Source organism: Aeromonas bivalvium, assembly GCF_046078285.1.
GTDB lineage: Bacteria > Pseudomonadota > Gammaproteobacteria > Enterobacterales > Aeromonadaceae > Aeromonas > Aeromonas bivalvium.
Genome location: NZ_JBGXBV010000001.1, coordinates 1 through 115,343 on the forward strand (window position 1 = coordinate 1; position 115,343 = coordinate 115,343).

Annotated in this window: 89 protein-coding genes, 1 other RNA gene and 1 pseudogene; 46 read left to right on the plus strand and 45 right to left on the minus strand. The window is 62.7% G+C overall.

The genetic code is table 11. From position 1 onward, the window contains the following. Positions 1-7,409 (plus strand): T1SS-143 repeat domain-containing protein (locus ACEUCR_RS00005; RefSeq protein ID WP_408787392.1); only part of this gene is annotated, 7,409 nt, incomplete at its 5' end. 51 nt (positions 7,410-7,460) lie between these two features. Here ACEUCR_RS00005 and ACEUCR_RS00010 read toward each other — a convergent pair. Continuing rightward, a complete protein-coding gene (locus ACEUCR_RS00010; protein WP_408787393.1) occupies positions 7,461-7,925 on the minus strand; it encodes a YchJ family protein in 465 nt (154 codons plus the stop codon). Between the two features lie 173 nt (positions 7,926-8,098). Here ACEUCR_RS00010 and ACEUCR_RS00015 point away from each other — a divergent pair, with 173 nt between their 5' ends. The 3 genes from ACEUCR_RS00015 to ACEUCR_RS00025 are packed head-to-tail and all read left to right on the plus strand — an operon-like array spanning position 8,099 to position 11,615. Continuing rightward, positions 8,099-9,319: an ROK family protein gene (locus tag ACEUCR_RS00015; RefSeq protein WP_392440733.1), complete on the plus strand. Its 1,221-nt coding sequence runs from the start codon at positions 8,099-8,101 to the stop codon at positions 9,317-9,319. Positions 9,320-9,362: 43 nt separating this feature from the next. Beyond that, a complete protein-coding gene (locus ACEUCR_RS00020) occupies positions 9,363-10,949 on the plus strand; it encodes an ATP-binding protein (protein WP_041996740.1) in 1,587 nt (528 codons plus the stop codon). Further along, positions 10,950-11,615 (plus strand): response regulator, encoded by a 666-nt coding sequence (locus ACEUCR_RS00025; protein ID WP_408787394.1) that lies wholly within the window; start codon positions 10,950-10,952, stop codon positions 11,613-11,615. Between the two features lie 123 nt (positions 11,616-11,738). Here ACEUCR_RS00025 and ACEUCR_RS00030 read toward each other — a convergent pair whose 3' ends face one another. The 6 genes from ACEUCR_RS00030 to ACEUCR_RS00055 form a co-directional block, all read right to left on the minus strand. Next, entirely contained in the window at positions 11,739-13,268 is a 1,530-nt protein-coding gene (locus tag ACEUCR_RS00030) for a tripartite tricarboxylate transporter permease (protein WP_392440737.1), read from the minus strand. A 9-nt stretch (positions 13,269-13,277) separates the two neighbouring features. Beyond that, the gene (locus tag ACEUCR_RS00035; protein WP_041996746.1) at positions 13,278-13,739 is read right to left on the minus strand and encodes a tripartite tricarboxylate transporter TctB family protein; all 462 of its coding nucleotides are present in this window, start codon (positions 13,737-13,739) and stop codon (positions 13,278-13,280) included. Between the two features lie 59 nt (positions 13,740-13,798). Beyond that, positions 13,799-14,764, minus strand: coding sequence for a tripartite tricarboxylate transporter substrate binding protein (locus tag ACEUCR_RS00040; RefSeq protein WP_041996748.1), 966 nt, complete (start codon positions 14,762-14,764; stop codon positions 13,799-13,801). Between the two features lie 285 nt (positions 14,765-15,049). After that, the gene (gene pflB / locus ACEUCR_RS00045) at positions 15,050-17,332 is read right to left on the minus strand and encodes a formate C-acetyltransferase (protein WP_041996750.1); all 2,283 of its coding nucleotides are present in this window, start codon (positions 17,330-17,332) and stop codon (positions 15,050-15,052) included. A 45-nt stretch (positions 17,333-17,377) separates the two neighbouring features. Then, the gene (gene focA / locus ACEUCR_RS00050) at positions 17,378-18,226 is read right to left on the minus strand and encodes a formate transporter FocA (RefSeq protein ID WP_041996752.1); all 849 of its coding nucleotides are present in this window, start codon (positions 18,224-18,226) and stop codon (positions 17,378-17,380) included. Positions 18,227-18,780: 554 nt separating this feature from the next. Further along, on the minus strand, positions 18,781-20,373 hold the full coding sequence (locus tag ACEUCR_RS00055) for an ABC-F family ATPase (RefSeq protein ID WP_041996754.1): 1,593 nt from the start codon (positions 20,371-20,373) through the stop codon (positions 18,781-18,783). Between the two features lie 237 nt (positions 20,374-20,610). Between ACEUCR_RS00055 and ACEUCR_RS00060 the strand changes: the two genes are divergently transcribed. From ACEUCR_RS00060 to ACEUCR_RS00080, 5 genes are all read left to right on the plus strand, one after another. Beyond that, positions 20,611-20,877, plus strand: coding sequence for a DUF4212 domain-containing protein (locus ACEUCR_RS00060; RefSeq protein WP_041996756.1), 267 nt, complete (start codon positions 20,611-20,613; stop codon positions 20,875-20,877). Positions 20,878-20,885: 8 nt separating this feature from the next. Next, complete coding sequence (locus ACEUCR_RS00065; RefSeq protein WP_041996759.1) at positions 20,886-22,601, plus strand: sodium:solute symporter family protein; 1,716 nt, start codon at positions 20,886-20,888, stop codon at positions 22,599-22,601. A gap of 41 nt (positions 22,602-22,642) precedes the next feature. Continuing rightward, a complete protein-coding gene (locus tag ACEUCR_RS00070; protein ID WP_408787395.1) occupies positions 22,643-24,463 on the plus strand; it encodes a DUF294 nucleotidyltransferase-like domain-containing protein in 1,821 nt (606 codons plus the stop codon). Positions 24,464-24,507: 44 nt separating this feature from the next. Continuing rightward, the gene (locus ACEUCR_RS00075) at positions 24,508-25,089 is read left to right on the plus strand and encodes a 3'-5' exonuclease (protein WP_041996765.1); all 582 of its coding nucleotides are present in this window, start codon (positions 24,508-24,510) and stop codon (positions 25,087-25,089) included. A gap of 69 nt (positions 25,090-25,158) precedes the next feature. Then, on the plus strand, positions 25,159-25,992 hold the full coding sequence (locus tag ACEUCR_RS00080) for a crotonase/enoyl-CoA hydratase family protein (protein WP_408773912.1): 834 nt from the start codon (positions 25,159-25,161) through the stop codon (positions 25,990-25,992). A 62-nt stretch (positions 25,993-26,054) separates the two neighbouring features. Here the strand turns inward: ACEUCR_RS00080 and ACEUCR_RS00085 are convergent, their stop codons facing one another. Further along, positions 26,055-27,554: an alanine/glycine:cation symporter family protein gene (locus ACEUCR_RS00085; RefSeq protein ID WP_111874797.1), complete on the minus strand. Its 1,500-nt coding sequence runs from the start codon at positions 27,552-27,554 to the stop codon at positions 26,055-26,057. A 268-nt stretch (positions 27,555-27,822) separates the two neighbouring features. On the opposite strand from ACEUCR_RS00085, the gene ACEUCR_RS00090 reads away from it, so the two are divergent. Then, entirely contained in the window at positions 27,823-28,287 is a 465-nt protein-coding gene (locus tag ACEUCR_RS00090; protein ID WP_408787396.1) for a GNAT family N-acetyltransferase, read from the plus strand. Positions 28,288-28,415: 128 nt separating this feature from the next. Then, a complete protein-coding gene (locus ACEUCR_RS00095; protein WP_111874799.1) occupies positions 28,416-29,162 on the plus strand; it encodes a M90 family metallopeptidase in 747 nt (248 codons plus the stop codon). Positions 29,163-29,249: 87 nt separating this feature from the next. On the opposite strand, the gene ACEUCR_RS00100 is transcribed toward ACEUCR_RS00095, so the two are convergent. The 7 genes from ACEUCR_RS00100 to ACEUCR_RS00130 form a co-directional block, all read right to left on the minus strand. Beyond that, positions 29,250-29,846 carry an acetate uptake transporter gene (locus tag ACEUCR_RS00100; protein WP_041996773.1) on the minus strand — a complete coding sequence of 199 codons (597 nt, stop codon included), beginning with the start codon at positions 29,844-29,846 and terminating at the stop codon, positions 29,250-29,252. A 1,090-nt stretch (positions 29,847-30,936) separates the two neighbouring features. Beyond that, positions 30,937-31,368, minus strand: coding sequence for a MerR family transcriptional regulator (locus ACEUCR_RS00105; protein ID WP_041996775.1), 432 nt, complete (start codon positions 31,366-31,368; stop codon positions 30,937-30,939). Beyond that, positions 31,358-32,317 (minus strand): hydroxymethylglutaryl-CoA lyase, encoded by a 960-nt coding sequence (locus ACEUCR_RS00110; RefSeq protein WP_408787397.1) that lies wholly within the window; start codon positions 32,315-32,317, stop codon positions 31,358-31,360. Before ACEUCR_RS00110 ends, ACEUCR_RS00105 begins: the two co-directional genes overlap by 11 nt. A gap of 22 nt (positions 32,318-32,339) precedes the next feature. Continuing rightward, positions 32,340-34,322 (minus strand): acetyl/propionyl/methylcrotonyl-CoA carboxylase subunit alpha, encoded by a 1,983-nt coding sequence (locus tag ACEUCR_RS00115; RefSeq protein ID WP_408787398.1) that lies wholly within the window; start codon positions 34,320-34,322, stop codon positions 32,340-32,342. After that, on the minus strand, positions 34,319-35,167 hold the full coding sequence (locus tag ACEUCR_RS00120; protein WP_408787399.1) for an enoyl-CoA hydratase-related protein: 849 nt from the start codon (positions 35,165-35,167) through the stop codon (positions 34,319-34,321). The genes ACEUCR_RS00115 and ACEUCR_RS00120 overlap by 4 nt, the downstream gene beginning before the upstream one ends. Positions 35,168-35,176: 9 nt before the next feature. Beyond that, positions 35,177-36,790, minus strand: coding sequence for a carboxyl transferase domain-containing protein (locus ACEUCR_RS00125; protein WP_408787400.1), 1,614 nt, complete (start codon positions 36,788-36,790; stop codon positions 35,177-35,179). A 55-nt stretch (positions 36,791-36,845) separates the two neighbouring features. Then, on the minus strand, positions 36,846-37,994 hold the full coding sequence (locus tag ACEUCR_RS00130; protein ID WP_408787401.1) for an isovaleryl-CoA dehydrogenase: 1,149 nt from the start codon (positions 37,992-37,994) through the stop codon (positions 36,846-36,848). A 211-nt stretch (positions 37,995-38,205) separates the two neighbouring features. Here ACEUCR_RS00130 and ACEUCR_RS00135 point away from each other — a divergent pair, with 211 nt between their 5' ends. The 14 genes from ACEUCR_RS00135 to ACEUCR_RS00200 all read left to right on the plus strand — a co-directional run bounded on the left by ACEUCR_RS00135 (position 38,206) and on the right by ACEUCR_RS00200 (position 55,259). After that, the gene (locus tag ACEUCR_RS00135) at positions 38,206-39,717 is read left to right on the plus strand and encodes a CoA-acylating methylmalonate-semialdehyde dehydrogenase (RefSeq protein ID WP_408787402.1); all 1,512 of its coding nucleotides are present in this window, start codon (positions 38,206-38,208) and stop codon (positions 39,715-39,717) included. Positions 39,718-39,733: 16 nt separating this feature from the next. Continuing rightward, positions 39,734-40,891 (plus strand): acyl-CoA dehydrogenase family protein, encoded by a 1,158-nt coding sequence (locus ACEUCR_RS00140; RefSeq protein ID WP_408787403.1) that lies wholly within the window; start codon positions 39,734-39,736, stop codon positions 40,889-40,891. A gap of 37 nt (positions 40,892-40,928) precedes the next feature. Then, positions 40,929-41,741, plus strand: a complete 813-nt coding sequence (locus ACEUCR_RS00145; protein ID WP_408787404.1) for an enoyl-CoA hydratase — start codon at positions 40,929-40,931, stop codon at positions 41,739-41,741. A gap of 22 nt (positions 41,742-41,763) precedes the next feature. Next, positions 41,764-42,906, plus strand: coding sequence for an enoyl-CoA hydratase/isomerase family protein (locus ACEUCR_RS00150; RefSeq protein ID WP_408788992.1), 1,143 nt, complete (start codon positions 41,764-41,766; stop codon positions 42,904-42,906). Continuing rightward, positions 42,906-43,817 carry a 3-hydroxyisobutyrate dehydrogenase gene (gene mmsB / locus ACEUCR_RS00155; RefSeq protein WP_408788993.1) on the plus strand — a complete coding sequence of 304 codons (912 nt, stop codon included), beginning with the start codon at positions 42,906-42,908 and terminating at the stop codon, positions 43,815-43,817. Before ACEUCR_RS00150 ends, mmsB begins: the two co-directional genes overlap by 1 nt. 61 nt (positions 43,818-43,878) lie before the next feature. Beyond that, on the plus strand, positions 43,879-44,637 hold the full coding sequence (locus ACEUCR_RS00160; protein WP_408787405.1) for an SDR family NAD(P)-dependent oxidoreductase: 759 nt from the start codon (positions 43,879-43,881) through the stop codon (positions 44,635-44,637). Between the two features lie 357 nt (positions 44,638-44,994). Continuing rightward, positions 44,995-46,431, plus strand: a complete 1,437-nt coding sequence (locus ACEUCR_RS00165; RefSeq protein WP_408787406.1) for a basic amino acid/polyamine antiporter — start codon at positions 44,995-44,997, stop codon at positions 46,429-46,431. A gap of 98 nt (positions 46,432-46,529) precedes the next feature. Further along, positions 46,530-47,318 carry a sulfite exporter TauE/SafE family protein gene (locus ACEUCR_RS00170; RefSeq protein ID WP_408773883.1) on the plus strand — a complete coding sequence of 263 codons (789 nt, stop codon included), beginning with the start codon at positions 46,530-46,532 and terminating at the stop codon, positions 47,316-47,318. Between the two features lie 110 nt (positions 47,319-47,428). Continuing rightward, positions 47,429-47,525: signal recognition particle sRNA small type (ffs, locus tag ACEUCR_RS00175), an RNA gene on the plus strand. Positions 47,526-47,610: 85 nt separating this feature from the next. Beyond that, entirely contained in the window at positions 47,611-47,901 is a 291-nt protein-coding gene (locus tag ACEUCR_RS00180) for a hypothetical protein (protein ID WP_408787407.1), read from the plus strand. 200 nt (positions 47,902-48,101) lie between these two features. After that, on the plus strand, positions 48,102-49,283 hold the full coding sequence (locus tag ACEUCR_RS00185; RefSeq protein WP_408787408.1) for an efflux RND transporter periplasmic adaptor subunit: 1,182 nt from the start codon (positions 48,102-48,104) through the stop codon (positions 49,281-49,283). A 76-nt stretch (positions 49,284-49,359) separates the two neighbouring features. Further along, positions 49,360-52,527, plus strand: coding sequence for an efflux RND transporter permease subunit (locus ACEUCR_RS00190; RefSeq protein WP_408787409.1), 3,168 nt, complete (start codon positions 49,360-49,362; stop codon positions 52,525-52,527). 43 nt (positions 52,528-52,570) lie between these two features. Continuing rightward, on the plus strand, positions 52,571-54,031 hold the full coding sequence (locus ACEUCR_RS00195) for an efflux transporter outer membrane subunit (protein ID WP_408787410.1): 1,461 nt from the start codon (positions 52,571-52,573) through the stop codon (positions 54,029-54,031). Positions 54,032-54,212: 181 nt separating this feature from the next. Beyond that, positions 54,213-55,259, plus strand: coding sequence for an AraC family transcriptional regulator (locus ACEUCR_RS00200; RefSeq protein ID WP_408787411.1), 1,047 nt, complete (start codon positions 54,213-54,215; stop codon positions 55,257-55,259). 272 nt (positions 55,260-55,531) lie between these two features. On the opposite strand, the gene ACEUCR_RS00205 is transcribed toward ACEUCR_RS00200, so the two are convergent. Beyond that, entirely contained in the window at positions 55,532-56,209 is a 678-nt protein-coding gene (locus ACEUCR_RS00205; protein ID WP_408787412.1) for a nitroreductase, read from the minus strand. Between the two features lie 255 nt (positions 56,210-56,464). Between ACEUCR_RS00205 and ACEUCR_RS00210 the strand changes: the two genes are divergently transcribed. Next, a complete protein-coding gene (locus tag ACEUCR_RS00210; RefSeq protein WP_408787413.1) occupies positions 56,465-57,334 on the plus strand; it encodes a LysR family transcriptional regulator in 870 nt (289 codons plus the stop codon). Between the two features lie 197 nt (positions 57,335-57,531). Here the strand turns inward: ACEUCR_RS00210 and ACEUCR_RS00215 are convergent, their stop codons facing one another. The 14 genes and pseudogenes from ACEUCR_RS00215 to nrfA all read right to left on the minus strand — a co-directional run bounded on the left by ACEUCR_RS00215 (position 57,532) and on the right by nrfA (position 72,352). Beyond that, positions 57,532-58,032: a DUF1993 domain-containing protein gene (locus ACEUCR_RS00215; RefSeq protein ID WP_408787414.1), complete on the minus strand. Its 501-nt coding sequence runs from the start codon at positions 58,030-58,032 to the stop codon at positions 57,532-57,534. A gap of 485 nt (positions 58,033-58,517) precedes the next feature. Beyond that, a pseudogene (locus tag ACEUCR_RS00220) lies at positions 58,518-58,628 on the minus strand (IS5/IS1182 family transposase); the annotation flags it as partial. Positions 58,629-58,848: 220 nt separating this feature from the next. Continuing rightward, the gene (yjfF, locus tag ACEUCR_RS00225; RefSeq protein WP_408787415.1) at positions 58,849-59,859 is read right to left on the minus strand and encodes a galactofuranose ABC transporter, permease protein YjfF; all 1,011 of its coding nucleotides are present in this window, start codon (positions 59,857-59,859) and stop codon (positions 58,849-58,851) included. Continuing rightward, positions 59,852-60,871: a galactofuranose ABC transporter, ATP-binding protein YtfT gene (gene ytfT, locus ACEUCR_RS00230; RefSeq protein WP_010674605.1), complete on the minus strand. Its 1,020-nt coding sequence runs from the start codon at positions 60,869-60,871 to the stop codon at positions 59,852-59,854. The genes yjfF and ytfT overlap by 8 nt, the downstream gene beginning before the upstream one ends. Before the next feature lies 1 nt (position 60,872). Next, positions 60,873-62,381, minus strand: coding sequence for a galactofuranose ABC transporter, ATP-binding protein YtfR (gene ytfR / locus ACEUCR_RS00235; protein ID WP_408787416.1), 1,509 nt, complete (start codon positions 62,379-62,381; stop codon positions 60,873-60,875). Positions 62,382-62,470: 89 nt separating this feature from the next. Beyond that, positions 62,471-63,430, minus strand: coding sequence for a galactofuranose ABC transporter, galactofuranose-binding protein YtfQ (ytfQ, locus tag ACEUCR_RS00240; RefSeq protein ID WP_408787417.1), 960 nt, complete (start codon positions 63,428-63,430; stop codon positions 62,471-62,473). Positions 63,431-63,856: 426 nt separating this feature from the next. Beyond that, positions 63,857-64,309 (minus strand): NUDIX hydrolase, encoded by a 453-nt coding sequence (locus ACEUCR_RS00245; protein ID WP_408787418.1) that lies wholly within the window; start codon positions 64,307-64,309, stop codon positions 63,857-63,859. Between the two features lie 139 nt (positions 64,310-64,448). Continuing rightward, positions 64,449-65,639: a heme lyase NrfEFG subunit NrfF gene (gene nrfF / locus ACEUCR_RS00250; RefSeq protein ID WP_408787419.1), complete on the minus strand. Its 1,191-nt coding sequence runs from the start codon at positions 65,637-65,639 to the stop codon at positions 64,449-64,451. Continuing rightward, complete coding sequence (locus ACEUCR_RS00255; RefSeq protein ID WP_408787420.1) at positions 65,636-66,235, minus strand: DsbE family thiol:disulfide interchange protein; 600 nt, start codon at positions 66,233-66,235, stop codon at positions 65,636-65,638. Before ACEUCR_RS00255 ends, nrfF begins: the two co-directional genes overlap by 4 nt. After that, on the minus strand, positions 66,232-68,193 hold the full coding sequence (gene nrfE / locus ACEUCR_RS00260; protein ID WP_408787421.1) for a heme lyase NrfEFG subunit NrfE: 1,962 nt from the start codon (positions 68,191-68,193) through the stop codon (positions 66,232-66,234). The genes ACEUCR_RS00255 and nrfE overlap by 4 nt, the downstream gene beginning before the upstream one ends. 306 nt (positions 68,194-68,499) lie before the next feature. Continuing rightward, on the minus strand, positions 68,500-69,453 hold the full coding sequence (gene nrfD, locus ACEUCR_RS00265; RefSeq protein WP_408787422.1) for a cytochrome c nitrite reductase subunit NrfD: 954 nt from the start codon (positions 69,451-69,453) through the stop codon (positions 68,500-68,502). Between the two features lie 124 nt (positions 69,454-69,577). Then, entirely contained in the window at positions 69,578-70,270 is a 693-nt protein-coding gene (gene nrfC / locus ACEUCR_RS00270) for a cytochrome c nitrite reductase Fe-S protein (RefSeq protein ID WP_408787423.1), read from the minus strand. Beyond that, complete coding sequence (gene nrfB / locus ACEUCR_RS00275; RefSeq protein ID WP_408787424.1) at positions 70,267-70,857, minus strand: cytochrome c nitrite reductase pentaheme subunit; 591 nt, start codon at positions 70,855-70,857, stop codon at positions 70,267-70,269. Before nrfB ends, nrfC begins: the two co-directional genes overlap by 4 nt. Positions 70,858-70,894: 37 nt before the next feature. Continuing rightward, positions 70,895-72,352 carry an ammonia-forming nitrite reductase cytochrome c552 subunit gene (gene nrfA, locus ACEUCR_RS00280; RefSeq protein WP_408787425.1) on the minus strand — a complete coding sequence of 486 codons (1,458 nt, stop codon included), beginning with the start codon at positions 72,350-72,352 and terminating at the stop codon, positions 70,895-70,897. Between the two features lie 442 nt (positions 72,353-72,794). On the opposite strand from nrfA, the gene ACEUCR_RS00285 reads away from it, so the two are divergent. Further along, positions 72,795-74,336 carry an MltF family protein gene (locus ACEUCR_RS00285; protein WP_408787426.1) on the plus strand — a complete coding sequence of 514 codons (1,542 nt, stop codon included), beginning with the start codon at positions 72,795-72,797 and terminating at the stop codon, positions 74,334-74,336. 70 nt (positions 74,337-74,406) lie between these two features. On the opposite strand, the gene ACEUCR_RS00290 is transcribed toward ACEUCR_RS00285, so the two are convergent. Beyond that, positions 74,407-75,165, minus strand: a complete 759-nt coding sequence (locus tag ACEUCR_RS00290) for an SDR family NAD(P)-dependent oxidoreductase (protein WP_408787427.1) — start codon at positions 75,163-75,165, stop codon at positions 74,407-74,409. 116 nt (positions 75,166-75,281) lie between these two features. On the opposite strand from ACEUCR_RS00290, the gene ACEUCR_RS00295 reads away from it, so the two are divergent. Next, positions 75,282-76,181 carry a LysR family transcriptional regulator gene (locus tag ACEUCR_RS00295; RefSeq protein WP_408787428.1) on the plus strand — a complete coding sequence of 300 codons (900 nt, stop codon included), beginning with the start codon at positions 75,282-75,284 and terminating at the stop codon, positions 76,179-76,181. A gap of 34 nt (positions 76,182-76,215) precedes the next feature. Here ACEUCR_RS00295 and ACEUCR_RS00300 read toward each other — a convergent pair whose 3' ends face one another. The 3 genes from ACEUCR_RS00300 to ACEUCR_RS00310 form a co-directional block, all read right to left on the minus strand. Continuing rightward, positions 76,216-76,917: a GGDEF domain-containing protein gene (locus tag ACEUCR_RS00300; RefSeq protein ID WP_408787429.1), complete on the minus strand. Its 702-nt coding sequence runs from the start codon at positions 76,915-76,917 to the stop codon at positions 76,216-76,218. Then, positions 76,802-77,620, minus strand: coding sequence for an MASE1 domain-containing protein (locus tag ACEUCR_RS00305; RefSeq protein ID WP_408787430.1), 819 nt, complete (start codon positions 77,618-77,620; stop codon positions 76,802-76,804). The genes ACEUCR_RS00300 and ACEUCR_RS00305 overlap by 116 nt, the downstream gene beginning before the upstream one ends. Before the next feature lie 197 nt (positions 77,621-77,817). Beyond that, entirely contained in the window at positions 77,818-78,828 is a 1,011-nt protein-coding gene (locus tag ACEUCR_RS00310; protein ID WP_408787431.1) for a helix-turn-helix transcriptional regulator, read from the minus strand. A 231-nt stretch (positions 78,829-79,059) separates the two neighbouring features. Here ACEUCR_RS00310 and ACEUCR_RS00315 point away from each other — a divergent pair, with 231 nt between their 5' ends. Both ACEUCR_RS00315 and nfo read left to right on the plus strand, forming a co-directional pair. Beyond that, entirely contained in the window at positions 79,060-81,096 is a 2,037-nt protein-coding gene (locus ACEUCR_RS00315) for a glycoside hydrolase family 3 protein (RefSeq protein ID WP_408787432.1), read from the plus strand. Between the two features lie 185 nt (positions 81,097-81,281). After that, positions 81,282-82,124 carry a deoxyribonuclease IV gene (nfo, locus tag ACEUCR_RS00320; protein WP_408787433.1) on the plus strand — a complete coding sequence of 281 codons (843 nt, stop codon included), beginning with the start codon at positions 81,282-81,284 and terminating at the stop codon, positions 82,122-82,124. Positions 82,125-82,228: 104 nt separating this feature from the next. On the opposite strand, the gene mfd is transcribed toward nfo, so the two are convergent. Together mfd and ACEUCR_RS00330 are read right to left on the minus strand one after the other, a co-directional pair. Beyond that, positions 82,229-85,699, minus strand: coding sequence for a transcription-repair coupling factor (gene mfd, locus ACEUCR_RS00325; RefSeq protein ID WP_408787434.1), 3,471 nt, complete (start codon positions 85,697-85,699; stop codon positions 82,229-82,231). Between the two features lie 99 nt (positions 85,700-85,798). Next, positions 85,799-86,374, minus strand: a complete 576-nt coding sequence (locus ACEUCR_RS00330) for a PilZ domain-containing protein (protein WP_408787435.1) — start codon at positions 86,372-86,374, stop codon at positions 85,799-85,801. Between the two features lie 338 nt (positions 86,375-86,712). Here ACEUCR_RS00330 and ACEUCR_RS00335 point away from each other — a divergent pair, with 338 nt between their 5' ends. From ACEUCR_RS00335 to lolE, 3 genes are read left to right on the plus strand one after another with little or no spacing between them, the layout of a single operon-like run. Next, positions 86,713-87,948: a lipoprotein-releasing ABC transporter permease subunit gene (locus ACEUCR_RS00335; RefSeq protein ID WP_041996917.1), complete on the plus strand. Its 1,236-nt coding sequence runs from the start codon at positions 86,713-86,715 to the stop codon at positions 87,946-87,948. Positions 87,949-87,988: 40 nt separating this feature from the next. After that, entirely contained in the window at positions 87,989-88,687 is a 699-nt protein-coding gene (gene lolD, locus ACEUCR_RS00340) for a lipoprotein-releasing ABC transporter ATP-binding protein LolD (protein ID WP_162625740.1), read from the plus strand. Next, positions 88,687-89,928 carry a lipoprotein-releasing ABC transporter permease subunit LolE gene (gene lolE / locus ACEUCR_RS00345; protein WP_041996922.1) on the plus strand — a complete coding sequence of 414 codons (1,242 nt, stop codon included), beginning with the start codon at positions 88,687-88,689 and terminating at the stop codon, positions 89,926-89,928. Before lolD ends, lolE begins: the two co-directional genes overlap by 1 nt. A 79-nt stretch (positions 89,929-90,007) precedes the next feature. On the opposite strand, the gene yfbR is transcribed toward lolE, so the two are convergent. Together yfbR and ACEUCR_RS00355 are read right to left on the minus strand one after the other, a co-directional pair. Then, positions 90,008-90,598, minus strand: a complete 591-nt coding sequence (gene yfbR / locus ACEUCR_RS00350) for a 5'-deoxynucleotidase (protein WP_041996925.1) — start codon at positions 90,596-90,598, stop codon at positions 90,008-90,010. An 86-nt stretch (positions 90,599-90,684) separates the two neighbouring features. Further along, complete coding sequence (locus ACEUCR_RS00355; RefSeq protein ID WP_041996928.1) at positions 90,685-91,119, minus strand: YccF domain-containing protein; 435 nt, start codon at positions 91,117-91,119, stop codon at positions 90,685-90,687. A 440-nt stretch (positions 91,120-91,559) separates the two neighbouring features. On the opposite strand from ACEUCR_RS00355, the gene tig reads away from it, so the two are divergent. From tig to ppiD, 6 genes are all read left to right on the plus strand, one after another. Then, on the plus strand, positions 91,560-92,870 hold the full coding sequence (gene tig / locus ACEUCR_RS00360) for a trigger factor (protein ID WP_408787436.1): 1,311 nt from the start codon (positions 91,560-91,562) through the stop codon (positions 92,868-92,870). Between the two features lie 86 nt (positions 92,871-92,956). Continuing rightward, entirely contained in the window at positions 92,957-93,580 is a 624-nt protein-coding gene (clpP, locus tag ACEUCR_RS00365) for an ATP-dependent Clp endopeptidase proteolytic subunit ClpP (protein ID WP_041996934.1), read from the plus strand. Positions 93,581-93,649: 69 nt separating this feature from the next. After that, on the plus strand, positions 93,650-94,924 hold the full coding sequence (gene clpX, locus ACEUCR_RS00370; protein ID WP_041996937.1) for an ATP-dependent protease ATP-binding subunit ClpX: 1,275 nt from the start codon (positions 93,650-93,652) through the stop codon (positions 94,922-94,924). 141 nt (positions 94,925-95,065) lie between these two features. Further along, positions 95,066-97,420 (plus strand): endopeptidase La, encoded by a 2,355-nt coding sequence (lon, locus tag ACEUCR_RS00375; RefSeq protein ID WP_408787437.1) that lies wholly within the window; start codon positions 95,066-95,068, stop codon positions 97,418-97,420. A gap of 240 nt (positions 97,421-97,660) precedes the next feature. Further along, positions 97,661-97,933, plus strand: a complete 273-nt coding sequence (gene hupB / locus ACEUCR_RS00380) for a nucleoid-associated protein HU-beta (RefSeq protein ID WP_005315375.1) — start codon at positions 97,661-97,663, stop codon at positions 97,931-97,933. 149 nt (positions 97,934-98,082) lie between these two features. Beyond that, a complete protein-coding gene (gene ppiD / locus ACEUCR_RS00385; protein ID WP_408787438.1) occupies positions 98,083-99,996 on the plus strand; it encodes a peptidylprolyl isomerase in 1,914 nt (637 codons plus the stop codon). A gap of 130 nt (positions 99,997-100,126) precedes the next feature. Here the strand turns inward: ppiD and cdd are convergent, their stop codons facing one another. The 3 genes from cdd to ACEUCR_RS00400 form a co-directional block, all read right to left on the minus strand. Beyond that, positions 100,127-101,005 carry a cytidine deaminase gene (gene cdd, locus ACEUCR_RS00390; protein WP_408787439.1) on the minus strand — a complete coding sequence of 293 codons (879 nt, stop codon included), beginning with the start codon at positions 101,003-101,005 and terminating at the stop codon, positions 100,127-100,129. A 194-nt stretch (positions 101,006-101,199) separates the two neighbouring features. Continuing rightward, on the minus strand, positions 101,200-101,886 hold the full coding sequence (locus ACEUCR_RS00395) for an LrgB family protein (RefSeq protein WP_041996949.1): 687 nt from the start codon (positions 101,884-101,886) through the stop codon (positions 101,200-101,202). Then, positions 101,883-102,251, minus strand: coding sequence for a CidA/LrgA family protein (locus ACEUCR_RS00400; protein WP_041996952.1), 369 nt, complete (start codon positions 102,249-102,251; stop codon positions 101,883-101,885). The genes ACEUCR_RS00395 and ACEUCR_RS00400 overlap by 4 nt, the downstream gene beginning before the upstream one ends. A gap of 130 nt (positions 102,252-102,381) precedes the next feature. Between ACEUCR_RS00400 and ACEUCR_RS00405 the strand changes: the two genes are divergently transcribed. Next, positions 102,382-104,097, plus strand: coding sequence for a glycoside hydrolase family 36 protein (locus ACEUCR_RS00405; protein WP_408787440.1), 1,716 nt, complete (start codon positions 102,382-102,384; stop codon positions 104,095-104,097). Between the two features lie 75 nt (positions 104,098-104,172). Here ACEUCR_RS00405 and ACEUCR_RS00410 read toward each other — a convergent pair whose 3' ends face one another. The 4 genes from ACEUCR_RS00410 to ACEUCR_RS00425 all read right to left on the minus strand — a co-directional run bounded on the left by ACEUCR_RS00410 (position 104,173) and on the right by ACEUCR_RS00425 (position 108,730). Continuing rightward, on the minus strand, positions 104,173-104,694 hold the full coding sequence (locus ACEUCR_RS00410) for a hypothetical protein (protein WP_041996958.1): 522 nt from the start codon (positions 104,692-104,694) through the stop codon (positions 104,173-104,175). A gap of 111 nt (positions 104,695-104,805) precedes the next feature. After that, positions 104,806-106,233 (minus strand): exodeoxyribonuclease I, encoded by a 1,428-nt coding sequence (gene sbcB, locus ACEUCR_RS00415; protein ID WP_408773815.1) that lies wholly within the window; start codon positions 106,231-106,233, stop codon positions 104,806-104,808. Between the two features lie 173 nt (positions 106,234-106,406). Further along, the gene (locus ACEUCR_RS00420) at positions 106,407-108,230 is read right to left on the minus strand and encodes an ATP-binding protein (RefSeq protein WP_408787441.1); all 1,824 of its coding nucleotides are present in this window, start codon (positions 108,228-108,230) and stop codon (positions 106,407-106,409) included. 8 nt (positions 108,231-108,238) lie between these two features. After that, positions 108,239-108,730, minus strand: coding sequence for a molybdopterin-dependent oxidoreductase (locus ACEUCR_RS00425; protein WP_139494259.1), 492 nt, complete (start codon positions 108,728-108,730; stop codon positions 108,239-108,241). A gap of 338 nt (positions 108,731-109,068) precedes the next feature. Here ACEUCR_RS00425 and ACEUCR_RS00430 point away from each other — a divergent pair, with 338 nt between their 5' ends. The 6 genes from ACEUCR_RS00430 to ACEUCR_RS00455 all read left to right on the plus strand — a co-directional run bounded on the left by ACEUCR_RS00430 (position 109,069) and on the right by ACEUCR_RS00455 (position 115,223). Beyond that, positions 109,069-109,419, plus strand: a complete 351-nt coding sequence (locus tag ACEUCR_RS00430; protein ID WP_408787442.1) for an STAS domain-containing protein — start codon at positions 109,069-109,071, stop codon at positions 109,417-109,419. Continuing rightward, the gene (locus ACEUCR_RS00435) at positions 109,416-109,832 is read left to right on the plus strand and encodes a ferredoxin reductase domain-containing protein (protein WP_408787443.1); all 417 of its coding nucleotides are present in this window, start codon (positions 109,416-109,418) and stop codon (positions 109,830-109,832) included. The genes ACEUCR_RS00430 and ACEUCR_RS00435 overlap by 4 nt, the downstream gene beginning before the upstream one ends. 18 nt (positions 109,833-109,850) lie before the next feature. Further along, entirely contained in the window at positions 109,851-111,956 is a 2,106-nt protein-coding gene (locus tag ACEUCR_RS00440) for an SLBB domain-containing protein (protein ID WP_408787444.1), read from the plus strand. Position 111,957: 1 nt separating this feature from the next. Then, positions 111,958-112,626, plus strand: coding sequence for a P-loop NTPase family protein (locus ACEUCR_RS00445; RefSeq protein WP_408787445.1), 669 nt, complete (start codon positions 111,958-111,960; stop codon positions 112,624-112,626). A gap of 23 nt (positions 112,627-112,649) precedes the next feature. Beyond that, positions 112,650-114,140, plus strand: a complete 1,491-nt coding sequence (locus ACEUCR_RS00450; RefSeq protein ID WP_408787446.1) for a SpoIIE family protein phosphatase — start codon at positions 112,650-112,652, stop codon at positions 114,138-114,140. A gap of 81 nt (positions 114,141-114,221) precedes the next feature. Next, a complete protein-coding gene (locus ACEUCR_RS00455) occupies positions 114,222-115,223 on the plus strand; it encodes a glycosyltransferase family 4 protein (RefSeq protein WP_408787447.1) in 1,002 nt (333 codons plus the stop codon). The last annotated feature ends 120 nt before the right edge of the window (positions 115,224-115,343 follow it).

Consider the following 115,343-nt stretch of genomic DNA (forward strand, 5'->3'; position numbering starts at 1 on the left):
TTCCGGGCAACCAGATCCTCAAGGGTTATGTGGACGTGAACGGGGTGCGGGTCGAGGTGCTGCAGGTGGAGATCAGCGGCAAGCTCGACAACGCCGCCAGCAACGCGTTCGACTACAAGGTGACCCTGTTCGAGGGGGTACACCAGGCAAATGGCAGCAGCACCGAACTGCCGTTCAAGGTCAATGTCGTCGACAGCGACAAGGGGGCGGGCAACAACGACAGCACCACGGGCACCCTCAACATCAGCATCGCGGAAGGGGACAAGCCGACCCTCAGCCTCACCGGCGTCACCCTGACCGAGGGGCGCTTCGACGGGGCCGCGAGCAACCAGACCGCGGACGATCAGCACGCCAGCGGCACCCTGACCATCACGGCGGACTCGGATCCCGTGGTGGATGTGCGCCTGACCCTCTCCGGCCAGGTGGTGGATGCCAATGGCAACCCCATCACCCACAACGGGGAGACCCTCACCTGGCAGGAGGTGCCTGGCAGCAATGGCCACGGCTTCCAGGCGGTCACCGCCAGCGGCACCCTGGTGCTGAGTGTGACCCTGCCGAGCGTGCCGGTCAGCATAGGGGCCCACAGCACTGTGACCCTGGACTACCAGGTGACGGTGCACACCAACCTGGATCACGGGGCGGATGACAGGCTCAATCTGACCCTGCCGGTCAAGGTGACCGACAGTGACGGCTCCGTGATCACCGGCGAGACCACGGCGGTGATCACGGATGCTGCCGATCCCGTGATCACCACCATAGAGAGCGTCACCGTCAAGGAGTCGGATCTCGATGGCGGCAGTGGTCAGCACGGGGGTACCAGCCCGTCTGGCACGGGAGAGGTGGCCATCGGTCAGGTGACCATCGCCGCCGGGAGCGACCGGGTGGCGTCCCTGCAACTGGATGTGGCCCGCTTCAACGCCCTCAACCAGCTGACCTCGGGGGGCAAGGCGGTCACCCTCAGCGCAGACAGCCAGCCGGGTGTCTACCTTGGCAAGGACAGCGGGGGCAAGCTCATCTTCAAGCTGACCCTGGATGTGTCCGGCCGCTATACCTTCGAGCTCACCGGCAATCTGGATCACAGTGTCCAGGGCAAGGATCTGCTGGATATCCAGCTGCCGTTGCAGGCCCTGGACAGCGACGGGGATCTGAGCGCCGAGGTGATCGGCCACGTGAGCGTGCAGGATGACGTGCCCGTGGCTGTGGATGCGGGCAAGACCCTGAACGAGGGCGGCAAGGTGAGTGGCGATCTGCTGGCCACCGCCAGCGAGGGGGCGGACGATGCCGTGGTGAGATCGGTCACCATCAACGGGGTCGAACACGAGATAGCGCCCCGCGGCAACACCACCATAGCGGTCACAGACGGCACAGGTCAGCCCATCGGCACCCTGGTGATCAATGCCGAGGGCAGATACAGCTTCACCGCCCTGAGCGGGATTGACCACAACAACAAGACCCTGGTGCAGACCATCGATTTCCAGCTGGTGGACGGGGACGGAGATACCGATGATGGGGTGCTGACCCTGACCATCAGGGACGAGGCGGGCACGTTGACCGTCAGCGCCGTCACCGGTGCCGAGGACGCGGGGGCAACCGATCCTGGCCAGGGCATCCCCATCAACATGAGCCTGGACGTCGGCGACTATGATCGGGGCGAGCATGTGGAGACTTTGCTTATCCAGGCGCCCGCCAATGCCCAGGGCACCTTCTACTTCAACGGCATCGCACTGACCACCATCACCCAGGGCGGCAAGACCTGGTATCAGGTGCCGCCGGAGGCCATGGTGGCGGTGGCCAATACCGATGACAAGTTCCAGCTCAGCGGTGTCACCTTCGTGCCCGATCATGACTACTCGAGCTACAACAATGCAGGCAATCCGCTGCGCTTCCCGGTGCAGTTGCAGGTGGGGGTCACAGAGGGGAGCAAGCCCCCGGTGCTGACCGGCAACCTGGAGATCACGGTGCAGGGCATCGCCGACAAACCCCTGTGGGAGTCCGGCAGCACGCACCAGCACTACACCACGGATGAAGACAGCAACGGCATCACCCTCAACGTCAAGGCGGGCCTCACCGACACGGACGGCTCCGAGACCCTGAGCTACCAGATAGAGTGGGCCTCCGGCCAGGGCACGCTGACCCTGAACGGCCAGGCGCTCACCCCGGGGGCGAACGGCCTCTACACGGTGGCCGGTGGCGACATCAACAAGGTGACCGTGGTGCCCGGCAAGGACTACAGCGGCGACATCAAGCTCATTGTGACCCCGGTCAGTACCGAGAAGACCCCTGTGGTCACCGGGCAGGAGACGGCCCTTGGGGATCCCATCGAGCTGGTGATCAACGTCAACCCGGTGGCGGATGACGCCAGTCTCACCATTCGTGATCTTCAGGGCAAGGAAGACACCCTGCTCGATCTGGGCAGCAAGATAGTGCTGGCCCACCCTGGCGACGCAAGTGACGGTTCAGAGACCCTGTTCGTGCGTATCGAAGGGCTGCCCGCCGGCGCCACCCTGCTGCTGGGCGGTGTGGTGGTCACCCTGGATGCCAACGGTTACTACGAGGTGCCCTATGACCAGATTGGGAACCTCAAGCTGCAACCTGCACCGGAGAGCAACGTCGACTTCACGCTCGTCATCACAGGGGTGGTGAAAGACACCGCCATCCTGACCGATGCCAATGGCCAGACCCATACCGTGGTCAACGAGAAGGTGACCGGCAGCCAGAACCTGCACGTGGATCTGGTGGGGGTGGTGGATACGCCGCTGCTGGATCTCGATACCAGTCAATGGCAGCCTGCCAGCGACAGGGGGTTCGAGATCACCATCCAGGAGGACGGTAGCGCTCCTCTGGACTTCAAGCTCATCTCGGGGGAGTTCCCCAATGCACCGGGGGATACCTCTGAAACCCTCAACCTGGTGCTCTTTGGCTTGCCAGATGGTGCTCAGGTGCTCGATGGTCAAGGCAATCCGCTGACCCTGACCTATGCAGGGCTCGATGGGAACGGTCACCCCATCTATCAGGTGGACATTGGCAGTCTGGGCAACATCCAGGTCAAGCCCCCCCTCAACAGTACCGAAGACATCCATCTGATCGGTCGTGTGGTGGTGACCGAGAACGACGGTGACAGCAAGTCGTTCGAGACACCGCTCACCATCAAGGTGGAGCCGGCCATCGACGCCACCGACTATGCCAAGACCAGCCATGGTCTGGAGGATCAGTTCACCGTCCTCGACTGGCATCCGATCTTGACCGATGGCGCCGAGCAGGTGACCCACCTCAGCCTCTCCGGTATCGAACCCGGTTACGAGATCTGGATCCGGGTCGGGGGAGTGGATACCCAGCTGACGGTGAGCGGCGGCGCCGTGGACTTGAGCGACGCCGAGTTGCAGAGCCTGCTCGGCGGCGGCCAGCTGCTGGTCAAGGGGCCAGAGGATAGCGACAGGGACACCACACTCCAGAGCCATGTCACTGTGACCCAAGTGGATGTGGACTCCAGCGCCACCGCCCAGAAGGTGATCGACGGCACCCTGCACGTGGATATCCAGGCGGTGGTGGAGCCCGATGGCAACCTGGTGCAGACCGGTCAGCTGGAGAGCCCGGACGGGCACGACATTCCCCTCAAGGATGTGTTCGTGTTCGAGGATCTGGACCCCAGCAGCGTCGAGACCATCGACTACCTGGTCATCAGCGATCTGCCCCCCGGCTTCGTGGTGGTGGGCGGGATCAACGACGGTCAGGGCAACTGGACCGTGCCCCACGACGCCCTCGGCAGCTATGCCCTGCGCTCGCCGGATGGCTATACGGGTACCGTCACCTTCAAGGTCAGCGCCAGGGTGATCGACCTTGGCGACAACAATGAAGGGGATGTGAGCGCGCCGGTTGTGCGGGAGATCACCGCCAGCGCCGACTTCAATGGCGCTACCCACTCGGGCCAGATTGCGGCCGACGTCGATTTCGACAACAGCGCCCCCATCACGGGGGTGGAGGATCACGGCGTCGACTTCGGCAGCCAGCTCAAGCAGATGGTGACCCTGGGCACGGCGGATATCGGCGATGACGAGCTCAGCATCGTCATCACAGGCTTGCCACCGGGCGTCAACGTGCAGGGGCTCACCTATGACTTCGTCAACGGCGAGTACCTCATCAAGCTGCCGGGTGGCCTCGATGATCTCGACCGCCTCACCCTGACCTTGCCCGAGGATTACGCCGGCGACGGCCTGGGCTTCAAGGTGCGCCTGGTCAATACCGACACCGTGAGCGGTGATTCCAAGGCGGTGGAGAAGGAAGTCACCCTCTCCATCACCCCTGAGGTGGACATCAAGGGGGGGGCGGACGGCCTGCCCGAGCTGCAGCTGAACGTGAAGGATGTGAACGGCGACGGCAAACCGGACAACCTGGAAGACACCGAGATCCACCTCGATCTCTCGGTCAAGCTCGCGGACATCAGCCCCTCGGTGACCGATGGCGGTCTCGAGACCGTGGAGCGGGTGGTCGTGACCGTGGATCCCCAGTATGGGCACTTCCTCGACGGCAACGGCCAGCCGGTCACCACCCTCACGGTGAATGACCCGGCGGATCTCAAGGATCTGGTGTTCGTGCCCAAGGAGCACTTCAGCGGCAAGGTGCCGCTGGCGGTGGCGGTGGATATTCTCGACACCGCCACCACGGGCACGGATCGGGGCAGCTGGAGCGGCAATGCGAGCTTCGAGGTGCTGCCGGTCAATGATCCGGCCAACCTCACGGTGAAGGATGTGAGCGGCAACGAGGATGGCAGCGTGAGCCTCGGCGGGCTCGGCGCGACCCTGATTGACAATGATGGCTCCGAGCAGATAGTGGCGCTGCAGATAAAAGGGGTGCCGGATGGTTTCACCCTGTCGGCCCCGGCGGTCAACAACGGCGGTGGCGTCTGGCAGGTGCCTGTCGGCACCGACTTCTCCAAGCTGACCCTGATCCCGCCTGCGGACTTCAGCGGCACCGTGGATCTGACCCTGAGCGCCTTTACCCTGGACAAGGGGCTCACCCAGCCCCTTGAAACCAGCGCCGGCTTCACCGTCACCGTCAATCCGGTGGGGGATGCCATCATCGCCGACATAGAAAGCAAGGCGAGCGGCACCGAAGGGGATGTGATCACCCTGAACCTGGGGGTGGAGACCCGGGACACCCAGGCCACCGGCGGCAGCGCCGGCAATGTGCACGAGAACGGCCCCGAGCAGGTGCGCGTCACCCTGGAAGGGGTGCCCGATGGCGCAGAAATCCGGCTGCCGAACGGGGTGGATGGCACAGTGGTGGATCTGGGGGGCGGCCGCTGGCAGATCACCACGGAGGGCGGCAAGCTCGATGGGGTGGAGCTGGTGACCCATGACGCCAACGGCACTCTGGACATCAAGGTCACGGCCCAGAGCCTGGACAACGGTGCCCTCGGCCCCGAGGTCAGTGGCACCATCCAGGTGGAGGTGAGCCCGGTCAACGACGCTCCCGTCAATGTGCTGCCCGGGGATCCCCAGGTGGCCCAGGAGGACACGCCTTTTACCATCAATGGCTTGCAAGTGATCGACGTGGATGCGGGCAGCGGTACCATGGAGGTGCGCCTGTCGGTGGAGCACGGCACTCTCACCCTGCCGGCAGGGAGCGGCGTGACCGTGACTGGCAACGGCACCGACTCCCTGGTGCTGACCGGCTCCCTGGCGGATCTCAACGCCCTGCTCTCCGGTGGCGTGGTCTATCAGGGCAATGGGGACTTTTATGGTGACGACGCCCTGACCATGGTCACCAATGATCTGGGCAACACCGGCAGCGGCGGCCCCTTGAGCGACACTGACGTGCTGCCCATCGAGGTGCAACCGGTCAACGACGATCCCGTCAATATCCTGCCAGGCACCCAGGTTGCCCAGGAGGATGCGCCTCATCTGATCCAGGGCCTGCGGGTGCAGGACGTGGATGCCGATAATGGCGATATCCGGGTGACCTTGAGCGTGGACAACGGCACCCTGACGGTGGTCGATGGCAGTGGCGTCACAGTGAGCGGCGATGGCAGCGGCAATCTGGTGCTGCTGGGGTCCCAGGACGCGATCAACGCCTTGCTGGACAAGGGGGTCTCCTACCAGGGGGATGCCGACTTCAACGGCCAGGATCGCCTCACCATGGTGACCAACGATCTTGGCAACACCGGCAGCGGTGGAGGTCAGGACGTCAGCAGCACCCTGGATATCGAGGTGGCGCCGGTCAACGACGCCCCCGAGCTGACCCTGCCTGCGGGTGCACTCTCGGTGGATGAGGACGGGGATCTCATCTTGGGCGGCATCAGCGTCAAGGATCTGGATGCGGGCACGGCGCCGGTACAGGTCACCCTCAGGGTCGAGCACGGCCTGCTGGTGGCCGGGGCCGGCGCCGGGATCACAGTGCTTGGCAGCAACAGCAACAGCCTGACCCTGACGGGCTCCCAGGATGCGCTCAACGCCTTCCTGGCCGGCGAGGTGCACTATCAGCCAAGTCCCGACTACTGGGGAGACGACAACCTGAGCCTGGTGGTCTCGGATCTCGGCAACACGGGGGCGGGGGGCGCCCTGGAGGCGAGCGGCCAGGTGGGCATCGCGATCGCGGCCCAGGCCGATCAGCCCACCCTGACCCTGGACAGCCACGACGTCACCGCCCTGGCGGGGGGCTGGGTCCCCCTCAGCCTGAGCGCCTGGGTCGCCAATCCCGAGCCCGGTGAGCTCAGCATCCGGCTCAGTGGCCTGGGCGGTGCCCAGGTGCTGGATCAGGATGGCCATACCGTGGGGCAAGATCTGGGCAACGGCGACTGGCTGCTGCCCGGGGACAGCAACCTGCCCCTCTTCCTCGATGGGCTGGGGGTCGGGGATCACAGCATTGCCCTGCAGGCTGAGTCCAGTTCGGGCGGCAGCGTCATCAGCTCGCTACCGGACACATTGGCCGTGCACACGGTGGCGGGCAATGAGCTCCATGGCAGCGGCGGCGATGATCATCTGGTGGGCGGTCAGGGGGATGACATCCTCTATGGCGGCGCCGGCAATGACATCCTCACGGGGGGACTGGGCAGCGACACCTTCGTCTGGCAGTTGCCGGATGCGGGCACGGCCGGCCAGCCGGCCCTCGACACCATCACCGACTTCAACCTGGCACAGGGAGACAGGCTGGATCTCAGCGACATGCTCAAGGGGAGCGGCGCTGGCAGCATCAACGACCTGCTCGCCCATGTCCAGGTGTCGGTGACGGCGGGCAGCGATGGTGCCAGCGATCTGCGGCTGGATATCTCCCCCGATGGCAGCGGTCAGGTGACCCAGTCCATCGCCCTGAGGGACGTGGATCTTTCCAGCCTCGATCTGGGCGGGGGCAGTCAGAGCGAGATCCTGACCTCCCTCATCGACAGTCAGCACCTCATCATCAACCACCCCTGATGCAACAAGGCCGCCCTCGGGCGGCCTTGTCATGTCTGGCGCGTCAGCGTCTCACCCGCAGCACTTCTTGAACTTCTTGCCACTGCCGCACGGGCAGGGATCATTGCGCCCGGGCAGCGGCCGGGGATCGACCGCAAACTGCTCCCCGTCGGTGTAGACCCAGCGCCCCGCCAGGCGCACGAAGCGGGATCGCTCGTGCAGGCAGTGGCGCTGTCCCTGCTCGGCAAACCAGGCCTTGAACTCCACCTCGCCCTCCTCATCGCTTGCCTCGCCCCCCTGGGTGGCCAGGATCTCGAGCCCGGCCCAGCGGGTCTGCTGACGCGACAGCTCGGCGGCCGTGAGATCGCCGAGATAATCCGGGTGCCAGCTCTGCACCAGGTATTCCCCCAGTCCCAGCACGAAGGCGCTGTAGCGTGAGCGCATCAGCTGCCGGGCGCTGGGGGCCGCCTGACCCTGATGGAAGGGGGCGCAGCAGCTGGCATAGGGGAGGGTGGAAGTGCAGGGGCAAGGGGTCATGGCATCGGTCGTCTGTGGATCATGGGAGCGCAATTGTAGTCAAAGCGGGGGGCCGCAGACCAGCATTGCGGCCGGTTAAGTGATCGGGGCCGGGAACTTGGTGGCGCGATTTGGGGATTGGCCGAGAATATGGGAACATTAGCCATCTTTCGCCCGCTTCGTTAACAGACCCTATGAATGAGATCGTCAAAGGCAGTATCGATTTGATCCGTCAGCTCAATTACGGCCTGGTCTATGCCAGTCTGGAGGAGCACAAGGAGCTGTCCCGCACCGATCTCTCCCGCCTGACCGGGCTCTCCCCCGCCAGCATCACCAAGATCACCCGGGAACTGCTCGATGGCGGTCTGGTGGTGCCCTGCGGCGAGAGTTCCGTTGGCCGCGGTCGGCGCCAGATCCTGCTGCGCATCAACGAGCGCCGCTTCCAGTTTCTCTCCATGCGTCTGGGGCGGGGCTATGTGGACATGGCCCTGTTCGATCTGGCGGGGCGCTCCCTGGCTCGCCATCGCCATCAGTTCAGCGACGGGGAGCGCGGCGACCTGCTGCCCAGCCTGATCCAGGCCATCGAGGCCTTCTTGCCCAAACGGGCCCTGCGCCTGGCCTGCATCGCCCTCTGTCTGCCCGGCCAGGTGGAGCGTCACTCCGGCATGGTGCGCCACTTCCCCTACTATGATCTGCGCAACTGGCCGCTCGGGCCGACCCTGGAGCAGGCCTTCTCCGTGCCCGTGCTGGTGAGCGGCGACGTGCGCACCTGGATCCAGGCCGAGCGCGAATGGGGCGCGGCCAAGAATTGCGCCGATGCGGTGCTGGTGTTCGTCCACAACGACATAGGGGTGGGCATGGTGGTCAATGGCCAGCTGATGGAGAGCGAGTCCGCCATGCTCGGGGATCTCAGCCATCTGCAGCTCGAACCCTATGGTCAGCGCTGTTACTGCGGCGGGTTTGGCTGCGCCTGTACCCTGGTCACCAATCAGGCGCTGGAGGCCCAGTATCGCGAGCTGCGCGAGCGCATGGCGGGCACGGAATCCGATCTGCCCGAGAGCGTCACCATCCGCGAGCTGTGCGAGCTGGCCCTGGCGGGCAACAACCTGTGCCAGGACATCCTGCACCAGGCGGCGGGACGCCTGGCCCGGGTGCTGGCCAACCTCATCTGCCTGCTCAATCCCGGCAAGCTGCTGCTGGGGGGCGAGATCACCCGGGCCGATCGCCTGCTGTTCCCCATGCTGCATCAGGCCCTGGCGAGCCAGCTGCCCGCCGATTACCTGGTGCGCCTGCAGATCGAGTCCACCCATTTCTACGAAGATCCCACCAAGCCCACCTCGGTGCAGGTGCACAAGGCCCTGCGCGACGGCAGCCTGCTGCTGGAGCTGCTTCGCGGCGGGAGCGGCGAGTCATGAGGGGCGGCAAGGCCCGCGCCTTCAAGGCGACGGGAGGGGGGCGATGAAACTGGGACTGCAGGGACGCTTCCTTCTCATCTTGTGTTTTATCAGCCTGTTGCAACTCATCCTGCTCAGCACCGCCAGCTATTACTATGTCTCGGAGCAGCGCTACCGGGAGATAGGGGATCAGGCCCTGGACGTGGCCCAGCTGGTGGCCCGGAACCCGGCGGTGATCGCTCAGGTGCGCCGGGCCGACACGGCACGCCTCAATCCCCTGGTGGAGCGGATCCGCGCCGATGTGGGGGCCAGCTTCATCGTCATCGGCGACAGCAATGCCCTGCGGCTGGTCCACCCCAGGGCCGATCGCATCGGCAAGCCCATGGTGGGGGACGATCCGACCCGGGCCCTGGTGCATGGGGAATCTTATGTCTCCCACGCCCAGGGTTCCCTCGGGGTCTCGGTGCGTGGCAAGACCCCGATCCGGGACGAGCTGGGCCAGATCATCGGCGTGGTATCGGTCGGCTACCTGGTGCGGGACATAGATGCGGACTTGCGGGGCTTCCTGCGTTTTGGCCTCTTCATCACCCTGCTGATCGTGCTGCTCAACAGCCTGGCGGCGGGCTGGCTGGCGCGGCGCTACAAGAAGGCGATTTTCGGCTTCGAACCCGAGCAGATAGGGCGCCTCTACGCCGAGCTCGACTGCACCTTGCGCACGGTGCGCGAAGGGATCCTCACCATAGATGGCGAGGGGCGGCTCACCTCCCTCAACCCCAACGGCATCAAGTTGCTGCGCCTGGAGGAGGGGCAGGCCAGGCGGGCCATCGGTCGCCCCGTCAACGAGCTGCTGCCCGAGACCCGCATGCTCTCTCTCATCGACGATCCCACCCCACAATATGACGAGGAGATCTGGCTCAACGGCCAGCAGCTGATCGTCAACCGCCTCCCCCTGGTGCGGGGCGGCGAGCTGATCGGTGCCGTGTCGAGCTTTCGGCGCAAGGACGAGTTGGCCGAGCTGACCGCCCAGCTCAGCCAGGTGCAGGCCTACAGCGATCTGCTGCGGGTGCAGACCCATGAACACAACAACCAGCTCGGCACCATCGCCGGCCTCATCGAACTGGGGGCCTATGAGGAGGCCCTCGCCTTCATCGGCCGGGAGGCGGAGACGGAGCAGACCCTGCTGGCCTTCCTGATGGAGGCGATCGCCAAGCCCAAGGTGGCGGCCCTGCTGCTGGGCAAGTATCACAGGGCCCACGAGCTGGGGCTGGAGCTCATCGTCGAGCCGGGCTCGCGGCTGCACGACATTCCCGCCCGGGTCTCTGGGTCCCAGCTGGTGACCCTGCTTGGCAACCTCATCGACAACGCCTTCGAGGCGACCCGCCGCCACGGCGCCCCCTATCAGCCCATCCGGGTCTCCCTGAGCGATCTGGGGCAGGATCTGGTGCTGGAGGTGGAAGATGGCGCCGGCGGCGTCGATCCGGCGCTGGCGGATCGACTGTTCGAGCCCGGGGTCAGCTGCAAGGCGGAGCCCGGCCACGGCATCGGCCTGGCCCTGGTGCGCAAGACCCTGGATGCCCTCAAGGGGCAGATCCACATCGAGCCCACCGAGCGGGGCAGCTGTTTTGTCTGTTACATTCCCAAGGACGTGTGAATGATCAAGGTATTGATAGTGGAGGACGATCCGGCCATCGCCGAGATCCACCGCCGCTTCGTCGAGCGGCTGCCGGGCTTCGTCCTGTGCGGCCTGGCCCTCACCTTAAGTGATGCCCGCGAGCAGATCGCCGTGCTCAGACCCGATCTGGTGCTGCTCGACGTCTGGCTGCCGGACGGCGAAGGGCTGGGGCTGCTCAAGCAGTTGCGCCAGGAGGGGGCGGAGGTGGATGTCATCTTGCTCACGGCGGCGCGGGAAGCCGCCACCTTGCAGGAGGCGATGCGGCTCGGGGTGGTGGATTTCATCTTGAAACCCGTGGTATTCGAGCGGCTCAAGAGCACCCTGGAGAAGTATCAGCAGAGCCGGTTGGCCCTGGCCAGCCTGGCGGACATCAGCCAGCAGGATGTGGACGCCCTGTTTGGCGCCGGCACTGGCGCCGCCCAGCCCCTGACCCTGCCCAAGGGCATCGATGCCCTCACCCTGGAGCGGGTGCTGAGCGCCCTGGTGGGCCAGGGGGCGAGCGCCGAGGAGATTGGCGCCAGGGTGGGGGTGAGCCGCACCACGGCGCGCCGTTACCTGGAGTTTCTGGTGGGCCAGCAGCTGGCTTTCCCCGAGCTCGAATATGGCACGGTCGGGCGCCCGGAGCGGCGCTATCGTCGCCGCTGACGCCGGAGTCTGCCAAGCAAAAAAAGAGCGCCTTTCGGCGCTCTTTTCATTCATGACGGAGTATCACTCATCAAGGTCTCTGCACTTTATGGGTAGGGTACAGGGCGGCAGAGTGCCAAGGATTCAGTGATCCGTGACCGGGGTGCCCTTGGGCTCCTTGCGAGCCTGCCACCACTGCCAGAGCGGGATCAGCAGCATGGTCAGGGTGATCAGGGTGAAGGCCAGGGTGATGGGGCGCTCCCACAGGAAGCTCAGGCTGCCGTCGTTGATCACCAGGGCGCGGCGCAGGTTGTCCTCCAGCATGCCCCCCAGGATGAAGCCGAGCAGCATGGGCGCCATGGGGAAGGTGAGCAGACGCAGGCCGATGGCGATCAGCGCGACCAGGGTCATCACATGGATGTCCATGGTGTTGAACGACACCAGATAGACCCCGGTCAGGGAGAAGAGCAGCACCATGGGGATGAGCACGGGGCGCGGCACCGCCAGCACCTTGGCCAGATAGGGAATGAGCGGCAGGTTGAGCACCAGCAGCACCACGTTGCCCAGATACATGGAGATGATCACCGACCAGAACACATCCGGATGCTCCATGAACAGGCGCGGGCCCGGCTGGATGCCGTAGGCGACCAGGGCGCCCAGGATCAGGGCCGTGGTGCCCGAGCCCGGGATCCCCAGGGTGAGCAGGGGCACGAAGGAGCCGGTGGAGGCGGCGTTGTTGGCCGCTTCCGGCGCCGCCAGGCCGCGCAGGCTGCCCTTGCCGAACTGATCCTGATGCTTTTTGCCTGCGATGTTGCGCTCGGCACCATAGGCCATGAAGGCGGCGATGGTGGCGCCAGCCCCCGGCAGCACGCCGATGAGAAAACCCAGCACCGAGGAGCGGGCGATGGGGGGCGCTATCTCCTTGACCTCTTCCTTGCTGAGCTTGAGGCTGCCGAGCTGCTGCATCTGCTTGGCCTCTTCCTCGCTGTTGTCCTTGCCCGGGCGCAGCACCGCCATCAGGATCTCCGCGAGGGCGAAGGTGGCCATGGCCAGCAACAGGAAGGAGAAGCCGTCGCGCAAGTCCGGCAGACCGAAGGTGAACCTGTCCACCCCGACGCTGCGGTCGATGCCGATGGTGGAGATCATGATGCCGAACAGCGCCATGATGAGGGCCTTGAGCACCTGGCCCTTGCCGGCAAACGCCGCCACGGCGGAGAGGCCCAGCACCATGAGGGCGAAGTAGTCCGCCGACTGGAAGGAGAGGGAGACCTTGGCCAGCAGGGGCGCCGCCACCATCAGCATGATGGCGGAGAGGGTGCCGCCGGTGAAGGAGGCGTAGGCGGCGATGGCCAGCGCCTTGCCCGCCTGACCCTTGCGTGCCAGGGGGTAGCCGTCGAAGGCGGTGACCACGGTGGCCGAGCAGCCGGGGGCGTTGATCAGGATGGAGGAGGTGGATCCGCCGAAGATGGCGCCGTAATAGACCCCCGCCATCAGGATGATGCCGGAGGAGGGATCCAGGCCATAGGTGATGGGGATCATCAGGGCGATGGCGGTGACGGGCCCGAGACCCGGCAACATGCCGATAAAGGTGCCGACGAAGCAGCCGAGCACCACCATCATCAGGTTGACCGGCAGCAGCGCTGTGCCGAGTCCTTGCAAGATTCCGTCTAACATGGTGACTCCTTAAAACCCGAGCAGGGTGAACAGGCGACCCGGCTCCAGATAGACGTTGAGCCCCTTGGTGAGCAGGGCCCAGAAACCGAGGGAGAAGGGGACGCTGATCATCAGGCCGTAGCGCAGGCTGGGCTCACCCAGTACCCGTATGCCCACGGTCAGGAAGGCGATGGTGGAGAGCACGAAGCCAAACCAGGTCAGCCCCAGGCCATAGACCACCATGAGCCCGAGCAGGATGAAGACCCGGCGCCAGTCTCCCTCTTCCCGGCGCAAGGGTTCGCCCCCGGGAAAGATCACCAGCAGCAGGGAGAGCAGCACTCCGAGCCCGGCCAGGGCATAGGGCAGGGTGCTGGCGGTGAAGGGTTCATACTCGTCGCCGGGGTAGCCCGGGATCTCGGTGGCGTAGTAGCCATAGGCGAGAGAGAGCAGCAAAAACAGCAGGCCTCCCAGTCGCTCCTTGGTGATGTTCATGGGTCTTCTCTCCAACATGGACGGCGGGGCAGCGCCCGCCTGTTATGTGACAACGAGGATTACTTGATGAAGCCGAGCTCGCGCATCAGGCCGCCGATCTGCTGCTCCTGGCCATCGAGGAAGGCGGTGAACTCGGGACCGGACTTGTAGAGGTTGGTCCAGCTGTTGCGGCTGCGGACCACTTCCCACTCCGGCTTGTCGTACATCTGCTTGAGCAGGGTGGCAAACTCGGCGGATTTCTCCGGGCTGATGGTGGGGGAGGCGAAGTAGCCGCGCCAGTTGGCGAAGACGGTGGGGTTGTTCTGCTCGCTGAAGGTGGGGATCTGATCCGCCCCCGGTAGACGCTGGTCGGAGGTGACCCCGAGGATCCGCATCTGGCCGGACTTGACCGCTTCCATCGCCTCGCCAAAGCCGGTGGAGATGGCCTGGGTTTCACCCGCCAGCACGGCGGCCATGGCGCTGCCACCGGCATCGTAGGCGACGTAGCGCAGCTTGCTGGCGTCGGCGCCGGCATTCTTGAAGGTCAGGGCGGCGACCAGGTGATCCAGGCTGCCACGGGCCGAGCCCCCGGCGATCTTCACCTTGGCCGGGTTCTCCTCGTAGGCGGCCAGCAACTGGGCCCAGTTCTGATAGGGGGAATCCGCCTTCACCGCCAGCGCCTGGTAGTCGGCGATGATGGCGGCGACCGGGGTCAGGTCCCGGAAGGACTGGGGCAGCTCCTTGGAGAGGGATTTGACGATGATGGGGGTGGAGTTGACCATCAGGGTCTTGTCGGACTGGGCCGAGGTCTCGATGAGGTGAGCGATGGCCTTGGCGCCGCCACCGGCGGACATGTTCTGGTAGGAGACGGTCTTGATCAGGCCGGACTTGGCCAGCACTTCACCTGTGCCGCGGGCCGTGGTGTCCCAGCCGCCGCCAGCGCCGCCGGGGATCAGGAAGTGGACTTCGTCGATCTGGGCATGGGCGCCGAAGCTCAGTGCGAGCAGGCTACCGATCAGGGTGCGCTTGAAGGTTCCTTGCAACATGGTGCTCTCCTTGTGATTGTTGCAGGAAGGTTAATGCGAGGTGGCCAGCCGGAAAAGATTGTGACCGAAATGGTTATTTCGGCTGTTGTGGCCATTGTGTTCATTCTGTTCGCGCCTTTCCCTGGGCGGGATTGCCGCAAGACCGAAGAATGAGGGGACGTGCCGGGGAGGCGGAGCCGGGTCTGCGCCGGGCCCGGGAGGCAAAGGCGGGCGAGGCCTGGGGCGACAAGGGGGCAGATAAAAAAACCGGCGCCTTGGCGCCGGTTTTGATTCACTGCGACTGGTTTACAGCGATGCGGTGAAGGTACGGGTGATGACGTCCTGCTGCTGCTCTTTGGTCAGCGAGTTGAAGCGAACGGCATAGCCGGATACGCGGATGGTCAACTGCGGATATTTCTCCGGGTTTTCCATGGCGTCCAGCAGCATCTCGCGGTTCATCACGTTGACGTTCAGGTGCTGGCCACCCTCTACGTTGGCTTCGTGGTGGAAGTAACCGTCCATCAGGCCGGCCAGGTTGGCTTTCTGGGCTTCCATGTCTTTACCCAGGGCGTTCGGCACGATGGAGAAGGTATAGGAGATACCATCTTTGGCGTAGGCGAACGGCAGCTTGGCGACGGATGTCAGGGACGCAACGGCGCCCTTCTGGTCACGACCGTGCATCGGGTTGGCACCCGGGCCGAACGGCGCACCGGCACGACGGCCATCCGGGGTGTTGCCCGTCTTCTTGCCGTACACCACGTTGGAGGTGATGGTCAGCACGGACTGGGTCGCCACGGCGCCGCGGTAGGTATTGAGCTTCTGGATTTTCTTCATGAAGCGCTCGACCAGGTCGCAGGCGATGTCATCGACGCGGGCGTCGTTGTTGCCGAACTGCGGGTATTCCCCTTCGATTTCAAAATCGATGGCCACGCCATCTTCGTCACGTACCGGCTTGACCTTGGCGTACTTGATGGCAGACAGGGAGTCGGCCGCCACGGACAAACCGGCGATGCCGCAGGCCATGGTGCGATAGACGTCACGGTCGTGCAGCGCCATCAGGGAGGCTTCGTAGCTGTACTTGTCGTGCATGTAGTGGATGATGTTCAGGGCGGCGACGTACTGCTTGGCCAGCCAGTCCATGAAGTGATCCAGACGGTCCATGACGTTGTCATAGTCCAGGTACTCACTGGTGATCATCTCGGTCTTGGGACCGACCTGGATCTTGAGCTTCTCGTCCATGCCGCCGTTGATGGCGTACAGCATGGTCTTGGCCAGGTTGGCACGGGCACCGAAGAACTGCATCTGCTTGCCCACGATCATCGGGGAGACACAGCAAGCGATGGCGTAGTCATCGTTGTTGAAGTCGGCACGCATCAGATCGTCGTTCTCGTACTGGACGGAAGAAGTCTCGATGGACACCTTGGCACAGTACTTCTTGAACGCCACCGGCAGCTTCTCGGACCAGAGGATGGTCAGGTTCGGCTCGGGGGAGGGGCCCATGGTGTAGAGGGTGTTCAGCATACGGAAGCTGTTCTTGGTGACCAGGGTGCGGCCATCCACGCCCATGCCGGCCAGGGTTTCGGTGGCCCACATGGGGTCGCCTGAGAACAGTGAATCGTATTCCGGGGTACGCAGGAAGCGCACCATGCGCAGCTTCATGACCATGTGGTCCATCAGCTCCTGGGCTTCCTGCTCGGTGATCAGGCCCTTTTGCAGGTCACGCTCGATGTAGATGTCCAGGAAGCTGGAGGTACGACCGAAGGACATGGCGGCACCGTTCTGGGACTTGACTGCCGCCAGGTAGGCGAAGTAGGTCCACTGCACGGCTTCCTTGGCGTTTTTGGCCGGTACCGAGATGTCGCAGCCATATTTGGCGGCCATCTCTTTCATCTGATCCAGGGCGCGGTATTGATCGGAGATCTCTTCGCGCAGACGGATGGTGGCTTCCAGGTTGACGCCGTTTTCGAGATCGGCTTGCAGGGACTTGAACTGGGCCAGCTTGTCGGCCATCAGGAAGTCGATGCCGTACAGGGCCACGCGGCGGTAGTCACCTATGATGCGGCCACGGCCGTAGGCATCGGGCAGACCTGTGATGACGCCGGATTTGCGGCAGTTCAGTATGTCCTTGGTGTAGACATCGAACACGCCCTGGTTGTGGGTCTTGCGGTACTCGGTGAAGATCTTCTTGACCATGGGGTCCAGCTCGCGGCCGTACACCTTGCAAGAGGTCTCTACCATCTTGATACCGCCGTTGGCGATGATGGCGCGCTTGAGCGGCTTGTCGGTCTGCAGGCCGACGATCTGCTCCAGGCCCTGGTCGATATAACCGGCATCGTGAGCGGTAATGGTGGAGGGCAGGTCGGTATCAAAATCGACCGGCGCATGGGTGCGGTTCTCGATCTTGATCCCTTCCATGACCTTGTCCCACAGCTTGGTGGTCGCGTCGGTCGCGCCAGCCAGGAAGGACTCGTCACCTTCATACGGGGTGTAGTTCTTCTGGATGAAGTCGCGGGTGTTGACAGAGGTCTGCCACTCACCGGCCGCGAAGCCTTCCCATGCTGCCTGGAACTGCTCGTTAAGTTCTGCCATTTTCATTACCTCACACGGTATTGATGTAGTACCCCGTCATCATCCTTAATGATGGCGACGGAAGATAAACCAGTAAGTCAGACCAACCATGACGCCGCCACCTATGATGTTGCCAATGGTCACGGGGATCAGGTTGTGAAAGACGAAGTTCGAAACGGTCAGGTCGGCAAACTGCGCCGGGCTCTGGCCGATGGCCTGCCAAAACTCCGGGCTTGCGACGCTGTGGATTGCGATGCCAACCGGGATCATAAACATGTTTGCGATGCTGTGCTCGAAGCCCGATGCCACGAACATGGCCACGGGGAGCAGCATCACCATCACCTTGTCGGTGGCACTGCGGGCGCCGAAGGACATCCAGACGGCGAGGCACACCATGAGGTTGCACAGGATGCCGAGGGCCAGGGCCTCGAAGAAGGTGTGATGCAGCTTGTGCTGGGCCACTTTCATGGCGTTCAGTCCCCATTGACCATCCGCCGCCGTGTACTCGGCCGACATGATGATGAGGGCGACTATGATGAGGCCGCCGATGAGGTTGCCGAAGTAGACCAGGCCCCAGTTCTTGAACAGCTGGCTCCAGCTGATGCGATTCGCCGCCTTGGCCACCAGGGTCAGGGTGGTGGAGGTGAACAGCTCGGCACCGAGCAGGACACAGAGGATGAGGCCGAGGGAGAAGCACAGACCGCCCACCAGCTTGGCCATGCCCCAGGCCATGCCGTTCGAGCCGGTGGTGACTGTGATGTAGAAGACAAAGGCGATGGCGATGAAAGCGCCTGCTGTGATGGCCAGGGGGATGACCTTGTATGCGGGCTTGGTGGCCTTGGCATAGGTGATGTCTTCGGCCAGTGCGGCTATGGTTTCGGGCTTGAGACAGTCAAAGGGGGATTCTGCTTTCAATTGTCATTGTCCTGGGATTTTGCCTGTGGAAATCATAACAAAGGGGGTGATCCCCGAAATTGATGCCGATCAAGGTTGGCCGATTGCGAATGTAATTTTACTACAGTTTTATGGCCGCAATGGCGCCGCTCCCTCGGTGCTAGTTTCAACTGATATATAAATGATATTTTTATAACTAAATGATTATGTTCAGGTTATCAAGCTCCAGTCCGGCTGAGTCCTGATCGAACCTGGTCACACCCTCCGCCTGCGTCCCCTCTGAATGCCCTCCCTCCAAAGGGGTGATTTTTGTTGGTTATTATCATGACGGGAAGCGGCGCCACCAGTATAGCCGAGGTAAAGTCGGTTACATATGACAACTATCTGTCCGGATGCACTGACACGGGGAGGAAAGGGGGTGAACTGCGTCTGGCGCGGACAGGCCTGGATGAGGAGACCGGGAGTGCGGGCGGGGCCGAAGCAGGGAGGGCAGGAGGGGGCGAGCCTGTGTGGTGGCCATAAAAAAACCGGCGCCTTGCGGGCGCCGGTGTTGCTGCGAAGGGAGCGGAAGCGGGTTACACCACGCCCTGGCTGCGCAGGTAATCCTCGTAGGTGCCGCCGAAGTCGCGGATGCCGTTCTCGGTCAGTTCCATGATGCGGGTCGCCAGGGAGGAGACGAACTCACGGTCGTGGGAGACGAAGATCAGGGTCCCCTTGTAGAGCTCCAGCGCCAGGTTCAAGGATTCGATGGATTCCATGTCCAGGTGGTTGGTCGGCTCATCCATGATCAGGATGTTGGGGCGCTGCATCATCAGCTTGCCGAACAGCATGCGACCCTGCTCGCCACCGGAAAGCACCTTGACCGGCTTCTTGATGTCGTCCTGGGAGAAGAGCAGACGACCCAGCACCGAGCGTACCGCCTGCTCGTCTTCGTTGGGCTGCTTCCACTGGGACATCCAGTCGAACACGTTGAGATCGGTGTCGAAATCGTCGGCGTGATCCTGGGCGTAGTAGCCTATCTGGGCGTTCTCGGACCACTTGATGGTGCCGCTGTCCGGCGCCAGCTCCCCCATGAGGGTCTTGATCAGGGTGGATTTACCGATGCCGTTGGTCCCCAGGATGGCGACCTTCTCGCCCACTTCCAGCATCATGTTGAGGCCCTTGAACAGCGGCTCCTCACCATACCCCTTGGACAGCCCTTCGATCTCCAGGATGTTGCGGTAGAGCTTCTTCTCCTGCTCGAAGCGGATGAAGGGGTTCTGACGGCTGGAGACCTTCACTTCCTCGATCTTGATCTTGTCGATCTGCTTGAGGCGGGAGGTGGCCTGGCTCGACTTGGAGGCGTTGGCACTGAAACGGGAGACGAAGGATTGCAGATCGGCGATCTGGGCCTTCTTCTTGGCGTTGTCGGCGATCAGACGCTCCCGGGCCTGGGTGGCGGCCGTCATGTACTCGTCGTAGTTGCCCGGGTAGACCCGCAGCTCGCCGTAGTCCAGATCCGCCATGTGGGTGCAGACGGAGTTCAGGAAGTGACGGTCGTGAGAGATGATGATCATGGTGCTCTCGCGATCGTTGAGCACCTGCTCCAGCCAGCGGATGGTGTTGATGTCCAGGTTGTTGGTCGGTTCGTCCAGCAGCAGGATGTCGGGGTTGGAGAAGAGCGCCTGTGCCAGCAGCACCCGCAGTTTCCAGCCCGGGGCCACTTCGCTCATGGGGCCGTTGTGCAGTTCGATGGGGATGCCGGCACCCAGCAGCAGCTCGCCGGCGCGGGATTCGGCGGTATAGCCGTCATACTCGGCCACCAGGCCTTCCAGTTCGGCGGCCTTCATGTAGTCGTCGTCGGTCGCTTCCAGATTCGCATAGATGGCATCGCGCTCGGCGATGGCGGCCCACAGCTCGGTGTGACCCATCATGACCACGTCCAGCACGCGCATCTCTTCGTAGGCGAACTGATCCTGACGCAGCTTACCGATCCGCTCGTTGACGTCCAGGCTCACATTACCGCCAGTGGGCTCCAGATCGCCGCCGAGGATCTTCATGAAGGTGGACTTGCCACAGCCGTTTGCGCCGATGAGGCCGTAGCGGTTGCCGCCGCCAAACTTGACGCTGATGTTCTCAAACAACGGCTTGGCGCCGAACTGCATGGTGATGTTGTTGCTGCTTAACAAAGGATCTGTCCCGGGTTGTCTGCCAAATGGCGCGCATTATGGCACAAGCTCCCCGAAAGTTTTAGCGAGAAGTGTGATCCGGGTCGTCCGAGGGGGTGGTTCGGGGGGAAAGCGGGGGCGCGATGGCGGCCAAAACGGGCGTCATAAGAGCCTGTTAAGACTAAAGTCGTGATTTCCTAAAGACAAACAGCTGCTAGATTGAGCGTGAAACATTTCGTTAACAAATGGAGTTGGGAAATGGCATTTGAAAGTGAAGACAAGGCCAAGGCCTACTGGCGGGAGAATCTCTCCCTGATGCTCAAGTTGCTGCTGGTGTGGTTCGCCGTCTCCTATGGGGCGGGCATCATACTGGCCGACTGGCTCAATCAGTTTCATCTCTTTGGCTTCAAGCTGGGCTTCTGGTTTGCCCAGCAGGGGGCCATCTATGTGTTTGTCGTCCTGATCTTCGTTTACGTTCACCAGATGAACAAACTGGATCGCAAATATGATGTTCATGAAGACTGAGGTGTGAAATGGATTTACAGACACTGACATACATAGTGGTCGGCCTGACCTTCGCGCTCTACATCGGGATCGCTGTCTGGGCTCGTGCCGGATCAACCAAGGAGTTTTACGTGGCCGGTGGCGGGGTCCATCCCGTTGCCAATGGCATGGCCACGGCCGCTGACTGGATGTCGGCCGCCTCCTTCATCTCCATGGCCGGTCTCATCTCCTTCATGGGGTACGATGGCGCCGTCTACCTGCTGGGCTGGACCGGTGGCTATGTGCTGCTGGCACTGTGCCTGGCCCCTTACCTGCGCAAGTTCGGCAAGTTCACCGTGCCCGACTTCATCGGGGATCGCTACTACTCCCAGACCGCCAGAACCGTTGCCGTGGTCTGCGCCATCCTGATCTCCTTCACCTATGTGGCGGGTCAGATGCGCGGGGTGGGGGTGGTCTTCTCCCGCTTCCTCGAGGTGGACATCACCACTGGGGTGGTCATCGGCATGGCGGTGGTCTTCTTCTACGCCGTACTCGGTGGCATGAAGGGGATCACCTATACCCAGGTGGCGCAATACTGCGTGCTGATCTTCGCCTACATGGTGCCGGCCTTCTTCATCTCCATCATGATGACGGGTCATATCCTGCCCCAGACCGGTTTCGGTGCCACCCTGGTGGATGGCTCCAACACCTATCTGCTCGACAAGCTGGACACCATTTCCCAGGATCTGGGCTTTGCCTCCTACACGGACGGGATCAAGTCCAAGATGGACGTGTTTGCCATCACCTGTGCCCTCATGGTCGGCACCGCCGGTCTGCCCCACGTGATCGTGCGTTTCTTCACCGTGCCCAAGGTGCGTGATGCCCGCATCTCTGCCGGCTGGGCGCTGCTGTTCATCTCCTTCCTCTATACCACGGCCCCTGCGGTTGCCGCCTTTGCCCGGGTCAACATGGTCGACACCATCAATGGTGCCGATGGCCAGGGTACCGAGTACGCCAATGCCCCCGCGTGGGTGCAGAACTGGGAGAAGACGGGGCTCATCTCCCATGAGGACAAGAACGGCGATGGCCGCATGTTCTACTCCAACGATGATCGCAACGAGATGAAGGTGGACCGCGACATCATAGTCCTGGCCAACCCCGAGATAGCCAAGCTGCCGAACTGGGTCATCGCCCTGGTGGCGGCCGGCGGCATCGCCGCGGCGCTCTCCACGGCGGCGGGCCTGTTGCTGGTCATCTCCACCTCCATCTCCCACGATCTGCTCAAGCGCAACCTGATGCCCAACATCACGGACAAGCAGGAGCTGCTCTATGCCCGTGGCGCCGCCGCCGTGGCCATACTGGTGGCCGGCTATCTGGGCATCAACCCGCCGGGCTTCGTGGCCGAGGTGGTGGCGTTTGCCTTCGGTCTGGCCGCGGCCAGCTTCTTCCCCGCCATCATCATGGGGATCTTCTACAAGAAGATGAACAAGGAGGGGGCCATCGCCGGCATGCTGGCGGGGATCGTCTTCACCATCGGCTACATCATCTACTTCAAGGGCATCTTCATCACGCCCATGGCCGCCAACGTGCCGGAAAACTGGCTGTTTGGCATCTCGCCGGAAGGGATAGGCACGGTCGGCATGGTGATCAACTTCGTGGTCTCCTACGTGGTGAGCCTGCTCACCAAGCCGGTGCCTGACGAGGTGCAGCACATAGTGGAGAGCATTCGCTTCCCGAAAGGGGCGGGTGAAGCCCACGAGCATTGATCCACTCAGGGAGGGGCTTGGCCCCTCCCGTCGGAGGCACCATGGCCCTGGTTGAGATAAGTGAGTTTCTCGCCCGAACCACCCCCTTTCAGCAGTTGGGGAAAGAAGAGCAGACCGAGTTGGCGCGAGCCATCTCGGTTTATTATTTTCGGGCCCACGAGGTGGTCCCCGCCCCGGCCGGGCGCTTGATGATAGTGCGTACCGGCTTGTTTGCCCGCCACGACGGACAGACGCTGCTGGAGAAGCTGCAAGAGGGGGACTTTGATGGCTACCAGCAGCCCGAGGGGCGCAGCGACCGGCTGATCTGCGAGGAAGACGCCCTGGTCTACTGGCTCGATGGCGAAGCGTTTGGCCGCTGTCGGCAGCGCTGGCCCGTGCTGGACAACTTCTTCCTGCGCCTGGCGGCCCGCACCCTGCACCAGCAGACACCCCCCCCGACCGAGGGCTACTTCACCCTCAAGGTGCGGGATCTGGTGCAGGATCACAAGATAGTGACAGGCCCCCGGCAGACGGTGCAGGCCGCGGCGCAGCTGATGAGCGAGCGGCGCGTCTCCTCCCTGCTGGTGGAGGAGGAGGGGCGGCTGCTTGGCATCATCACGGACAGGGATCTGCGCAGCCGGGTGCTGGCGCTGGGATTGCCTGCGCAGACACAGGTGGCCCAGGCGATGACCCGGGATCCTATCACCATCGATCGGGAAGCCTATCTGTTCGAGGCCCTGCAGCAGATGGGGCGTCGGCGGGTGCACCATCTGCCGGTGATGGGGGAGGGGCGGGTGGTCGGCATGGTGACGGTCACGGATCTGGTGCGGGCCCAGCAGGAGCATCCCGTCTATCTCCTGACCGACATAGAGCGCCAGCCCGATCTCGAGGGTCTGGTGCGCTGCAGCCGACAGATCCCCAGGCTGACCCGTATTCTGGGGCGCCAGGGGGTGCCGGCCCACGAGGCAGCCCACATCCTGGCCACGGTGACGGACGCCTTGACCGAGCGGTTGATCGCCCTGGCCCTCTCGGCCCTGGGGCCGGCCCCTTGCGAGTTCTGCTGGCTCGTGTTTGGCTCCTTCGCCCGCCGGGATCAGGGACTGAACGGGGATCAGGACAACGGCCTGCTGCTGGCCGAGCCCGCAGTGGGGGCGGTGGCCGACTACTTTGCCCGCCTGGCGCGCCTGGTGTGCGACGGCCTGGCCCGCTGCGGCCTGCCCTATTGTCCCGGCAACATCATGGCGACCAACCCGGAGCTGTGCCTGGACGAGGCCGCCTGGCTCGCCCGGTTTCGAGGCTGGTTCCAGACCCCGACCCCCCAGGCCCTGCTCAACGCCACCGTCTTCTTCGACGTGCGTCTGGTGGCGGGCAGCCAGGCCCGCTTCGATGCCATGTTCGGCGCCATGGTGGCGCAGGCGGCGGCCCAGCCCCTCTTCCTGCTGCACCTGGCCCAGACGGCGTTACAGCGGCGGGCGCCCCTTGGCCTGTTCAAGCACTTCATCCTGGAGCCGGACGGGCAGCAGCACAGGGGGCTGGATCTCAAGACCCGGGGGCTCAGCCTCATCACGGATCTGGTGCGGGTCTATGCCCTGGCCGCCGGGGTGACCGCCGTCGGAACCCGCCAGCGCCTGCGCGACCTCGAGGCGGCCGGCGCCATGGACAAGACGCTGTGCCGCAACCTGGGAGATGCCTTCGATCTGCTGGCCGAGCTGCGCTGGAAACTGCACCTCGAACAGCAGGAGGCGCAGGAGACGGATCACCTCTCCAATCACCTGGATCCCGGCACCCTCTCTGGGTTGCAGCGCCATCAGCTCAAGGAGTGCTTCGCCGTGATCGAGGAGGGGCAAAGCCTGCTCTCTTACCGCTTCTGCCGCCAGCTATGAGCGCGACAACCTGGTTTGGCCGCTGGCCCCACCTCTGGAGAGCCATGAGATCGGGACAGACCCTGACCGAGCGCCGCTGTCTGGCCATCGATCTGGAGCTGACCGGCCTGGATCCCCGCCGGGATCACATCGTCAGCCTGGGATGGGTGCCCATCGAGGGGCGCGAGATCCGGCCTGCCCAGGCGCGCTACTTCCTGGTACGCCCCCCCGTCAGCGTGGGACAGAGCGCCATCTACCACGGGGTGCATGACAGGGACTTGCAGGAGGCAGAGTCCCTCGAAACCGCCCTGCGCGCCCTGATGGATGCGGCCCAGGGTTGCCTGCTGGTGGCCCATAACAGCGCCCTGGAGCGTCGCTTTCTCGGGGCCGCCTGTCGGCAGACCTTCGGTCATGAGCCGGGCTGGCCGTTTCTCGATACCCTGCGCCTCGAGCTGGCCCAGCTGCACCGGGCGGGGCGCACGGTCGGGGATGATGCCCTGACCCTGGCCCGCTGCCTGGCGCGCCACCACCTGCCCCCCCTCACCAGCCACCATGCCCTGGAAGATGCCTATGGTTGCGCCCTGCTGCTGCTGGCCCAGACCCGGCCAGAGACCCGGCTCGCCTCGTTGCTGCTGCAAGCCGGTTGAGGCGCTTGTGCTCCACCTCCTTCGCGCTTAGTCTAGTGGTTCGACCAGTTTCCACGACAAGGATGACCCATGGAAATGACAGCAAGGGCGCCCATATCGGGCCGGCCCAGGGTGAGCCTCACCTTCGATGAGGGCATCGCCGAGGTGGCGCTGACGCGCCCGGACAAGCTCAACGCCCTGGATCTGGCCATGTTCCGGGCGCTGGCGCAGACGCTGGAGCAGTTGCAGCAGACGCGCGGCTTGCGGGCGGTGATCCTGCGCGGCGAGGGGCGGGGCTTTTGCGCCGGGCTGGATGTGAAATCCATGCTGAAGCAGCCGGTGGCGGCCCTCGATATCCTCAAACGCGAGGCGGACGAGGCAACCAACCTGGCCCAGCGGGTGGCGTACGGCTGGCATCAGCTGCCGGTGCCGGTGATTGCGGTGACCCAGGGGGTCTGTTTCGGCGGCGGTCTGCAGATTGCGCTCGGGGCCGATTTTCGTTTCAGCACCCCGGATTGCCGCTTCTCTGTGATGGAGATCAAGTGGGGCATCATCCCCGACATGAGCGGCAGCGTCACCCTGCGCAACCTGATGGGGGTGGACAGCGCCATGGCGCTGGCCATGAGCGGCCGCGAGCTGGAGGCCACCGAGGCCAGGGCGCTCGGGCTGGTGAGCCGGGTGTGCGAGGATCCCCTGGAAGAGGCGCGCGCCTTTGCCCGCACTCTGATCACCAAGTCGCCGGATGCGCTGGCGGGGATCAAGCGACTCTACCATCAGGCCTGGGCCCGTAGCGACGAGGTGATGCTGAAGGAGGAGACCCGGCTGCAAAAGCAGATCCTGGGGCGACCGAATCAGTGGCGGGCCACCCTCAACAGCCTGTTTCGCTGGCGGCTGCGGTTCGGGCCGCGTCGCAACGCCCTCTGAGGAGGGTCAGGAAAAGAAAATGGCAGCCGAGGCTGCCATTTTTGATGGTGGTGTACGTGTGCTTATTTGGCGATGGTATCGGGATCCGCCTCGAAGGGGTGACCCGTGTTCTCGCGCATCAGGTTCACTTCGGCACGGTTGTCGATCCAGTAGTCCGCGTTCTTGATCCCCAGTTTCTCCGGGTGGAACACGGGGTCAACCCCTTGTGCCAGCTGGGCCTCGTAGTCCTTGAGGCAGACGAAGGCGGTCTTTTGCAGCAGCAAGATGGCGACGATGTTGAGCCAGGCCATCAGACCGACGCCAATGTCACCCAGACCCCAGGCCAGATCGGCGGTCTTGACGGTGCCGTACACTGTGGCGGCCATCAGGGCGATCTTCAGCAGGAAGGTGAGCCAGGGGCGGCGGATCTTGCGGTTGATGAAGGCGATGTTGGTTTCGGCGATGTAGTAGTAGGCGACGATGGTGGTAAAGGCGAAGAAGAACAGGGCGATGGCGACGAAGTAGTTGCCAAAGCCTGGCATCATGCTCTCCATGGCCGTCTGCACATAGCCAGGGCCTGCGGCAATGCCGGCGATGCCGGTGTAGATGGCGGCGCCATCCGGCCCTTGTACGTTGTACAGGCCGGTGATCAGCAGCATGAAGCCGGTGGCGGAGCAGACGAACAGGGTGTCGATGTAGACAGAGAACGCCTGCACCAGACCCTGCTTGGCCGGGTGGCTCACCGCCGCCGCGGAAGAGGCGTGGGGGCCGGTGCCCTGGGCCGCTTCGTTGGAGTAGACGCCGCGCTTGACGCCCCACATGATGGCCAGACCCAGAATGGCACCGAAACCGGCTTCCAGACCGAAGGCGCTCTTCCAGATCAGCAGAATGATGGAGGGCAGCTGACCTATGTTGAGGGCGATGATGACGCAGGCGACGATGATGTAGCCCAGCGCCATGAAGGGAACCACGGTACTGGCGAAGTGAGCGATGCGCTTGACGCCGCCGAAGATGATGAAGCCCAGCAGCAGGGCCAGCACGGCCGCGGTGACGTTGGGGCTGATATCAAAGGCGGTCTGCAGGCTGGAACCGATGGAGTTTGCCTGTACCCCTGGCAGCAAGACACCGCAGGCGAAGACGGTGGCGATGGCGAAGATCCAGGCGTACCAGCTCATGCCCAGGCCCTTCTCGATGTAGAAGGCGGGGCCGCCGCGATACTCACCGTTGATCTTCTCCTTGTAGACCTGACCCAGGGTGGATTCGACGAAGGCGGAGCTGGCGCCGAGGAAGGCCACCATCCACATCCAGAACAGGGCACCCGGGCCACCGAAGGTGATGGCGGTGGCGACACCGGCGATGTTACCAGTGCCGACCCGGCCCGCCAGGGTCATGGAGAGCGCCTGGAAGGAAGAGACCCCGGCGTCGTTGGATTTTCCCTTGAACATCAGGCGGATCATGCCTTTGAGGTGACGCAGTTGCAAAAAACGGCTGCGCAGGGAGAAGTAGAGGCCGACCCCCAGGCACAGATAGATGAGCGCAGGGCTCCAAATCACGCCATTGATGGCATTCACGATCTCGTTCATGTACAACAACTCCTTTGTTGTGGGTCTCATGGCGGGCTTTTGCCCACTCGATGCTTGTTATTTGGTCATTTCTGCTGTCGGCATTGGCCGAGGCGTCTAACATATCGACTTGTTTCGGCGCTTCCCAGTGAAATTTGCGATCATGTTGCCAATTTGTGAACTGGTAGTGGTGTCGGGCCTGATCACTGGGCTATACCGGTGGGGTTAACTGGGTTATTTTCTCCTGAAACAGTACCTTGGCAGTGATTAAGCAAATTTGGGGCCAACCATGAAAGAGAAGCAAGACGCGACCCGAGGGGCCGGACTGATCCGCACTGTGTGCGGTGAGGATGTCGAGGCGGTGGCCAGGTTGCTGGAGCAGCTTGGTTATGAGCAGGAGACCAGGCGACTGGCTGCGGCCCTGGCCGAGGACGAACCCGATCGCCGGGTGCTGGTGGCCGAGGAGAGGGACAGGGTGGTGGGCGTCCTGGTGCTCCACCTGTTGCGCCCGCTCCACCTGGCCAGCGGCTGGGGCCTCATCTCGGCCCTGGTGGTCGATGAGCAGGCGCGGGGCCTGGGGATCGGATCCGCCTTGCTGGCGGCGGCCGAGGCGTTGGCCCGCTCGGCCGGCTGTGGTCAGATGGAGCTTTCCAGCAGCCTGCATCGGGAGCAGGCCCACCATTTTTATCTGGGTCAGGGCTATCTGGACAAACCCAGGCGTTTCGTCAAATCCCTGGCCGTCACGGCAACATGAAGAGGAGTCGAGCAGTGGGAGTTGCATCATGGTGGGCAGGGACCCGCGTCGGTCGCTGGCTAAGCCGGCGGTTGGCTGCACCGAGTCAGTGCAAATCCAGGGCTGATGCCCGCACATCGGGCACCGTGATGGGGGAGGAGTGGCGTGAGTCGCTCGCGGCCATTCCCATCTTGCAGGGACTGAGCGAGGGGGAGGGGGCACGGCTGGTGGCCCTGGCCGAACGACTGCTCGCCCGCAAGAGCTGGACCCTGATCGGAGTCGAGCTCAGCGAGCGGCAGCGCCGTATCCTCGCCCTGCAAGCCGCTCTGCCGGGGCTGGCCCTGGGCCTGGAGTGGTATCGCGGCTTTCACGAGATCATCATCATTCCCGAACCCGTTTCCCGCCGTCAGCAGGTGCAGGACGAGTTTGGTCTGGTCAGCGAGTTTGAAGAGGAGAACGCCGGAGAGGCCTGGCCCCAGGGACCTCTGGTGCTGGCCTGGAGCGAGTTGCAGCAAGACGGTGACTGGGATGGCTACAACCTGATCATTCACGAGCTGGCCCACAAGCTCGACATGCTGGGAGGGGAGGCCGACGGGGCGCCGCCGCTCCCAAGCGGCATGGATCAGCGGCAATGGACCCGGGCGCTGCAGTGCGCGTTCGACGAGATGAACGACCAGCTGACCAGGGGGGAGGTGACGCAGATAGACCCTTATGCTGCCTCCCATCCCGCCGAGTTCTTTGCGGTGTGCAGCGAGAGCTTCTTCACCGATCCCCTGCGCCTTCGCGCCGTCTATCCTGCCGTCTACCAGCAGCTCGCCCGCTTCTACGGCCAGGAACCCGCCGCTCGCTTCCCGGCCACCCGATGGCTGGCGGGGGATCCCGAGGGCACTGGCTGACAGAGCGCTGGCCTGGGCGGCACAAAAACAAAAAGGCACCCGAGGGTGCCTTTTTCACATCAGCCTGTCTGGCTTGAGCGGTGCAGCTTACGCGGCAGCCTTGAGCTGGGCGGTAGCGGCTTTCTTCTGCTCGCCGATGGGCAGCACGGTGCGACCGAACTGTTCGTTGATCACGGTGGCCATGGCCAGGTAGATGGCGCTGGCGCCACAGATGATCCCTTCGAAACCGGCGATGGTACCGATCAGGGTGCTGCCGGTGAAGTCACGGGCGGCCAGCAGGAAGAAGAGCACGGTCAGGGAGGCGAACACGAACTGCTTCACGCGGGGGAAGTTGACGGTCCCGATCAGCATGAACAGGGTGAACATGCCCCACATCAGCAGATACCAGCCCATGTAGGCGTGGGGCGTGGCGTCGGCCAGACCCATGGTCGGCATGACCAGCAGGAACACCAGGCTCCACCAGAAGGTGCCGTAGGAGATGAAGGCGGTGACACCGAAGGTGTTGCCACGCTTGTACTCCATGATGCCGGCGATGATCTGGGCCAGACCGCCATAGCACAGACCCATGGCCAGGATCATGGCGCTGATGGGGAAGAAACCTGCGTTATGGATGTTCAGCAGAATGGTGGTCATACCGAAACCCATCAGACCCAGAGGGGCAGGGTTGGCCAATTTTTCGCTCACTTGGTGTTCTCCAAAAGATAGAGGTGGGGGGTTGATCAAAGGACGCGGGATTTTAGGCAGGGCCCCACGCCCTCGCAAGGGGGGAGGGGGGATTAATGATAAAAAAACTGCAACTTGGACCAGAATGGCAAGAAGTCGTGGAAAACTGGTGGTTATCTGGTAAATGAAAAGCGTTTTTTAGGTTATTTTTTTGTGTTCACCCGCAACGGGAAAGCCATGCCCAGGCACGCCCCTGGCCTGCTTCGTCCCGGGTATGGCTCGTCTGGCCCCTTGTCTTGTCCTCAGCATACAGTCAGTCGCGCAGAAGCGTGCAGACCAGCCTCGCCAGCAGGCGGTTCAGACCCTTGCCCGGCGATGAGTTGCCAGGGGAAATCGGGATAAAGGGCCCTTTCACTCTCCCTTGGTGGTGAATGCCTAGAGAACCAGGGCCCGGGGCCCGGCTCTGCACTGCCGTGCTCTTGGGATTTCTGCATGTTTTTCAATCAGATATGCCATCAAACTAGAGGCGTTAAAAACCACAATGCGCTGCCGCCAGCCCCGGGGAAGGAACCCGCCATCAGCATGAAAGAGGCCTGGACCAGAGGACACCTCAGCCAGCAATAGGCCAGTGGGCTCCGTCGTCAGAGTGGGGGAGAGGACCTGGGGTCATATCATCTGCGCCAGCAATGTACGTCAGCAGCCGGGGTGATGGGGCAGAGAGGGCGGCGCCGGGGGAGCGCGACGGGGCGCTGTATTCTGGGCCATCCAGTGCGAAGGTGTCGCCAGCCGCCAGCCGCCAGCCGCCAGGGGGCGGGAAATCCGGCGCCATGACGAGGGGGCGGCGCCGGGCACGAGGAAAAGCGTGGCTGATGATATTGAGCTGCTTGCCCCGAGCAATGGACCCTAGATCCAATGGGGGATAGGGAGGCATAGGCTAGTGTGCGGCACCGAAGCCATCGTCAGCGCCAGGGGCGCATTGCCAGCCGCCGAGGGAAAGGCAGGATGCAATGACAGGGCCGCCAGGAGCGTTGCATCATAACTTCAACGACAGGGATCACCGCCAGTCGCCAGGGGCAAGTAAAAGCCATGGCCTGCCCTGTCCCCGGGGTGGTCAAGAGGTCTGGCTGCGAGGCTGGCCGTCCCGAGCCGCCAGCAGATCCAGGGCGCCGCTGCAGCGGCGCTCCGCCGCCTCCAGCTCGGCCAGCACCATCTGGATATCTTCTTGCTGCTGGCGCAGGGCCTCGCGCTTGGCCTCTATCAGCTGCACCATGGAGAGCAGCTGGGTACGGCTGGAGCGGTCGGTGTCATACATGTCAAACAGCTCGCGGATCTCCGCCAGGCTGAAACCGAGCCGCTTGCCGCGCAGGGTAAGTTTCAGCCGGATCTTGTCCTTGTGGCTGTAGATGCGGTTCTGGCCCTCCCGGGTCGGCGAGATGAGCCCCTCGTCCTCGTAGTAGCGGATGGTGCGGGCCGTGATATCAAACTCCTGGGCCAGCTCGGAGATGCTGTAGGTGACCTCCTTGCCTGCGTGATCATGTGGCATGGCAGTTCCCCTCCTGGGCGTCCACGGTATGACCCGTTCTTCGGGCGGACAGGGCCCGCCCTACCCGGGAGCCGTTGGGACGGCCGAGCTGCTCGCTCACCCACTGGCCGGTGGCGGCCAGGGCGTCCAGCTTGACCCCGGTGCTCATGCCAAGGCCCTGCAGCAGATAGACCACCTCCTCCGAGGCGACGTTGCCCGAGGCCCCGGGGGCATAGGGGCAGCCGCCTAGCCCGGCCACCGAGCTGTCTATGGTGCGGATGCCCCGCTCCAGGGCGGGGATCAGGTTGGTCAGGGCCTGGCCATAGGTGTCATGAAAATGCACCGCGAGGCGCCCAGCCGGGATCTCCCTCAGCACCGCATCGAGCATGGGGACTACGGTGCCCAGGGTACCGACCCCAGTGGTGTCCCCGAGGGAGATCTCGTGGCAGCCCAGATCCAGCAGGCGTTCGGCCACGGCGGCCACCCGCTTGGGGGAGGTGGGCCCGTCGAACGGGCAGGCGATGACGGTGGAAAGATAGCCGCGCACCTTGATGCCGAGGCGACGGGCCTCTGCCACCAGGGGGGCGAAGCGCACCAGTGACTCCTCCACGCCGATGCCGATGTTGGCGCGGGTGAAGCCGTCGGAGCAGGCGGTGAAGAGGCCAATCTCGTCGACTCTGGCCTGGATCGCCGCCTGCAGGCCCTGCAGGTTGGGCACCAGGGCGCCATAACGGACTGGGCCTTGGCGGGGCAGCATGGCCAGCAGTTCGGCGGAGTCCGCCATCTGCGGCACTCGCCTGGGGGAGACGAAGGCCCCTACCTCGATCCGCTGCAGGCCGCTGGCCGCGAGCCGGGTGATCAGCTCCCGCTTCTGGGGCAGGGTGAGGCGGACGGCCTCGTTCTGCAGGCCGTCCCTCGGTCCCATCTCGACCAGGCTGACCCTGTCATCGCCCTCAATGATGTGCGTCATCTTGCCTCCTCATGGTGACTCTTCATGCGCTCTCCTGCTCTGTGGATGCTGGCTCGGCGCCCTCCCGGGCCGCGTCTTGAAAGCGCACCAGGGAGGCGCCCTGACTGATCTGCTGCCCCACCTGGCAGAGCAGCTCGGCGATCACCCCATCCTGCTCGGCGCGCACCTGATGTTCCATCTTCATCGCCTCCATCACCAGCAGGGGTTGCCCCCGACTGACGGATTGCCCGGCCTCGACCAGCAGGGCCACTACCAGGCCATGCATGGGGGCGCTCGCCCCCTGGGAACCCGGGGCCTGGTGATCATCATGGTGCTGATGGCGGTGATCATCGGTTGCGAAGGGAATGCGGCGGCCCTCGAGTTGCAGCACCCAGGCCCCGTCTGCCGCCGGTGTGACGGGGCAGCGTAGCCAGCGTCCCGATCGCAGCAGGCGGAGATGATCCGCGTGCAGCTCATAGGGATACTCTTGCCCCTGCCATGTGAGCAGGCCCGTACGCCCGATCAGGGTCAGCACCCTGGTCTCCTCGCCGATCCGTACCGCCGCCGTCAGGCTGAGGTCCGGGCCGAGCCGAAAACCGGGGGCCTGCTGCCAGGGGGAGGGGCCGGTGCGACTGGCGAGCCAGAGGGTGGCGAGCGGCCAGGCGAGGTCCGGTATGGCCAGGGGCTCGGTCGGAATGGGCCACTGGGTGTGGTGCGCCATGGTCAGCACGTCCGGCTCCTGGCACAGGCGCAGCAAGAGCGGGCCATTGTGCACCAGGGGGCCGAGGCTCAGGGCCGCCAGGGCATCGGCCAGTCTGGCGAAGGCCTCGGCGCGGCTCTGGCCGTGGGCGATCAGCTTGGCGATCATGGGATCGTAATAGGGGCTCACCGCGTCACCGGCGCTCACACCGGTATCGATGCGCACCCCCTGTGGCCAGTGGAGCCAATGGATGGGGCCGCTCGCTGGCAAGAAACCGGCCTCTACGTCCTCGGCATAGAGGCGCGCCTCTACGCCATGGCCGCGCAGCACCACCTCCTCCTGGGTGAGGGGCAGTGGTTGGCCCTCGGCCACCGCCAGCTGCCAGGCCACCAGATCCTGGCCGGTGACCGCCTCGGTGACCGGGTGCTCCACCTGCAGCCGTGTGTTCATCTCCATGAAGAAGAACTCGTCCCCGCACAGCAGAAACTCGATGGTGCCGGCCCCCACATAGTCGATGGCCCGGGCGGCGGCCACGGCGGCCTCGCCCATGGCGCGGCGCAGCGCCGGGGCTATGTTGGGGGCGGGGGCCTCTTCGATCACCTTCTGGTGGCGGCGCTGCAAGGAGCAGTCCCTGTCCCCCAGGTAGATGGCGTGGCCCAGGGTATCGGCGAAGATCTGCACCTCCACGTGGCGGGCGCGGGGGAGGTAGCGCTCGAGCAGCACTCTGTCATCCCCGAAGGCGGCCAGGGCTTCCCGTTTCACCGCCGCCAGGGCTGCGTCAAATTCATCGATCTGCTCGACCCGGCGCATCCCCTTGCCGCCGCCGCCGCTGGCGGCCTTGATGAGCAGCGGAAAGCCCACCAGGCTTGCCTGATGGCGCAACGTGTCGGGACGCTGATCCGCGCCGTGGTAGCCGGGCAGTACCGGCACCCCGGCCGCCTCCATCAGCGTCTTGGCGCCGGACTTGTCCCCCATGGCGAGGATGGCGGCGCCGCTCGGGCCGATGAAGCGCAATCCCTGCCCGGCGCAGGCGTTGGCAAAGTCGCTGTTTTCCGACAAAAAGCCGTAGCCGGGGTGGATGGCATCGGCGTTGGCCTGCTGGGCGATGCGCAGCACCTTGTCGGTGTCGAGGTAGCTCTCCCGCGCCGGGGCCGGCCCCAGATGCCAGGCCTCGTCGGCTTGCCGCACATGCATGGCGCTGGCGTCGGCGTCCGAGTAGAGGGCGATGGTGTGAATGCCGAGGCGGCGCGCGGTCTGGATGATGCGCACGGCAATTTCGCCGCGGTTGGCGACAAGCAGGCGTTTGATGGGCTGGTATTGGGTCATGTCTCATCCTTGAAACGGGGGCGCCAGCTGGGGGGGCGCTTGTCGAAGAAGGCCTGGATCCCCTCCTGGGCCTCGAGGCCGACCCGCACCCGGGCTATGGTCTCGACGGTTCTCTCTTCGTGCTGATGGCCGGGCTGGTGTTCGATGGCGGCCAGCAGCCGCTTGGTCTCCTTCATCGCCTGTGGGCCGTTGCGGCAAAGACGCATGCCGAGGGCCCGCCCCTCAGAGAGCAGCGTCTCAGGCGCACAGAGCCGGTGCGCCACGTTGAGGCGGCAGGCGGTGATGGCATCGAAGGGCTCGGCGCTCAGCATGTAGCGGCGGGCCTGGCGCATCCCCATGGCGCGCACCACATAGGGGCTGATCACCGCAGGCACCAGCCCCAGGGTCACCTCGGAGAGGCAGAAGCGGGCGTCCTCGCTGGCCAGCACTATGTCACAGGCACAGAGCAGACCCAGGGCCCCGCCATAGGCCGCCCCCTGCACCAGGGCCAGGGTGGGGAAGGGCAGCTCGTCCAGGGCTTGCATCAGGTGCGCCAGCACCCGGGCATCCTCGCGATTCTTGTCGAAGGCTGCGGGGTCGAACTCCCCCTCGGCCATCTTGCGCATCCAGTTGAGATCGGCGCCGGCGCAAAAGTGGTTGCCCTCGGCCCGCAGCAGCAGGGCATGGGGGCGGTCGGCCTCGGGCTGGCCGTGGGCCAGCTCCCTCAGGCAATCGAGCAAGCCCTGCATCAGCGCGGCGTCCAGCGCGTTGTGGCGGGCGGGGCGCGCCAGCACTAGCTCCGCCAGCGGACCGTGGCGCTCAAGGCGACAACCGGCCAGGGGGTCATTGCACAGTGGATCGGACATGTTAACTCCTTACATCCGGAAGATGCCGTACTGTTCCGGGCCTGTCTCGGCCCCCTGGCAAGCGGCCAGGGCCAGGGCCAGCACGGTGCGGCTCTGGGCGGGATCGATGACGCCGTCATCCCAGAGCCTGGCGCTGGCGTAGTAGGGGTGCCCCTGGCGCTCGTACTGCGCGATGACGGGGGCGCGCATGGCGTCCGCCTCCTGCTCGCTCAGGGACTTGCCCTCGGCCGCCAGCTTGTCCCGGCGTACCTGTACCAGCACGTTGGCGGCCTGCTCGCCCCCCATGACGGAGATGCGGCTGCCCGGCCAGCTGAACAGAAAATCGGGCTCATAGGCGCGCCCGCACATGCCGTAGTTGCCGGCGCCAAAGCTGCCGCCGACGATCAGGGTGATCTTGGGCACCCGGCTGCAGGCGACGGCGGTGACCAGCTTGGCGCCGTGCTTGGCGATCCCCTCCTTTTCCGCCTGGCTGCCCACCATAAAGCCGGTGATGTTCTGCAAAAACAGCAGGGGAATGGCACGCTTGTTGCAAAGCTGGATGAAGTGGGCCCCTTTCTGGGCGCTGTCGCTGTGGAGCACGCCGTTGTTGGCGAGGATCCCCACCGGCATGCCCTGGATGCGGGCAAACCCGGTGACGAGGGTGGTGCCGAACAGGGCCTTGAACTCGTCCAGCACAGAGCCATCCACCAGGCGGGCGATGAGCTCCCGGGCGTCATAGGCGCGCTTGAGGCTGGTACCCACCAGGCCGTAGAGCTCCTCCACGGGGTAGAGGGGCTCGTCGTAGCCTGGGTTGCGGGGCGCGAACTCCGAAGCCGTGTTTTCCCCCAGATTGCTCACCAGGGTGCGGGCGATGGCCAGGGCATGGGCATCGTCCTCTGCCAGGTGGTCCGCCACCCCGGAGTGGGCGCAGTGCACCAGGGCGCCCCCCAGGGCCTCGGCGCTGATCTCCTCGCCGGTGGCCGCCTTGACCAGGGGGGGGCCCGCCAGAAAAATGGTGGCCTGTTCCCTGACCATGATGGACTCGTCCGCCATGGCGGGCACATAGGCGCCCCCTGCGGTGCACAGCCCCATCACCACAGCGAGCTGGGGGATGTTCTGGGCCGACATGCGGGCCTGGTTGTAGAAGATGCGGCCAAAGTGCTCCCGGTCGGGGAATACCTCGTCCTGCATGGGCAAGAAGGCGCCGCCGGAATCCACCAGATAGAGGCAGGGGAGGCGCAGCCGCTCGGCGATGGCCTGGGCGCGCAGGTGCTTTTTCACCGTGAGCGGGTAGTAGGTGCCCCCCTTGACGGTGGCGTCGTTCACCACCAGCAGGCAGAGCCGACCCGCAATCTGGCCAAGCCCCGTGATGATGCCGGCGGCGGGCACGGGGTCGTCATAGACCTGCCAGGCGGCCAGGGCCGAGAGCTCGAGGAAGGGGGAGCCGGGGTCCAGCAGCCGATTGATGCGCTCCCGGGGCAGCAGCTTGCCGCGGCCCTGATGGCGGGCATTGTTGGCCGCGCCGCCGCCCTGGGCTATCTCGGCGAGACGGGCATCGAGATCGGCCACCAGGGCCTGCATGGCGGCCCGATTGGCGGCAAACTCGGCGCTGGTGGTATCCAGGCGGGAGTGGATCTGGCTCATGGGTTCTCTCCCATCTGGTTGTTGTTGCCGATGGCAGGTGACAAAGGGAGCAACATCATGGGTTATCTCCCATCAGCTCGCGGCCGATGAGCCAGCGGCGGATCTCCGAGGTGCCTGCTCCTATCTCGTAGAGCTTGGCGTCCCGCAGCAGGCGGCCCGTGGGGTATTCGTTGATATAGCCGTTGCCGCCGAGCAGCTGGATGGCATCGAGCGCCATCTGGGTGGCGTTTTCGGCGGCAAACAGGATGGCGGCGGCGCAATCCTTGCGGCTGGTATGGCCCTTGTCGCAGGCGCTTGCCACCGAGTAGACCAGGGCGCGGCTGCTGGCGAGGCGGGTATACATGTCGGCGAGCTTGCCCTGCACCAGCTGAAACTCGCCGATGGCCTGGCCGAACTGCTTGCGCTCGCGCACATAGGGGAGCACCACATCCATGCAGGCCTGCATGATGCCAAGGGGGCCGGCGGCCAGCACCACCCGCTCGTAGTCGAGGCCGCTCATCAGCACCCGGGCCCCTCCGTGCAGGGGGCCGAGCAGGTTCTCTGCCGGCACGGGGCAATCCTCGAACACCAGCTCGCAGGTGCTGGAGCCGCGCATGCCGAGCTTGTCGAGCTTCTGGGCCGTGGTGAATCCCGGGGTGCCCGCCTCGACGATGAAGGCGGAGATCCCCTTGGCCCCGGCAGCGGGATCCGTCTTGGCATAGATGACGAAGGTGTTCGCATCGGGCCCATTGGTGATCCACATCTTGTTGCCGTTCAGCACATAGTGATCCCCCTCGCGCACTGCGGTGAGCCGCATGCTGACCACGTCTGAGCCGGCCCCCGGCTCGCTCATGGCCAGCGCTCCCACCTGTTTGCCGCTCACCAGATCGGGCAGGTAGCGCGCCTTCTGGGCGTCGGTGCCGTGGCGGTGGATCTGGTTGATGCAGAGGTTGGAGTGGGCGCCGTAGGAGAGGCCGACCGAGGCGCTGGCGCGGCTCACCTGCTCCATCACCAGCACGTGGGCGAGATAGCCCAAATCCACCCCGCCACAGGACTCCGCCACCGTGATGCCGTGCAGTCCCAGCTCACCCATTTGGGGCCAGAGATCCCGGGGGAAGCTGTTGCTCTGGTCAATCTCGGCGGCCCGCGGCGCGATCACTTTCTGGCAGAAGGCCTCGACCTGCTCGGTCAGGGCGCACAGGGTCTCGTCCATCACTGCGTGCATCCTTGCTCTCCTCGTTGAAGGGGGTGGTTTCAATGGGCCCCGTATGGGTTCAGGCAGGGGCCAAACTGGTCAGTCCATCACTCGAATAAGTTTACGTTAGCGTAAACGTAAATCAATTGTTAGTCTAAGGTAAATTCCGGGCAGGCGAGGGGCGCCGCCGTGCCAGCCCCTGCCACCCATTCGGCGAACAAGACTCAAAGGAGTGAGGAAGATGACCAGCCATGCCACCCTGTACGGGGATCTGCCGCTCTATATCCATGGCGGGCCCCACGCCTCGACCACGGATCAGTGGATCGAGGTGACCAATCCGGCGGATCAGAGCCTGCTGGCGCGCGCCCCCAGGGCCACGGCCGAGGAGGTGGATCTGGCGGTGCGGGCCGCTCACGACGCCTATCTGTTGTGGCGAGAGGTGCCGGCCCCCGAGCGGGCCCGAGTCATGTTCAACTATCAGCATCTGCTGAAACAGCATCACGACGAGCTGGCGACCCTGCTGGCCCAGGAGACCGGCAAGAACTTCGCCGATGCCAGGGGGGATGTGTGGCGCGGCATCGAGGTGGTGGAGCAGGCCTGCGGCGTCGCCAGCCAAACCATGGGGGAGACCATGGGCAATGTGGCGCGCCGGGTGGATGGCCACTCCTGGGTGCAGCCGCTCGGGGTCTGCGTCGGCATCACGCCGTTCAACTTCCCGGCCATGATACCGCTGTGGATGTTTCCCCTGGCGGTGGCCTGCGGCAACGGCTTCGTGCTCAAGCCCTCCGAGCAGGATCCCCTCACCCCCATGCGCCTGGCCGAGCTGTTTACCGAGGCGGGGGCCCCCCCAGGCATCCTCAGCGTGGTGCACGGCGGCGCCGAGCAGGTGGACGCGCTGCTCGCCCACCCGGACGTGAAGGCGGTCAGCTTCGTCGGCTCGGCGCGGGTCGGGGCCCACGTCTATCGCACCGCCACCGACCACCTCAAGCGGGCCCAGTGTTTCGTCGGCGCCAAGAACCACATGGTGATCATGCCGGATGCCAACAAGGCGCAGGTGCTCGGCAACTTGGTGGGGGCCGGGGTGGGGGCCGCCGGTCAGCGCTGCATGGCCATCAGTGTGGCGGTGTTCGTGGGGAGCTCGAGGGAGTGGATCCCGGATCTCGCCGCCGAGTTTGCCAGGGTCAGACCCGGGGTGTGGGACGATCCGCAAGCGGCCTATGGCCCCCTCATCAGCCCGGAGGCCAGGGTGCGGGTGGAGAACCTGATCGAGGCCGGCAAGCAGGAGGGGGCCGAATGCCTGCTCGATGGCACCCTGTGCCAGGTGCCGGGCTACCCGGTGGGCAACTGGGTGGGGCCCACCCTGTTTCGCGGCGTCACCCCCGAGATGCGCATCTATCAAGAGGAGATCTTCGGCCCCGTGCTCGCCTGCCTGGAGGTGGAGAGCCTGGACGAGGCGCTCGCCCTCATCAACGCCAACCCCTATGGCAACGGCACTTCCCTCTTCACCGGCTGCGGCGCAGCGGCCCGCAAGTTTCGCCACGAGGTGGCGGTGGGCCAGGTGGGCATCAATGTCCCCATCCCGGTGCCGCTGCCCTTCTTCTCCTTCACCGGCTGGCGCGGCTCCTTCTACGGGGATCTGCACGCCTACGGCAAGCAGGCGGTGCGCTTCTACACCGAGACCAAGACGGTGACCGAACGCTGGTTCGACGAAGACATACCCACCGGCCCCAACATGACCATCAATCTGCGCTGAGGGAGGCGAGCTGCCCATGAATTTCAATCTGACCGAGGATCAGCGCGCCTACTGCGAGGCCGCTACCGCCTTTGCCAACGAGGCGCTCAAGCCCAATGCCGCCCGCTGGGACAGGGAGCACGAGTTCCCCATCCCCACCATCAGGGAGGCGGCGGCACTGGGCTTTTGCGGCCTCTACACCCCGGAGCAGTACGGCGGTCTTGGCCTGTCACGGCTCGATGCCAGCCTCATCTTCGAGCGTCTGGCCATGGGCTGCACCTCCACCACGGCCTATCTCACCATCCATAACATGGTGAGCTGGATGCTGGGCAGCTGGCTACCGAGTGAGGTGGCAGCAGAGTGGGTGCCAAGGCTTAGCTGCGGCGAGCTGCTGGGCTCGTATTGTCTCACCGAACCGGGGGCGGGATCGGATGCCGCCGCCCTCAAGACCCGGGCGGTGCGCGATGGCGATGACTACCTCATCGAGGGCAGCAAGGTGTTCATCTCGGGGGCGGGCAGCACGGATGTGCTGGTGGTGATGGCCCGTACCGGAGGGGAGGGGGCCAGGGGCATTTCTGCCTTTATGGTACCCGCCGATACGCCCGGTGTGAGCTACGGCAAGGCAGAGGAGAAGATGGGCTGGCACAGCCAGCCGACCCGGGAGGTGGCCTTCAACGCCGTGCGCATCCCAACCCGATACCGGCTGGGGGAGGAGGGAGAAGGGTTCAGGTTCGCCATGCAGGCCCTGGATGGCGGGCGCATCAACATCGCCAGCTGCTCGGTGGGCACCGCCCAGCAGGCGCTGGATGACGCCCTGGCCCATGTGCAGCAGCGCCAGCAATTTGGCCATCCCATCGGCGAATTCCAGAGCGTGCAGTTTCGTCTGGCGGACATGGCCACCGAGCTTGCCGCCGCCCGCCTGCTGGTGCGCCAGGCTGCCGACAGGCTCGATGGCGGCAGCCCGGACAAGAGCGCCTGGTGCGCCATGGCCAAGCGTCTGGCCACGGACGTGGGCTATCGGGTCTGCGACGAGGCCCTGCAACTCTTTGGCGGCTATGGTTATATCCGCGAATACCCGCTTGAACGCTACCTGCGTGACACCCGGGTCCATCGCATTCTGGAGGGAACCAACGAGGTGATGCGACTCATCATCGCCCGCCGCCTGCTGGCGAACCCTTCCCTGATCCTGGAATGAGGGGCGCCAGATGCCGCCCACACACAAGGATGATCCCATGACGAGGATACAGCTCGAATACCATGGCCACGTGGCCTACATCACCCTCGACCATCCCCCCGCCAACACCTGGACCCTGGCCAGCCTGCGCGCCTTCGTGCAGATGATGGCCGAACTCGATGGCAAACCCGAGATAGTGGCCCTGGTCGTGCGCGGGGCCGGCGACAAGTTCTTCTGCGCCGGCGCCGATCTCAAGATGTTTGCCGATGGCGATAGCCAACATGCCGAGCAGGTGGCCCAGGCCTTTGGCGAGGCGTTCGAAGCCCTGGCCCGCTTTCACGGGGTCAGTATCGCCGCCATCAATGGCTTTGCCATGGGAGGGGGCCTGGAGGTGGCGCTGGCCTGCGACATTCGCATCGCCGAGCAGCAGGCCATCATGGGGCTGCCGGAGGCGTCGGTGGGCCTGCTGCCCTGCGCTGGCGGCACCCAGCGCTTGACCGAGCTGGTGGGGCCGGGCTGGGCCAAGCGTATGATACTGTGCGGCGAGAAGGTGGATGCCACCCTGGCCTATCAGATCGGCCTGGTGGAGGAGGTGGTCAAGGTGGGTCGCGCCTGGGAGGCGGCGCGCCAGATGGCGGCCCATGCCGAGCGCCAGAGCCCGGCCGCCCTGCGCGCCTGCAAGCAGCTCATCAACGAGGGGCGCCGTCGCCCCAGGGATCAGGCCCTGCCCATGGAACGCACCCTCTTTCTTCGTCTCTTCGAAGACCCCAATCAGCGGGAGGGGGTGGCCGCCTTTCTCGAGAAACGGGCGCCGCGCTGGCGTTATGGGGAGACAAGCGAGCGCAATGAAGCGAGCCAGCAGCCAGGATGAGGGGGTATCGATGACGTCTGAGATGAGAGAGGGAGTCCGGGCAGAGCGGTTGCCGACCCGGGATGGCCGATGGCTCGGGGTGTTGACCCTGGACAGCCCCGCCTCCCTCAATGCCTTGAGCCTGCCGATGATCCAGGCCCTGACTCGGCACCTGCGCGACTGGGAGCAAGATCCCCGGGTGTGCGCCGTGCTGCTGGAGGGGGCAGGGGAGAAGGCATTTTGCGCCGGGGGGGATATCCGCTCCTTCTACCATGAGCGCCAGCGCATGAGCGATGGCGAGCTGTTTCGCTATGCGCGGGACTTCTTCTTGCAGGAGTACCGGCTCGACCTGTTGATCCACCAGTATGGCAAGCCCCTTGTCTGCCTCGCCGACGGCATCTGCATGGGGGGGGGCATGGGACTGCTGGCGGGGGCCCGTTTTCGGCTGGTCACGGAATCGAGTCTGCTGGCCATGCCGGAGGTGAGCATAGGCCTCTACCCCGACGTGGGGGCGAGCTGGTGGCTGAGCCGCCTGCCCGGGCGGCTCGGACTCTGGCTCGGCCTCACCGGGGCCCGCTGCAACGGCGCCGATGCCCTGGGGCTGGGGCTGGCGGACTGGGCCCTGGCCCGCACCGATCGCCCGCGCCTGATGGCGTCGCTGCTGGCGCTGGACTGGCAACAGGAGGGCGAGGCCCTGGATGATGCGCTGGCGTTGTGCTTTGCCGCCCTGGCGGATCAGGCGACCCTGCCGCCCCCCCTCTTGCTGCCCTGTCGGGATCAGATTGATGCCTTGCTGGCGGGCCTCAGCCTGGAAGGGGTATTGGCCCGCCTGTTCGAGGCCCCCCTGGAGGGGGCGCTGGCCCAGCAGCGTGAGACCTGCCGCGGCGGCAGTCCCTTGAGCCGGGCCTTGCTGTGGCGTCAGTATTGGCAGGGGCGCCACCTCTCCCTGGCCGAGGCCTTCGCCGAGGAGCTGACCCTGTCGGTGAACTGCGTGCTCAGGGGCGATTTTATCGAAGGGGTCAGGGCGCTGCTCATCGACAAGGACAAGGAGCCTCACTGGCAGGGGCCCCAGGCCCTGGACGGGATCGCGGACTTCTATCGCTGGCCGGCCCTGGCGGGAGAGACGGACAACCCGTTGTGGCGCGAGCTGAAGGAACAAACGGACAAGCAAGGGAGAGCATCATGATCACAGGGGTAGGGTTTATCGGCCTTGGCAACATGGGGGGGCCCATGGCGGCCAACCTGGCCAGGGCGGGGCTGAGGGTGCAGGTGTTCGATCTGCTGCCCGATCATCTTATCGCCGCCGGGCAGGCGGGTTGTCATTGCGCCGCCAGCGCCGCCCAGGCGGTCGCGGGCTGCGATCTGGTGATCAGCATGCTGCCCGCCGGGGAGCATGTGGTGGGACTCTGGCTCGGCACGGGATCTGGGGACATAGTGGGCAACGGCCTGCTGGCGGCCCTGAGCCCGGACACCCTGGTCATCGACTGCTCCACCATAGACGTGGCCTCGGCCCGCGCCGTGGGGGAGGCCGCCAGGGCCCTGGGCCATCGCTTCATCGATGCCCCCGTCTCCGGCGGGGTGGCCGGGGCCGTGGCCGGTACCCTCACCTTCATCGTCGGTGGCGAGCGTGCCGATTTCGAGGCGGCCAAGCCCATCCTGGCCCACATGGGGCAGAACCTGTTCCATGCCGGGGCCCTGGGGGCGGGCCAGATCGCCAAGATGTGCAACAACATGCTGCTCGCCATCCAGATGGCGGGCACCGCGGAGGCCCTGGCGCTGGGGGTGAAGGAGGGGCTGGATCCGGCCGTGCTCTCCGGCATCATGGCCAAGAGCTCGGGCAGCAACTGGAGCCTGGAACGCTACAATCCCTGGCCCGGGGTGATGGAGAAGGTGCCCGCATCGCGCGGGTATGAGGGGGGCTTCATGACCCGGCTCATGGTGAAAGACCTTGGGCTGGCCATGGCCCTGGCCGAGCATGCCCACAGCGCAGTCCCCCTGGGGGCCCTGGCCCGCAACCTGTTCAACCTGCACGCCAGCCGGGGGGAGGGGGAGAGGGATTTCTCCAGCATCCTCAACCTCTATCGGGAACCCGAGTGAGGCGAGATGGCCAAGGGGCGGGCCGCCGCGGGCCCGTCGACAGAGACAAGGAGGAGCCGAGATGGAACTGAACAACAAGCTGATCGCCGTGACAGGGGCGGGGCGGGGACTGGGGCGAGCCATCGCCCTGGCATTGGCGGCACGGGGGGCCAGGTTGGCCCTGATCGATGTCAACCGGGCGGATCTTGAGATCACCGAGGCCGAGCTGCAGAGCCGGGGCGGAGTCTGCTCGCTCCATGTCTGCAACGTGGCCGACGAGCAGGAGGTGGAGGCGAGCTTTGCCGCCATCCAGCACCTGGGTTCCCTTGCCGGCCTCGTCAACTGCGCCGGGATCCTGCGGGACGGCATGCTGATCAAGGTGAAAGGGGGAGAGCTGGTGGAGAAGATGAGCCTGGCCCAGTGGCAGGCGGTGATCGACGTCAATCTGACCGGCATCTTCCTGTGCGGCCGCGAGGGGGCGGCCCTGATGGCGCGCCACGGCGAGGGAGGGGTCATCATCAACATCTCTTCCATCGCCCGGGCCGGCAACATGGGGCAGAGCAACTATGCCGCCAGCAAGGCGGGGGTGGCGGCCCTGGTGGTGACCTGGGCGCGGGAGCTGGCGCGCCACGGCATCCGGGTGATGGGTATTGCCCCCGGGGTGTTCGCCACCGAGATGACGGCGGCCATGAAACCCGAGGCCATGGATCGCATGCTGCAAGCGATCCCCGCGGCTCGCCTGGGGGAGGCCGATCAGCTGGCCGATGCGGTGGCCTTCATTCTCGGCAACGACTATCTCTCCGGACGCATGATAGAGCTGGACGGCGGCTTGCGGCTCTAGCTCAAGACGGCCACAGGCGGCCAGCGACGGGGAGCCCTGGGCTCCCCGTCGCCATTTGCAGTGGGCGCCATTTGCATGGCCATGCAGCCATGCCATGGGGCGTGCAGAGGGAAAAGATGGCGGGATCTGACCCCAATCCGGCAGAGTTTGACCCAGCTCACACGCCGATCCCCGTACTTCTGTAAAATTGCGCCCGGTCAAGGTGGTCAACGATTGATATGGCGAAGGATTGCGAGCCGTATAGTCATGCAATATAGTTGCCGCCTTTTTCAGGGGCAGGGATAGTCGCTCCCAGATGATGCGAGTCGAATTGAGCAGGGATCCTCAACCGCCGCCCAGACAAGCAACAGGATAGCGATGGACAAGAAACTCGGGCTCGGTGCGCTCATCTCCCTGGTGATCGGCTCCATGATAGGGGCGGGGGTGTTCAGCCTGCCGCAGAATATCGCCGCCCATGCCAGCGTCGGGGCCGTGGCCCTGGGCTGGACCATCACCGGGCTTGGCATGATCTGCCTGGCCCTGGTCTATCAGACCCTCTCCCTGCGCCGCCCGGATCTCGATGGCGGCATCTTCAGCTATGCCAAGGCCGGTTTCGGCGACTTCGTCGGCTTCAACGCCGCCTGGGGTTACTGGATCTGCCAGCTGCTGGCCAACGTCTCCTATGCCGTGGTGGTGTTCAGCGCCCTGAGCTACTTCTTCGACACCCCGGACAGGGTCATCTTCGGCGATGGCAATACCCCGATCGCCATCACGCTCGCCTCTCTGCTCATCTGGTCGGTACACGCCCTGGTGCTGCGGGGGGTGCAGGTGGCGGCCCTGGTCAACATAGTGACCACCATCGCCAAGATGGTGCCCCTCATCGTGTTCTGCGTCGCCGTGCTGCTTGCCTTCAATCTGGATACTTTCACCCTGGATATCTGGGGCCAGGGCAATAGCGAGCTTGGCTCCGTGATGGAGCAGGTCAAATCCACCATGAAGGTGACCCTCTGGGTCTTCATCGGCATCGAGGGGGCCGTGGTGGTGTCGGCCCGGGCCCGCCATCGCAAGGACGTGGGGCGCGCCACAGTGCTGGCCCTGCTCGGTGCCCTGACCCTCTACGTCATGGTCACCCTCTTCTCCCTGGGGGTGATGAGCCAACCCGAACTGGCGACCCTGAAAAATCCCTCCACCGCCATGATACTGGAGGCCGTGGTCGGCCCCTGGGGCGCCTGGCTCATCAACATAGGTCTGGTGATCTCCGTGATGGGGGCCTTGCTGAGCTGGACAGTGCTGGCGGCTGAGGTGCCCTTCATCGCCGGCAAGACAGGGGTCTTTCCGGCCTGGTTCGCCCGGGAGAACGAACGGGGCTCTCCCAGAGTCGCTCTCTGGTGCTCCACCTGCCTGGTGCAGGCCTTCCTCATCATCATCTATTTCCAGAGCAGCACCTATCTGGCCCTGGTCAACATCACCACGGCCGCGGCCCTGGTGCCTTACGTCTTCTCCGGCGCATATGGTCTCAAATTGGCCCTGAGTGGCCAGACCTATCAGGGCCAGCCCCATCAGCGCAAACGGGACATGCTGCTGGCCCTGGTGGCCACCGGCTACGGCTGCTGGCTGGTCTATGCCGCCGGGATCGAGTACCTGCTGCTGGTGGCCCTGCTCTACAGCCCGGGCATCTTCATCTACTGGAAGGCGCGTCAGCACCATGGCCTGCGTGGCCTCAACCGGCTGGAGCAGGGGATGACGGCGGCCCTGCTGGGGTTTGCCGTGCTGGCCTTCTACAAGGTGATGGACGGTACCATTCCTCTGAGTTAGTCGGCACAATAGCGAGGTGGCCCCTGGGCCACCTCTTTTTTTTTGCCCAGGCCGTCGTCCAGCCGGACGGCCGCCTGGGCTGGTCACAAGGACACGAGATGCTGTTTCTGGGTTATCTGTTGCTGGGAGCCTTTGCGGGCATATTGGGGGGGCTGTTTGGCATAGGAGGCGGCCTCATCATAGTGCCCGTGCTGGTGGTGAGCTTTCATGCCCAGGGCATTCCCGGCGAGATAGTGACCCACCTGGCCCTTGGCACCTCCATGCTCACCATGATCTTCACCGGCCTGAGCTCCCTGCGGGTGCACTACAGCAAGGGAGTGGTACAGTGGCCCCTCATTCGCCGGCTGGCGGGGGGCATGATGGTGGGGGCCTGGCTCGGCGGCATGACGGCCAACCTGCTCAGCGCCGGCACCCTCAATCTCATCATCGGTTGCTTCGCCTGGGCCATGGCGCTGCAAATGGGCCTCAATCTGAGGCCCAAGGCGGAGCGGCACCTGCCCGGCCCGGTGGGAACAGGCATCGCCGGCACCCTGATTGGCTGGCTCTCCGCCATGTTTGGCATCGGCGGCGGCTCGCTGACCGTACCCTATCTCACCTGGAACAGCGTGCCCATGAAGCAGGCGGTGGCCGTCTCGGTGGCCGGCAGCATTCCCATCGCCCTGGCGGGGAGCCTGAGCTATCTCTACGCAGGCTGGGGTCATGCCGCCTTGCCAGCATGGAGCCTGGGCTATGTCTATCTGCCCGCCTGGCTTGGCATAGTGCTGACCAGTACCCAGTTTGCCCGACTCGGCGCCCGGTTGGCCCATCGCCTCTCTCCCCAGCGTCTGCGCCAGGGATTTGCCCTGCTGCTGCTGTGCGTCGGTGCCAAATTCATGATTTTTAGCTAGATTGCCGACTCTTTGCCCAGGTTGCTGGAAAATCCGTCAGTCGGGGCGCAGCAGGGCAGAAAGCCATTGCATTGACCGGCCAGTTTGCCTATTCTCCTCGCCGGTGGTCCTATTGGTCCTCTCGCATTGATAACCCGTCGACCTGGTCAGGACCGGAAGGTAGCAGCCAAGGTGGGGGACTCGAGTGCCGGGATGTGGCTGGTAGGGCCACCACCTGTTTCTGCCATTCAATAAGTTAGCCTCCAGGAGCCCCTTGGTCATCCACTCTGTGTGGACGACAGGAGCGCTCGACATGAATCTCTGGCTCAGTCCCCACGGCATCTGGTATTACCGGAAAGTCACCACGCTCCCCTGTGGTCGTCGCAAAGAGATCAAAAAATCCCTGCATACCCGAGACAAGCTTTGTGCACGCCACAAGGTGACCCAGCTGCTTGCTGCCTGTGTGCGTTCCAGACCCAAGCCCATTCAGTTACCCGCAGACGCCACAGTCGACCCACAAGAACAATCAGTCACCCAGCCCATGACTCCGGCAACCAAACCGCTTGCTCCGCTCCTGTCGGATGAATCGCCCCTGCTTTTCTAGCTGCTCAGCCGTTTCTATTAACGCAATCTTAATGGTTTGGCGCGTTTGGCAAGTAAATTGGCGCGTTCTGCATATAGGTTATGTCTTGCCCCTTGTATTGTTCTGTTCTGCCTCAATTTGTGACCAATCTCCCGTTTTGGCGACGATTTGACCATCGCACATCACGTTTTTTTTCCTATTCCACAATTGGAATCATCTATATGAAAAACATACATATTTTACGGTATGACGCATCGCCTTTGTTGGTAGTGTTGACCTTGGGTACCCTGTTGCTTGCCGGTTGCAACGACAAGTCCGTCCCAGTATCGATGGCGCCGCCCGAGGTGAGCGCGGCGCAGGTTGTGTTCAATCCGGTGACCCAGTGGGATGAATACAGTGGCCGCATTGAAGCGATTCAAAGTGTCGAACTGCGTCCCCGTGTATCTGGGTATCTCGAGAGCGTGAACTATCGGGAAGGTCAGGAGGTGAAACAAGGCGATGTGCTGTTCACTATCGATGCCCGCAATTACCGCGCCGAGCTGGCGCGTGCCAATGCACAGCTTGCTCGTGCGACCAGTGTGGCGGCACAGAGCCGCAACGAAGCGCGCCGCGCCAAGGTGCTGGTCGCCCAACACGCCATTTCTACCGAGCTGTGGGAGCAGCGCAACGCTGCCGATAAAGCGGCCCAGGCCGATATGATGGCGGCCCAGGCGGCGGTCGATACGGCAAAGCTCAATCTGGAATGGACCCAGGTACGCGCGCCGATCGTCGGTCGGGCAGGGCGTGCACTGGTGACCAAGGGCAACCTGGTCACGGCAGACGGCGCTGCGAGCGTGCTGACCACACTGGTGTCGCAAGACAAGATGTATGCCTATTTCGACATCGATGAGAATGCATTCCTGCGTTACACCCAGCGCGCCCGCACTGACCTCGGTGGCAACAGCGCCAAGATCCCGGTTCAGGTCGGGCTCTCCAATGAGGAGGGCTTCTTCCATACCGGCGAGGTCGACTTTCTCGACAACCGGGTGGAGCGCAGCAGCGGCACCCTTCGCGTACGCGCCATTCTGGATAACAAAGATCGCTTTTTGACCCCAGGTCTGTTTGCCCGTGTACGCCTGCAAGGTGGCCGCATTCCCGATGCCGTGCTGATCGACAACAAGGCCCTGCTGACTGATCAGGACCGTAAATATGTCTATGTGGTCGACAAAGATGGCAAGGCCCAGCGTCGTGACGTGATTCCGGGACGGGAAGCCGAGGGGCTTCGCATCATCGAGAAAGGATTGGTAGCTGGCGATCGCGTGATCATCGAAGGCTATCAGAAAGTGTTCATGCCGGGCATGCCGGTGAACGCCAGAGAGGTGCCGATGCAGGGCGCTGCAGCATTGACGGCGGCGATGAAATGACCGCCCCAATGTCCACCGCGGCGCGTGTGCTGACGCGCCCGGTCTCTCTCGAACAGTCTGTTTAAGGACCTATTCCATGGGCTTTTCCCGTTTCTTTATTGATCGGCCAATTTTTGCGGCTGTGCTGTCGATCGTGATCTTCGCTGCCGGATTGATCACCATTCCGAACTTGCCGGTGAGTGAGTATCCGGAAGTGGTGCCGCCGTCGGTAGTGGTACGAACCGTCTATCCGGGCGCCAACCCCAAGGTGATCGCTGAAACCGTGGCCACGCCGCTGGAAGAGGCGATCAATGGCGTCGAAGGCATGATGTATTTCAAGTCGGTGGCTGGCTCTGACGGCGTGTTGCAGATGACCATCACCTTCCGTCCGGGCACTGATCCCGACGAGGCCGCGGTCAAGGTACAAAACCGTGTGGCGCAGGCACAGGCTCGTCTGCCGGAAGATGTGCGCCGCCAGGGCGTGACCACCCAGAAGCAGTCTCCGACGTTTCTGATGGTGGTGCATTTGACTTCGCCAGGCGGCAAGTACGACACCCTGTACTTGCGTAACTACGCGCGTCTGCATGTGAAAGATGCGCTGGCGCGGATCCCGGGGGTGGGGGATGCCCAAGTGTTTGGTGGTGGTGACTATGCCATGCGCGCCTGGCTTGACCCGGACAAAATTGCCTCTCTGGGCCTGACGGCCAGTGATGTGGTCAGCGCCATGCGCGAACAGAACGTGCAGGTGTCGGCTGGCCAACTGGGTGCCGAGCCGATGCCAAACAGCCAGTTCCTCACGCTGATCAACGCCCAGGGGCGTCTGCGCAGCGAGCAGGAATTCGGCGATATCGTGCTGAAAAATGGCGATAACGGAGAAGTGGTGCGTCTGGCCGATGTGGCCCGCGTTGAGCTCGGCGCCGGCGATTACACCCTGCGCTCCCAGCTCGATGGCAAGAATGCGGTCGGTATCGGTATCTTCCAGTCGCCGGGCGCCAATGCGCTCGAGATCCGCGATGCGGTCATCAATGCGATGAACCAGATGCAGAAGACCTTCCCGTCTGATGTGAAGTATGAAGCTGTTTACGACACCACCATCTTTGTGCGTGATTCGATCAGTGCGGTGGTGGACACCCTGCTCGAAGCAGTATTGCTGGTCGTGCTGGTGGTGATCCTGTTCCTGCAGACCTGGCGTGCCTCGATCATTCCGCTGATCGCCGTGCCGGTGTCGGTGGTGGGGACCTTTGCTGCCCTCTATGTACTGGGTTTTTCCATCAACACCCTGAGCCTGTTCGGTCTGGTGCTCGCCATCGGGATTGTGGTGGACGATGCCATCGTGGTGGTGGAGAACGTCGAGCGTAACATCGAAGAGGGGCTCTCGCCGGTGGCTGCGGCGCATCAGGCGATGCGTGAAGTCTCCGGGCCGATCATTGCGATCGCGCTGGTGCTGTGCGCCGTGTTTGTGCCGATGGCGTTTTTGTCCGGTGTCACCGGCCAGTTCTACAAGCAGTTCGCCGTCACCATCGCCATCTCGACCGTGATCTCGGCCATCAACTCCTTGACCTTGTCGCCGGCGCTGGCCGCTCGTCTGCTCAAACCGCACGATGCGCCCAAGGATGGCCCGAGCCGACTGATTGACTACTTGCTGGGATGGTTGTTCCGTCCGTTTAACAGGATCTTCAAGTCGAGCTCCGAGCGCTATGAGCGCAGCATCTCCCGTATCCTTGGTCGCCGTGGCGCCGTGTTTGTGGTTTATGCCCTGCTGCTCGGCGCTACCGGTGTGATGTTCAAGCAGGTGCCACCCGGATTTATCCCGACCCAGGACAAGCTCTATCTGATCGCCGGGGTAAAACTGCCGGAAGGTTCGTCGATTGCCCGCACCGACGAGATGCTGCGCAAGGTCGCCCAGATCGCACAAGAGACCGACGGGGTGGCGCACACCATTTCGTTCCCGGGTCTTAACGCGCTGCAGTTCACCAACACACCCAATACCGGGGTGGCGTTCATACCGCTCAAGCCGTTTGCGGAGCGCAATGGTCGCACAGCGGCCCAGATCAATGCCGAGATAAACCAGAAGATCGCTGGTCTGCAAGCGGGCTTCGCCTTCTCGATGATGCCGCCGCCGATCCTGGGGCTCGGCAGCGGTAACGGCTATCAGATGTTTATCGAGGACCGTGGCAATTTCGGTTACGGCAAACTGCAAGAAGCCGTGCAGGCCATGCAGGGCACAGTAGCCCAGACACCGGGCATGGCGTACCCAATTACGAGTTATCAGGCCAACGTGCCGCAACTCGATGCCCATGTGGATCGCGTCAAAGCCAAGGCGCAAGGGGTCGCGCTGACCGAGCTGTTCGATACCTTGCAGACCTATCTGGGTTCGACCTATGTGAACGACTTCAACCAGTTTGGTCGTACCTGGCAGGTGATTGCGCAGGCGGACGGGGCGTTTCGCGATAGCGTGGAGGACATCGGCAAGCTGCAAACCCGCAATGCCCGCGGCGAGATGGTACCGATCGGTTCGATGGTGACCATCAAGGAAACCTACGGTCCGGACCCGGTGCTGCGTTTTAACGGCTATCCCGCCGCCGATCTGGCCGGTGAGGCCGATCCGCGCATGCTTTCGTCGGCACAGGTGATGGGCAAATTGACCGATATCGCCGGGCAGGTATTGCCGGTGGGGATGGCCACCGAGTGGACTGACTTGAGCTATCAGCAGGCCACTCAGGGCAATGCCGCCTTTATCGTCTTCCCTGTGGCTATCTTGCTGGTGTTCCTGGTGCTGGCGGCACTGTATGAAAGCTGGACCCTGCCGCTGGCGGTGATCCTGATTGTGCCGATGACGCTGCTCTCGGCGCTGTTCGGGGTCTGGATGACAGGTGGTGATAACAACGTCTTCGTTCAGGTGGGGCTGGTGGTGCTGATGGGGCTGGCGTGCAAGAACGCCATCCTGATCGTCGAGTTTGCCCGTGAGCTGGAGATGGACGGTCGTGGCATTGTCGAGTCCGCGTTGAAGGCATGCCGGCTGCGGTTGCGCCCGATTGTGATGACATCAATCGCCTTTATCGCCGGCACGGTTCCGTTGGTGCTCTCCACGGGCGCCGGGGCGGAGGTGCGCTCGGTGACCGGTATCACGGTCTTTGCCGGGATGCTGGGGGTGACGCTGTTTGGCCTGTTCCTGACCCCGGTGTTCTACGTGGCGCTGCGTAAGCTCTCCGGTCGGCCCTTGGTCCAGCATGGCGAGTCGACCTTCGTGGGCGATCCGCTCTGAATTCGGGCGCATTCCAACCTCTTTTTGGACGAGTGACTTTGCTATGTATGTGAACTCGAAAGCCAATCCATTCCGTCGCGTGCTCACAGTGAGCCTCGCCGCACTGTTGTCAGCGTGCAGTGTCGGACCGGACTTTGAACGTCCGGCCCTGCCGGCCGTGAGCAGCTATGCCCGTTTGGAGGCCACAGAGCGTCAAGAGCCGGCTCCTGATGCGGGGCCGGCGTTCTGGCGCGGATTTAACGACCCGGAGCTCACCAAACTGGTTGAGCTTGCCCTGCGTCATAACCACGATGTGCAGCTGGCACTGGCCAATTATCAGCAGGCCAATGCCATGCTGGGTAGCGCAAAGTACGACTTGCTGCCTTCGCTCACCGCCAGCTCGCAGGCAAGCAATGAGCGCAGCAGTGCCAGTCAGCAGCCCGGCGTCGCGGCTGCCGATCGCGATTATCACCAATATCAGGGTAGTGTCGGCTTTAGCTGGGAGCTGGATCTGTTTGGCCGCGTGCGGCGTTCCGTGGAAGCGCAGCGCGCCGACACCCGTGCCAGTGCCGATGATATGGCTGCCATGCAGGTGGCGGTGGTGGGGGAACTGGCCCAGACCTACTTCCAGCTGCGCGGCTGGCAGGAGCAGCTGGGCATCGCCCGTGACAACGCCGCCAACCAGGCGCAAACCCTGTCGCTGTTGCAACTGCGGCAAGGGGCGGGCATGGCCAGCGCGTTTGATGTGGATAGAAGCCGTACCCAGCTCGAAACGACCCGCGCCAGCATCCCGCCACTGGAGGCGCAAATTGCGCTGGCCACCCACCGGATTGGCGTGCTGACCGGTAATGTGCCGGAGTCATTGATTAGCGAGCTGGCGGCGCCGGCAGCGCTGGCGCAGTTGCCTGCCAATGTGCCCATGCAGGCGCCCGGCGAGCTGCTTCGCCGCCGTCCGGATGTGGCTGCTGCCGAGCATCGCCTGGCCGCGTCGACAGCGCGCATCGGTGTGGCCACTGCCGATCTCTTCCCCCGATTTACCCTGGGGGGCTTGATCGGTACTCAGGCATTGGATGCCGGCTCTCTGTTTGCACAGGACAGTGAGACCCGGTCGCTGATACTCGGTGTTGATGGCTCATTCTTGAATGTTGGCCGCGTTCGCGCGCGTATCGCTGCCAGCAATGCGCAGGCAGCCGGTGAGCTGGCCAGCTATCAGAAGGCTGTCCTCACCGCGCTGGAAGAGACCGAGAATGCACTGGTTCAGGTGTCACGCAGTGAGCAGCAGCGCCAGCATCTGGAGCAGGCTGCTGCAGCCAGCGTGCGTGCCACCGAGGCGGCCAAGGTGCGCTTCGACCAGGGCGCCATCGATCTGCTGGCGTTGCTGGATGCCGAAAACGTGCGTCTGCAAAGCCAGGATGCGTTGGCACAGAGTCGGGTCGGATATACCCTGGCCGTGGTGTCGCTCTACCGAGCCATGGCCGGCGGTTGGCCGGAATATGTGGCCGATGAGGCATCCAACAAAACCTGAGCAATGGGCCCTTGGGTGAGCCGATGACATGGCACCTTCACATATCAAGAACGTGAATGACTGCATGGTGTGATGTCAGATATTTTTTTGCTAACAAGCGGCATTGGCCCACCAATGCCGCCAAGCGGTATCAGCGACCTGACAAGGTCACGTTATCTACTTTGATTGAGTACACCACACGATGATCGATCGTTTTCGAATTTCCAAACAGTGGATGCTGCGCATTGCAGAGCGGGGTCTCTCGTTAGAGATGTTGCAGCGCAAAGCCGGACTGCCTGAGCTGTTTTTTCAGCAAGATAAGATCTATGCCTCCACGGCAGAGTTGTTTTCCCTGTGGAGCACGATCTCAGACCATTGTGGCGATGTGGCATTTGGTCTCACGTTGGGTGCAGATATGCGACTCGAGCGCAATCATCCGATGGCGATTGCGGCGGTGTGCAGCAGTTGTTTACGAGATGCACTGCAGCGTCTGGCCCGTTACAAACGGGTCGTCTGCCCGGAAGAGATCCGTGTCGAGGTAAACGGCGATGAGGTGATCATCGGCTCCCATTATCTGGCAACCAGTGAGCAACCGCCCCATATCATGACTGATATGGGCTTCTCTTGGATGACGGCCATGGCACGACACAGCTCTGACGGGCATATTCGCCCGCTGCGCCTCGAATTGACGCGTGGCCCCGAGCATCGTGCGTTGCTGGAGGGGCACTTTGGCTGCCCGATCACCTTCAATGCGTCGCGCAATGCGCTGGTGTTTCGCTCCAGCGATCTGGATTTTCCCTTTTATACCCACAACGAAGAGCTGCTCGCCGTGATTGCCCCGCAGCTCGATGCCGAGTTGCAGGAGCATGACCAAAACACCAGAATCACCTACGCGGTGAAACAGGTGCTGAAACGCACTCTCGCAGGCCGGCGTCCGACGCTGCAATCGTTGGCCAAAGAGCTGGCGATGAGTACGCGAACTCTGCAACGGCGGTTGACCGATGAGGGCATCACTTTTCAGCAACTGGTGGAGGAGACCCGCCGCGAACTGGCGCGCTCCTATTTGCAGACTGGCGCGATAGAGCCCAACGAGACGGCGTACCTGCTCGGCTACGAAGATTCCAACTCGTTTTATCGAGCGTTCAACGGCTGGGAGGGGGTATCTCCCGGTGAGTGGCTCGAGTTGCAGCGCAGAGTCGCCAGAGGTGCGGTAGAGTATGGTTCTGGAAGGGGGGCGTTTGAGGCTTGAAGCGAACCGGCGTTTCAGTCCAGGTAATGGTGAGACACTCGTATCGCGGCTTAGCGGCCGAATGAGTCGCTTTGGCCGCGCAGCTATCCAGAGTCCATAACAAGATCATCCTGGCCTTCTCGGCCTTTTGAAATGCACCTCTCTCCTCCATGACTGACAATATTCACAGCGGCCATTGGCTTCTACGTCTTTGACGAGCTTTCTCTATATTGAAAAATTCAGCCCACGAGTCCTGACGGAAAAGTGGGCTGAGCAATATAAAAACACTTCAATTACTGATAAAAAATGACACTCTCACTAAGGGGGGCTTTATTAATCCTGTATTGATTTGCGGGGTGAGTCATGTCGGGGTAACCCAGAGAGATGCCAAACAGCAATTTCGATGACGTTTCAATAGCGAGTACTTTGCGAATGGTTTCGCCGTAAAAACCCAGCATAGTCTGCGGCACACCGCCTAAGCCGTGAGCAGTCAGAGATAGCAGAAGCGTCTGAGCGTACATGCCTATGTCTCCCGCTACACGAACGTTATCGCCCACTTCCGGCATAAAAAGCAGCGCAACATGTGGCGCACCAAAGAATTCCAGGTTACGACGTGAAGCATGGCGACGCTGATCATAAGCATCGCGTTTAATGCCGATAGCCTGATAATAGGCCGCGCCTTGCTCTTTGTAACGTTCACGATAGACGCCAGGGAAATCATTGATGCCAAAACTGAAATCCGGCGTCAACTGTCCTGCGTCATCCGCCGCTAACATGGCCTTGCTCAGTGCATCTTTTTTTGAACCTGAGACAAGATGCGTTTGCCATGGCTGGGTATTACAGTTTGAAGGTGAGAGCTGTGCATCCTCCAATACCGAACGGAGAATGCCTTCCGGTACAGGTTGAGGAAGAAAATGACGCACTGAATGACGTTTACGCACGACATCCCGAAAAAGCATTGATTCAGACATAATGTACCTCTTATAAAAGTCAGGCATAAAAACCATTTCTGTCTGACTAATGGATTTGACAACGAAAAATCCTGTGCCGGTGGACACCATATTCTCGACATGATTGCCGGGCCTCACAGTCTGCTACTGCGGATGGATGCCATTAATCGCTTTAAAGTGTCTTGTTCGTCTAGCCTATGTCCGAGATTTTACCCTTTGCAAAATGGAATGGAATGGCCAAAAATAAGAACTTAATGACCAAGCATGGAAAGAAAAATGGATTTCAACGCAACCAAATTGTTCATCGCGGTAGTGAATGCAGGTAGTTTTTCCGCCGCAAGTGAAAGAATATCAGTTCCGATAGCAACGTTAAGTCGTAAAATTAATGAGTTAGAACAGGAGTTGAAAGTCCAGCTCCTGGAGCGCTCGCGGCAAGGCGTTAAACCCACCTACAAAGGGCAACAATTCTTTGAACAGGCCCGTCTGGGTGTGGAGTTACTGGAGGATGCGCATAAGTCCGTCACTGCAACCCATTCACTGCAGGGGAAATTGCGCCTGTCTATCCCACCAAATTTTTCATTGTGGTGGGATTTATTGATTGAATTTCAGCAACGTTACCCTGATATCACAGTGTTCTGTCATTCCAGCGAAAGGGTCGTTGATTTGTTCGGCGACAGTATTGATGTGGCGCTCAGGTTTGGTGACCTGCATAGCGATGATGTCATAGCCAAATTACTTATGAACCTGGAAACGGTGTTTGTAGCAAGTCCTAAATTATTAGCTGATCGCGGTACTCCTGAGACTCTCACAGAAATGGCCCAGCTTCCAGTCGCTGCCTGGGAGAGTCTGAATTATGGTTTTTTTGAATGGGCTTCTGGAGCCGAAAAAGTTAAATACACCCCCTTCTTTTCCACTAATCACTTGCAGGCCATAATTCATTACGCTCTGAACGGTAAGGCGGTTGCTCAGTTACTGGATTTTTCGGCCAGACCCTGGCTAGAAAGCGGTGAACTGATACAGCTTTTGCCAGGCATAGCTACTCAAAAAATTCCGCTACACCTTGTGTACTCTCGTCAAAAACACCCTTCAGCACTGGTGCGAGCATATATTGATTTTTGTACGGAATGGATTGGAAAGCTGGCCTGAAGTTATAGCTAACCCTGATTAACTATCAGGGGTCCTGTCATTACAACTTGTAAGTAGGCTTGACGTAGAATATTTGCCATCTTACAAAAGACCTCGGAAATACCTGAGCGCAGAACATAGGTAGAATGTCATGATAAAGCTCCGGAGCATAGCTTTTCCGGAGCTGGGTTAATCATGAAACAGCGAGTGTTATTTCATTATCTTAGGAAAGGCAGTTGTCCGATATAATCCATCTTCCCGATCCTAACACCTTTGTGTCGAAGGATCGCGTATGCTGTCACCATGTGAAAGTAAAAGTTGGGAACTGCGTGTTGGTAGAAATAATCTATACCAAGGAAAGCTCCGGCCCAGCCCGGAGGGGCAACTATTCTTTCTTCCCAACCTGAGAAGTCGTTTTCTTTCATCGATGTGACATATCCGATGGTCTTTTCAATGCTAGTTTTGAGATCCTGGATCGTTTCTTCAGCGTCTCCAAAAACCGGAGCCTGTTTGCCGGTTAAGACTGAGGTGGCTAGTCTCGCAGTATCACACGCCATCTGCACCTGACTCGTGAAGGGCAACATATCTGGTGAAAGACGGGAGTTCAAAAGAACGTCTGGTTCAAATTCATTCGCCTCAGCATGCTTTTGTGCTTTATCGATAAGAAGGGAAAGATTGCGGAGCATTTTTGTGAACTGCATTATTTGTGCATACATCATGAATGTCCTTTTGTATGTGGTGATGTGATGGCGCCCCAGCTCTTCTTAGATAGTTTGGATCCCGATGGAATTAGTCGGTATGAGACCGAATCCTGTATATCCACCCTCGTTCTTTTACCAAGGGATGTTGCAGCTTATCGCTGGTAGCGCATAGCTAAATATATAGTGCTGCAACAACGAGGTTCATTTTTAAATTTCGCTCCAATTCGGATGGATAAATTTTATCCCTCTAAAGATGGAATGGAAGCACTAATAATAAAAACCTAATTCTCAATAATGGAAATTAGCGTGGATTTTACCGCAACAAAAATGGCTCATCATGGTAGTGAATGTCGGAGGGCTGTTGATCAAATTCTTCGTGGGGTAGCTGTTCCCCAACCCTTCGTGAACACTCATTCCAATAACTGGCGAGCAGGTAGACCAAGCCCTGTCATCTTGTTCATTTCCTTCACACCTGCCAGGGTCTCGCTCATCTGGGTATTGTTGTCGACGGTCTTGGCGCGCGTGCTGATACAGCTATAGTCCAGCGATTGCAAAGGCCCCGCCATTAATTGGAACAAGGTGTTGATGAAGTCTTCCATGGTTCGCAGCGACAACTCGAGCTGACTGCAATATAAAGATGCGATAACCATGTGTGAGCAATGGTAGGGGCGATTCACCATGGCGTCTGGCCATCGTCTGTATGCCCGTTGTTTGAGGCGTTGTTGGGTAACCCCGGCGCCTTGTCTGCGGTTGTGAACCACGTGACCTGAGGTCGGTGCAATGCGTCCTGCTGGCATGTCACTGGGCCCGCGCATGGCAGGCCCCGCGACGGTTTCACTCAAGGGGGGCGACGGCAACCTGCCGCTTGAAGGGGGTGGGCTTGCCGGCCTTGCGCTGTTCCGAGACCAGGATCAGCAGGCGCTGCAGGGCGATGAAGCAAAACAGCAGCAGGCCGATGATGATCTTGGTCCACCAGGAGCTGAGAGTGCCGTCGAAGTTGATGTAGGTCTGGATCAACCCCTGGATCAGCACCCCGAACAGGGAGCCGAAGACGGTGCCCACCCCGCCGCTCAGCAGGGTGCCGCCGATGACCACGGCGGCGATGGCATCGAGCTCCACCCCGACGGCGGCGAGCGGATAGCCCGCCGAGGTATAGAGCGCAAACACGATGCCTGCCAGGGTCGCCAGGGTGGTGGAGAGCAGGTAGATGCGAATGGTGGTGTGGCGCACCGAGATCCCCATCAGGGCTGCCGAAGTGGCGTTGCCGCCGATGGCGTAAACGTTGTTGCCAAAGCGGGTGCGGTTGGCGAGCAGGATGCCGAAGACCACCACCGCCAGCATGATGAGGGCCAGCAGGCTCAGGCGACCGCCCCCCGGTATCTTCCACGACAGGCTCGACAGGTAGGTGAAGGTGGGGTGATCGATGGGCAGGGACTGCTCGGAGATGAGAAAACTGGCCCCCCGCAGGAAGAACATGCCCGCCAGGGTGATGATGAAGGCGGGGATCTTCAGGGTGTCGATGAGCCAGCCCATGAGGGCGCCAAAGCCTGCTCCGAGTACCAGCACCAGAGGGATGGCCAGCACGGGGCTGACGCCCAGCTTCCCGATGAGGGTTGCCAGCAGCACGCCGGTGAAGGCGATGACGGCCCCGACCGACAGATCGATGCCCCCCGAGAGGATGACGAAGGTCATGCCCACCGCCACAATTCCCAGAAACGCGTTGTCCGTCAGAATGTTGCAGATGATGCGGGTGGACATGAAGGCAGGGAAGGAGGCCAGGCAGAGCAGATAGCCCAGCACGAAGACCATGATGGTCACCATCAGGGGGAGGTTGCGTTTAAACATGGCGAGTCCCTCGCTGGAAGAGGTGGTTGAGGGCCGGTGATTGCATGACCAGCACCGCCAGCACCACCAGGGCTTTGACGATCTGGTTCCACTGGGGTTGGTAGCCGGAGAGCAGGATCCCGGTGTTCACCCCCTGGATGATCAGTATGCCGATCAGGGAGAGGGCGAGGTTGAAGCGCCCCCCCATCAGGGAGGTGCCCCCTATCACCACCGCCAGAATAGCGTCCATCTCGAGCCAGAGCCCGGCGTTGTTGGCATCGGCACCCCGGATGTCGGCGGCGACTATCATGCCGGCGACGGCGGCCATCATGCCGCTCAACAGGTAGGTGGCGATCACCACCATGGGGGTGTTGAGCCCGGCGTTCTTGGCGGCCTTGATGTTGATCCCCACCGCTTCGATGAAGAGGCCGAGGGCGGTGCGCTTGGTCAGTAGCCAGAGCAGCAGCGCCATGCCCAGGGTGATGATGACCGGGGTGGGCAGATAGAAGAGGGAGCCGCTGCCGATCCAGGCGAGTGCGTCGTTGTTGAAGGTGATGATCTGCCCCTCGGTGATGAGCTGGGCGATGCCCCGGCCCGCCACCATGAGGATCAGGGTGGCGACGATGGGCTGGATCTTGAACACCGCCACCAGCAGGCCGTTCCACAGGCCGCACAGAAGGCCCACCCCGATGACGGCGGCGAAGATGACTGGCAGGCTGTGACCGCCGGTGGCCAGGCTGGCCATGGTGGCCCCGCTGATGGCCATGACGGCTCCCACCGACAGGTCGATGCCGCCGGTGGCGATCACCAGCGTCATGCCGAGGGAGAGCAGGGCCACCGGGGCACAGCGGTTGAGGATGTCGATGAGGCTGCCAAACAGCCGCCCATCCTGGATGTGGATGGCGAAGAAGTTGTCGGCGACCAGGGCATTGATGAGCAGCACGCACACCAGGGCGGCGCACTGGGCCGAGCCCGTGGGCCACTCCCTGCGGGCGCGCGACCCCTTGGCGAGGGGAAGAATGGATGACGTCATATCAGGCCTCACATGCAATGGCGTTCATGATGGCAGGGACGCTCAGGGCGTCCGTCGCAAGCTCTGCCACCTGTTTTCTGTCACGAAGGACGATCACCCGATCGGCATAGCCCACCAGCTCCTCGAGCTCGGAGGAGATGACCAGCAGGGCCAGCCCGTTGGCGCAGAGGGATTCGATGAGGCGGATGATCTCGGCGTGGGCCCCCACGTCGATGCCCCGGGTAGGCTCGTCCAGGATCAGGAACTGGGGTTTGGTGAGCAGCCAGCGGGCGAGCAGCACCTTTTGCTGGTTGCCCCCGGAGAGAAACTGGATGGGCTGCTCCGGTCCCGGGGTCTTGATGGCCAACTGCTCGATGAGGCGGGCGGTGATCTCGTCCTGCTCCTTGCGAGACAAGGGATGCAACCAGCCCCGCTGGGCTTGCAGGGCCAACACCATGTTCTCGCGCACCGAGGCCGAGGCGATGATGCCGGCGCTCTTGCGATCCTCCGGGCAGAAACCAAAGCCGTTGGCGGCCGCCTGGCGTGCAGAGCGGATGGTCACCGGCTTGCCCCGCACCCGGCACTCGCCGCAATCCTTTGGCACTATGCCGAACATCAGCTCGGCGGTTTCGGTGCGGCCCGACCCGAGCAGGCCGGCGAGGCCCACTATCTCCCCGGGCATGACGTCGAGACTGAAGGGGGCGATGACCCCCCGCTTGCCATAGTCCCTGAACGACACCATGGGCTGGTGGCTGCGCAGTGTCTTGCCCGCCCGCTTGAGGGCATTGTCGTCCAGCTCGCGTCCCAGCATCATCTTGACCAGCTCCAGTTGTGGCAGTGCCTGGGTGTCGCGGGTGCCGACCAGCTCGCCGTTGCGCAGCACCGTGATGCGATCGCTGATGGCGTAGACCTGATCGAGAAAATGGGTGATGAAGATGAGGCTCACCCCCTGATCCCGCAGGCGCGTCATCAGGGAGAAGAGCATCTGGACTTCGCTGGCATCCAGGCTGGCGGTGGGCTCGTCCAGGATCAGGATCCTGGCGGAGAGTGACACCGCCCGGGCGATGGCCACGATCTGCTGCATGGCGACCGAGTAGTGGTCGAGGGGCAGGGTGACATCCATCTCGAAGCCGTGGCTGGCCATGATGGCGCTGGCCTGCCGGGTCATGGCGCCCCGGTCGATGAAGCCGAAACGGCGGGGCTCATGGCCGATGAAGAGGTTGTCCGCCACCGACATGTTCGGCAGCAGGTTGACCTCCTGATAGACGGTGCCTATTCCCAGACGCTGGGCATGGGCGGTGTCCGTGGGGGAGATGGGGACGCCATCGAGTTCGATACGGCCCGCATCACGCTGATAGACGCCGGTGAGGGTCTTGACCAGGGTGGACTTGCCGGCCCCGTTCTCGCCGAGCAGCGCCATGATCTCTCCCCGGCGCAGGGAAAAGTCCACTTGGTGCAGGGCTCGTACTCCGGGAAACGCCTTGCATATTCCACGGGCATTCAATACGACATCGTGAGTGTTCTCTGACATGAACATTGGCTCTCCGATATAACACGCCATATCGCAACCCAGCCGATATGGCGTGTTATTCAACTGGCAGGCTCAGCGGGCGAGCGGCATTAATAACCCATGTCTTTTTTCAGCTCGAGCTGCGCCTCGGCACTCCCGGGCTCGAACAGAATAGACGCCGTCTTGATATGTTTGGGGGGCAGGGTGCCGTCTTTCTTATAGGCCAGCAGGGCATCGAAGGCGGGGCCTGCCATATTCGGCGTCAATTCCACCGAGGCATTGGCTTCGCCGGACATCATCGCCTTGAATATATCCGGCACGCCATCGATGGAGATGATCTTGATATCCGTGCCCGGTTTCAGCCCAGCCTCTTTAATGGCCTGGATGGCGCCGATGGCCATGTCATCGTTATGGGCGTAGACGGCGCAAATATTCTTGCCGCTATTTTCCGCCTTGATGAAGCTCTCCATCACCTCCTTGCCCTTGCTGCGGGTGAAGTCGCCGGACTGGGTGCGGATGATCTTGATGGTGGGCACGGCCGCGACGGTGTCGAGGAAGCCCTTCTTGCGATCCAGCGCCACGCTGGCACCCACCGTGCCCTGCAATTCCACCACGTTGCACGGTTTGCCATCCTGCTGCTTGATGAGCCACTGGGCCGCCACTTCCCCTTCGTGGACGCTGTCGGCGGCGACCCCGGTCATGAAGAGACCGTCATCTTTTACCGTGATATTGCGATCCAGCAGGAAGACCGGGATCTCGGCCTCTTTCGCCTCCTGCAATACCGGCTCCCAGCCAGTCTGTACCACGGGGGCAATAAAGATGGCATCCACCCCCTGGGCAATAAAGGAGCGAATGGCCTTGATCTGGTTCTCCTGTTTCTGCTGGGCATCGGCAATTTTCAGGATGATGCCGCGTTTTTGGGCTTCGCTCTTGGCGACCGATGTTTCTGCAGCTCGCCACCCGGATTCAGAACCAATTTGCGAGAAGCCCACGGTCATCTCTGCAGAATATGCAGTGGCCGAGAGAATAAGGGTGCTGATAATGCTCGCCAGTTTCACTTTTTTATACATATGACACTCCTTTGTGATGCATGGTGAAATAAACCGGAACACGTCAGGTTTTTATTGTACGGGTCAAGGTTATAGGCTCTTTAATTAAACGGCGGGAGGTGGCTCACAGAAAATTTTCAGCAGCACGATGCTTCATACAAACAGCAGAAGAGTTCATATGTCGGGCGGGTTGAACCGTGTTTTCAGTGCATATTTATTCGTATGTCGGCGCTCGCGCCAGGATGATGCTGGGCGAGAAGGCGAAGGGGACGCACTGTGCCGGGCCCTGATCTTGTGCCCCTGAGCTCGATATCATCTGAATGCCATGGGCCTGAGCCCTCGCCCCCGGACGCACCGCCCAACTGGCTAGATGCCACCCAGCGCCCAGGGAGGACGCCGATGGGCAGCCTTAGACCATGAGGCGCGTCAGGGAGGAGGTGGGTGGCATCAAGGAACATGGATCCGCATCAGCGCCGAGGGGTGGCCTTGCACAAAATGGCGCCAGACATGGTCATAGAGCGCCTGCTGGCCGGGGAAGCTCACCAGTCCCTTGGCCTCGGTGAGGGAACACCAGCGATACTCGGTGTGCTCATCATTGAGGGTAACCGTTTGATTGGGCGGGCAATAGATCACGAACACTGGCACCACCATCACGGTATTCGTGGTCGCGTCGTAAAACTGCTCCAGATACTGGCCGTTATAAAGCTCGGCCACTTTGATGCCCGTCTCCTCGCCAAACTCGCGCACTATGGTCTGCCAGCCGGTTTCACCCGCCTCGACCGTGCCCGCCACATGGCACCAGAAACCGCCCTTGACCCGTTTCATCACCAGCAGCTTTGTTTCACCATCAATCGTTGAGAGGGCGACACCAGAGACGGTTTTACAGCGAATGGGGATCATGGGAGAGGCTCCAAAAACAGGTTCAATGGACGCCTATTGTTCGGCCGCCGACGGGAGGCTGGCAAGTATTTTCCTTGCCGATACCACCGGTGCGGGCCACAAACGTGACAGGGGCATTCAGCCCCTGTCACGCGTGCGGTCAGCCTCCCATCATGCGGGCGGTCTGAATTGCCTCGATCAGCGCGGCCCGGTTGATGCGGGGGCGCTCCTCGTCCAGCAACTGCTGCCACAGGGCGATGGCCCGGGAGTAGCGGCCGTGCAGGAAGTGATCGGAGGCGAGCAGCATCAGGGCGCTCACCTCGCCCTTGTCCTGCTTGAGCGCACTAGCCAGCAGGCGCTGCGCCTCCGGGGTCAGCTGCTGGCCCGCCTGGTAGTAGAGCACGGTGGCCTGGGCGGCCTGAGTCGCGGCGCTGGCGCCGCCCTCCAGCAGGGCGAGGCGCTGGTAGGCGAGCAGGGCGTTGGTGTACTCGTCCCGATAGAGATACAACTGGCCGAGCGCCGCCCAGGCCTCGAGATCCGCCGGGTTGGCTTGCAGGCGCTGGTGCAGGGCGCCCAGCTCCTTGTCCTGCAGATCCCGCGGGCTCAATCCCGCCAGCGGATCGGGGCGCGACTGATAATCCTGCCACGCCTGATAGCGGCCAGTGCCGGCATAAATGCCGGCCATCAGCGCCAGCAGCAGGGCCCCAACTAGTATCCATGGCCGAAACCTAAGCTGCGGATGGGCGGTGCTATCTCTTATCAGCCGGTCGCGCAGGGCCTGCTCGGCGGTTGGGGTGGCGTTGGCGAGGCGGGCCAGCTCCAGCTCCCGGTAGAGACGGCTGTTGGGGGCAAGCCCCGCCTGCTGCTCGGCCATGATGAGGAGGTTCAGCTCGGCCCTGGGGTCGTGGGCAAGCGTTCCCTCGGCTCTGTCGCCGACAAGCGGCGCCCGAGCCGGTTGCCGGCGATGCAGGCTCCTGCGCAGGCGATTGAGCGCCAGCAACAGCAAGAGGGCGGGGCCGCCCCACAGCAGTATTGTGCTGCCCTTGAAGGGGGGATCGTAGCGCACGAAGTCACCGAAGCGCGCCGTCATGCGGGCGATCACCTGCTCATCAGACTGTCCCTCGTCCACCCAGCGGTAGACCTCGAGGCGCAGATCCCTGGCGATGGGGGAGTTGGACTCCACCAGGTTCTGGTTCTGGCACTGTGGGCAGCGCAGGGCGCGGGCCAGCTCCTGAGCGCGGGCCTGCCGCTCGGGGTGGCGAAACTCATAGGTGTCGACCCCGCTGGCAAGGGCCCCGAGGCTCAAGGCCAGCAAGAGTGGCGCGATCAGGGCGTGGCCGAGACGGCTCATGGCTTGCTCTCCTGCACTTGTCTCTTTACTTCTCTCTCCACTTTTCTTTCCACTTCGGGCTGGCCGGCAGTGTTGCTGCGGGCCTTTGCAAGCAGGGGGGCAAACTGGCGTTGCCAGACTTCCCGGGTGAGCAGGCCGGTATGACGGGTCAGCAGGGTGCCGTCGCCGGCGAAGAGATAGGTCTCCGGCGTGCCGTAGACGCCGAGCTCCAGCGCGAGTCGGCCGTCGGGGTCGGCCAGCACGGCGCGATAGGGGTTGCCCGCCTGGGCAAGCCAGGCGCGGGCGGCATCTCCCTTGTCCCGGTAGTTGAGGCCATAGAGGGGCACGGTGCTGGCCAGCTCACCCAGCAGCGGATGTTCGGCGCGGCAGTTGGGGCACCAGCTGGCCCAGACGTTGAGCACGAAGGGCTCCCCCTTGAGCGCCGCGGTGTGGATGGGGGCGCCACCAAACAGATCCTCACTCTGCCAGGCAGGCAGGGTGCGCCCTGCGATGGCCTCATCCTGGCTGTAGGGGTTGTTGCCAAGGCCGAGCCAGAGCAGGGCACCGAGCCCCAGGGTGAGCACGAGCGGCACGAACAGGCGCAGACGGGCGTTCATAAGGACTCCTGTTCAAGCCGGGGGCAGGGGGCGGTCGCTGGCGCAGGATGGTTAGCCAGCAGCGGCCGGCGGGCGAGCAGGCGCAGGGCGCCACCCGCCATCATCAACAGGCCGCCGAGCCAGATCCAGCGCACCAGCGGCTTATGGTGCAGCCGCATGGCATAGGCGCCGGGTCCCATCTTCTCGCCAAGCACCACGTAGAGATCGCCGAGCAATCCCCATTTGATCCCGGGCTCGTTCATGTTCATGGTGCGCACGCTGTAGTGACGCCGCTCCGGCGTCAGCCGCGCCACCTCTTTACCGTCCTTATGCGCGCTAAGCGTGATGCGCTCGGCGGTGTAGTTGGGGCCGATGATGGGCTCGCTCCCCTCGTAGCGAAACTCGAAGGCGCCGAGCCGATAGGGCTGGCCTGCGGCGAGTACGGCGCCCCCCTCCTGACTGTGGTGACTCACCTGCGCAATGCCGAGGGCGCACACCGCCACCCCGAGGTGGGCCAGCAGGCTGCCGAGCCGATTGAGGGTGAGCTCGCGCAGGGCGACCGGTTGCAAGAGCGGGAGCAGCAGGCTGGCCATCAGCCAGAGGCTCAGCACGTTGGCCGCAAGCCCCAGCCAGCTTGCCCGCAGCGGCTCGGGATAGGCGAGGCTCAGCAGGCCGCCCCCCAGCAGGCCGAACAGGCATGGGAGCAGCGCCTTGATGCGGCGCTGGGCTGCCAGATGCTGCCAGCGCAGGCGCGGCAGCTGGGTCATCAGCGCCATCAGGCACAGAGCCAGCGGCACGAAGAGGGTATTGAAATAGGGGGCGCCCACCGAGAGCGAGCCCAGATGAAGCGACTGGAACACCATGGGGTAGAAGGTGCCGAGCAGCACGCTGGCGCAGGCCACGCTGAGCAGCAGGATGGCGGCGCCGAGCAGTCCCTCTTTTGACAGCAAGCCAAAGCGGGCATAGGGGGCGCGAATGTCCGCCCGCAGGGCAAACAGGGTGAGTGCGCAGGTCAATAGCAAGCCGAGCAGCAGCAAGAGGGTGAGACCGCGGCTGGGGTCCACCGCGAAAGCGTGCACCGAGGTGAGCACCCCGGAGCGCACCACGAAGGTGCCGAGCAGGCTCAAGGCAAAGGTAAAGATGGAGAGCAGCAGCACGCCGTGGCCGTAGGCGCCGCGCTTCTCGCACACCACCAGAGCGTGCAGCAGGGCGGTGCCGAGCAGCCAGGGCAAGAGGGAGGCATTTTCCACCGGATCCCAAAACCACCAGCCGCCCCAGCCGAGCTCGTAATAGGCCCACCAGGAGCCCAGCACTATGCCGGCGGTGAGAAACACCCAGGAGCCGAGTGCCCAGGGGCGGCTCCAGTGGGCCACGGCGCCATCGAGCCGGCCCGAATGCAGCGCCGCCATGGCGAAGGCGAAGTTGACCGCAAAGCCGACATAGCCGAGATAGAGCAGGGGCGGGTGGATGATGAGGCCGATATCCTGCAGCATGGGGTTGAGATCGCGCCCCTCCAGCGGCCCCGGGAACTGGCGGTCAAAGGGGCTGGAGAAGATCAGGGTATAGAGGCCGAACAGCCCGACGATCAGCCCCATGATGGCCAATACCCGGGTTGTAATAAGCGGATCGACCCGCCTGGAGCAAAGGGCCACCAGGGCGCCCCACAGCCCCAGCGCAAAGACAAAGAAGAGCATGGAACCCTCGTGGCCGCCCCACACGGCCGCCAGCTTGAAGCCAAGAGGCAGGGCGCTGTTGGCGTGCTGGGCCACATAGACCAGGGTAAAGTCATCGAGGCCAAAACAGCTGGCGAGCAGCAGCAGGGCGGCCCCGAGCAGGAGCGCTACCAGGAGGGCCAGCGGCTTTGCGCAGCCCAGCAGCGGGCGTGAGGCGAGCCGCAGCCCCAGCCAGGGCAGCAGCCCTTGCAGCAGGGAGAGCCCGGTCGCCAGCAACAGTGAGAGATAGCCGAGCTCCGCCAGCACACAACCTCCAGTCAATCATTTGTCTATGTTATGCCGCAGCGTCTGCACCGTACCGGCGCTGGGGGATAACATCTACATTTCTGGCAACAACCAATCGCAACAACTCATCGCAACAAATCAGCGCCAGTCACCCGAGGGCGGCTGGCGCTTGTCCCCAGCTTTCAATAACCGGTTCACGATCCGTCGCGAGAGGTTGTCAGCAAGGTAAAGAGCAGCGCAGGAACCGGAGTGTATGTGAATACATGAGGATTCCGAGCAGCGCATGAGCCTTGATCACGGCCTCGCAGCAGGAGCGTGAACGGTTTTTTAAACTACCGTCATCTGGCCGGCATAGAGCACGAAGTAGCGCAGCAGCAGGATCCCCACCAGGGTCAGGCTGCAGACCAGCACCAGATAGCCGTTCCTGGCCCGCAGCGGTGCGGGAGCCAGCAGGGCCAGCAACTGGGGCAGCAGCATGCCGATGCCCACCACTCCGAGCCAGAACACCTGAGCCCAGAAGCCGCTGCCGATGGCGGCCCACATGGCCACCTCTTTCTGGCCGCCACCGAAGTAGAGGCCGGTAAAGAAGCAGACCAGCAGCAATACCTCCACCGCCAGCACCGGCCGCTCGAAGCGGTGGACAAAGCTCACCCCCTGGCTGTGATGGTTCTCCTTGAACAGGGTGACCGCCAGCAAGATGGTGGAGGCGATGCCGGAGCTGACGCCGGAGACGAGGAACAGCACCGGCAGTACCGGGTTGTTCAAGAGCGGATAGGTCTTGAGCGCCGACAGCAGAAAGCCGGTGTAGGCCCCCAGCAGCACGGCGAGCAGCAGCAGGAGCGGTGCCAGCAGGCGCTCGATGCGGGCAAGCCAAGCGATGAGATCATCCACAAAGGCGAACTTCTCTTGCAGCAGGTGACGACGCAATGTCTCGATCTCGGAGCGAAACACCACCGCCAGCCAGGCGAACAGCACTGCCATGTAGAGCTGGAACAGCATGACCCCCATGGACATCACGGAGTCGAACTGGTAGTGGAACATCAGCTTCCAGAAGGTCCAGGGGCGGGCCAGGTGGAAGATGAGGATGAGTAACCCCAGTACCACGCTCACCGGCGCCAGCATGGCGGTTGCCTTGATGATGCCGCTCTCGCTGCCGGCTCCCTTCTTGCGCAGCAGCACAGAGAGGGTGGTGGCCCCGGCGGAGATGCCGAGCAGAAAGAGATAGATGGCGATCGGCCAGTCCCACACCAGCGAGGGAAAGTGAAATGCGTCATGCAACATGATCCATTCCTCCTTCTGTTACTGCGGTAGATGGCGATGGGACAAATCCCCAGACAAGTGAAGGGAAGTGAAATGCGTCATGCCACATGGTCATTCCCTCCCTGGGTTACTGCCGCTTGCATGGTCATGACGTTATCTCCCCTTTGGGCACGCGATACATCTTGGGCGAGGTGCCGAGTGCCTGCTTGTAGCGATAGGTGGTCTCCTTCACCAGCCGTTTGGCGATGGGGCTGTCCGGGTCATCCAGATTGCCGAACACCAGCGCCTTGGTGGGGCAGGATTCCACGCACGCCGGCTCCTTGCCCGCCGCCAGGTTGGTCTTGCGGCAAAAGTCGCACTTGTCGGCAACCTTGGTCACAGGGTTGATAAAGCGCACCTGATAGGGGCAGGCGGCCAGACAGTACATGCAGCCAACGCAGAGATCCGGGTTGACGTCGACGATGCCATCCTCCTCGCGGATATGGGAGGCACCGGTGGGGCAGACGTGCACGCAGGGGGCGTTGTCGCAGTGCTGGCAGGACTTGCGAAAGAAGTGGTACTCGGCGTCGGGGAATTCACCGATGGGGCCGGAGCGGAGGATCTCGAGGCGCGAGACCCCTTCCGGCACCTGATTCACCTCCCGGCAGGCATCCATGCAGGCGGTACAGCCGATGCAGGCCGTCTCGTCGTGGATCATGCCATAGCGGACCCCGTCTATGGTCTGGCTGTGGGCGAGGGTGGTGGCAAGGGAGCGGGTGTTGGCACGAGCAGCCCCCGTCATCATGATGAGGGCCCCCGCGCTCATCCCCGCCATAAAGTCACGGCGAGAGCAGCTCATGGCGCCTCCTTGCCCAGGCTGGCAGTCTGGTTGCCTGCCTTGGCCTGATGCTGCTTGCTGTGGCAGTCGACGCAGAGCTTGATGCGGGACTTCTCCGGAATCGCCACCATGGGCTCCTTGGCCAGGTGCAGCTGGTGGCAGCTGGTACAGCTGAGTTTGGTGGCGTGCACGTCGTGGGCCCAGAGCGCCTCGCGCAACGGTTTGGGCTCATGACAGCTCATGCAGACCCCGTTCTGCTCGGCGATGGGATAGGTCCCGGTGCTCTGTTTGTTATTGAAGCTGTCGCTAAAGCGCATCACATCCTTGACCCCTTCCCTGTGTTGGGGGGCGGGTTGACCATGGCAGTTGGTGCAGGTGACAGGCGCCAGGTTGTTGGGGTTGGTCGCCTGGCCATGCTTGCCGTGCATCCCTTCGCTCTGCTCCTTGTGGCAGTCGGTACAGGCCTTGTCGGCACTGCGCAGAAATTCCACTTCATGTGTCGTCGGTGCCGGGGCGGTTGCCGCCTCGGCGGCCTGGCCCTGCAGGCTGGTGAGCAGCATGGCTGCCATCAGCATCAGTCGTAAGAAATCCATCGTTAAATCACCCATAGGAAGCCTCCATCCGGCTGCGAGCCCGCATGCCTCGTCATTGTGCGAGCCGTCCGGCCGCTTTGGCCTCGGCATCCCAGGCGGGGACTGTGGTCTTGAGGAACTGGGCCTTGTCGCTGTTCATCTGCTTCATGTCCATGCCAAGGGCGGCCTGGGCCTTCTCCTTGCTGGAGATGTCAGGAATGGCGATCTCGTGGCTGATCCCCTTGGTAGCCAGCAGGCGAGCCAGCTTGGTGCGGGCATCGGCGGCCTTGTCCAGGGCGGTCCCCAGCATGCGCAGCGCCACTTCCGGGGCGTGCATCTGCACCCCGTGGGAGGCGATGGAGAAGTCCCAGCGCCACTGGGCGTGACGGATGTCCTGCAGAATGTCCTTCATTTCGGCCTCGGTGGCGCCGGCATCCCAGGCTGCCTTGGCCTCGAAGTGGGCGTGCACCAGCTGCTTCTCGACCTTCAATTTGATTTCGGTGACGGCATCCTTGCGCTGCTGGACTATGCCTTGCAGCATCTCCTTGCTCTGGGTGTGGCAGTTGCGGCAGGTCTGATCGAAACGATCGAAGGGGTTGCCCACCTTGTGATCCGTGTAGACCTTGCCCTGCTCGTTCTGCACCTTGGGCATGTGGCAGTCGACGCAGGCGACGTTGTTCTGGCCGTGAATGCCGGCGCGCCAGGTTTCGTACTCCGGGTGCTGGGCTTTGAGCATGGGGGTCCTGGAGAGGGCATGGGTCCAGTCGGCGAAGCCTATTTCGTCGTAATACTGCTCCATCTGCTCCACTGTGGTGCCCTTGTCCCAAGGGAATTTCACCGCCTTGGTGGGGCCGGTGAAGTAATACTCCACGTGGCACTGGCCGCACACCTGAGACTGCTGATCAAAGCGCCCCTGCTCCTTGAACGGCTTGCCGATGGCCGTCATGGCCCGGTCGGCATAGGGACGGGAGAGGTGCAGGGCGGGTTTGCCCTCCTTGAACTCTTTCGAGGCGGTGTCGTGGCAGTCGGCGCAGCCGATGGTGTTGACGATCTCGGGTCCGCCTTTTGCCCACATCCCCTTGAAGTAGCCATCCTCACCTTTTTCATCGATGACGCGGGCCACGTCCGGGCCTTTGCAGCTCCAGCAGGCCATGGGCAGCGGACCGTCTTCGGCGCTCTTGGGGGCGCCGGTACGCAGGGTTTCCCGCACGTCGGTCAGGGCATAGAAGTGACCCCGCGGCTTGTTGTAGTCCTTGGCGAAGGCATAGCCGCCCCAAAGCACCACCATCTGCGGATCTTCCGCCAGGGCATCGGTGCGCTCCTTACTCTCGCCGGTCGCCTTCCAGCTGCTGAACTGATCGGCGTGATCCTTGGCGAACAGCTCGCTGCGGGTCTCTATTTTTCCCTTGGGCTGTGCCTCCTTGCCCTTGGACTGAGCCTCGTCGGCCTGCACCGGGGCGCAGAGCAGGGTTGTCATCAGCAGGGCGGCGAGGCCCAGCCAGGTTGGTTTTTTGCATGAACTCACGATCATCGCTCCCCAATTAAATGCGTAGCAAAACCTGACCCTTGCCATCCATGACGTGGACACCAGTCTTCGCGTGTGGCGGGAGCAGGCAAACCGGACTCTTGTTATGAATGGAATCAATGAGATCCCACGATTGCTCGGCAGGAATACTACATAATGGGTAAAGGAAATGATGATTTATCGAGATCGGTTTTGCGCTAGATCAATTCCCGTTGGTGCCAGATGGCAAAAGTGAGATCTCACGCCACTATTCGAAGAAAAAGTGCTCGCCCCTGGTAAAGCAAGCGCCCCTTTTCAGGGGCTCATCCCCAAGAGACGTCTTGCCCGGATCTGCCTCTTTGGCCGGGTCATATCATCTGGTTACTGCAACCCTGGATTGATCAAACGCAATGGGCTAAGTGCCACATCTGGCGGCTCTACACTCAATAAAATGAGTGAGGTAAACACGATGAAACGCTGTTGGTTATTGTTTGCCCTGAGCCTGTTTGTCTCTGCCTCTGCCTCAGCCTGGGGCGAAGAGGCGGTGGAGGCGGAGAAAGAGGAGGGCGAGGCGCTCTCCTTCAGTGCCCAGGAGCTGGCTCAGCCCTGGCTGGGAGATCTGGATGCCATGCTGGAGCGGCGCACCATCAGGGTGCTGACCAGCTACAACAAGACGGGGTACTTCATCCATAAAGGGGTGCAGCGGGGCGTCACCTATGACGCCTTCATGACGCTGGAGCGTCGCCTCAACGAACAGCTGCGCAAGGAGAAGGCCATCAAGCGCCATCTCAAGGTTCATTTCGTCTTCATTCCGGTGGCCCGGGAGGCGTTGCTCACCTCCCTCACTGCCGGCAAGGGGGACATAGCCGCCGCCAACCTCACCATCACGGACAAGCGCAGGCAGCAAGGGGTGGCGTTCACGGATCCCCTGCTCGAAAACGTGCGCGAACTGCTGGTCTCAGGCCCTCACTCTCCCAAGGTGGAAAGCGCCGCCGATCTGGGGGGCAAGACCGTCTTCGTTCGCCCCTCTTCCAGCTATTTCGAGAGCCTGCTCGCCTATAACCAGGCGCGCAAGGAGGCGGGAGAGCCCCTCATCGACATTCAGCCCGCCTCCGAGGCGCTGGAAGATGAAGATCTGGTGGAGATGGTGAACGCCGGTCTGCTGCCCTTTATCGTCATGGATGATCACAAGGCCCGCTTCTGGCAGAAGATCTTTCCCGAGATAACCCTTCACGAGACCCCAGTGTTCAGGGAGGGGGGCATCATCGCCTGGGCGGTGCGCAAGGAGAGCCCGCAACTGCTGACCATGCTCAACGAGCAGATCAAGGCCCTGCGTGGCAAGGCGACCGGCGACGATCTGCTGGCGCGCTATCTCAAGCAGAACAAGTTCGTCAAGAGCGCCGCCGCCGAGGCCGAACGCAAGAAGTTTTTGCAGGTGGTGGATCTGTTTCGCGAGTACGGCGAGCGTTATGACATGGACTGGTTGCTGATGGCGGCCCAGGGCTATCAGGAGTCGGCGCTCAACCACAAGGCGCGCAGTCACGTCGGCGCCATCGGCATCATGCAGATCATGCCTGCCACCGGCAAGGGGCTGAAGGTGGGTGACATCCGTCAGCTTGAGCCCAACATCCACGGCGGCGTCAAATACATGCGCTGGATGATAGATCACTACTATGCCGACGAACCCATGACGGCGCTGGACAAGGCGCTCTTCTCCTTCGCCTCCTACAACGCGGGCCCGGCACGGGTGGCGCGGCTGCGGGCCGAGGCGAAAAAGCAGGGCCTGGATCCCAATGTCTGGTTCCACAACGTCGAGTACGTAGCGGCGGAAAAGATAGGCGCCGAGACGGTGACCTATGTCGGCAACATCTACAAGTACTACATCGCCTACAAGCTGGTGATGGAGCAGCTCACCCACAAGGAGCAGGTCATGACTGCCCTGAAGCAAGAGGCAGCCCCATCATCAGCCACCCCGACCGAGACCGCCGCGCCCGCGCCGGCGGCCCCCTGACCCTTGACGAGCGGGCCTTGATGGAGAAAAGGTGCCGCCGGGCACCTCTTCTCGCGGGTGGGCCTCTCCATCAGATGAACATGCCGCCGGACACCTCGATGCGCTGGGCGGTGATCCAGCGGCACTCCTCCGCCAGCAGGGCGGCGATGGCGCCCCCTATGTCATCGGGGCGGCCGACCCGGCCCAGAGCCGTCTGGCTGGCAAGAAAATCGTTCACTCCCTGATTGTCGCGCACCATACCCCCGCCAAAGTCGGTCTCGATGGCGCCCGGGGCCACCACGTTGACGGCGATCCCCCTGGGGCCCAGCTCCTTGGCCAGATAGTGGCTGAGCACCTCTATGCCCCCCTTCATGGCCGCATAGGCGGCGTAGCCAGGCAGGGCGAAGCGGGTCAGGCCGGTGGAGAGGTTGACGATGCGCCCACCATCGCGCAGCAACGGCAGCAACTGCTGGGTGAGGAAGAAGGTGCCCTTGAGGTGGATGTTCATCAGGGTATCGAACTGCTGCTCCGTGGTCTGATCGAAGGGGGCACTGATGCCGATGCCGGCATTGTTGACCAGAAAATCGAACCGGGTCTGCTGCCACTGCTGTTGCAGCAGTTGATGCACCTGCTCGGCAAAGGACTGAAAGCTGGCGCTTTCGCCCACATCCAGCATCAGGGCATGGGCCTGGACCCCGAAGGCGCGGGCGGCGTCGACCACCGTCTGCGCCTCCTGTGCCTGGTGGCGGTAGGTGATGATGAGATCGACCCCGCGGGTGGCCAGGGTGAGGGCCGTGTTGCGGCCAAGGCCGCGGCTGGCCCCTGTGATGAGGGCAATGGGATTGGGCATGATGAGCTCCTGGGTTGACTGGGTCTATCGGACGTCTTGACTATATTTTCCCTTCAAACATGGATAAAGCTGGGCATACTGGATGCAATGTTCCATTTACATGAACAATGACCGAGATGGACCAACTGGATGCCATGCGCATGTTTGTGAGGGTAGCCGAGCTTAAGAGCTTTACCCGCGCCGCCGATCAGCTGGCGGTGCCCAAGGCGACCCTGTCACTGACCATTCGTCGCCTCGAGGAGCGCCTGGGCACCCGCCTGTTGCAGCGCACCACGCGCCGGGTGCAGCTCACCCCAGATGGGCGGCTCTGCTATGAACGTTGCCAGGATCTGCTGGCGGATGTGGAGGAGTGGCAGGGATTGTTCCAGCAGACCCGGCAGCTGGGCGGGCGCTTGCGAGTCGATCTGCCAAGCCGGTTGGCCCGGCTGCTGGTGATCCCCCGGTTGCCGGCATTTTTGAGTCAGCACCCGGCCTTGACCCTGATGCTGAGCACCACGGACAGGCGGGTCGATCTGGTGCGCGAGGGCTTTGACTGCGTGGTACGGGTCGGGGCGCTGGAATCATCGAGTCTGGTGGCGCGCCGGCTCGGGGAACTGCGGCAGATCAACTGTGCCAGCCCGGCCTACCTGGCCCGGCATGGGATACCGACCACACTGGCGGCGCTGTCCCGCCACCAGCTTATCCACTATGGCCACGATCTGGGGCGCGAGCCGGGCGGGTTTGAGTTCATGGGGGCCGACGGCCGTGCCGAGCGTTACCCCATGGCCGGCGCCCTGACGGTCAATGACAGCGAGAGCTACCTGGCCGCGGCCCTGGCGGGGCTTGGCATCATACAGCTGCCCGAACACGGGGTGAGCTCCCTGCTGGCCAGGGGCGAGCTGGTGGCCATACTGCCCGAGTGGCAGGCGCCCCCTCTGCCCATCCATGTCCTCTATGGTCACCGTCGCCAGCTGGCCCCCAGGGTGCAGGCCTTCATCCAGTGGCTGGCCGACGTGCTGGAAGAGGCACTGGCGTAGCGGGGGCAGCGGCCTGCTGCAAGGAGCTGGGCCGTCAACCGGAAAAGGCGACGATGCGGTTCTTGCCTGCCGACTTGGCCTGATAGAGGGCAAGGTCGGCGTGATGCAGCAGGGTTTCCCCGTCATGCCCCGATGCGCTGTCGGCCCAGCCAATGCTGATGGTGCAGTAGAGGGTCTGCTGCTCGGCCACGATGGACATGTTGGCAAGGGTGCTGCGGATCGCCTCCAGCAAGGGCTCGACCTCGTCTGGCGCAATATCGACCAATACCAGGGCAAACTCCTCCCCCCCGATCCGCGCCGTAATGTCCTGGCTGCGGCAGCGATTGTGGATGATCTGGGCCAGGATCTGGATCACCCGATCGCCCACCCTGTGACCATGGTTGTCATTGATCGACTTGAAGTTGTCTATGTCCAGCATGGCCACGCAGTAGCGGCGGCCCTGGTTGTCCAGCCGGGCCAGGGTCGGCATGAAACCGCGACGGTTGAGCAGGCCTGACAGGGGATCGTAACTGGCCTGCTTCTCCGCGGTCTGCTTGTCCTGCTCGGTGCGGTGCAGTTGTGCGCGTTGCAGCGAGACACCGAAGATGGTGAGCGTGGACGAGAAGACGAAGGCCATCATCTCAGTATTGGTTTCCTCCGGGGTCAGATGGATGAAGGGGCCTAGGCCATGGGCCGTGGCCAGTATGATGAACAGCATGGTGAGGCCGCTGAAGATGCTCAGATAGAAGCGGCTCACTTCGAACGCCAGAATGATCAGCAGGGGGGGGCATCAGATAGATCAACCAGCTGCTCTGGGTACCCAGCCCCAGGATGCCAAACAGTGACAGACCGGCCAGGGGCAGTACCAGGTGGCGCAGGCGGACGATGCGCAAGGCATGGGGATCTTGCCAGCCGGTATGGATCTGGTACACCAGAATGATGCCGAGGATATCGGCCAGGAAGAACATCTTGGCCATGGCGACCCAGGCCGATCCGGCGATGTAGTGGCCCAGCACCAGATTCCAGGTCAGCAGCAGGCTGGAGATCGAAATGGGCACCACACCGGCCAGCAGCACGAGCTTGATGAGGTCGTTGGCGTTGCGGGTCCCCAGTGGGAGAAAGCGGCGCAGCAGGTACAAGGCAAGGGCGGGGGCCAGGGTATCGATCAGCGCCGCGATGGCGGTGTGCCCGAGGGAGGAGGGCAGGGCGCCCTCTACCGTCATGCCGCCGACATTGAGCAGGAAACTGCCGAGCCATATCCAGAGAAGCGATGTCATGCCCCAGTTGAGCAGCATGATGAGGGCAATCCCGGAAGGGAGCCAGATCAGCGTGATGTTAGCGGGGTGCAGGCTGAACAGGGTCTGCCCTACCCAGCCGGTGAGGAGATAGCACAAGGAGGCCAGCCCAAGGGTCAGCTGCTTGCGCCAGACCGGGGGCAGGGGGGGGAATCGTTTATTCAATCCGTTGATCGTGTCTTGTGGGGCCAGTGGTCCTACTATAGCCAATCTCTCTCAGTAACTAAATTGAGTAAATTCAAATACTTCACCTCTGTGAGCTCGCGCATCTTCTCTCAAAACGTCCCAGGCACACCGGGGCGGGCCTGGGATCCCAGTCCGCCCCCGCTGGCCGAGTCAGGCATGGCAACCCATCGGCCATCTCAGCCCCGGTAGCGATGGGCGCGATACTGGCTGGGGGATTGGTCGAACGCCTCCTTGAAGAAACGGGTAAAGCTGCTCTGACTGGCAAAACCCAGGCGCTCCCCCACGCTCTGCAGGGGGAGGGCGGGATCCTGCAACAGGCGGCAGGCCTCCTCCCGGCGCACCCGCTCCAGCAGGCCTGAGAAGTGGCACCCTTCCTCCCGCAGATGGCGGTTGAGGGTCCAGCGGGTCAGTTTGAGGTGCTCGCACACCCCATCGAGCAGAGAGGAGGCCTCGGCGCTCTCTTGCCACAGCTGCTGGCGGATGAGTGCCATCACCCTGTCCCGGTAGCGGCTGCTTGGGCGAAGCTGGGCCATCTGCCGGTCGAGCTCCCCGAGCAGCAGGGGTTGCAGGGGCAGGTTGCACTGCCCGTGGGCGAGATCGAGCAAAGCGGCGGGAAAGCGCAGCTCGAAGGCCGCCCCCTGTTGCAACCGCCCTTCCAGCCAGCCTGCCAGCTCACGCCACAGCCTGGGGCGTACCGGGGTGGGCAGCACCAGCAGCCCCTGGCCCGGGTGGTAGAACTGGAGCAGGGCATAGAGGTGGCAGAGGTTGGCCAGGCTGCTCAGGGCGATGACGTCCGGGTGATCGGACTCCGAGTGGTAGCTTACCCTGGCCTGTCCCTCTTCTTCTTGCAGGCGGATCTCGTCGCTCTCGCCGATGAGGGGGCGGTAGGCGAGGAAGAAGTGCAGGGCCTGGCGAAGGGTGGCGGCGTTGCAGCACAGGCTCGCCAGCGACATGAAGTCGGCAAAGAGGCCGGGGAGGGCGGGGGGCGTCCAGTCGAGGGCCAGATCCACGTGGGGGGCTGCCCCGGCCAGCAGCCGGAAGTGGCGCCCGGTGTCGAGCCGCCCCTGGGGGATCAGCAGCTCTTCGTGGGCGATGCCGCAGGGGTGCAGGAGGGCAGCAGGATCCCGCCCGCGGGCCTGCCAGTGGTTGAGGCAGTGCAGGGCAATCCGGTTGGAGACGGTCTTCACGGCAAAAATCCTTGTCAGCGGTGGCCCACCATCATCGGCCAACGGCGGCGGATTGCCGTGAGCCAGCGCCGCTTTCATGTTTCAGATTTGTAACCAAGGGTAACCCTGCAACCCTTTTCACACTTTTCAATCCTGCTCCCAACCGGCAACTTCCTGCACCCGACGGGCAAGTGAGAGGGGCCGCTTTTGCATAGAGTGGCGACTCCTACACACACAAGGAAGATAACAACAATGAAACACCACTCGCTCTCCCGAACCCGTGTCGCCCTCGCCATCGGGGCCCTGCTGCTGGCAGGGTGCAACGACAACGATTCCACCCCCAAGCCCGAGCAGCCCGTTCTGGGCCACCGCACCGTCACCCTCATCGAACAGGACGGCCTGCAATTCAAGGATCTCGATGGCAGCGGCACCCTGACCCCCTACGAGGACTGGCGCCTCGGCGCCGCCGAGCGGGCCCGGGATCTGGTGGGCAGGCTCACCCTGGCCCAGAAGGCAGGGCTGATGATGCACGGCACCCTGGTGCTGGACGGGGCGGGGCGGGTGAACCTCGCGGCCATGGACAAGATGCTGCGAGAGGACGGGGTCAACACCTTCATCACCCGCATGGCCGGTGATCCGGCGGCCATCGCCGCGGACAACAACACCCTGCAGGCCCTGCTGGAAGGAGTGGGATTCGGCATCCCCATGACGGTGAGCACGGATCCCCGCAACCACTTCACCCATGATCCGAACGCCACCAGCATCGGTGCCGGGGCCTTCTCCCAGTGGCCCGAGACCCTGGGGCTGGCCGCCATCGGCGATGCCGCCCTGGTGCAGCGCTTTGGCGACATCGCCCGTCAGGAGTACCGTGCCGTCGGCATCCACGAGGCCCTCTCGCCCCAGGCGGATCTCGCGACCGAGCCGCGCTGGGGCCGCATCAACGGCACCTTCGGGGAAGACAACCTGCTCGCCAAGTCCCTGGTCAAGGCCTACATCGAGGGCTTCCAGCAGGGGAGCGAGGGGATAGGCAAGGAGAGCGTGGTCACCGTGGTCAAGCACTTCGCCGGGGCCGGTCCCCAGAAGGACGGGCTGGATGCCCACAACCCCTGGGGCAAGGAGCAGATCTACCCCGGCGGCCAGTTTGCCTACCACCTGGTGCCCTTCGAGGGCGCCTTCGAGGCCAGGGTGGCCGCCGTGATGCCCTACTACGCCATGCCCCTGGGCCTGACCCAGGATGGGCAGCCCGTCGAGGAGGTGGGGTTTGGCTTCAACCGCCAGATCATCACGGATCTGTTGCGGGGCCACTTCAAGTTTGACGGCGTGGTGCTGAGCGACTGGGGCATCGTCAATGACTGTGACAGCCGCTGCGAGCAGGGGTTGACCCAGGATGAAGTCAATGCCGGGGTGAGCCCCTGGACCGTGCCCTTTGGCATGTCCTGGGGCGTGGAGAAGCTCACCAAGGCCGAGCGTTATGCCAAGGCCATCGACGCCGGGGTGGATCAGTTCGGTGGCGTGGAAGATCCGGCGCCCCTGCTGGCGGCGGTGCAGAGCGGTCTGGTGACCGAGGCGGCCATCACCACCTCGGCCGAGCGGATCTTGGAACAGAAGTTCGCCCTCGGGCTCTTTGAGAATCCCTATGTGGATGCCGAGGCCGCGGTGGCCCTGGTGGGCAAGGCCGAGTTCCAGCAGGAGGCCCAGGCCGCCCAGGCGGCGTCTCACGTGCTGCTGAAGAACGAGGGGGCCCTGCTGCCGCAAAAGGCGGACGGCAAGCGGGTCTACCTGCACAATGTCAACGCCGAGGTGGCCAGGGCCAACGGCTATACGGTGGTAACGAACCTGGCCGAGGCGGAGCTTGCCATCGTGCGGGTCAATGCCCCGGGGGAGCAGGATCCCCGCTTCCCGTTTGGCAGCATCCACTTCGGTCAGCTCGGCTTTGCCAGCAATGATCAGGTGGTGCAGGAGACGGCCCATGAAGGGGTCTACCGCGGCGCGGATGACTATGCCGCCATCCAGGCCATCGAGCAGGCCGGGGTGCCCCTGGTGCTCTCCGTCTATCTGGACAGGCCCGCCATCCTGACCGAGGTGGCCCCGGCGGCCCGGGTGCTGCTCGCCAACTTCGGCGCCCTGGATCAGGCCCTGTTCGATGTCATCAGCGGCACCCAGAAGGCACGCGGCAAGCTCCCCTTCGAGCTGCCCTCCAGCTGGCAGGCGGTGCTGGCCCAGTCCCCGGACGTGGCCAAGGACTCACAAAGCCCCCTCTACCCCTATGGTGCCGGTCTGGCCTATTGACGGACAGGGATGTTCTGTCTCTCATCAAGGCGCCTGCGGGCGCCTTTTCCATTGCCCCCATCGACAATCCCGGTTTGGCGCAAGGGGCGGGCTTGGGCATAATGGCGCCCCATCAGGGGGTGGCGCGTCTCGCGGCCTTGACATACTCGCGAGGCGACGCGCCCAGCAAGCGCAGAGGAGACAAGATGAAATTTATCGGAGCCCACGTCAGTGCGGCGGGCGGGGTGGAAAACACCATCGCCCGGGCCAAAGCCATCGGGGCCAACGCCTTCGCCCTGTTTACCAAGAATCAGCGCCAATGGCAGGCGGCGCCCCTCTCCGAGGCCAGCATTCGCGCCTTCAAGGCCGCCTGCGAGAAGGAGGGCTTTCGCCCCGAGCAGATCCTGCCCCACGACAGCTACCTCATCAACCTGGGTCATCCCGACCCCGATGCCCTCGCCAAGTCCCGGGATGCGTTCCTGGACGAGATGAAGCGCTGCGAGCAACTGGGGCTGTGCTACCTGAACTTCCACCCGGGCAGCCATCTCAAGCAGATCCCCGAGGCGGTGAGCCTCAAGCTCGTGAGCGAGTCCATCAACTGGGCGCTGGAGCGCAGCGAAGGGGTGACGGCGGTGATCGAGAATACCGCAGGCCAGGGCACCAACCTCGGCTGGTCGTTCGAGCACCTGGCCACCCTCATCGACGGGGTAGAGGACAAGAGTCGGGTCGGCGTCTGCTTCGACACCTGCCACGCCTTCGCCGCCGGTTACGATCTGCGTACCCCCGAGGGGTGCGAGGCGGTGTTTGCCGACTTCGACCGCATCGTGGGGTTCGAGTACCTCAAGGGGATGCACATCAACGGCGCCAAGTGTACCTTCGGCAGCCGGGTCGACCGCCACCACAGCCTGCGGGAGGGCAACCTCGGCGAGGCGGTGTTCCACCACATCATGAACGACGCGCGTTTCGACGGCATCCCGCTGATCCTCGAGACCATCGACGAGTCCATCTGGGGCGAGGAGATACGCTGGCTGCGCAGTCTGGCCCCCTGAGGATCAGGCGATGCAACGAACAGAGGCCCCAATGCGGGGCCTCTTTTTTATGGCGGTACTGCCTTTGGCGTCCCCGACGCGTCTCGCTGCCGGGGCGCGGGCCATCAAGCGGCGTGGGCTGCGAGATCCTTGAGCAGACCGTCGACCCGCTGCAACCGGGTGACCCTGTCCTGGGTGGGGACCTGGAAGCGCAGCCGGGTCGGGCCGTCCATCTTGAACACCCTGGGCTGTTCGCTGAGCAGCTTGACCAGGTAGGTGGGGTCGACCCGGGTCTCCTGGGTGAAATCCAGATAACCGCCGCGCTCGTTCATCTCCAGGCGCTTGATGCCAAGGGCCGCCGCCCGCTGGCGGAAACCGGCGAGGTCGAACAGGGTCTTGGTGGCGTCCGGCAGCAGGCCGAAGCGATCGATGAGCTCCACCTTGAGCTCCCGCAGCTCCTGCTCGTCCGCCGCGCTGGCGATGCGCTTGTACATGGACAGGCGCATGTTGACATCCGGGATATAGCTGTCCGGCAACAGGGCCGGCAGGCGCAGCTCCACCTCGGTGTGCTGGCTCATCAGCTGATCCAGAGAGGGCTCCTTGCCTGATTTGAGGGCCTCCACCGCCTGCTCCAGCATCTCCATGTAGAGGGTGAAACCCACCGACTCTATCTGGCCGCTCTGGTCGTCGCCAAGCAGCTCGCCCGCGCCCCGGATCTCCAGATCGTGGGTAGCGAGCGCAAAGCCGGCGCCGAGATCTTCGAGGGATGCGATGGCGTCGAGCCGTTTGGCGGCATCCTTGGTCATCAGCTTGGGATGGGGGGTGAGCAGGTAGGCATAGGCCTGATGGTGGGAGCGCCCGACCCGGCCCCGCAACTGGTGCAGCTGGGCCAGCCCCAGATGATCGGCCCTGTCCATGATGATGGTGTTGGCGCTCGGCACGTCGATGCCGGTCTCTATGATGGTGGTGCACACCAGCAGGTTGAAGCGCTGGTGGTAGAAGTCCGACATGATGCGCTCAAGGTCGCGCTCGCGCATCTGGCCGTGGGCGATGCCGATGCGCGCCTCCGGCACCAGCTGGGCTAGGTCATTGGCGCATTTCTCTATGCTCTCCACATCGTTGTGCAGGTAATAGACCTGACCGCCCCGCTTGAGCTCCCGCAGCACCGCCTCCCGGGTGACGGCGGGATCCTGCTGGCGCACGAAGGTCTTGATGGCGAGGCGCTTGGCGGGCGGGGTGGCGATGATGGAGAGATCCCGCATGCCGGACATGGCCATGTTGAGGGTGCGCGGGATCGGCGTCGCCGTGAGGGTGAGGATGTCCACGTCGGCCCGCAGCGCCTTGATCTTCTCCTTCTGGCGCACCCCGAATCTGTGCTCCTCGTCGACGATGAGCAGCCCCAGATCCTTGAACGTCAGATCCGAGCCCAGCAGCTTGTGGGTGCCTATGATGATGTCCACCTTGCCCTCCGCCAGCTCTTTCAAGACGGCCGTCTGCTCCTTGGCGGAGCGGAAGCGGCTCAGTACCTCCACCCGCACCGGCCAGTTGGCGAAGCGGTCGCGGAAGTTGTCGTAGTGCTGCTGGGCCAAGAGAGTGGTGGGCACCAGCACCGCCACCTGCTTGCCGCCATGGACCGCAACAAACGCGGCCCGCATCGCCACTTCCGTCTTGCCAAAGCCCACGTCGCCGCACACCAGGCGGTCCATGCTCTTGGCCTGGCACATGTCGCCGAGCACCGCATTGATGGCATTGAGCTGGTCTTCGGTCTCCTCGAACGGGAAGCCGGCGGCAAACTGGCGATAGCTCTCCTTGTCGTGCTTGAAGGCGAACCCCTTGCGCGCCGCCCGCAGGGCATAGACGTCCAGCAGTTCGGCGGCCACATCGCGCACCTTCTCCGCCGCCTTGCGCCGGGCGCGGCTCCAGGCCTCGCCGCCGAGCTTGTGGCTGGGGGGGTTATCCGAACCCGTGTAGCGGCTGATGAGGTGCAGGCTGGTGACCGGCACGAACAGCTTGTCGCCCCCGGCGTATTCCAGGGTGAGGAACTCGGTGGGCATGCCGCCGGCGTCCAGGGTCTCCAGGCCGAGATAGCGGCCGACCCCGTGATCCAGATGCACCACGGGCTGACCCTGGGTCAGCTCGCCCAGGTTTCGGATCACCGCCTCCGAGCTTAAGTTCTTGCTCTTCTCCCGGGCGCGCTTGCTTCGGATCTTGCCGCCCAGCAGCTCGCTCTCCGTGATGAGGGCGAGCGCCTCCTGGCCGCTCTCTTGCAGCAAGAAGCCGCGCTCCAGGGGGCCGACCAGTATGCCCATCCTGTCGCTCCCGGCGAGGAAGGCCGCCAGGCTGGCGGACTCGGGGGGCTGGTGGCCGATGCGGGCCAGCAGGTCCCGCAACACCTCGCGCCGCCCCTCGGACTCGACCACGAACAGGGTGCGCCCGGCAAACCCTCGCAGGAACTGCTCCAGGGCGAGCAGGGGCTGCTCCTTGCTGTGATCCAGTTGCAGCTCGGGCAGGGGGGCGAAGGGCAGATCGAACTGACCGGCGCCGCCCTGGCAGGGGGCGCTTTGCAGGCGCACGGCGCCATACTGGCCGAGGGCCGCAAACAGCTGCTCCACCGGCAGATAGAGGCGGGCGGGCTCGAGCAGGGGGCGGCTGGTGTCCCAGCGCCGCTCCTCGTAGCGTTGTTGTACGTCGTTCCAGAAGCCCTGGGCGGCCGGGTAGATCTCCCCGACCGTGATGAGGCGGGTCTGGGGTGGCAGATAGTCAAACAGGCTGGCGGTCTGCTCGAAAAAGAGCGGCAGATAGTATTCGATCCCCGCCGGCCAGCGCCCCTTGCTCACCTCCTGATAGATGGAGCCATCGGCCCGGGACAGCTCGAACAGCTCCCGGTACTGGCCGCGAAACAGCTCGATGGCCCCCTCGTCGGTGGGGTACTCCCGGGCCGGCAGCAGGCTGACCGCAGGGACGGGCTCGCGGGAGCGCTGGGATTCGGGGTCGAAGGGACGGATGGAGTCCACCTCGTCATCGAAAAAGTCGATGCGATAGGGGTGGTTGCTGCCCATGGGGAAGAGATCGAGCAGGGAGCCGCGGGCGGCGAACTCGCCATGCTCGAGCACCTGATCCACCGCCACATAACCCGCCGTGGCCAGACGCCCTCTCAGTTGTTGCAGGTTGAGGCGCTGGCCGCTTTTGACCATCAGGCTGTATTTGTCGAGATACGCCTGGGGGGCACAGCGCAGCATCAGGGTGGAGATGGGGACGATGAGGGCGCCCCGCTGCATCTGGGGCAGCTGATAGAGGGCCTCCAGCCGCTGGGAGATGATGTCCTGATGGGGGGAGAAGGTGTCGTAGGGCAGGGTCTCCCAGTCCGGAAACAGCAGCACGGGGCAGGGGGCATCGTCTGCCTGGGCCAGCAGGTAGCGCAACTCCTGCTCGAGGCGCAGGGCGCTCGGGGTGTCGGCGGTGATCAGCAGGGTCGGGCCCGTGTTGCTGCGGGTGAGCTCGGCGGCCACCAGGGCCAGGGCGCTGCCATGGAGCTGGCCCAGGGTGCTTTTTTGGCCCGCGGTGGCGGGCAGCTGGGGTAGGGTTAGGGATCTCATCACTCTTCGTCTTGAACCTTGTTCCGTTTGCACCTGGGCCCGGGGGCCGGTGCCGGGATCAGCCGATCGGGCGGGGCGCGACCGGCTGGCGGGGGGTTGCTAGCCTAGCCGTTCCTGGGCGCGGGCCTTGAGCTGGCGCGACTGGACGTGGAGGCTGGCTCGCACCAGCAGCTCGCGGTCTTCCTCGCGAATGCGGACATAGTCGAGGCCGACATGCAGGCCATGCTCGCCGGCCGTGACCTCCCGGACCCGGGCGTAGCAGTAGACGGCGGCGGCCTCGTCGCGCAGGAAGATCTTGAGGCGCACCAGCTGCCCCTGGGTGGGGGCCTGGCCATGGCCCTGCATTGGGTGCAGGTAGGTGAGCTGGCCCGCGCCGAAGGTCAGGGTATGAAAGCGCTGCTCCGGGTGATCCTGGGCCGCCAGCACATAGCTCATGATCATGTCTATCTTGCGGGACTGCTGGTTGATGATCTCCACCAGATCCTGCACGGCGTCGCTCTGGTTGCGAATGAGCCGGGTGGCGGCCATGTCGGCGGTGCTGATGGCACTGGCGATGCGAAAGGGTTCGGGCAGCTCGGCCTCCAGGGCCTGCTCGCTCGGCAAGGGGTAGTCGCTAGGCAGGGGGATCACATTGACCGGTGTGGCATGGGTGACGTTGAAAAACTGTTCCTGCATGTAGGCTATCCCTTGTGTTCATGGATAAGTGTTCATGGATAAGTGTTCATGGATATGTGGCCATGGCGATGGGAGCCGGGTGCTATGTCTCGCTCTGGCCTGTGTCAGCCGGACTGCCGCGATGAGGTGTCAGGTGGCGGCGCCTGGCGCCACTCGTCTGCCTGGCGAGGTTGGCTTTTCCCACTCGGCCTGCCCGCTTGCCAGCGGGGGCTGACCGGGGGCCATGGCCGTGGCCGGGCCCCTCCCTCGGCACCCTTTGGCGCAGCAACGCGGCTTGCGTTGAGGCGTCAACAGACCCTATTATCCGGCATCTTATTTTGTTGGCAACGTAGATATCCTTGAAGACTGGACTTTTTCAGCCCCTTTCGCTGGCCATTGGCCTGCGTTATGCAGGGTCACGGCGCAGTAATCGCTTCGTCTCCTTCATCTCCCTGTTCTCCACCTTTGGCATCGCCATCGGGGTCGCCGCCCTGATGGTGGTGATCTCCGTCATGAACGGCTTCGAAGGCCAGCTCAAGGGACGCATCCTCGGGGTGATCCCCCATGTGGTGCTGACCAGTCAGGCTGGCCGCATCGATGCCCATCCCGAGGGGCTGCCCGACCTTGCCAAGCTGCCCCACGTCGTCGCCACGGCCCCCATGCTCGACAGCGAAGGCATGCTGCAAAGCCCGGGTCAGCTGACCGGGGTGAGCGTGCAGGGCATCGACCCCGCCCGCTGGCCGAAAGAGGACATACTGCATTCCCAGATGCTGGGGGGGCGGCTCGACTCCCTCAAGGGGGGGGAGTACCAGATAGTGCTGGGGCAGGGAGTGGCGCGTCGCCTCGGCGTGGGGCTGGGGGATCCGGTGCGTCTCATCCTGACCGAGGCGACCCGCTTCACTCCCTTTGGCCGGGTACCGGCCCAGCGTATCTTCACCGTCTCTGGCATCTTCGGGGTGGGCGCCGACGTGGACGATCAAATCGCCCTGATCGCCCTCGCGGATGCCCAGCGCCTGCTGCGTCTGCCTCCCGAGACCATCGGCGGTCTGCGACTCTGGCTCGATGATCCCTTCGCGGCGGACGCCGTGATCAAGACCCCCTTGCCCGCAGGTTATCAATGGCAGGATTGGCGCCGCGAGCGCGGCGAGCTGTTCCAGGCCGTGGCCATGGAGAAGCGAATGATGGGCTTGATGCTGGTGCTGATCATCGCGGTGGCCACCTTCAACATTCTCTCCGCCCTGGTGATGGTGGTGACCGACAAGGAAGGGGAGGTGGCCATACTGCGCACCATGGGCATGAACGAGGCTGGGATAGTCAGGATCTTCATGGTGCTCGGCGCCTCCAGCGGGGTGATCGGCGCCCTGTTTGGCGCCCTGGCCGGGCTGGCCCTGACCCTGGGGCTGAACCCCCTGCTCAATGGGCTTGGGCTCAATCTCTATATGGCGGCGGGCGGCAGTGGCCTGCCGGTCATCGTCGAGCCGATGCAGGTGGCCACCATCCTGGGTGGCGCCGTCTTGCTGAGCTTTGGCGCCACCCTCTATCCGGCGGCCCGTGCGGCCCGGGTGAAACCGGCCGAGGCATTGCGTTATGAATGATTCATCTTCTGTTGTTGCTGGTGCAAGTGGAGCCCCTGTTATGAATGACCCCCAGTCCCGTGAACCCCTGCTGCGTTGTCAGGCGTTGAATCATGTCTATCAGGAGGGCGAACTGCAGACCCAGGTGCTCAAGGGGATCGATCTCAGTGTCGCCCCCGGCGAGATGCTGGCGGTGGTCGGCAGCTCGGGGTCGGGCAAGACCACCCTGCTGCACCTGATGGGGGCGCTGGACAACCCTTCCAGCGGCGCCGTGCTGTTCAAGGGGGAGGATATCCACCGCTGGGACAGCCGGACCCAGGCCCGTTTTCGCAACCAGGAGCTGGGATTCGTCTATCAGTTCCACCACCTGCTTGCCGAGTTCACCGCCCTGGAGAACACCGCCATGCCGCTGCTCATCGCCGGGGAGTCCGTGGCGTCGGCCAGCGCGAAGGCGAGCAAGATGCTGGAGCGGGTGGGGCTCTCCCATCGCCTCCATCACCGTCCCTCCGAGCTCTCCGGTGGCGAGCGCCAGCGGGTGGCCATCGCCCGGGCCCTGGTCAACGAGCCCAGCCTGGTGCTGGCGGACGAACCGACCGGCAACCTGGATCACGCCAGCGCCACCGCCGTCTACGAGCTTCTGTGCGAGCTCAACCGCGAGCTGGGCACGGCGTTTGTGGTGGTGACCCATGACTTGAGTCTGGCCGCCAAGCTCCATCGCCGGGTGACCCTGGTGAGCGGCATCATGGCGGAGGTCGCCTGATGTTCAAGCCGCTGCCCCTGTTCCTGGGCCTGCGCTACAGCCGCTCCCGTCGCCGCAACGGCTTCATCGCCTTCATCTCCGCGTCTTCCCTCATCGGCATCGCCCTCGGGGTGATGGCGCTGATCCTGGGGCTGTCCGCCATGAACGGCTTCGAGCGGGAGCTCAAAGACAGGGTGCTCTCCGTCATCCCCCACGGTGAGCTGGATGCGGTGGAGAGGCCGCTTCCCGACTGGCCGAGGCTCAGAGACTACCTGTTGGCCCAGCCCGGCATCGAGGCCGCCGCCCCCGTCATTCGCCTGAACGGCCTGCTCGAACATGGCAGCGCCCTCAAGGGGGTGCAGCTGCGCGCCGTGCTGCCCGAGCTCGAGGCCAATCTCTCCGATGCCGGCAACTTCATGACGGGGCGGGGTTTTCGCGAGCTCAAGGGCGGTGAGCGGGGGGTGATCCTCGGCAAGGCCATCGCCGACAAGCTGGGGGTGGGGATCGGCGATCCGGTCGCCATCCTGCTGCCCCAGGGGGGCGATACGACGGGAATAAAGAACCCCAGGCGCGAGGCGCTGCACGTGGTGGGCCTGCTGGAACTCGGCGGCCAGCTTGACGGCCTGCTCGGCTTCATGCACCTGGAAGATGCCCAGGCCATCACCGCCATGGGCAGCGATGTGGAGGGTTTCAGCCTCAAGGTGGACGATGTGCTCAAGGCGCAATCCATCACTGTGGCCGCCGCGCAGCAATTCCCCCATCACGTGTATATCCGCAGCTGGATGAACAGCCAGGGCTATCTCTATCAGGACATCCAGATGGTGCGCACCGTCATGTACGTGGTGATGCTGATGGTGGTGGCGGTGGCCTGCTTCAACATCGTCTCCACCCTGGTGATGGCGGTGAACGAGAAGCGCAGCGAGATCGCCATCTTGAAGACCATGGGGGCGAGCCCGGGCCAGATAAGGCTCACCTTCGTCATCCAGGGTATGGTGAACGGGGTGGCGGGGGCCCTGCTCGGCGCCCTGCTCGGCAGCCTGCTGTCGAGCAAGCTGACCCAGATCCTGAGCGCCATCGAGGGGGTGATCGGCCATCGCTTCCTCAACCCGGATATCTACTTCATCGATTTCCTGCCCACCGAGCTCCATGGCCAGGACGTGGTCATCGTCACCGGGGCGGCCATCCTGATGAGCCTGGCGGCCACCCTCTACCCCGCCTGGCGGGCGAGTGGCCTGGTGCCCTCCCGGGAGCTGGGACACTGACCTCGTCTCTGACCCGAGCAATGAAACAGGGCCCGCCGGCGCAACCGGCGGGCCCTGTCGTCTGGGCGGGATGGGCGCCTCAGTGGGCGTTGAGTTCGTCGAGGGGCAGGGAGAAACTGGCCACGAACACGTCGATGAAGTAGCGCATGGCCGGGCTCATGCGCGCCTCCAGCATGGCCTCGAGGCGTTTCCTCGCCGGCTCGAATTCCCGGTTGCCTGCGTTGATCTCCTCCAGGCACTTGGTATAGGCACACAGGGTGTCGGCGTCCTTGACCAGTCGGGCGAGGGCGTCGTCCTGGGCGCCGGAGTCGAGCAGGGGGCGATAATCCTCCACCAGCTCCGCCGGCAGGAGCGCCAGCAGGCGTTGCTCGGCGGCTAACTCTATCTTCTTGTATTCCCGTGCAATTTCAGGATTGAAATACTTGACCGGGGTGGGCAGGTCCCCGGTCAGCACCTCGCTGCTGTCATGGTAGAGGGCCATGACGGCGGCGCGATCCGCATCGACGCTTCCACCAAACAATCGGTTGTGGATGAGCCCCAGGGCATGGGCCACCATGGCGACCTGCAGGCTGTGCTCGGCGATGTTCTCCGGCTGGACATTGCGCATCAGGGGCCAGCGGTAGATGAGCTTCATGCGGGATAGGTTGGCAAAGAAGTGGCTGGGCAGCATGGTGACCTCACAAGAGAGATGAAACGGATAATGAAAAGGGCAGACCTCAGTCTGCCCTTTTTTTCCCGTCACGGCACCTGCCGGGATCAGCGGATATAACGGCCGGATTCGGCCTCTTGATTGGTGACCACCATCTGGCCGATGGGGGCCAGGGCAATCAGCGCCAGCTTGAGGTGCTGGATGCCGAACGGAATGCCGATGATGGTGACGAAGCAGGCCAGGGCCGAGGCGATATGGCCGATGGCCAGCCAGATGCCGATCACCAGGAACCAGAGGACATTGCCTATCATCCCGAGCGTGCCCGTGCCTATGTCGCCCTGACCCGTCATGCTCTTGCGGCTCACCGCCTGCTTGCCGAACGGGAAGAAGGTGAAGGTGCCGATGACAAAGCAGGAGCGGCCCCAAGGAATGCCGATGAGGGAGACGAAACAGAGCAATCCCGCCAGCCACCAGGCCAGTCCCATGATGACACCGCCGAGCAGGAACCACAGCAGATTGAACACAAAACGAAAGAAACTCATCAGTTTGACTCCAGAACCAGATAGTTTGCCACCATAGCCGCGCGGGGCAGGGGACGCAATATGTGAATGAGGCCCCCCTTGTCCCGATGGACAATCGCGGTCGCAGCCGGGCCCGCTCGATGCCTTTTTAGCGCCATTGACGCAAAAAAACCGGACCGAGACCAAATTATTGGCCCCTTTGCCCTTGAAGTCGGTATCCGGGCGCCCCATATCGGTCACAGAATTGCACGATTTGTCTCTCCCGAGCGCTGTTTTGCGCCGCGAAGGGCATGGATGTGGGGCTCTGCGGCTCGACGCGACCAAAGTGCGCCGCTATAATGTCGCGTCATATTTTCTCATCACAAAGACAGTCGTTGTCTTTATAAACAGGAAGACTCCGGGTCTCGACCCAGGGGCAATAAAGGGTCAGCACACAGTGCTGAGTTGAACGAGGTAAAAGAATGCAAGTTTCTGTAGAGACAACCCAAGGTCTGGAACGCCGTCTTACCATCACTGTACCGGCTGCCACCGTTGATGCCGCCGTGCGTAAAGAATTGAATGGCCTGGCCAAGACCCGTCGCATCGACGGTTTCCGTCCTGGCAAGGCTCCGGTTGCCATCATCAAGAAGATGTTCGGCGCCATGGCCCATGCCCGCGTTGCCGACGACATGATGCAGAGCAACTTCATCAAGGCCATCATCGAGAACAAACTGAGCCCGGCCGGTGCCCCGACCATGGATCCGAAAGAGATCAAAGAAGGTCAGGATTTCGAGTTCACCGCCACCTTCGAAGTCTACCCCGAGTTCGAAGTCGCCGGTCTGGAGTCCATCAAGGTCGAGAAGCCGATTGCTTCCGTCAAGGACGAAGATCTGGCCAACATGATCGACACCCTGCGCAAGCAGCACGCCACCTGGTCCGAGTCTGACACCGCTGCCGCTGCCGGCATGCGTGTGACCATGGACTTCGTCGGTTCCATCGACGGTGAAGAGTTCGACGGCGGCAAGGCCGAAGGCTTCACCCTGGAACTGGGCGCCGGCCGCATGATCCCGGGTTTTGAAGATGCCATCCTGGGCAAGAAAGCCGGTGACGAGTTCACCATCGAGGTGACTTTCCCGGCCGACTACCACGCCGAAAACCTCAAAGGCAAGGCGGCCAAGTTTGCCTCCAAGCTGAACAAGGTTGAAGTCCAGGTGCTGCCCGAGATGACCGAAGAGTTCGTCAAGCGTTTCGGCATCGAGAGCGGCAACGTGGAAGACCTGAAAGCCGAAGTGCGCAAGAACATGGAGCGCGAGCTGGCCCAGGCCCTGAAAAACAGCGTGAAAGAGCAAGTGCTGAACGGCCTGGTTGAAGCCAACCAGATCGATCTGCCCAAGGCTGCCGTCGAGCAAGAGATCGACACCCTGCGTCAGCAGGCCCTGCAGCGCTTCGGTGGCTTCCAGGGCGGCAACGCGCCCGAGCTGCCGGCCGAGCTGTTCCAGGCCCAGGCCGAGCGCCGTGTTCGCGTCGGTCTGCTGCTGGGTGATGTCATCCGCACCAACGAGATCAAGGCCGACGACGCGCGCGTGACCGCACTGATTGAATCCATGGCCACCGCCTACGAAGATCCGAAGGAAGTGATCGAGTACTACCAGAAGAACGAGCAGATGCTGAACGGCGTCCGCAACCTGGCGGTTGAAGATCAAGCCATCGACCTGATCCTGTCCAAGGCGCAAGTGACCGAAAAAGAAGTGGCCTTTGACGACGTGATCAACAAGTCCGGCGCCGCTGCCTAAGAACATTTGACTTAAGGTCAAAACTGTTAAGTATAATGGCTCGTGTGATGTCCACCCGGGCCATTTTATTTTAGGGACAATGCCTTATGTACAAAAACTATAACGACGTGACAGATTCTCCCCGTAATGCCCTGATCCCCATGGTGGTCGAGCAGACTGCCAAGGGGGAGCGTTCATACGATATCTATTCCCGTCTGCTCAAAGAGCGGGTGATCTTCCTGACCGGTCAGGTCGAGGATCACATGGCCAACCTGGTGGTGGCCCAGCTGCTGTTTCTGGAGTCCGAGAGCCCGGATAAAGACATCTCCATCTATATCAACTCCCCGGGCGGCGCCGTGACCGCAGGCATGTCCATCTATGACACCATGCAGTTCATCAAGCCGGACGTGAGCACAGTGTGCATGGGGCAGGCCTGCTCCATGGGTGCCTTCCTGCTGGCTGGCGGTGCCAAGGGCAAGCGTTTCTGCCTGCCCAACGCCCGGGTGATGATCCACCAGCCCCTGGGCGGCTTCCAGGGCCAGGCATCTGACATCCAGATCCATGCCCAGGAGATCCTGAAGATCAAGAATACCCTGAACGAGCGGCTGGCATTCCACACCGGTCAGGACATGGCCACCATAGAGCGCGACACCGACCGTGACAACTTCATGTCGGCGGAGCAGGCGATGGCCTATGGCCTGGTGGACGGCGTGTTCAACCAGCGCGGCTAAGCAGGGTACACCGGTCTGTTATAAACTCAGCAGACCGATCATCCTCTATTGATACAACGAGGTTGCTGAATGACAGAGAAACGCAAGGGTGAGGGCGACAAGCTGCTCTACTGCTCTTTTTGCGGCAAAAGCCAGCATGAAGTGCGCAAGCTGATCGCTGGCCCTTCCGTCTACATATGCGATGAGTGTGTCGAGCTGTGCAACGACATCATCCGCGAAGAGATCCGCGAGATCTCTCCCAAGCGTGATGGCGATGCCCTGCCGACTCCTCACGAGATCCGCGCGCACCTGGATGACTATGTCATCGGGCAGGAGTATGCCAAGAAGGTATTGGCCGTGGCCGTCTACAACCACTACAAGCGTCTGCGTAACAGCGGCGATGGCAGTGGCGTCGAGCTCGGCAAGTCCAATATCCTGCTGATTGGCCCGACCGGTAGCGGCAAGACCCTGCTGGCCGAGACCCTGGCCCGCCTGCTGGATGTGCCCTTCACCATGGCCGATGCTACCACATTGACCGAAGCCGGTTACGTGGGCGAGGACGTGGAGAACATCATCCAGAAGCTGCTGCAAAAGTGCGACTACGACGTGGAGAAGGCCCAGCGCGGTATCGTCTACATCGACGAGATCGACAAGATTTCCCGCAAGTCGGACAACCCCTCCATCACCCGTGACGTGTCCGGGGAAGGGGTGCAGCAGGCTCTGCTCAAGCTGATCGAAGGCACCATCGCCTCCGTGCCGCCGCAAGGGGGCCGCAAGCATCCGCAGCAGGAGTTCCTGCAGGTCGATACCTCCAAGATCCTCTTCATCTGTGGCGGTGCCTTTGCCGGTCTGGACAAGGTGATCGAACAGCGCTCCAGCAAGGGGGCCGGGATCGGCTTTGGCGCCGAGGTGAAATCCAAGGACGCCATGGCGACCTTGAGCGAAACCTTCGCCAAGGTAGAGCCGGAAGATCTCATCAAGTACGGTCTGATCCCCGAATTCATCGGCCGTCTGCCGGTGGTGGCGACCCTGACCGAGCTGGACGAGGCAGCCCTGATCCAGATCCTGAAAGAGCCGAAAAACGCGCTGACCAAGCAATATGCCGCTTTGTTCGATCTGGAAGGGGTGGAGCTGGAGTTTCGTGACGACGCCCTGAACGCCATCGCCCGCAAGGCGATGGAGCGCAAGACGGGTGCCCGTGGTCTGAGGTCCATTGTCGAAGCCGTGCTGCTCGATACCATGTATGACCTGCCGTCCCTGGATGGGGTCAGCAAGGTGGTGATCGACGAGACGGTGATCAAGGGCGATTCCGCGCCCCTGATGATCTACGAAAATAATGATACCCAGGCGGCTGCATCCGAGTAACAGACTGATTTTTAATCAGATGAAAGGGGCTTTTTGCCCCTTTCTTGCTTTTTACGGCCAAGGCGATTGAATCTCATCTTTACGCCCCCATATACTCAGCCAAGCGCTTTGCCAACGGTATAACAAGCCGAGAGGACATATATGAACCTAGAGCGTTCAGAACGCATCGAGATTCCCGTCCTGCCTCTTCGTGACGTGGTGGTGTATCCCCACATGGTCATTCCACTCTTCGTGGGGCGGGAAAAATCCATTCGCTGTCTTGAAGCGGCCATGGAGCAAGACAAGAAAGTCCTGCTCATTGCCCAGAAGGATGCGTCAACCGATGAGCCAACCGTCGAGGAGATCTTCTCGGTCGGGACTGTGGCCAACATATTGCAGATGCTCAAGCTGCCTGACGGCACCGTCAAGGTGCTGGTGGAAGGTGGCCAGCGTGCCCGCCTCGAGCGGATGATCGACGATCACGACTTCTTCGTGGGGGAGGCCGAGTACATCGCCTCTACCCCGATCGCGGAGCAGGATCAGGAGGTGCTGGTACGCTCCGCCATCGGTCAGTTCGAAGGTTACATCAAGCTCAACAAGAAGATCCCGCCCGAGGTGCTCACCTCGATTTCGGCGATCGACGATGCGGCGCGCCTGGCTGACACCATGGCGGCCCACATGCCGCTCAAGCTCGAAGACAAGCAGAAGGTGCTGGAAATCGCCTCCGTGTCCGAGCGCATCGAGTTTCTGATGGCCATGATGGAGTCGGAGATTGACCTGCTGCAGGTCGAGAAACGCATCCGCTCCCGGGTCAAGAAGCAGATGGAGAAGAGCCAGCGGGAGTATTACCTCAACGAGCAGATGAAGGCCATCCAGAAAGAGCTGGGTGAGCTGGAAGACTCGCCCGACGAGTTCGAGGCCCTCAGTCGCAAGATTGAAGAGGCCGGCATGCCAGCCGATGCCCATGACAAGGCCCAGGCCGAACTGGCCAAGCTCAAGATGATGTCACCCATGTCGGCGGAAGCCACCGTGGTGCGCAGCTACGTCGACTGGATGGTGCAGGTGCCCTGGCGTTCCCGCTCCAAGGTCAAGAAAGACCTTGGCAAGGCGCAAGAGGTGCTGGACGCGGATCACTATGGCCTGGAGAAGGTCAAGGATCGCATCCTCGAGTATCTGGCGGTGCAGGCGCGGGTCAACAAGCTCAAGGGGCCCATCCTCTGCCTGGTCGGGCCTCCCGGGGTGGGCAAGACCTCGCTCGGTCAGTCCATCGCCAAGGCCACCGGCCGCAAGTATGTGCGCATGGCGCTCGGCGGCGTGCGTGACGAGGCGGAGATCCGCGGTCACCGTCGCACCTACATCGGCTCCATGCCCGGCAAGCTCATCCAGAAGATGGCAAAAGTCGGGGTGAAGAACCCGCTGTTCCTGCTCGACGAGATCGACAAGATGAGCTCGGACATGCGTGGCGATCCCGCCTCCGCCTTGCTGGAAGTGCTGGATCCCGAGCAGAACAACAGCTTCAACGATCACTATCTGGAAGTGGATTATGACCTGTCGGACGTGATGTTCGTGGCCACCTCCAACTCCATGAACATCCCGGGTCCGCTGCTGGATCGGATGGAAGTGATCCGCCTGTCCGGCTACACCGAGGACGAGAAGCTCAACATCGCCAAGCAGCACCTGGTAGCCAAGCAGATCCAGCGCAACGGCCTGAAACCGGCGGAGATCATCATCGAGGACTCTGCCCTGGTTGGCGTCATCCGTTACTACACCCGGGAAGCCGGGGTGCGTAGCCTGGAGCGCGAGATCTCCAAGATCTGCCGCAAGGCGGTGAAGAAGATCCTGCTGGACAAGAGCATCAAGCAGGTGCTGGTCAACGGTGACAACCTCAAGGAATTCCTGGGGGTACAGCGCTTCGATTACGGCAAGGCCACCGACCAGAACCAGATAGGTCAGGTGTGTGGTCTGGCGTGGACCGAGGTGGGGGGCGATCTTCTCACCATCGAGACCACCAACGTGCCGGGCAAGGGCAAGCTCACTTACACCGGCTCCCTCGGCGACGTGATGCAGGAGTCCATCCAGGCTGCCATGACGGTGGTGCGGGCCCGGGCCGAGAAGCTGCGCATCAACGGCGACTTCTACGAGAAGCGCGACATCCACGTGCACGTACCGGAAGGGGCGACCCCGAAAGACGGTCCGAGTGCCGGTATCGCCATGTGCACCGCCCTGGTCTCCAGCCTCACCGGCAACCCGGTGCGTGCCGACGTCGCCATGACGGGGGAGATCACCCTGCGCGGTGAAGTGCTGCCCATCGGCGGACTCAAAGAGAAGCTGCTGGCGGCCCATCGCGGTGGCATCAAGCGGGTGCTGATCCCGAAAGAGAACGAACGCGATCTCGAGGAGATCCCGGCCAACGTCAAACAAGACCTTGAAATCTATCCGGTTCGCTGGATTGACGAGGTCCTGGAGCTGGCGTTGCAGGAGAATCCACAGGGTTTCGAACGCGTTTCTGTCGTATAAAAGTTGATGCGCCGCAAACTTGGCGCACATGGCCGGGGGTTAAGGCTTGCAAGCGCCGGATAACGGCAGTAGCCTTGACCCCCGTTCCGGTACTCATGATCGGTCGCAATGCGTGATGTGGCGCGGGTTTGCGCCATATTGTCACTTGCAACTGACCAGGAGGCTTGTTATAAAACCTCCACTTGTTGTGGCCAGGGAAATCAGCGCCGCAGCGATGTTCGATAAAAGGGGAATATAAGAGTGAATAAATCTCAACTGATTGACAAAATTGCAGACGGCGCCGATATCTCCAAAGCCGCCGCTGGCCGTGCGCTGGATGCTTTCATTGATGCAGTGGGTGAGGCCCTGAAAGAGGGTGACCAGGTTGCTCTGGTTGGTTTCGGTACCTTCGCCGTTCGTGAGCGTGCCGCTCGTTCCGGCCGCAACCCGCAAACTGGTGCGACCATCGAGATCGCCGCAGGCAAAGTGCCTGCCTTCAAGGCCGGCAAGGCTCTGAAAGACGCTGTCAACTGAGCCGGTTGCTGATCCTGTCGGCTCCGTCCTTGGTCGCAGACCAGACAAAGTGAGAGGGCTCTCCCTCATACTGATTGACCAAGGCGCATCGCAATCGGTGCGCCTTTTCATTATTCATGCCCATCGAGTACGGGAGCATAAGTACACACATGATGTTGGATAAACTACGGGAAGGGGCGCAGGGCACGGTAGCCAAGGTAATACTGGGGCTTATCATCCTCTCCTTCGCCTTGGCCGGGGTAGGCAGCTACCTCAATGGCCCGGCTCGCAGCGCCCCCGCCACCGTCAATGGCATTGATATCAGCCAGCAAGCGCTGGAAAACGCCTATCGCAACGAGCGTGCCCGCATGGAATCCCAGATGGGGGACGCCTTCAACCAGCTGGCCGCCAACCCGGATTACATGAAGCAGTTCCGTCGCTCCGTGCTCGACCGACTGATCGATCAGGCTCTGGTCGATGGCAAGGCCCGGGATCTGGGTCTGCGAGTCAGTGACGAGCAGATCAAGCAGGCCATCGTCGCCATGCCGGAGTTTGCCGAGAACGGCAAGTTCAACAATGATCGCTACCTGCAGCTCATTCGCCGTGCCAACATGACCCCGGAGATGTTCCGCGACTCCCTGCGCCAGGACATGGTGCGCCAGCAGCTGGTTGGCGCCCTGCTCGGCACCGAGTTCGCCCTCAAGGGTGAGGCGGAGCAGCTGGACAAGCTCTACAACCAGACCCGGGATCTGCGCCTGGTGCGTCTGGCCGCCGATCGCTACCAGGGCGAGGTCAAGGTGAGCGATGAAGAGGTGGAGCAGTTCTACAAGAGCAATGCCCCTCGCTTCATGAACGACGAGAAGGTCAAGGTCGATTACCTGCTGCTCGATGCCGCCACCATGGGCAAAGAGATCAAGGTGACCGAGCAGGAGGCCCGTGATTACTACGATCAGCACCAGGACCTGTTCCAGCGTGCCGAGCGTCGCCAGGTGGCCCACATCCTGATCCCCTTTGACAAGGATGAAAAGGCCGCCGAGCAGAAAGCCGCCGGCTTGCTGACCGAACTCAAGGGCGGCGCCGATTTCGCGGCGCTGGCCAAGGCCAACTCCTCCGACACCTTCTCCGCCAAGAAGGGCGGCGAGCTGGACTGGTTCGAGAAGGGGGTCATGGATCCTGCCTTCGAGCAGGCCGCCTTCGCCCTGAAGCAGGCAGGGGATCTCTCCAACCTGGTGAAGAGCCCGTTCGGCTTTCACATCATCAAGCTGATCGGGGTCGAGGCCGCCAAGGCCAAGCCGTTCAGCGACGTGATGAGCGACACCATCGCCCGTCTGCAGGCAGACAAGGCGAAGGAGCAGTTCTTCAACCTGCAGCAGACCATGGCTGACACCAGCTTCGAGAACCCGGACTCCCTGGACATGACAGCGGATGCCCTTGGCCTCAAGGTGCAATCCGTCGACTACTTCAGTCAGGGCGATGCGCCGGCGCCGCTCAACGATGGCAAGGTGCTCAGCGCCGCCTTCTCCGAGCAGCTACGCGACGAGAACACCAACTCGGACGTGATCGAGCTGGGTGACGGCAAGGCGGTGGTGCTCCATGTGACCGGCTATCAGCCCAAGGCGGTCAAACCGCTGGCCGAGGTGAAGGCGCAGGTCGTTGCCGCCATCACTCACGACAAGGCGAGCGAGATTGCCCGTGGCAAGGCTCAGGGTCTGGTAGAGCAGATCAAGGCCGGGGATGACATTCGCGCCGAACTGGCTGCACTGGGTCTCGAGATAGAGACCCATCAAGGGGTGGCCCGTTTTGCCCAGGATCTGGATCAGTCCCTGCTGGCCGATGCCTTCCGTCTGCCCCATCCGGTCGATGGCAAGCCGAGCGTGGATCTGGTGACCGAGGCCAATGGTGACAGGGTCATCGTCGCCCTGGACAAGGTCAATGTGCCCAAGGAGGCGTCCCAGATGCTGACCATGCTGCAAGGGCAGCTGGGTCAGGGCAAGGCCCAGGCAAGCTATCAGTCCCTGGTCGAGGCGCTGCGCAAGTCCGCCAAGATCGAGTACTTCGCCGATGCCGAGGCTACGGTGGAGTGACAGTCTCCCGGCAGTGAATGACAAGGGCCCGCAATCGCGGGCCCTTTCTCATGGTGGCGGCAGCCGAATGTAAAGAGAGGAGGCTGGCATGGCGCCAGCCTCCTCTCCTGTCTCATGGGCAAGGCATGGGCTAGATGGCCAGGTATTCCAGCGTGACCCCGCCTAGGGCCTTGAGCACGGATCTGGCCGCATCCTGCTGGCTGATCTGGCCCTTGGCGCTCTCCACCAGTACGGCTCGGCGCAACTGGCCGAGATCGGCACCATTGAGCACGGCGTGGGCACAGGCCATCTGCATGGGGGGCAGGCTCGGATTGAAAGCGGCGTTTTCGGCATAGCGGCCGCAGAAGGTACGCCCGTCGGCAAACGCCAGGGCCACGGCGGCATAGCCCTGGCTGTAGGGGGCATAGCTCTGGCGCGCGGCGGCCAGGGCGGCGCACACCAGGGGATCCTCACTGGTGAAGGGCAGATCATGGTGCTGCGGGCTCATCAGGGCATCAGTGATGTCGAGATCTGCCGGGCCGAACGAGTGGGGCAGGAAGGCCTGCAAGGTGCTGATGTCGTCCGGCAGTGAGACCTTGAGCACCTTGGCGGTGCTCAGCTCGTTCATGAACTGACGGCAATGGCCGCAGGGGGTGTAGTTGACGGTGATCTCGCTGATCCCCGTCTCCCCGCCGAGCCAGGCGTTGGAGATGGCGGATTGCTCGGCATGGACCGAGTTGAACAGGCCTTGACCGGCGAATTCCATGTTGGCGCCCAGATACCAGCGACCGCTGAGTCCACAGGCGATGGCGCCGACGAAGAAGTGAGAGATGGGGGCGACCGAACAGGCGGCGGCCAGGGGCAGCAGGGCGAGGCGCAGCTCACGCTCGCCAAGCCGGGTCGCGTCCATCAGTTGCTGGATCTGTTCCGGGCTGAAGCTGGCGGAAAAGTCGTCGCCGAGCATGGGGGCCACGGCGGCGCTCAGGTCCGCGGGCAGGCTGTCGAGTGTCTTGGCAAAGCGGGGATGCATCTATCTGTCCTCATGGGCCAATTGGGAGGACATTGTAGGGAGTGACTCAGCCGATTTGTGTGAACTGGCTCACAGCCTGACTGCGCTGTGCCAGCCGCTCCCGCAGGGAAACGTTTGCCTTCGCCGGCCCCCGATCTGGAGTCGGACAGGGGGCGACGCCATGGGGGCGCAGGGCAGGGGATGGCGCCAGGGGCTCAGGGGATCAGCCAGTGATAGAGGGCGAACAGCGGCGGCGCCACGGCGGCGGTGAGTATGCCGCACATCACCATGGCCAGCGATGCGAAGGCACCCTGGCTTATCCCCCGCTCGGCGGAGGCGGCGGTACCGATGGCATGGGCGCAGGCCCCCATGGCGAGTCCCTGGGCCTCGGGGTCCGTCACCCGCAGCAACCTGAGCAGGGGGTAGCCAATCAGGGCGCCCGTGATGCCCACCACCACCACCACGGCTGCCGCGATGGCAGGAATGCCGCCGATGGACTGGCTGACGCTCATGGCCAGCGGTGTGGTGATGGACTTGGTGGAAAGAGAGGCCAGCAGGGCGGGATCCGCCCCCAGCCAGTGGCCAATCCCCAAGGTGGTGCAAACCGAGATCAGCACGGAGGCCAGGGTGCAGATCAGTATGGGCTTGAGCCTGGCCTGGATCTGGCGTGCCTGCTGGTAGAGGGGCAGGGCCAGGGCCACGACGGCGGGCTCGAGCAACGCCGTGATGGGGCGAGTGCCGCTCTCATACTCTGCCAGGGGTAGATCCAGCCAGAGCAGCAGGCCGATGATCACGGCGGTGGGTACCAGCACAGGGTTGATGATGGGCCAGGGCAGCTTGCGATAGAGAGCCCGGGTCAGGAAATAGAGCGCCAGGGTGAGGGGCAGGGCCAGCCAGATCATGGTTTCATCTCCCGGTTCATACGCTGATAGAGACGGCCGACCACGGCCAGGATCAGCACTATGCCGACGACGACGCACAGCAGGACGATCTCGATGGATTGACGCAGGGGCTCGAGCCAGGCCACCAGGCCGACGGCCACGGGCACGAACAAGACTCCCATGTGGCGCAGCAGCAGGCCGGCGCCCTGCTCGACCCAGTGCAGCTTGACGAGCTGAAGGGAGAGCAGCACGAACAGGATGAGCAGGCCGAGGATGCTGCCGGGGAAGGCGAAGGGCAGCAGGGCCGCGACAGCCTTGCCTACCAGCAGACAGGCGAGGATGACCATGAAGTCGCGAAGGTAGATCAAGGTGCGTTGAACCAGCACAAGAGCCTCGTTGAATAGCTGTGAGCGGGTTCGCAGTTTATCAGAGTGGCGGGGCAACAGGACAGGGCCAACTGGCCCGCAGGGGATACAATGGCCCCGGCATCATCCCCATTCACCAGAAGGAGTTCCCATGTCCTCCCCCTCTCTCCTGGCCAGGTTGCGCCAGCTGCCCGCCGATCCTGCCCTGCCTCCCCAGCTGCTGCAAACCCGCCAGTGGGATGGCCCCCTGTGCCGGGTGAGGCTGGACAACACAGGGTCCGGCCCCGAGGCCGTGCGCCACTGGCGGCTGTTTGAGGGGGATCTCGGTCTTGCCCCCGACGCGGCCATCTACGGAGAGGGGTTCCAGATGCTGGCCCAGACCATGGGCAGCTGGCAGACCCCCGAGCCGGTGGGGCGCTGCCCCGACGCCGGCGTCTATCGCATCACGGACGATGACGGTTATCACACGGTGCACAACCTGCTGCTGGTGGCCTGCGAGGGGGGCTGGCTGCTGCTGGCGTTCGCGAGCTGCCAGCGCTTTGGCGGGGAATTTCGTCTCTATCCGGACGGGCGCCTCGAGATAGTGATGAACGCCGAAGGGCGCACCCTTGCACCGGGAGAGCACTGGCAGAGCGAGGCGCTGATCTGCCTGGAGGGACCGGACAGGGAGGCCCTGCTGGGGTCGCTGGCGGACTATATCGAGGCCGAGCACCCTTCGCTGGTGAACGAGGTGCCCGCGCGCCCGAGTGGCTGGTGCTCCTGGTATCACTACTATGCGGACGTGAGCGCCGCCGACATTCGCGAGAACCTGGCGGTGCGGGCGATGCGTTTCCCGGCCCTGCGCTACGTGCAGATAGATGACGGCTATCAGGCGAAAATGGGGGACTGGCTCACCCCTTCCCCCAAGTTCGAGCAGGGGGTGGCAACCCTGGCCGGGGAGATCCGCGCTGCTGGCTGCGAGCCCGCGCTCTGGGTCGCCCCCTTTATTGCCGAGCCCGGCTCCCAGGTGTTCCAGGAGCACCCGGACTGGTTCGTGAAGGGGGAGGATGGCCTGCCGCTGCCCTCGGAGCGGGTCACCTACGGTGGCTGGCGCTGTACCCCCTGGTACGTGCTGGACGGCACCCATCCCGAGGTGCAGTCCCACCTCGAGCAGGTGTTTCGCACCCTGCGCGAGCAGTGGGGCATCCACTACTTCAAGCTGGATGCCAACTTCTGGGGCGCCATCCACGGCGGCCGCTTCCACGACCCCGCCGCCACCCGGGTGGAGGCCTATAGACGCGGCATGGCCGCCATTCTGCGCGGGGCGGGGGAGGGGGCCTTCCTGCTCGGTTGCAATGCGCCGCTGTGGCCGAGCCTAGGTCTGGTGCACGGCATGCGGGTGAGCGATGACGTGGAGCGTCAGGGCCGGCGTTTTCGCCAGATAGCGCGGGAAGCCTTCTGCCGCGCCTGGCAAAACGACCGGCTCTGGGCGCTGGATCCCGACTGCGTCTGCCTGCGGGATATCCCGGGCCAGCACGCCAGCCGCGCCGAGTACGACTTCCACCTGGCCGCCCTGGTGGCGAGCGGCGGCATGGTGCTGGCGGGGGACAGGCTGCAGGATCTGGACGAGGGGCAGGGGGCGCACCTTGGCAAGCTGCTGGCCCTGTGCGCGGCGCGCACCCCGGCGGCCCGTTTCGATGACATGGGGTTTGGCCGCGCTCGGGTGGCCCTGCCCGGGGGCGGCGCGCTGCTCTGCCTGTTCAACTGGGGCGAGCAGGTCACGGAGATGGCGCTGCCGGCGGGGGGCAGGGATTTCTGGGATGACACTCCCCTGGCAGAGACGCTGGTGCTGATGGGGGGCCAGGGGCGGGTGATCCGCTACTCCTGAGTGCAGCACCCAACAAAAAGGCTCCTGCGGGAGCCTTTTCACTGTCAGGAGCTGCTGAGCCACAGTGGCCAGTCGCTAGTAGCGCCACTCGAACCCCATGGCGTAATTGGCCTGGCCATATCCGGGGATCTGGTTGGTGGAGGCGAGGGCCTTGAAGGTGAGCAGGGGAGTGAGGGGGATGCCAAGGCCCATGCCGACCGCTATCTGATCGTTGGGGTTGCCTATCATGTCTGCCCGCAGCATGCGGTAGAGGGAGAGATCCTGGCTCATGTGGACATAGCTTTGGGAGGCGAGGTTGTAGAGCTGACCGAATACCTCCAGCTGGAACCCGGCCTGGGGGGTGATGGCGATGGGCAGGCCGGCAAACTTGTAGAGATCCGAATAATTGAAGTAGCTGTTGGTGATGGCCGGGGTGAAGTCCGTCTTGCGGTAAAGGGCGCTGAAACTCTCCTGCATCAGCAGATAACTCTGGCGCGGCAGCTGCAACAGGTAGTCCGGCAGCTCGAAGCGGGGAGAGGCGAGGGCCGTCGGGGTCAACAGGGTCAGGCCAAGCAGATTGGCGCAGAGCAGGCTGGCAGAGAGCAGGTTGGCGCGCATCTTTTATCTGTTCTCCCTCAAGGGCCCTGGTCCTGGGCGATCACGACCTACCGGCATTATGGCGCCAGCAGGCCGCATTCACAGGGGTTTAACTGTGAAACCAGTCACAAGTTACAGATCTTCAAGGTAATGATAGAGGGACTTCAGGATGGCAAAGTTCCGATCGTTCCCCTGATTCTGCTCCGCCAGCGCCTCGAGACGGGGCACATAGTCCGGCAGACGGCGGCTGAAGTAGTCGCTGCAGTGCAGGCGCCAGCGCTTCTGCTCCGCCTCGCTCAAGGTATGGGGCCAGTTGCGGGCGCGGTAGCGAAACAGCATCTCGGGCAGGCGCGGGTCGCTGAAGGCAAACTGCCGCTCCCCCAGCAGATCCGCCGGGGTGGCGCGCACCAGATCCAGGGTGGACTTGTCGCCATGGCCGAAGAAACCGGCGTAGAGCTGGGTATCGGGATCGCCGTCATTGCTGCCGGCAAACTCCTGGTTGAACACCTCCACCAGTTTTTCCCGCACCTCGGGATGGGCCCGCAGCAGATCCAGGCTCTTGCGGCACTGCTCCCGGTCGATGCCAAGCTGATCGGCCCGCGCCGGGGTCAGGGTGGCGGCCGGTGCCAGCACGGGGCACTTGTTGATGTGCACCAGCTTGACCGGAATGCCGGCCAGCTCCCCGAGATCCTCTTTTTTGGTGTAGAGGCGCTCGCGGATCTCCTCGCTGGTGAGCTCGATGAGAGGGGTGGGGTCACGGGTCAGATCCACCATGATCACCGCGTTCTGGTTGCTGGGGTGCCAGGCGAGCGGCGACACCCAGCTTGCGCACCCCTGCCAGGGGGAGAACATGCCGGAGACGTGGACCAGGGGCTTCATGGTCACCACGTCGATGAGGGCCTTCACCTTGTTCTTGTTGCGCAGGGCAAACAGGTAGTCAAACAGCTTGGGCTGGGCCTTTTTCACCAGCCTGGCCATCTCTATGGTGGCCAGCACGTCCGAGAGCGCATCGTGGGCGTTGGCGTGGGCCACGTTGTTGGCCACAGTGAGCTTTTCCAGGCGAAAGCTTGGCTTGCCCTCGTCGTCGAGGGCCCACTCTATCCCCTCCGGGCGCAGGGCGTAGCAGGCCCGCAGCATGTCGAGTATGTCCCAGCGGGAGTTGCCGTTCTGCCAGGCGTAGGCATAAGGGTCGTAGAAGTTGCGATAGAGGGTGTAGCGGGTCACCTCGTCATCGAAGCGGATGCTGTTGTAGCCGAGCACGCAGGTGTTCGGGGTGGCGAACTGCTCGTGGATCTGACGAATGAAATCCGCCTCGCACAGACCGTCCTTCATCGCTTTCTGCGGGGTGATCCCCGTGATGAGGCAGGCCTCCGGATCCGGCAGATAGTCTGCCGGCGGCTTGCAATAGATGACCAGGGGCTCGCCGATGACATTGAAATCGGCGTCGGTACGGATACCGGCGAACTGCGCCGGTCTGTCCCGTGCCGGGCTGATGCCGAAGGTCTCGTAATCGTGGAAGTAGAAGGTGGGCTCGCTGCCGGGCTGTGCTGTTTTGCTCATGTTGCTCGAGGTGAGGTGTCCGATGGCGGCGCCATGGCGCCTGGGTGGGCGGTGCCATGCACCGCAATTGTCAGCATGGTAAACCATAGCGCAGGCAGAGCGAAGGGAGAGCCGCGCAGGTGGTGGTTTATTGGGCGAAACGGACCAATGTTGATTGCGCTGGGTCTTGCCATCTAGCTGTGACCCTGAGCAATGGCATCGGGGGTGTGTGCATCCCGTGAAATATGCTTGTTGATCTCGTTGAGCAGGGTCTTTTTATTGATCGGTTTGGTGATATATCCATTCATGCCATGGGAGAGATAGTATTGCTTGGATTCAGGCATCGCATCAGCCGTCAGTGCGATGATGGGAATATGTGCCCAAGGCGTCTGAGAGGTGCGGATCCGGGTGGTGGCCACCAGACCATCCATCACTGGCATCTGGACATCCATCAACACCAGATCAAATTCGGTGTGACCCAGTTCCTCCAGCGCCTCTTCTCCCTGAACGGCCAGTGTGACCTGATGGCCCACGGAGTCGAGCATGGCGCCAATCACCTTGCGGTTGGTGGCATTGTCATCAACCAGCAAGATGCGATAGCTCTCCTGATCCAGCGGCTTGGACGGCAGGCAAACAATCGAGGGGGTCGTGGCTCTGGCGGGCCAGATGTAGGTAAAGGTACTGCCATGTCCCTCGCTGCTCTCTACCGAGATATCACCGCCCATCAGGCGTGCGAGGTTACGAGAGATTTCAAGTCCCAGGCCCGATCCACCATATTGGCGGGTGATAGACACATCCGCCTGGGCGAAACGTTGAAACAGGTTCTTCAGCTGATTTTTGCTCATGCCGATCCCCGTGTCTTGAATCGAGATCCGTACCGAGTGGCGTTCCTGCTCCAACAGAGTGCTATCAACGTGAATGTTCACCTCCCCCTGATGAGTGAACTTGATGGCGTTGCTCACCAGATTGAAGAGGATCTGGCGTACTCTCAGCGGGTCGATCATCAACCACTCCGGCGTATCGGGATCAATGGTCAGGGTCAGTTTGATCCCTTTTGCATCGCAGTTGCTCTGCATCAGGGCCTGGATATCCTCCAGCAGCTGGGGCAAGTGATGGGGGGCCAGTTGCAGCGCGATCTTGCCCTCTTCCAGCTTGGATACATCCAGAATGTCGTTGAGCAGACCGAGCAGGTGGTTTGCCGATTCACGCGCAGTCTCCAGGTAGTCTCGCTCCCGAGGAGCCATATCCCGGTCGGCCAGCAGTGAGAGCATGCCGAGAATGCCATTCATGGGGGTGCGAATTTCATGGCTCATGTTGGCCAAAAAGCTGCTTTTGGCTCTTGTGCCAGCCTCTGCCGCCTGATTTGCTCGCAACAGTTTGTCATTGAGTTGCTGCATCAGTTTGTGCTGCAGAAACGAGATGTTCATTTGCCGCCAGATTAGCAGGGCGAGCACAAAGAGCAGGGCAAATTGCAGGGTCGCGATGAGAGTCGTCGTGATGATCTGCTCTCTTACGCTATCGCGGCGGGCCACATCAAACAGGGTCGCCTGCTGGTTCACCTCCAGGGTCAGCTGATGCAGTTGGGGGAGCAGGGAGGCAAGCTGTTGGCGCAGCTCCTGATGGGCAAGCTGGTCTAGCGGCTTGGTGGCATCCGGGCCGAGCCAGATATCCGCCAGAGAGACATAGGAGCGAATGGCTTTGCTTGCCTGCTGGTAGATCTCTGTTTGCTGAAGCAGGCTGCGATCCTTGCTCTCCAGCACCAGATCCATGCGGCTGACCAGAATATCGTATCTAAGTTGAAACGCCGGTTGCGACTCATGGAGCAGCGAGCTTTGAAAACGCAGTGCTTCGTTATAGAGCTGGAAATAGTTCCACATCACGTTGTCTTCGCCCTGACTGGTACTGCGTTGCAGATCCTGAAATTGCCGGTACTGGATGGTACCAATACCGGCAAAGGCCAGGAGCAGCACACAGAGCACCACAAACAAGAAACGTTGACTGGCCGCCATGGAACGCATGATGAGATTTACTCCACTTTTATCGCACTGATTTGCCAGATAGCCCGACCGTAATAGAGCTTGTTTTGCAGTTCGGGATATTGATCGAACGGATAGACAAGGAATAGCGGCCCTTTGTCGCGCACTGACAGTGGCTTGCCATTGATCGTGCGGGCGAGGATGACCCGATACTGCTCGGCATCGCTTGTCGGCACCTGTACCGAGTAGTCATTCAGCGCGGTAATGGTGAGCTGTTTGCCGGTTGCCCCGACCTTAGCCAATACATCTTGCAGCAGCGGGCCGCGAAAGGTCTTGGCTTCGTCATACCAGGGGGTATGGGTTTTGATTTCGTGTACCGGCAGTTGATCCAGCATGGCGCTGTCCCACAGGGCCAGAGCCTGATGAGTGGGGCTGCTGATGGCGCCTTCAACCTTCAACACGGCGCTGTCAGGGGAAGGGGCTGCGTGTGCTGCGCCACAAAGGGCTGCCAGCAGCGGTGCAATATAAAGGCCTGCTTTCATGATGTCTCCTTCCTGGAATAAGGCGGCATGCGTGCCGAGTCAACGGTGGCTTGCGAGGTGTTTCCAGAGACAAGCAATTATCGGGCCCGGTGCAACGATCGCAAATTATCCGCTTTTTAGCCGGTTATCTGATTGCCTCGGATAAAGTGAGTTGCGGTTTGCAACATTTGGCGTGATTTATTTGCAATTTTGCAACAAGAATGAGGTTTAGGGGTAGGTAAACAAGGCGCAAAGAGTATCATTTGGAGAACAAGTGCAGCGGCGCTTCTCGGCATAACATTTGCAGCGTGGTGGATGCCGTAACAGCGCAGAGTCTTAGAATCGACAAGGAGCTAGCGATGGAAAGCATGACTTACACCCTTAATGATACCCAGGTTGTCGTACTGGAAAACGAGTTTGACGCGATGGCCGTCAGTGAGCTCCGCCCGTTGTTTGAAACCCTCTCGACCCATCCCGGAGATGTCCTGGCCGATATCAGCGATGTCCATTTTATCGACTCTTCAGGTATCGGAGCCTTGGTATTTCTCTATAAAAGATTGATTATGAACGGGCATCAGATGGCGCTTGTCTGTGGACCAGGCCAACCTCACGACTTGCTGGAGATGTTGCATATCGACCGGGTGGTCCCTTGCCATGAGAGCATCAAGGCCTATATGCGCTCCCGTGGCATGATGGCAGTTGCGTCATGAAGCGGTGGGGTCTCCTGTTCTCTTCCATCGTCCTGTCGGGTTGCGTGCAATGGCCGCCGGACGGTTATGGTGGCATGGCTGAGGCAAGACCCACCCGTATTCCTGTCAATGATGATGAACGGCGGGTCTGGTCTCGTTATGATGAGCGCCAGAAGGAACTCGATTTGCAGCTGACGCAATTAAAGCAAGCGAGCCTGCAAGGCTGTATGCCTGCCGAGTTGAAACGACTACAATCTCAACGTGTTGATATTGAACGGGATATGCACGGACGGCTCTGGGCAGATGTAGCCTGGCGTCAGACCGTGTTGGCACAATCACTACAACAAGTACGTTTGCGGCTGCAACAGACAACAGCGGATGGCTGTCGTGCTGATTGGACAGGGCTCCCCTTACGCCAATGGGGGCAGACGTAACAGACGAAAAGGATGTCTATGAAACGGGGCGCGCTCGAAGGATTGATCTGTGTTCTCTTGCTGTTGTTCACCTGCCCGTTACTGGCTTCCACCTTGTTGGCTCCCGGTGATCGGTTGGCCATAGTGCAACCCGGTGAGCCTGCTTTTGATAAGCCTTTCCAGATCAACAAGCTGGGGGAGATTGCACTGCCTGAAGTCGGTAACGTCGTAGTCGGGGGGAAGACCCTGCCACAGGCGGATGAGCTGATCCGCACCGCCCTCAAACCTGTTTATAACAACCTCTCTCAATTGACCGTCACCTTGCTGGAGAAGCGGCTGCTGATCAGCGTGATGGGTTACGTCAAAAAACCCGGCAGTTATGATCTGGCACCCGATGGCAACGTGCAGATGGCCCTCGATGCCGCTGGCGGTCTGGTGCCCGGTGCCCAGCTCAATAATATGCAGGTGCGGCGCGGCAGCACGGTCTCGAGCTTCGATTACAAGCGTTATCTCGATACTGGCGATGCCAACGTCCTGCCGCCGTTGCAATCCCTCGATGTGGTGTTCGTGCCCGCATCGCCTCTGATCGGCAACGTGCAGATCGATTTTGATGCGGCGACCCTGGCGGCTGGAGGCGATGGGGATACCGGCAAGGCGGTCAAGGTGTTTGGGGAGGTCAACAACCCCGGCGCCTTCAGTTTCAAGAGTGGTAACTCCATTGTGGATCTGCTGATGCGGGCCGGTGGGGTGACCCGCTTTGCCGGGGTGGAGCGGATCCGGGTGATCAATGGTGATGCCCCCGAGCTATTCGATCTCAAAGCCTACCTCGACTCCGGCAACAACGAGCTGCTGCCCAATCTGGAGCCGGGCGCCACCATCTTCGTGCCCAAGGATGAAGAGCAGATAAAACGGGGGGCGCGCACCATCTACATCATGGGCGAGGTGTTCAAACCCGGCGCCTATGAGGGGCGGGAAGGAGACTCCTTCCTCGATATTCTGGCCAATGCCGGTGGCCCGACCCGCTATGCCGAGAGTCGCCAGATCCGTTTGTTGCGCACCGATGGCACGATCGAACCCATCGATCTGCAGGCTTACACCGAGGGAATGCAAAAGGCGCTGCCCCAAGTCAAACCCGGTGATGCCATCTTTGTGCCGGAAAAGACTGATATCAACGAGAAGTCCTGGTTGAAAGTGGCGCCCGGACGGGCGGTGATGGTGATGGGGGCGGTGCGCATCCCGGGCCGTTATGAATGGTCTGACGAGATGTCGCTGCTGGATCTGATCGCCCACGCCGGTGGCCCCAACGAGCGGGCCGATATCGCAAAGGTGCAGATCCTGACGTCCGAAGGGGGGCAGGCCACCCCCAAGCTGTTTGATCTCGACAAATTCCTCCACCAGGGGGGGGCGCTGGCCAGCCTGCCAAAGATCCATGCCGGGTTCACCATCATGATCCCCGAGCTGCCCACTGACCCCAGTGACAACAAGTCCCAGTGGGTGCGCCAGTCACCGGATAGCTCCATCTACATCTTTGGTCAGGTCGGGGCACCCGGTCGCTATGCGTTCAACGAGCAGATGGGTTTTATCGACATTCTGTCAGCAGCCGATGGCCCGACTGCGGCGGCGGATCTGCGTAATGTGCGTATTGCCCATCGCAGTGGCAGTTCGGCGCGGGTCAGCAAGCTCGACCTTGCCCTGTACTTTGAAACCGGCGATGAAACCTTGTTGCCCAAGGTGCTGCCCGGCGACTCCATATACCTGCCGGAGAAGAACCGTCCCTGGCTCGATGAGCCCAAGGAGAACACCATTCGGGTGCTGGGGGCGATAGCCCGCCCCGGCCGCTACCGCTTTGACTCCTCCATGACCCTGCTGGATCTGCTGGCCGAAGCGGGAGGTCCGACCAACACCGCCTATATCAAGAAGATTGTGGTGATCAACATGGCCACCAGTGGTCAGGGGGATCAGGCCCGCAGCTTCGATCTCGATGGCTTTGCCAAAGAGCCCGACTTTAGCCAGTTGCCGGTATTGCGCGCAGGTGACACCGTCTTTATCCCTGACAGCAAGAGCAGCAACTGGGCCATCTTCATGGATGGCATGCGTGATATTCTGACCACGATTTCGGTGGTGGCCCTGGTCGGGACGCTTTGATATGAGCATCCCCATTCAATATCTGGAGCTCGAATCTCTCTACGCGGCGACGGTTGCCCGGGGGATCCGCTCGCTGGCGGTTACCTCGTCAGAAGGGGGTGAGGGGGTGAGCTCCATCTGCGATGCGCTGGCAAGGCGTTCGGAGGCGGATGGACTGCGCACCCTGCTGGTGGATCTCAATCTCTATCACCCCGGCCGCGCTCCAGCAGTTGCCTGGGGGCCCAATGATGTGCCCGAACCTGTGGCCAATAGCCGCTTCTTGTCACTGCTCCCTGCGCCGGGCAAGGATCTGATGGCCTTTCGCAACAAGGATACCTTGCGCCAGCTGCTGGTTCGCTGGCTGGAACATTACGATGTGGTGATCTTCGATACTTCGCCGCTCACCGCCCTCAATCGGGGCAATATTCCGGCCGATCAGGTGTGTGGTGCTTGTGAGGGGGCACTGTTGGTGGTGCTGGCCGGGGTGACCCCGGCGACAGTGGTGCAAAGTGCGGTGGATAAACTGACACGTGCCGAGGCCAACCTGGTTGGTGCTGTCTATAACGACAAGCTCAACCCGGGACTGGCCAGCGAGATCCTGCGCGAACTCAACCGGCTGCCCAGCAACCGGGTGACCGAATGGCTCAAGCGCTGGTGCCGGCGCAGTGCTTTGCTCAATTTCAGGATCTGATCGCCCACAGATGGAGGCCCGATATGGATGACTGGTTGCGATCTGCTCCGGCAACCCTGCAGGCGGTGCGCGAACTGCGCAACCGGCTTGCACAGGGGCTCTCCCTGTTTCAGGTCTCCCCGCAGGATCAAGCCAACTGGCTGCTCTGTTTCAGTGAGCTGGCCACCAATAGTGTCAAGCACACAGCCCCTCCCGCGACCCAGCTCTGGCTCACCCTGAAAGTAGATGAGGCTGGATTGAGTCTGGTGCTGGAGGATGATGGCGGCCCGCAACCCGGTCTTGCCAGTGCGCCATTACCCGATGAGTTGCAGGAGGGGGGATACGGGCTGGCATTGGTGCACCAGCTGTTTGCCGAGGTCCACTTCTCTCGCGAAGGTGAGCACAATCGCGTGACTCTTCGCCAACAGGGCCCGGTCAATCAACTGCCGGTGATCGCGGTGATCGACGATGACAAGGTGATGCGTGCCCTGCTGACGGCCTATCTCCATGAACACTACCGGGTTGAAAGCTATGCCGACTCCCATGCCGCCCTGCTGGCGCTCGGGAAGCAGCCCCCCGCGCTGGTGCTCTCCGATATCGAGATGGAGGGGATCGATGGCTTTGGGCTGCGTCAGCAGTTGATGAAGGATCCCAATATTCAGGGGGTGCCCTTTATCTTCCTGACCGGTCATCAGGATCAGTGGACCCAGAGTCGGGCGGGGGCCCTGGGTATCGATGACTTTCTGGTCAAACCCATCACCAAGCAGGACTTGTTGCTGGCGGTTTCGCGGGTACTGCAACGCTCAATACAGCTCAAGTCACAATGGGGCGAGCAGCTGGATCAACGCATGACCTCGGCGCTGCGCCCGTTATTACCTGCCACCTCGATAGGGGGATACCAGCTGGCGCTGCAAACCCGCGCGGCTACCGTGGGGGGCGGAGACTTTCTGCTGGTCAAAGATCGGGTGTTATGGCTTGGGGATGTGATGGGCCACGACGCGGAAGCCAAGTTTTTTGCCCATGCCTATGCCGGTTATCTGCGCGGCTTGCTGACGGCGCAAGATCTGGAGCACGCCCCCGCTCGCTTGCTGACCATCTTGTCCAATGCAGTCCACAGTGATCCGCTCCTGGGGGCTACCCTGCTCACCACCCTCTGCATTGAACTCGGCAACGAGGGGCGGGTGCAGTGGGCCAGTGCGGGCCACCCTGCGCCCTGGTTAATCGGACCCGGCTCTATCCGTCAGGTCGGTGTGACCGGCCCCTTGCCCGGTTTGCGCCCGGATCCCCACTTTGTGACCAATGAGCGTCAGCTCAAGCCCGGCGAGATCCTGTTGTTCTGGACCGACGGCTTGCTCGATAGTCGTGATGCCGTGGAGCGCCAGCGCTGGGAGTCGCAGCTCAAGGAGCTCTGCCTGACCTCGGGGCCCGGTCTTGAGCAACTGGCTCATCGTATCGCCCGCTGGTTTGATGAGCGCATCAATGATGCCGCCCTCGATGACATGACCCTCTTGCTGGTCACCTGTCCCGGAGCTTAATGTTTACCCTCTTCGCCTGACTGGCCCGCTCTATGCAGCGCTTCGTCTCAAGTGGCATGGTGCCACGGGAGGAGAGAGCTTATGTTACCCATGCATCAGATCTGGTTGGCCATCGATGCGCGTCAGGTCGGTGGAATTGAAGTTCACGTCATCCATCTGGCCAAGGATCTGCTGGCAAGAGGGCTGTCCCCAACCGTAGTACTGGTGAGCAACCACGGCACGACCCCCTTTACGGTCCTGCTCAAACAGCAGGGTCTGCCGTATGAGGTATGCCGCAACAGCCGCGACTTTATGCGCCGTCTGGCCCGCCAGCCCGCCTCTGTGTTGCTCCACACCCACGGCTACAAGGCCGGGGTGCTGGGGCGCCTGACGGCCTGGCTCACCGGAAAGTCGGTGGTCTCGACCTTTCACAGCGGGGATGATGGGGAAGGCTTGCTGAAGTTTTACAGCTGGCTGGATCGCACCACAGCGCGTTTTGCGAAGTGTATTGCAGTAAGCGAGCCCATCGCTCGCAAATTGCCTGTGCCGAGCACGGTGATCAGCAACTTTGTGCCCATGCCTGCGACGCCGGCATCGGTGGCAGGCAACCGGATTGCCTTTGTCGGCCGCCTCTCGCCGGAAAAGGGGCCAGAAGCGTTCTGCCAGTTATCGGCCTTTTGTCCGGACGGGGAGTTTCATCTCTACGGGGATGGCCCCATGAAAAGCGCCTTGTGGCAGCAGTATGGGGATCGGGTGCAGCTTCACGGTTTTCAGACCATGGCCAATGAGTGGCACAACATCGACCTGCTATGCATCACCTCCCGCTTTGAAGGGTTGCCACTGGTGGCCCTGGAGGCGATGGCTCACGGCATACCGGTCTGTACCTTTGCAGTGGGAGGCCTGGTCAATCTAATCGATCATAAATCCAATGGCTGGCTGGTGGAGCCCGGCCATGTGCGGGATATGGCGGAGCTGGTCAACTACTGGCTGCGCAGCGATGAAACAGCGCGCAGCAAAATGAGTCAGGCGGCTCGCAGAACCATCGCCAGGGGATATGGCGTGAACCACAGAGTGACCGATATTCTGGCTGTCTACGGCGCCTGAATCACCAAGGGAAACCCGCCAAAACGAGTGGCCAGTGGCCACTCGTTTTTTTATGTGCCGGGTTGGGGTGACAGGGGGCGGATCGCCTCTGTGATCATGATGCGCTCAGGTTTCTGCGGT

Excerpts from the sequence above, each read along its gene's own strand:
- ACEUCR_RS00010 (WP_408787393.1), bottom strand. The coding sequence starts at position 7,925 with ATGACCCCTTGCCCCTGCACTTCCACCCTCCCCTATGCCAGCTGCTGC.
- ACEUCR_RS00015 (WP_392440733.1), top strand. The coding sequence starts at position 8,099 with ATGAATGAGATCGTCAAAGGCAGTATCGATTTGATCCGTCAGCTCAAT.
- ACEUCR_RS00020 (WP_041996740.1), top strand. The coding sequence starts at position 9,363 with ATGAAACTGGGACTGCAGGGACGCTTCCTTCTCATCTTGTGTTTTATC.
- ACEUCR_RS00025 (WP_408787394.1), top strand. The coding sequence starts at position 10,950 with ATGATCAAGGTATTGATAGTGGAGGACGATCCGGCCATCGCCGAGATC.
- ACEUCR_RS00030 (WP_392440737.1), bottom strand. The coding sequence starts at position 13,268 with ATGTTAGACGGAATCTTGCAAGGACTCGGCACAGCGCTGCTGCCGGTC.
- ACEUCR_RS00035 (WP_041996746.1), bottom strand. The coding sequence starts at position 13,739 with ATGAACATCACCAAGGAGCGACTGGGAGGCCTGCTGTTTTTGCTGCTC.
- ACEUCR_RS00040 (WP_041996748.1), bottom strand. The coding sequence starts at position 14,764 with ATGTTGCAAGGAACCTTCAAGCGCACCCTGATCGGTAGCCTGCTCGCA.
- pflB (WP_041996750.1), bottom strand. The coding sequence starts at position 17,332 with ATGGCAGAACTTAACGAGCAGTTCCAGGCAGCATGGGAAGGCTTCGCG.
- ACEUCR_RS00060 (WP_041996756.1), top strand. The coding sequence starts at position 20,611 with ATGGCATTTGAAAGTGAAGACAAGGCCAAGGCCTACTGGCGGGAGAAT.
- ACEUCR_RS00065 (WP_041996759.1), top strand. The coding sequence starts at position 20,886 with ATGGATTTACAGACACTGACATACATAGTGGTCGGCCTGACCTTCGCG.
- ACEUCR_RS00070 (WP_408787395.1), top strand. The coding sequence starts at position 22,643 with ATGGCCCTGGTTGAGATAAGTGAGTTTCTCGCCCGAACCACCCCCTTT.
- ACEUCR_RS00075 (WP_041996765.1), top strand. The coding sequence starts at position 24,508 with ATGAGATCGGGACAGACCCTGACCGAGCGCCGCTGTCTGGCCATCGAT.
- ACEUCR_RS00080 (WP_408773912.1), top strand. The coding sequence starts at position 25,159 with ATGGAAATGACAGCAAGGGCGCCCATATCGGGCCGGCCCAGGGTGAGC.
- ACEUCR_RS00085 (WP_111874797.1), bottom strand. The coding sequence starts at position 27,554 with ATGAACGAGATCGTGAATGCCATCAATGGCGTGATTTGGAGCCCTGCG.
- ACEUCR_RS00090 (WP_408787396.1), top strand. The coding sequence starts at position 27,823 with ATGAAAGAGAAGCAAGACGCGACCCGAGGGGCCGGACTGATCCGCACT.
- ACEUCR_RS00095 (WP_111874799.1), top strand. The coding sequence starts at position 28,416 with ATGGGGGAGGAGTGGCGTGAGTCGCTCGCGGCCATTCCCATCTTGCAG.
- ACEUCR_RS00105 (WP_041996775.1), bottom strand. The coding sequence starts at position 31,368 with ATGCCACATGATCACGCAGGCAAGGAGGTCACCTACAGCATCTCCGAG.
- ACEUCR_RS00110 (WP_408787397.1), bottom strand. The coding sequence starts at position 32,317 with ATGACGCACATCATTGAGGGCGATGACAGGGTCAGCCTGGTCGAGATG.
- ACEUCR_RS00115 (WP_408787398.1), bottom strand. The coding sequence starts at position 34,322 with ATGACCCAATACCAGCCCATCAAACGCCTGCTTGTCGCCAACCGCGGC.
- ACEUCR_RS00120 (WP_408787399.1), bottom strand. The coding sequence starts at position 35,167 with ATGTCCGATCCACTGTGCAATGACCCCCTGGCCGGTTGTCGCCTTGAG.
- ACEUCR_RS00125 (WP_408787400.1), bottom strand. The coding sequence starts at position 36,790 with ATGAGCCAGATCCACTCCCGCCTGGATACCACCAGCGCCGAGTTTGCC.
- ACEUCR_RS00130 (WP_408787401.1), bottom strand. The coding sequence starts at position 37,994 with ATGCACGCAGTGATGGACGAGACCCTGTGCGCCCTGACCGAGCAGGTC.
- ACEUCR_RS00135 (WP_408787402.1), top strand. The coding sequence starts at position 38,206 with ATGACCAGCCATGCCACCCTGTACGGGGATCTGCCGCTCTATATCCAT.
- ACEUCR_RS00140 (WP_408787403.1), top strand. The coding sequence starts at position 39,734 with ATGAATTTCAATCTGACCGAGGATCAGCGCGCCTACTGCGAGGCCGCT.
- ACEUCR_RS00145 (WP_408787404.1), top strand. The coding sequence starts at position 40,929 with ATGACGAGGATACAGCTCGAATACCATGGCCACGTGGCCTACATCACC.
- ACEUCR_RS00150 (WP_408788992.1), top strand. The coding sequence starts at position 41,764 with ATGAGAGAGGGAGTCCGGGCAGAGCGGTTGCCGACCCGGGATGGCCGA.
- ACEUCR_RS00160 (WP_408787405.1), top strand. The coding sequence starts at position 43,879 with ATGGAACTGAACAACAAGCTGATCGCCGTGACAGGGGCGGGGCGGGGA.
- ACEUCR_RS00165 (WP_408787406.1), top strand. The coding sequence starts at position 44,995 with ATGGACAAGAAACTCGGGCTCGGTGCGCTCATCTCCCTGGTGATCGGC.
- ACEUCR_RS00170 (WP_408773883.1), top strand. The coding sequence starts at position 46,530 with ATGCTGTTTCTGGGTTATCTGTTGCTGGGAGCCTTTGCGGGCATATTG.
- ACEUCR_RS00180 (WP_408787407.1), top strand. The coding sequence starts at position 47,611 with ATGAATCTCTGGCTCAGTCCCCACGGCATCTGGTATTACCGGAAAGTC.
- ACEUCR_RS00185 (WP_408787408.1), top strand. The coding sequence starts at position 48,102 with ATGAAAAACATACATATTTTACGGTATGACGCATCGCCTTTGTTGGTA.
- ACEUCR_RS00190 (WP_408787409.1), top strand. The coding sequence starts at position 49,360 with ATGGGCTTTTCCCGTTTCTTTATTGATCGGCCAATTTTTGCGGCTGTG.
- ACEUCR_RS00195 (WP_408787410.1), top strand. The coding sequence starts at position 52,571 with ATGTATGTGAACTCGAAAGCCAATCCATTCCGTCGCGTGCTCACAGTG.
- ACEUCR_RS00200 (WP_408787411.1), top strand. The coding sequence starts at position 54,213 with ATGATCGATCGTTTTCGAATTTCCAAACAGTGGATGCTGCGCATTGCA.
- ACEUCR_RS00205 (WP_408787412.1), bottom strand. The coding sequence starts at position 56,209 with ATGTCTGAATCAATGCTTTTTCGGGATGTCGTGCGTAAACGTCATTCA.
- ACEUCR_RS00210 (WP_408787413.1), top strand. The coding sequence starts at position 56,465 with ATGGATTTCAACGCAACCAAATTGTTCATCGCGGTAGTGAATGCAGGT.
- ACEUCR_RS00215 (WP_408787414.1), bottom strand. The coding sequence starts at position 58,032 with ATGATGTATGCACAAATAATGCAGTTCACAAAAATGCTCCGCAATCTT.
- yjfF (WP_408787415.1), bottom strand. The coding sequence starts at position 59,859 with ATGTTTAAACGCAACCTCCCCCTGATGGTGACCATCATGGTCTTCGTG.
- ytfT (WP_010674605.1), bottom strand. The coding sequence starts at position 60,871 with ATGACGTCATCCATTCTTCCCCTCGCCAAGGGGTCGCGCGCCCGCAGG.
- ytfR (WP_408787416.1), bottom strand. The coding sequence starts at position 62,381 with ATGTCAGAGAACACTCACGATGTCGTATTGAATGCCCGTGGAATATGC.
- ytfQ (WP_408787417.1), bottom strand. The coding sequence starts at position 63,430 with ATGTATAAAAAAGTGAAACTGGCGAGCATTATCAGCACCCTTATTCTC.
- ACEUCR_RS00245 (WP_408787418.1), bottom strand. The coding sequence starts at position 64,309 with ATGATCCCCATTCGCTGTAAAACCGTCTCTGGTGTCGCCCTCTCAACG.
- nrfF (WP_408787419.1), bottom strand. The coding sequence starts at position 65,639 with ATGAGCCGTCTCGGCCACGCCCTGATCGCGCCACTCTTGCTGGCCTTG.
- ACEUCR_RS00255 (WP_408787420.1), bottom strand. The coding sequence starts at position 66,235 with ATGAACGCCCGTCTGCGCCTGTTCGTGCCGCTCGTGCTCACCCTGGGG.
- nrfD (WP_408787422.1), bottom strand. The coding sequence starts at position 69,453 with ATGTTGCATGACGCATTTCACTTTCCCTCGCTGGTGTGGGACTGGCCG.
- nrfC (WP_408787423.1), bottom strand. The coding sequence starts at position 70,270 with ATGAGCTGCTCTCGCCGTGACTTTATGGCGGGGATGAGCGCGGGGGCC.
- nrfB (WP_408787424.1), bottom strand. The coding sequence starts at position 70,857 with ATGGGTGATTTAACGATGGATTTCTTACGACTGATGCTGATGGCAGCC.
- nrfA (WP_408787425.1), bottom strand. The coding sequence starts at position 72,352 with ATGATCGTGAGTTCATGCAAAAAACCAACCTGGCTGGGCCTCGCCGCC.
- ACEUCR_RS00285 (WP_408787426.1), top strand. The coding sequence starts at position 72,795 with ATGAAACGCTGTTGGTTATTGTTTGCCCTGAGCCTGTTTGTCTCTGCC.
- ACEUCR_RS00290 (WP_408787427.1), bottom strand. The coding sequence starts at position 75,165 with ATGCCCAATCCCATTGCCCTCATCACAGGGGCCAGCCGCGGCCTTGGC.
- ACEUCR_RS00295 (WP_408787428.1), top strand. The coding sequence starts at position 75,282 with ATGGACCAACTGGATGCCATGCGCATGTTTGTGAGGGTAGCCGAGCTT.
- ACEUCR_RS00315 (WP_408787432.1), top strand. The coding sequence starts at position 79,060 with ATGAAACACCACTCGCTCTCCCGAACCCGTGTCGCCCTCGCCATCGGG.
- nfo (WP_408787433.1), top strand. The coding sequence starts at position 81,282 with ATGAAATTTATCGGAGCCCACGTCAGTGCGGCGGGCGGGGTGGAAAAC.
- mfd (WP_408787434.1), bottom strand. The coding sequence starts at position 85,699 with ATGAGATCCCTAACCCTACCCCAGCTGCCCGCCACCGCGGGCCAAAAA.
- ACEUCR_RS00330 (WP_408787435.1), bottom strand. The coding sequence starts at position 86,374 with ATGCAGGAACAGTTTTTCAACGTCACCCATGCCACACCGGTCAATGTG.
- lolD (WP_162625740.1), top strand. The coding sequence starts at position 87,989 with ATGAATGACCCCCAGTCCCGTGAACCCCTGCTGCGTTGTCAGGCGTTG.
- lolE (WP_041996922.1), top strand. The coding sequence starts at position 88,687 with ATGTTCAAGCCGCTGCCCCTGTTCCTGGGCCTGCGCTACAGCCGCTCC.
- yfbR (WP_041996925.1), bottom strand. The coding sequence starts at position 90,598 with ATGCTGCCCAGCCACTTCTTTGCCAACCTATCCCGCATGAAGCTCATC.
- ACEUCR_RS00355 (WP_041996928.1), bottom strand. The coding sequence starts at position 91,119 with ATGAGTTTCTTTCGTTTTGTGTTCAATCTGCTGTGGTTCCTGCTCGGC.
- tig (WP_408787436.1), top strand. The coding sequence starts at position 91,560 with ATGCAAGTTTCTGTAGAGACAACCCAAGGTCTGGAACGCCGTCTTACC.
- clpP (WP_041996934.1), top strand. The coding sequence starts at position 92,957 with ATGTACAAAAACTATAACGACGTGACAGATTCTCCCCGTAATGCCCTG.
- clpX (WP_041996937.1), top strand. The coding sequence starts at position 93,650 with ATGACAGAGAAACGCAAGGGTGAGGGCGACAAGCTGCTCTACTGCTCT.
- lon (WP_408787437.1), top strand. The coding sequence starts at position 95,066 with ATGAACCTAGAGCGTTCAGAACGCATCGAGATTCCCGTCCTGCCTCTT.
- ppiD (WP_408787438.1), top strand. The coding sequence starts at position 98,083 with ATGATGTTGGATAAACTACGGGAAGGGGCGCAGGGCACGGTAGCCAAG.
- cdd (WP_408787439.1), bottom strand. The coding sequence starts at position 101,005 with ATGCATCCCCGCTTTGCCAAGACACTCGACAGCCTGCCCGCGGACCTG.
- ACEUCR_RS00395 (WP_041996949.1), bottom strand. The coding sequence starts at position 101,886 with ATGATCTGGCTGGCCCTGCCCCTCACCCTGGCGCTCTATTTCCTGACC.
- ACEUCR_RS00405 (WP_408787440.1), top strand. The coding sequence starts at position 102,382 with ATGTCCTCCCCCTCTCTCCTGGCCAGGTTGCGCCAGCTGCCCGCCGAT.
- ACEUCR_RS00410 (WP_041996958.1), bottom strand. The coding sequence starts at position 104,694 with ATGCGCGCCAACCTGCTCTCTGCCAGCCTGCTCTGCGCCAATCTGCTT.
- sbcB (WP_408773815.1), bottom strand. The coding sequence starts at position 106,233 with ATGAGCAAAACAGCACAGCCCGGCAGCGAGCCCACCTTCTACTTCCAC.
- ACEUCR_RS00420 (WP_408787441.1), bottom strand. The coding sequence starts at position 108,230 with ATGCGTTCCATGGCGGCCAGTCAACGTTTCTTGTTTGTGGTGCTCTGT.
- ACEUCR_RS00425 (WP_139494259.1), bottom strand. The coding sequence starts at position 108,730 with ATGAAAGCAGGCCTTTATATTGCACCGCTGCTGGCAGCCCTTTGTGGC.
- ACEUCR_RS00430 (WP_408787442.1), top strand. The coding sequence starts at position 109,069 with ATGGAAAGCATGACTTACACCCTTAATGATACCCAGGTTGTCGTACTG.
- ACEUCR_RS00435 (WP_408787443.1), top strand. The coding sequence starts at position 109,416 with ATGAAGCGGTGGGGTCTCCTGTTCTCTTCCATCGTCCTGTCGGGTTGC.
- ACEUCR_RS00440 (WP_408787444.1), top strand. The coding sequence starts at position 109,851 with ATGAAACGGGGCGCGCTCGAAGGATTGATCTGTGTTCTCTTGCTGTTG.
- ACEUCR_RS00445 (WP_408787445.1), top strand. The coding sequence starts at position 111,958 with ATGAGCATCCCCATTCAATATCTGGAGCTCGAATCTCTCTACGCGGCG.
- ACEUCR_RS00450 (WP_408787446.1), top strand. The coding sequence starts at position 112,650 with ATGGATGACTGGTTGCGATCTGCTCCGGCAACCCTGCAGGCGGTGCGC.
- ACEUCR_RS00455 (WP_408787447.1), top strand. The coding sequence starts at position 114,222 with ATGTTACCCATGCATCAGATCTGGTTGGCCATCGATGCGCGTCAGGTC.